Origin of the sequence: Aliivibrio sp. S10_S31 (genome assembly GCF_014694495.1) — a bacterium.
Taxonomy (GTDB): Bacteria; Pseudomonadota; Gammaproteobacteria; order Enterobacterales; family Vibrionaceae; genus Aliivibrio; species Aliivibrio fischeri.
The window spans coordinates 1-115,343 of record NZ_JAAUWR010000008.1 but is presented as its reverse complement, the minus strand read 5'-3'; the positions used below and the strand labels follow the sequence as shown (position 1 = coordinate 115,343).

At 37.5% G+C, this 115,343-nt stretch carries 93 protein-coding genes, 16 tRNA genes and 2 riboswitches (1 of these 111 running past the window's edge); of the genes, 48 read left to right on the top strand and 61 right to left on the bottom strand.

Features of this window, described 5'->3' with window-relative positions:
* Together HC728_RS09115 and HC728_RS09110 are read right to left on the bottom strand one after the other, a co-directional pair.
* Window positions 1-835, bottom strand: partial view of a GGDEF domain-containing protein gene (locus HC728_RS09115; protein ID WP_190395332.1) — the 5' portion only. It extends 497 nt beyond the left edge of the window; the window shows 835 of its 1,332 coding nt (coding positions 1-835); the start codon lies at window positions 833-835; its stop codon lies beyond the left edge, outside the window.
* A 302-nt stretch (window positions 836-1,137) separates the two neighbouring features.
* Window positions 1,138-2,418, bottom strand: a complete 1,281-nt coding sequence (locus HC728_RS09110; protein ID WP_012533151.1) for a MipA/OmpV family protein — start codon at window positions 2,416-2,418, stop codon at window positions 1,138-1,140.
* A 200-nt stretch (window positions 2,419-2,618) separates the two neighbouring features.
* Here HC728_RS09110 and HC728_RS09105 point away from each other — a divergent pair, with 200 nt between their 5' ends.
* Window positions 2,619-2,987: a hypothetical protein gene (locus HC728_RS09105; RefSeq protein ID WP_011262138.1), complete on the top strand. Its 369-nt coding sequence runs from the start codon at window positions 2,619-2,621 to the stop codon at window positions 2,985-2,987.
* Between the two features lie 23 nt (window positions 2,988-3,010).
* Here HC728_RS09105 and HC728_RS09100 read toward each other — a convergent pair whose 3' ends face one another.
* The 13 genes from HC728_RS09100 to torR all read right to left on the bottom strand — a co-directional run bounded on the left by HC728_RS09100 (window position 3,011) and on the right by torR (window position 13,145).
* Window positions 3,011-3,853 (bottom strand): energy-coupling factor transporter transmembrane protein EcfT, encoded by an 843-nt coding sequence (locus HC728_RS09100; protein ID WP_017018525.1) that lies wholly within the window; start codon window positions 3,851-3,853, stop codon window positions 3,011-3,013.
* Window positions 3,843-5,552 (bottom strand): ABC transporter ATP-binding protein, encoded by a 1,710-nt coding sequence (locus HC728_RS09095; protein ID WP_190395331.1) that lies wholly within the window; start codon window positions 5,550-5,552, stop codon window positions 3,843-3,845. Before HC728_RS09095 ends, HC728_RS09100 begins: the two co-directional genes overlap by 11 nt.
* Window positions 5,553-5,555: 3 nt before the next feature.
* Window positions 5,556-6,107 carry an ECF-type riboflavin transporter substrate-binding protein gene (locus HC728_RS09090; protein WP_005419808.1) on the bottom strand — a complete coding sequence of 184 codons (552 nt, stop codon included), beginning with the start codon at window positions 6,105-6,107 and terminating at the stop codon, window positions 5,556-5,558.
* 155 nt (window positions 6,108-6,262) lie between these two features.
* Window positions 6,263-8,434, bottom strand: a complete 2,172-nt coding sequence (locus HC728_RS09085; RefSeq protein ID WP_190395330.1) for a hypothetical protein — start codon at window positions 8,432-8,434, stop codon at window positions 6,263-6,265.
* A gap of 290 nt (window positions 8,435-8,724) precedes the next feature.
* Window positions 8,725-8,811 (bottom strand) — tRNA-Leu (locus HC728_RS09080).
* 185 nt (window positions 8,812-8,996) lie between these two features.
* Window positions 8,997-9,072: transfer RNA gene (locus tag HC728_RS09075), tRNA-Gly, on the bottom strand.
* 14 nt (window positions 9,073-9,086) lie between these two features.
* Window positions 9,087-9,160, bottom strand: a tRNA-Cys gene (locus tag HC728_RS09070).
* A gap of 40 nt (window positions 9,161-9,200) precedes the next feature.
* A tRNA-Leu gene (locus tag HC728_RS09065) sits at window positions 9,201-9,287 on the bottom strand.
* Window positions 9,288-9,472: 185 nt separating this feature from the next.
* Window positions 9,473-9,548 (bottom strand) — tRNA-Gly (locus HC728_RS09060).
* A 14-nt stretch (window positions 9,549-9,562) separates the two neighbouring features.
* A tRNA-Cys gene (locus tag HC728_RS09055) sits at window positions 9,563-9,636 on the bottom strand.
* Window positions 9,637-9,764: 128 nt separating this feature from the next.
* Window positions 9,765-10,709, bottom strand: coding sequence for a 23S rRNA pseudouridine(2604) synthase RluF (gene rluF / locus HC728_RS09050; protein ID WP_005419811.1), 945 nt, complete (start codon window positions 10,707-10,709; stop codon window positions 9,765-9,767).
* Between the two features lie 112 nt (window positions 10,710-10,821).
* On the bottom strand, window positions 10,822-12,267 hold the full coding sequence (locus HC728_RS09045; protein WP_017019207.1) for a hypothetical protein: 1,446 nt from the start codon (window positions 12,265-12,267) through the stop codon (window positions 10,822-10,824).
* Between the two features lie 179 nt (window positions 12,268-12,446).
* Window positions 12,447-13,145 carry a two-component system response regulator TorR gene (torR, locus tag HC728_RS09040; RefSeq protein WP_005419814.1) on the bottom strand — a complete coding sequence of 233 codons (699 nt, stop codon included), beginning with the start codon at window positions 13,143-13,145 and terminating at the stop codon, window positions 12,447-12,449.
* Window positions 13,146-13,382: 237 nt separating this feature from the next.
* Between torR and torD the strand changes: the two genes are divergently transcribed.
* The 3 genes from torD to tfoY all read left to right on the top strand — a co-directional run bounded on the left by torD (window position 13,383) and on the right by tfoY (window position 16,386).
* Entirely contained in the window at window positions 13,383-14,030 is a 648-nt protein-coding gene (torD, locus tag HC728_RS09035) for a molecular chaperone TorD (RefSeq protein ID WP_017019206.1), read from the top strand.
* Window positions 14,031-14,309: 279 nt separating this feature from the next.
* Window positions 14,310-15,323 carry an HTH-type transcriptional repressor PurR gene (purR, locus tag HC728_RS09030; protein ID WP_190395329.1) on the top strand — a complete coding sequence of 338 codons (1,014 nt, stop codon included), beginning with the start codon at window positions 14,310-14,312 and terminating at the stop codon, window positions 15,321-15,323.
* A 264-nt stretch (window positions 15,324-15,587) separates the two neighbouring features.
* Window positions 15,588-15,670: riboswitch (cyclic di-GMP riboswitch) on the top strand.
* Window positions 15,671-15,798: 128 nt separating this feature from the next.
* A complete protein-coding gene (gene tfoY, locus HC728_RS09025) occupies window positions 15,799-16,386 on the top strand; it encodes a DNA transformation protein TfoY (RefSeq protein ID WP_005419819.1) in 588 nt (195 codons plus the stop codon).
* Window positions 16,387-16,464: 78 nt separating this feature from the next.
* Here the strand turns inward: tfoY and HC728_RS09020 are convergent, their stop codons facing one another.
* Window positions 16,465-17,202: a hypothetical protein gene (locus HC728_RS09020; RefSeq protein ID WP_012533601.1), complete on the bottom strand. Its 738-nt coding sequence runs from the start codon at window positions 17,200-17,202 to the stop codon at window positions 16,465-16,467.
* A 108-nt stretch (window positions 17,203-17,310) separates the two neighbouring features.
* Between HC728_RS09020 and HC728_RS09015 the strand changes: the two genes are divergently transcribed.
* Entirely contained in the window at window positions 17,311-17,613 is a 303-nt protein-coding gene (locus HC728_RS09015; RefSeq protein ID WP_012533901.1) for an MGMT family protein, read from the top strand.
* Between the two features lie 29 nt (window positions 17,614-17,642).
* On the opposite strand, the gene HC728_RS09010 is transcribed toward HC728_RS09015, so the two are convergent.
* The gene (locus HC728_RS09010; RefSeq protein WP_017019205.1) at window positions 17,643-18,149 is read right to left on the bottom strand and encodes a YbaY family lipoprotein; all 507 of its coding nucleotides are present in this window, start codon (window positions 18,147-18,149) and stop codon (window positions 17,643-17,645) included.
* Window positions 18,150-18,381: 232 nt separating this feature from the next.
* On the opposite strand from HC728_RS09010, the gene tesB reads away from it, so the two are divergent.
* Window positions 18,382-19,245 (top strand): acyl-CoA thioesterase II, encoded by an 864-nt coding sequence (tesB, locus tag HC728_RS09005; RefSeq protein WP_065622450.1) that lies wholly within the window; start codon window positions 18,382-18,384, stop codon window positions 19,243-19,245.
* A gap of 62 nt (window positions 19,246-19,307) precedes the next feature.
* Here the strand turns inward: tesB and HC728_RS09000 are convergent, their stop codons facing one another.
* The gene (locus HC728_RS09000; RefSeq protein ID WP_005419827.1) at window positions 19,308-19,775 is read right to left on the bottom strand and encodes an Lrp/AsnC family transcriptional regulator; all 468 of its coding nucleotides are present in this window, start codon (window positions 19,773-19,775) and stop codon (window positions 19,308-19,310) included.
* 119 nt (window positions 19,776-19,894) lie between these two features.
* Between HC728_RS09000 and HC728_RS08995 the strand changes: the two genes are divergently transcribed.
* Together HC728_RS08995 and queC are read left to right on the top strand one after the other, a co-directional pair.
* Window positions 19,895-20,959 (top strand): PLP-dependent cysteine synthase family protein, encoded by a 1,065-nt coding sequence (locus tag HC728_RS08995; RefSeq protein ID WP_065622451.1) that lies wholly within the window; start codon window positions 19,895-19,897, stop codon window positions 20,957-20,959.
* Between the two features lie 129 nt (window positions 20,960-21,088).
* A complete protein-coding gene (gene queC / locus HC728_RS08990; protein WP_065622452.1) occupies window positions 21,089-21,772 on the top strand; it encodes a 7-cyano-7-deazaguanine synthase QueC in 684 nt (227 codons plus the stop codon).
* Window positions 21,773-21,850: 78 nt separating this feature from the next.
* Here the strand turns inward: queC and vexH are convergent, their stop codons facing one another.
* Window positions 21,851-24,961 (bottom strand): vibriobactin export RND transporter permease subunit VexH, encoded by a 3,111-nt coding sequence (gene vexH / locus HC728_RS08985; RefSeq protein ID WP_012532894.1) that lies wholly within the window; start codon window positions 24,959-24,961, stop codon window positions 21,851-21,853.
* Window positions 24,962-24,963: 2 nt separating this feature from the next.
* The gene (locus tag HC728_RS08980) at window positions 24,964-26,010 is read right to left on the bottom strand and encodes an efflux RND transporter periplasmic adaptor subunit (protein ID WP_017019202.1); all 1,047 of its coding nucleotides are present in this window, start codon (window positions 26,008-26,010) and stop codon (window positions 24,964-24,966) included.
* A gap of 304 nt (window positions 26,011-26,314) precedes the next feature.
* On the opposite strand from HC728_RS08980, the gene HC728_RS08975 reads away from it, so the two are divergent.
* From HC728_RS08975 to grxB, 6 genes are all read left to right on the top strand, one after another.
* Window positions 26,315-26,398 (top strand) — tRNA-Tyr (locus HC728_RS08975).
* An 82-nt stretch (window positions 26,399-26,480) separates the two neighbouring features.
* Window positions 26,481-26,564: transfer RNA gene (locus HC728_RS08970), tRNA-Tyr, on the top strand.
* An 82-nt stretch (window positions 26,565-26,646) separates the two neighbouring features.
* Window positions 26,647-26,730 (top strand) — tRNA-Tyr (locus HC728_RS08965).
* A 212-nt stretch (window positions 26,731-26,942) separates the two neighbouring features.
* The gene (locus tag HC728_RS08960; protein WP_054776356.1) at window positions 26,943-27,131 is read left to right on the top strand and encodes a hypothetical protein; all 189 of its coding nucleotides are present in this window, start codon (window positions 26,943-26,945) and stop codon (window positions 27,129-27,131) included.
* Window positions 27,132-27,227: 96 nt separating this feature from the next.
* The gene (gene xthA / locus HC728_RS08955) at window positions 27,228-28,034 is read left to right on the top strand and encodes an exodeoxyribonuclease III (protein ID WP_005419842.1); all 807 of its coding nucleotides are present in this window, start codon (window positions 27,228-27,230) and stop codon (window positions 28,032-28,034) included.
* 80 nt (window positions 28,035-28,114) lie between these two features.
* The gene (gene grxB, locus HC728_RS08950; RefSeq protein ID WP_065640441.1) at window positions 28,115-28,765 is read left to right on the top strand and encodes a glutaredoxin 2; all 651 of its coding nucleotides are present in this window, start codon (window positions 28,115-28,117) and stop codon (window positions 28,763-28,765) included.
* A gap of 329 nt (window positions 28,766-29,094) precedes the next feature.
* Here the strand turns inward: grxB and HC728_RS08945 are convergent, their stop codons facing one another.
* The 4 genes from HC728_RS08945 to HC728_RS08930 all read right to left on the bottom strand — a co-directional run bounded on the left by HC728_RS08945 (window position 29,095) and on the right by HC728_RS08930 (window position 32,262).
* Entirely contained in the window at window positions 29,095-29,772 is a 678-nt protein-coding gene (locus HC728_RS08945; protein ID WP_065640440.1) for an ABC transporter permease, read from the bottom strand.
* A 2-nt stretch (window positions 29,773-29,774) separates the two neighbouring features.
* On the bottom strand, window positions 29,775-30,515 hold the full coding sequence (locus tag HC728_RS08940) for an ABC transporter permease (protein WP_065623221.1): 741 nt from the start codon (window positions 30,513-30,515) through the stop codon (window positions 29,775-29,777).
* 126 nt (window positions 30,516-30,641) lie between these two features.
* The gene (locus HC728_RS08935) at window positions 30,642-31,418 is read right to left on the bottom strand and encodes an ABC transporter substrate-binding protein (protein WP_017019762.1); all 777 of its coding nucleotides are present in this window, start codon (window positions 31,416-31,418) and stop codon (window positions 30,642-30,644) included.
* Between the two features lie 73 nt (window positions 31,419-31,491).
* Window positions 31,492-32,262 carry an ABC transporter ATP-binding protein gene (locus HC728_RS08930; protein WP_005419849.1) on the bottom strand — a complete coding sequence of 257 codons (771 nt, stop codon included), beginning with the start codon at window positions 32,260-32,262 and terminating at the stop codon, window positions 31,492-31,494.
* A gap of 614 nt (window positions 32,263-32,876) precedes the next feature.
* On the opposite strand from HC728_RS08930, the gene HC728_RS08925 reads away from it, so the two are divergent.
* From HC728_RS08925 to HC728_RS08910, 4 genes are all read left to right on the top strand, one after another.
* Window positions 32,877-34,385 (top strand): DUF3360 family protein, encoded by a 1,509-nt coding sequence (locus HC728_RS08925; protein ID WP_012533819.1) that lies wholly within the window; start codon window positions 32,877-32,879, stop codon window positions 34,383-34,385.
* A gap of 286 nt (window positions 34,386-34,671) precedes the next feature.
* A complete protein-coding gene (pflB, locus tag HC728_RS08920; protein WP_005419853.1) occupies window positions 34,672-36,948 on the top strand; it encodes a formate C-acetyltransferase in 2,277 nt (758 codons plus the stop codon).
* 159 nt (window positions 36,949-37,107) lie between these two features.
* On the top strand, window positions 37,108-37,845 hold the full coding sequence (pflA, locus tag HC728_RS08915; protein WP_005419854.1) for a pyruvate formate lyase 1-activating protein: 738 nt from the start codon (window positions 37,108-37,110) through the stop codon (window positions 37,843-37,845).
* A gap of 65 nt (window positions 37,846-37,910) precedes the next feature.
* Window positions 37,911-39,059: a cupin domain-containing protein gene (locus HC728_RS08910; RefSeq protein WP_190395328.1), complete on the top strand. Its 1,149-nt coding sequence runs from the start codon at window positions 37,911-37,913 to the stop codon at window positions 39,057-39,059.
* Between the two features lie 104 nt (window positions 39,060-39,163).
* Here the strand turns inward: HC728_RS08910 and oppF are convergent, their stop codons facing one another.
* From oppF to HC728_RS08885, 5 genes are all read right to left on the bottom strand, one after another.
* On the bottom strand, window positions 39,164-40,159 hold the full coding sequence (oppF, locus tag HC728_RS08905; protein ID WP_063661541.1) for a murein tripeptide/oligopeptide ABC transporter ATP binding protein OppF: 996 nt from the start codon (window positions 40,157-40,159) through the stop codon (window positions 39,164-39,166).
* Window positions 40,159-41,124, bottom strand: a complete 966-nt coding sequence (locus HC728_RS08900; protein WP_005419857.1) for an ABC transporter ATP-binding protein — start codon at window positions 41,122-41,124, stop codon at window positions 40,159-40,161. Before HC728_RS08900 ends, oppF begins: the two co-directional genes overlap by 1 nt.
* Window positions 41,125-41,174: 50 nt before the next feature.
* Complete coding sequence (oppC, locus tag HC728_RS08895; RefSeq protein ID WP_012533085.1) at window positions 41,175-42,077, bottom strand: oligopeptide ABC transporter permease OppC; 903 nt, start codon at window positions 42,075-42,077, stop codon at window positions 41,175-41,177.
* A 14-nt stretch (window positions 42,078-42,091) separates the two neighbouring features.
* Window positions 42,092-43,012: an oligopeptide ABC transporter permease OppB gene (gene oppB / locus HC728_RS08890; RefSeq protein ID WP_005419859.1), complete on the bottom strand. Its 921-nt coding sequence runs from the start codon at window positions 43,010-43,012 to the stop codon at window positions 42,092-42,094.
* Window positions 43,013-43,115: 103 nt separating this feature from the next.
* The gene (locus HC728_RS08885) at window positions 43,116-44,780 is read right to left on the bottom strand and encodes an ABC transporter substrate-binding protein (protein ID WP_190395327.1); all 1,665 of its coding nucleotides are present in this window, start codon (window positions 44,778-44,780) and stop codon (window positions 43,116-43,118) included.
* 615 nt (window positions 44,781-45,395) lie between these two features.
* Here HC728_RS08885 and HC728_RS08880 point away from each other — a divergent pair.
* Complete coding sequence (locus HC728_RS08880) at window positions 45,396-47,933, top strand: glycosyl hydrolase family 18 protein (protein WP_190395326.1); 2,538 nt, start codon at window positions 45,396-45,398, stop codon at window positions 47,931-47,933.
* An 87-nt stretch (window positions 47,934-48,020) separates the two neighbouring features.
* On the opposite strand, the gene HC728_RS08875 is transcribed toward HC728_RS08880, so the two are convergent.
* A complete protein-coding gene (locus HC728_RS08875; protein ID WP_011262167.1) occupies window positions 48,021-48,599 on the bottom strand; it encodes a thymidine kinase in 579 nt (192 codons plus the stop codon).
* An 81-nt stretch (window positions 48,600-48,680) separates the two neighbouring features.
* Window positions 48,681-50,066 (bottom strand): cysteine--tRNA ligase, encoded by a 1,386-nt coding sequence (gene cysS / locus HC728_RS08870; RefSeq protein ID WP_190395325.1) that lies wholly within the window; start codon window positions 50,064-50,066, stop codon window positions 48,681-48,683.
* Window positions 50,067-50,214: 148 nt separating this feature from the next.
* On the opposite strand from cysS, the gene HC728_RS08865 reads away from it, so the two are divergent.
* The 4 genes from HC728_RS08865 (at window position 50,215) to HC728_RS08850 (ending at window position 53,225) form a co-directional block, all read left to right on the top strand.
* Window positions 50,215-50,712, top strand: coding sequence for a peptidylprolyl isomerase (locus tag HC728_RS08865; RefSeq protein WP_005419869.1), 498 nt, complete (start codon window positions 50,215-50,217; stop codon window positions 50,710-50,712).
* Between the two features lie 60 nt (window positions 50,713-50,772).
* Complete coding sequence (lpxH, locus tag HC728_RS08860; protein ID WP_190395324.1) at window positions 50,773-51,498, top strand: UDP-2,3-diacylglucosamine diphosphatase; 726 nt, start codon at window positions 50,773-50,775, stop codon at window positions 51,496-51,498.
* A gap of 113 nt (window positions 51,499-51,611) precedes the next feature.
* Complete coding sequence (locus HC728_RS08855) at window positions 51,612-52,814, top strand: EAL and HDOD domain-containing protein (RefSeq protein ID WP_017019756.1); 1,203 nt, start codon at window positions 51,612-51,614, stop codon at window positions 52,812-52,814.
* Between the two features lie 12 nt (window positions 52,815-52,826).
* On the top strand, window positions 52,827-53,225 hold the full coding sequence (locus HC728_RS08850; protein ID WP_190395323.1) for a YchJ family protein: 399 nt from the start codon (window positions 52,827-52,829) through the stop codon (window positions 53,223-53,225).
* A gap of 60 nt (window positions 53,226-53,285) precedes the next feature.
* On the opposite strand, the gene HC728_RS08845 is transcribed toward HC728_RS08850, so the two are convergent.
* Window positions 53,286-54,710, bottom strand: a complete 1,425-nt coding sequence (locus HC728_RS08845) for a sodium-dependent transporter (RefSeq protein ID WP_065598088.1) — start codon at window positions 54,708-54,710, stop codon at window positions 53,286-53,288.
* A 306-nt stretch (window positions 54,711-55,016) separates the two neighbouring features.
* On the opposite strand from HC728_RS08845, the gene cls reads away from it, so the two are divergent.
* Window positions 55,017-56,471, top strand: a complete 1,455-nt coding sequence (gene cls, locus HC728_RS08840) for a cardiolipin synthase (protein ID WP_005419878.1) — start codon at window positions 55,017-55,019, stop codon at window positions 56,469-56,471.
* A gap of 91 nt (window positions 56,472-56,562) precedes the next feature.
* Here the strand turns inward: cls and folE are convergent, their stop codons facing one another.
* On the bottom strand, window positions 56,563-57,216 hold the full coding sequence (gene folE, locus HC728_RS08835; RefSeq protein ID WP_190395322.1) for a GTP cyclohydrolase I FolE: 654 nt from the start codon (window positions 57,214-57,216) through the stop codon (window positions 56,563-56,565).
* Window positions 57,217-57,370: 154 nt separating this feature from the next.
* On the opposite strand from folE, the gene moeA reads away from it, so the two are divergent.
* From moeA to pstB, 6 genes are all read left to right on the top strand, one after another.
* Entirely contained in the window at window positions 57,371-58,615 is a 1,245-nt protein-coding gene (moeA, locus tag HC728_RS08830) for a molybdopterin molybdotransferase MoeA (protein ID WP_065598084.1), read from the top strand.
* Window positions 58,616-58,625: 10 nt separating this feature from the next.
* Window positions 58,626-59,375 carry a molybdopterin-synthase adenylyltransferase MoeB gene (gene moeB / locus HC728_RS08825; RefSeq protein ID WP_065598085.1) on the top strand — a complete coding sequence of 250 codons (750 nt, stop codon included), beginning with the start codon at window positions 58,626-58,628 and terminating at the stop codon, window positions 59,373-59,375.
* A 257-nt stretch (window positions 59,376-59,632) separates the two neighbouring features.
* The gene (locus HC728_RS08820; protein ID WP_017019751.1) at window positions 59,633-60,454 is read left to right on the top strand and encodes a phosphate ABC transporter substrate-binding protein; all 822 of its coding nucleotides are present in this window, start codon (window positions 59,633-59,635) and stop codon (window positions 60,452-60,454) included.
* 75 nt (window positions 60,455-60,529) lie between these two features.
* On the top strand, window positions 60,530-61,456 hold the full coding sequence (gene pstC / locus HC728_RS08815; RefSeq protein ID WP_011262177.1) for a phosphate ABC transporter permease subunit PstC: 927 nt from the start codon (window positions 60,530-60,532) through the stop codon (window positions 61,454-61,456).
* Window positions 61,457-61,460: 4 nt separating this feature from the next.
* On the top strand, window positions 61,461-62,318 hold the full coding sequence (pstA, locus tag HC728_RS08810; protein WP_005419891.1) for a phosphate ABC transporter permease PstA: 858 nt from the start codon (window positions 61,461-61,463) through the stop codon (window positions 62,316-62,318).
* Between the two features lie 64 nt (window positions 62,319-62,382).
* Entirely contained in the window at window positions 62,383-63,132 is a 750-nt protein-coding gene (gene pstB / locus HC728_RS08805; protein WP_005419893.1) for a phosphate ABC transporter ATP-binding protein PstB, read from the top strand.
* Between the two features lie 305 nt (window positions 63,133-63,437).
* Here the strand turns inward: pstB and gspS2 are convergent, their stop codons facing one another.
* The 3 genes from gspS2 to HC728_RS08790 form a co-directional block, all read right to left on the bottom strand.
* Window positions 63,438-63,575, bottom strand: coding sequence for a type II secretion system pilot lipoprotein GspS-beta (gene gspS2 / locus HC728_RS20400; RefSeq protein ID WP_370539787.1), 138 nt, complete (start codon window positions 63,573-63,575; stop codon window positions 63,438-63,440).
* Window positions 63,576-63,819: 244 nt separating this feature from the next.
* A complete protein-coding gene (locus HC728_RS08795; protein ID WP_081301956.1) occupies window positions 63,820-64,911 on the bottom strand; it encodes an alanine/ornithine racemase family PLP-dependent enzyme in 1,092 nt (363 codons plus the stop codon).
* The gene (locus HC728_RS08790; RefSeq protein WP_065640811.1) at window positions 64,908-66,107 is read right to left on the bottom strand and encodes a DUF1611 domain-containing protein; all 1,200 of its coding nucleotides are present in this window, start codon (window positions 66,105-66,107) and stop codon (window positions 64,908-64,910) included. The genes HC728_RS08795 and HC728_RS08790 overlap by 4 nt, the downstream gene beginning before the upstream one ends.
* A 352-nt stretch (window positions 66,108-66,459) precedes the next feature.
* Here HC728_RS08790 and HC728_RS08785 point away from each other — a divergent pair, with 352 nt between their 5' ends.
* The 3 genes from HC728_RS08785 (at window position 66,460) to HC728_RS08775 (ending at window position 68,356) form a co-directional block, all read left to right on the top strand.
* Window positions 66,460-67,050 carry a porin family protein gene (locus tag HC728_RS08785; protein ID WP_012533752.1) on the top strand — a complete coding sequence of 197 codons (591 nt, stop codon included), beginning with the start codon at window positions 66,460-66,462 and terminating at the stop codon, window positions 67,048-67,050.
* 91 nt (window positions 67,051-67,141) lie between these two features.
* Window positions 67,142-67,771 (top strand): DUF2057 family protein, encoded by a 630-nt coding sequence (locus tag HC728_RS08780; protein WP_054775945.1) that lies wholly within the window; start codon window positions 67,142-67,144, stop codon window positions 67,769-67,771.
* 24 nt (window positions 67,772-67,795) lie between these two features.
* Window positions 67,796-68,356 (top strand): type II secretion system protein, encoded by a 561-nt coding sequence (locus tag HC728_RS08775; RefSeq protein ID WP_065623209.1) that lies wholly within the window; start codon window positions 67,796-67,798, stop codon window positions 68,354-68,356.
* Between the two features lie 46 nt (window positions 68,357-68,402).
* On the opposite strand, the gene HC728_RS08770 is transcribed toward HC728_RS08775, so the two are convergent.
* Both HC728_RS08770 and torS read right to left on the bottom strand, forming a co-directional pair.
* Window positions 68,403-70,043 carry a methyl-accepting chemotaxis protein gene (locus HC728_RS08770; RefSeq protein WP_065623207.1) on the bottom strand — a complete coding sequence of 547 codons (1,641 nt, stop codon included), beginning with the start codon at window positions 70,041-70,043 and terminating at the stop codon, window positions 68,403-68,405.
* Window positions 70,044-70,175: 132 nt separating this feature from the next.
* Complete coding sequence (gene torS, locus HC728_RS08765) at window positions 70,176-73,052, bottom strand: TMAO reductase system sensor histidine kinase/response regulator TorS (protein WP_190395321.1); 2,877 nt, start codon at window positions 73,050-73,052, stop codon at window positions 70,176-70,178.
* Window positions 73,053-73,125: 73 nt separating this feature from the next.
* Here torS and torT point away from each other — a divergent pair, with 73 nt between their 5' ends.
* Together torT and HC728_RS08755 are read left to right on the top strand one after the other, a co-directional pair.
* A complete protein-coding gene (gene torT / locus HC728_RS08760; RefSeq protein WP_188863775.1) occupies window positions 73,126-74,124 on the top strand; it encodes a TMAO reductase system periplasmic protein TorT in 999 nt (332 codons plus the stop codon).
* A gap of 96 nt (window positions 74,125-74,220) precedes the next feature.
* Window positions 74,221-74,676 (top strand): methylglyoxal synthase, encoded by a 456-nt coding sequence (locus HC728_RS08755; protein ID WP_005419907.1) that lies wholly within the window; start codon window positions 74,221-74,223, stop codon window positions 74,674-74,676.
* Window positions 74,677-74,730: 54 nt separating this feature from the next.
* On the opposite strand, the gene helD is transcribed toward HC728_RS08755, so the two are convergent.
* Window positions 74,731-76,794, bottom strand: a complete 2,064-nt coding sequence (helD, locus tag HC728_RS08750; protein ID WP_188863776.1) for a DNA helicase IV — start codon at window positions 76,792-76,794, stop codon at window positions 74,731-74,733.
* A gap of 193 nt (window positions 76,795-76,987) precedes the next feature.
* Here helD and yccS point away from each other — a divergent pair, with 193 nt between their 5' ends.
* Window positions 76,988-79,171 (top strand): YccS family putative transporter, encoded by a 2,184-nt coding sequence (yccS, locus tag HC728_RS08745; RefSeq protein ID WP_012533784.1) that lies wholly within the window; start codon window positions 76,988-76,990, stop codon window positions 79,169-79,171.
* Between the two features lie 128 nt (window positions 79,172-79,299).
* On the top strand, window positions 79,300-79,797 hold the full coding sequence (locus HC728_RS08740) for a glycine cleavage system protein R (protein WP_017019977.1): 498 nt from the start codon (window positions 79,300-79,302) through the stop codon (window positions 79,795-79,797).
* Between the two features lie 602 nt (window positions 79,798-80,399).
* On the opposite strand, the gene HC728_RS08735 is transcribed toward HC728_RS08740, so the two are convergent.
* The 12 genes from HC728_RS08735 to HC728_RS08680 all read right to left on the bottom strand — a co-directional run bounded on the left by HC728_RS08735 (window position 80,400) and on the right by HC728_RS08680 (window position 89,520).
* A tRNA-Gly gene (locus HC728_RS08735) sits at window positions 80,400-80,475 on the bottom strand.
* 33 nt (window positions 80,476-80,508) lie between these two features.
* Window positions 80,509-80,595, bottom strand: a tRNA-Leu gene (locus HC728_RS08730).
* A 77-nt stretch (window positions 80,596-80,672) separates the two neighbouring features.
* Window positions 80,673-80,748, bottom strand: a tRNA-Gly gene (locus HC728_RS08725).
* A 32-nt stretch (window positions 80,749-80,780) separates the two neighbouring features.
* Window positions 80,781-80,867, bottom strand: a tRNA-Leu gene (locus HC728_RS08720).
* Between the two features lie 77 nt (window positions 80,868-80,944).
* Window positions 80,945-81,020: transfer RNA gene (locus HC728_RS08715), tRNA-Gly, on the bottom strand.
* An 18-nt stretch (window positions 81,021-81,038) separates the two neighbouring features.
* Window positions 81,039-81,112: transfer RNA gene (locus HC728_RS08710), tRNA-Cys, on the bottom strand.
* 314 nt (window positions 81,113-81,426) lie between these two features.
* A complete protein-coding gene (gene pgsA, locus HC728_RS08705) occupies window positions 81,427-81,981 on the bottom strand; it encodes a CDP-diacylglycerol--glycerol-3-phosphate 3-phosphatidyltransferase (RefSeq protein ID WP_005419911.1) in 555 nt (184 codons plus the stop codon).
* Between the two features lie 45 nt (window positions 81,982-82,026).
* Window positions 82,027-83,853, bottom strand: coding sequence for an excinuclease ABC subunit UvrC (gene uvrC / locus HC728_RS08700; protein ID WP_065640813.1), 1,827 nt, complete (start codon window positions 83,851-83,853; stop codon window positions 82,027-82,029).
* Window positions 83,853-84,497, bottom strand: coding sequence for a UvrY/SirA/GacA family response regulator transcription factor (gene uvrY / locus HC728_RS08695; RefSeq protein ID WP_005419913.1), 645 nt, complete (start codon window positions 84,495-84,497; stop codon window positions 83,853-83,855). The genes uvrC and uvrY overlap by 1 nt, the downstream gene beginning before the upstream one ends.
* Window positions 84,498-84,674: 177 nt before the next feature.
* Window positions 84,675-87,044, bottom strand: coding sequence for a DNA polymerase II (locus HC728_RS08690; protein WP_190395320.1), 2,370 nt, complete (start codon window positions 87,042-87,044; stop codon window positions 84,675-84,677).
* A gap of 4 nt (window positions 87,045-87,048) precedes the next feature.
* On the bottom strand, window positions 87,049-87,825 hold the full coding sequence (locus HC728_RS08685; RefSeq protein ID WP_005419915.1) for a nucleotidyltransferase: 777 nt from the start codon (window positions 87,823-87,825) through the stop codon (window positions 87,049-87,051).
* A 108-nt stretch (window positions 87,826-87,933) separates the two neighbouring features.
* Window positions 87,934-89,520, bottom strand: coding sequence for a Na+/H+ antiporter NhaC family protein (locus HC728_RS08680; RefSeq protein WP_065604914.1), 1,587 nt, complete (start codon window positions 89,518-89,520; stop codon window positions 87,934-87,936).
* Window positions 89,521-89,601: 81 nt separating this feature from the next.
* Window positions 89,602-89,785, bottom strand: a riboswitch (Lysine riboswitch).
* Between the two features lie 243 nt (window positions 89,786-90,028).
* Here HC728_RS08680 and HC728_RS08675 point away from each other — a divergent pair.
* Complete coding sequence (locus HC728_RS08675; protein WP_005419917.1) at window positions 90,029-90,433, top strand: H-NS family nucleoid-associated regulatory protein; 405 nt, start codon at window positions 90,029-90,031, stop codon at window positions 90,431-90,433.
* Between the two features lie 272 nt (window positions 90,434-90,705).
* Here the strand turns inward: HC728_RS08675 and HC728_RS08670 are convergent, their stop codons facing one another.
* Together HC728_RS08670 and fadR are read right to left on the bottom strand one after the other, a co-directional pair.
* The gene (locus HC728_RS08670) at window positions 90,706-91,458 is read right to left on the bottom strand and encodes a MipA/OmpV family protein (protein ID WP_017020016.1); all 753 of its coding nucleotides are present in this window, start codon (window positions 91,456-91,458) and stop codon (window positions 90,706-90,708) included.
* Between the two features lie 148 nt (window positions 91,459-91,606).
* Window positions 91,607-92,449 carry a fatty acid metabolism transcriptional regulator FadR gene (gene fadR, locus HC728_RS08665; RefSeq protein WP_005419919.1) on the bottom strand — a complete coding sequence of 281 codons (843 nt, stop codon included), beginning with the start codon at window positions 92,447-92,449 and terminating at the stop codon, window positions 91,607-91,609.
* Window positions 92,450-92,896: 447 nt separating this feature from the next.
* Here fadR and nhaB point away from each other — a divergent pair, with 447 nt between their 5' ends.
* Together nhaB and dsbB are read left to right on the top strand one after the other, a co-directional pair.
* Window positions 92,897-94,489, top strand: coding sequence for a Na(+)/H(+) antiporter NhaB (gene nhaB / locus HC728_RS08660; protein WP_005419920.1), 1,593 nt, complete (start codon window positions 92,897-92,899; stop codon window positions 94,487-94,489).
* Window positions 94,490-94,557: 68 nt separating this feature from the next.
* Entirely contained in the window at window positions 94,558-95,067 is a 510-nt protein-coding gene (gene dsbB, locus HC728_RS08655) for a disulfide bond formation protein DsbB (protein ID WP_005419921.1), read from the top strand.
* Window positions 95,068-95,138: 71 nt separating this feature from the next.
* On the opposite strand, the gene HC728_RS08650 is transcribed toward dsbB, so the two are convergent.
* Window positions 95,139-95,753 carry a YecA family protein gene (locus HC728_RS08650; protein WP_190395319.1) on the bottom strand — a complete coding sequence of 205 codons (615 nt, stop codon included), beginning with the start codon at window positions 95,751-95,753 and terminating at the stop codon, window positions 95,139-95,141.
* Between the two features lie 101 nt (window positions 95,754-95,854).
* On the opposite strand from HC728_RS08650, the gene HC728_RS08645 reads away from it, so the two are divergent.
* A complete protein-coding gene (locus tag HC728_RS08645; RefSeq protein WP_190395318.1) occupies window positions 95,855-96,412 on the top strand; it encodes a type II secretion system protein in 558 nt (185 codons plus the stop codon).
* Window positions 96,413-96,463: 51 nt separating this feature from the next.
* Window positions 96,464-97,411, top strand: coding sequence for a tRNA dihydrouridine(16) synthase DusC (gene dusC, locus HC728_RS08640; RefSeq protein WP_190395317.1), 948 nt, complete (start codon window positions 96,464-96,466; stop codon window positions 97,409-97,411).
* 42 nt (window positions 97,412-97,453) lie between these two features.
* Here dusC and HC728_RS08635 read toward each other — a convergent pair whose 3' ends face one another.
* The 4 genes from HC728_RS08635 to HC728_RS08620 all read right to left on the bottom strand — a co-directional run bounded on the left by HC728_RS08635 (window position 97,454) and on the right by HC728_RS08620 (window position 103,979).
* Entirely contained in the window at window positions 97,454-98,926 is a 1,473-nt protein-coding gene (locus HC728_RS08635) for a diguanylate cyclase (protein WP_017020020.1), read from the bottom strand.
* Window positions 98,927-99,050: 124 nt separating this feature from the next.
* On the bottom strand, window positions 99,051-99,872 hold the full coding sequence (locus tag HC728_RS08630) for a DUF5718 family protein (RefSeq protein WP_017020021.1): 822 nt from the start codon (window positions 99,870-99,872) through the stop codon (window positions 99,051-99,053).
* 79 nt (window positions 99,873-99,951) lie between these two features.
* On the bottom strand, window positions 99,952-101,895 hold the full coding sequence (locus HC728_RS08625; protein WP_170618950.1) for a DNA topoisomerase III: 1,944 nt from the start codon (window positions 101,893-101,895) through the stop codon (window positions 99,952-99,954).
* Between the two features lie 80 nt (window positions 101,896-101,975).
* Window positions 101,976-103,979, bottom strand: a complete 2,004-nt coding sequence (locus HC728_RS08620) for an NADPH-dependent 2,4-dienoyl-CoA reductase (RefSeq protein ID WP_190395316.1) — start codon at window positions 103,977-103,979, stop codon at window positions 101,976-101,978.
* 218 nt (window positions 103,980-104,197) lie between these two features.
* On the opposite strand from HC728_RS08620, the gene sppA reads away from it, so the two are divergent.
* A complete protein-coding gene (sppA, locus tag HC728_RS08615) occupies window positions 104,198-106,054 on the top strand; it encodes a signal peptide peptidase SppA (protein ID WP_054776064.1) in 1,857 nt (618 codons plus the stop codon).
* 92 nt (window positions 106,055-106,146) lie between these two features.
* The gene (gene ansA / locus HC728_RS08610) at window positions 106,147-107,160 is read left to right on the top strand and encodes an asparaginase (protein WP_005419937.1); all 1,014 of its coding nucleotides are present in this window, start codon (window positions 106,147-106,149) and stop codon (window positions 107,158-107,160) included.
* A 94-nt stretch (window positions 107,161-107,254) separates the two neighbouring features.
* On the opposite strand, the gene asd is transcribed toward ansA, so the two are convergent.
* Window positions 107,255-108,370, bottom strand: a complete 1,116-nt coding sequence (gene asd / locus HC728_RS08605; protein WP_011262205.1) for an aspartate-semialdehyde dehydrogenase — start codon at window positions 108,368-108,370, stop codon at window positions 107,255-107,257.
* A gap of 624 nt (window positions 108,371-108,994) precedes the next feature.
* Between asd and nhaC the strand changes: the two genes are divergently transcribed.
* Window positions 108,995-110,431, top strand: a complete 1,437-nt coding sequence (gene nhaC / locus HC728_RS08600) for a Na+/H+ antiporter NhaC (RefSeq protein ID WP_011262206.1) — start codon at window positions 108,995-108,997, stop codon at window positions 110,429-110,431.
* 105 nt (window positions 110,432-110,536) lie between these two features.
* Here nhaC and HC728_RS08595 read toward each other — a convergent pair whose 3' ends face one another.
* Together HC728_RS08595 and yejK are read right to left on the bottom strand one after the other, a co-directional pair.
* Window positions 110,537-111,727 carry a hypothetical protein gene (locus HC728_RS08595; RefSeq protein WP_017020025.1) on the bottom strand — a complete coding sequence of 397 codons (1,191 nt, stop codon included), beginning with the start codon at window positions 111,725-111,727 and terminating at the stop codon, window positions 110,537-110,539.
* Between the two features lie 141 nt (window positions 111,728-111,868).
* Window positions 111,869-112,885, bottom strand: coding sequence for a nucleoid-associated protein YejK (gene yejK, locus HC728_RS08590; protein ID WP_026029399.1), 1,017 nt, complete (start codon window positions 112,883-112,885; stop codon window positions 111,869-111,871).
* An 80-nt stretch (window positions 112,886-112,965) separates the two neighbouring features.
* On the opposite strand from yejK, the gene HC728_RS08585 reads away from it, so the two are divergent.
* The 3 genes from HC728_RS08585 to HC728_RS08575 all read left to right on the top strand — a co-directional run bounded on the left by HC728_RS08585 (window position 112,966) and on the right by HC728_RS08575 (window position 115,316).
* On the top strand, window positions 112,966-113,193 hold the full coding sequence (locus HC728_RS08585) for a YejL family protein (protein ID WP_005419945.1): 228 nt from the start codon (window positions 112,966-112,968) through the stop codon (window positions 113,191-113,193).
* Between the two features lie 19 nt (window positions 113,194-113,212).
* Window positions 113,213-115,021, top strand: coding sequence for a DUF3413 domain-containing protein (locus HC728_RS08580; protein ID WP_065622833.1), 1,809 nt, complete (start codon window positions 113,213-113,215; stop codon window positions 115,019-115,021).
* 204 nt (window positions 115,022-115,225) lie between these two features.
* A tRNA-Ser gene (locus HC728_RS08575) sits at window positions 115,226-115,316 on the top strand.
* Window positions 115,317-115,343: the final 27 nt, after the last annotated feature.

The window sequence follows — 115,343 nt, the reverse complement described above, 5'->3', positions numbered from 1 at the left end:
TTAAAGAATCTCGATGAGCTAATTCTGCAAACTCTACATTTTTCTCTTTTAATGTATCATTCAGTTTACGTAAGCGGCTTTCACGGTAAGTACTGGCTTTTAATCGCTTATTCAATGCACGCTGTTCATACAAAACATAAGCAATAATAGCAACAAGCCATGCCCCTAGAATCGTTTTTAATAAGGTTGTTTCTTTAATCCAAACACCTCGTAATTCAATACTGTTTATGGTCATTTCGAAATGACCTTCGTTTACACCTGAAGCTGTTGCTATTTCAATGATTGAAACATTCGAAAACTCAGGAGAAGCATGTTCTACAGCAACTTTATAATCTGCAATCCACCAAGTTAGCACTTGAAAATCTGATAAGCTAATTTCTTTAGGACCGGTATTAAAACCTGGTTCATACTCAATCCCATTAAATTTCAACGATGCAGCGTCATTACGTTTAGTGTATGCAGGATTACTATTACGTAAATAAACACGTAAACGCCCATTTGGATCCGAGTTTTTATAATCAATATCTAAAACAAGCTTTGAATAATCGGAAAGATCAATCCCTTCAAACATACTGTCTGATAAATGAATTGCAGCTTCGCAGTATGGCCAAGCATAATTACCTTGTTTAAGATCGCACTTAATCGTCGGTTTATTATTGGTTTGAACTAAAACGGAATCACTAATACCACCAACTTTTCGGTCATCTGTTGCAAAATATTGATATTTTTCGGGGCTGATGGTTAATGTTTTCGAGTCACCATCAAAGTGATACCAGACAAGAATGCCAATCGACAGTATCAACATCACCACTGCAATTTTTAGAAAAATTCTCATAGTAATCCTTTACGCAAACTCTTAATTATTTTGATCTTCATTCCAAAAAAAATAATACCCCACTTATTTTTCATCGCAAAGAAATAAAAATACGATATATCACGAAAAGAAGAACTTACATTCTATTTTATGATGTAGTTCAAAAAACAATAAGCGCCTTCACACAGTAAATATAACTCATTGATTTAAATGTCATTAAACCGTCTACTCGCCATATTTTTGTCACGCACTCAAAAAAAATGCAATCAATAAAAAAGCGCCTGTTTAGGCGCTTATCTTAAAAATGAGGATAGAAATTAAACTTATAAGTCAAATTGTAAGTAAACTGAATTATAATTACTTCCACCTTTAATTCTTCCGTATTGTGAAGAATTTTCAAAAATAGCAGAACGATGATGAATGCTATATCCTAACCAGACACTGTCCCATTCTCTTTTATTGAAAAGATCGCCCAAATTAATATCAAAAGAAAAATCTAAATAATTTAATAATTTACTTTCTCTATATCCTTTTCTATCCATCTCTGTTTGTTCTATATAAGATACGTGATTGATGTATGATAATCCCTCCGCTACACCAAAGCGCCATTTCGTAGGCCAAGGGATTGTTGCATAAGCTTTTATGGCAACAACAAATTCTGAACTAAGATTCTGAACATCTGATTTCCAGTGTTGGACATAGCCAGGGGTTAAATATAGATCAAGAGGAAGTGAAAACAACTCATCAGTCAGAGGTAAACCATAAAATACCGAAGTCATTTGGTTATTATGCGGATCTTTTTCTGAATCTAAACGAATAATATCACCAATATTAGATGGTGTTGCCCATCCATGAGCAACTCTCAAATAAGGTTTATTACCAATATTTTTTCTTGTTGGTTTGCCTTCTTCAGCAAAGAAACCGACACCAAGAAAATATTCATACTCCCAACGATTATCAATATATTGACTATCGTATGCATTGGCGTCTAATCGAGAAACATAAGTTCCGCCAAGAAGGTAAAGATTTGAAATTACGTGGTAGCGAGACATAAAGCCAGCTTTAAAATCAATTCCCGAACCAATACTTTGGTTAGAATCATCACTCAGGCCGTAATAGTAATTGTTAAACTCAGCTTCTTTAAATCGAGTTTCGATTGTTGGATTAAACCACCAATCACCAGAACTAATTTCAGCCCCTAACTTAAAATTCAAATAGGAACGAAACTCAGGATCTACCATCACTTCTGAATCAAAAAACCATTCATCATTTATTTGATAACGCGCTTGAAGGCCAGTATCAACAACATCTCCACCAGCTTTATTCTGCACTTCTTTTGGCAAATCAAAATAACGTAACCTCATTAAAGCACTAAATTGCCAATCGCTCGCTTCATAAATATAAACTCCACCTTCCATGCCATTTATAAACACGTATTCATTTTCAAAAAACATCATTGGAATGAAGGTTGAAACTGTTTCTGATTCAGTTTCATAAGGAATACTTGCTGTTCTAATTACCCCAGCAATACCCCAGTTCTTTTCAGTTTCTAATGATTCTTCATTTGTATTTTTAGTTTCTTCTGCAACAGAGAAAAAACTCATAAATAAAAATGAAAATATCCAGTTCAATGATTTTTTTTGAAAATAAAAAAGATTAGACAAAATAGCTCTCTAGATGAATAAATTTTGATATATGTGATGAATAGATAAGCAATTGAAGTAAAAAAACAATTCAATCAACTTTATAATTTGAGTATAGTGTCGTTATTAAAAAATATAAATCATCGCCTTGAGAAATTAACGTGAAAATTTCAGAATTGATTCAAAATTTACAAAGCATTCAAAAAGAACATGGCAATGATATTGAAGTCGTTACAGGCGAAGAATGGTTCCCTGAACAGCTGTTAACTTCTTCAGTTAATCATAATATGGCTTTTTTAAAGTTTGATCGTTTACCTTGCGATATTCCTGCAGAGATAGACGCCCGCGGTTTTCTAGAACACGAAGAAATTTTAATAAAACAATTAGTAAACAATGTGATTTTTAGCGAGCTAGAACCAGAAATGATGGTAGATAAACTGACCGACATGCTCGTATTTAGTCATGAAAATATTAGTTGCGATGTTATCGAACATTTTAGTCAATTAGAAAATAAAAAAATAGGCGTATAGCACGCCTATTTTTTTTGTCTTAATTAAGATAAAGGATACCAAAACAATGATGTATCCATTATTTTTTTAGTAATAGCTAAAGAAACAACCAAAAATAAACTAAGCATTATTAATTTATCTGTTTTAGTAATACTTTTTTCGCTAAACCAAGTTCTGCTTTTTCCTCGGCCAAAACCACGTAATACCATTGCATTTGATATTTCATCAGCTCGATCTAAGCTTGAGAATATCAATGGGCCTAAGATTTTCGCCAAATTACTAATTCGCGTAAATACAGAAACATTTTTTGATAAATCGACACCTCGTGCTTGCTGTGCATGCATAATATTAACAAAGTCGCTTTTCACTTCCGGTAAATAACGAAGCGTTAAGCTCACGGCATAAGCAATCTTATAAGGTAGTCCTATTCGATTTAGACTTGCAGCAAACTCTGTTGGGTGCGTTGTAAAAACAAACACTAATGCAATTGGAAACATACTAAAATATTTTAGTGTTACCGTGACCAAATAAAAAAGTGTCTCTTGTGTAACGACATAATTACCGAAAATAGGAAACAATTCTGTCGTTGTACCTATCAATTCATTTCCTTGATTTGGTGCAAGTAAAAACATAAAAACAGCATTCATACTTAAAACCGATAATGTACCAATAAGTAACGGTTTATAAGCAATGTATGGTACTTTTGTTTCTTTTAATAAAAACAAACCAAATAAAATTAATGGAATAATAATTCGTAAATCAAACGTTGTTAGTACTACTGTTATCCAAGAGATAAAAAGAAGAAACTTAGTTACGCCATTTAAACGATGTAACCATGTATCAATATCTACATAGTTAATTCCAAAGCTTTGCTTCTTAGTGGACATTTTTCGTACTCTCACACTCTTCAGTAATAAACTGTGTTATAAACCCATTAATATTTTCAATATCCACTTTCTGAGCTAACTCAAATAAGCTTGTTACTGTTAAATTTGCTCTATTTAGCAACTCTGGTTGACTAAATGCCTGTGTAACAGACTCATCAGCAATACAATGACTATCAGCAATAACAATCGCTCTTGTCGTATGCTCAAGAACCAAATGCATATCGTGTGAAATAATAATAACGGTTAATCCAAGAGCTCTATTTAACTGATTAATAAAACCAAGCATAGACGTATAATTACGGTAATCTTGTCCAGCAGTCGGCTCATCAAGGATTAATAACTCAGGCTCTAATACCAAAATTGAAGCGATTGTGACTCGTTTTTTCTGACCATAGCTTAAAGCATCAATTGGCCAATGACGAAAACGGCTTAAACCACACAGTTCTAAAGCATTAAGTACTTTTTTCTCAATATCACTTTCAGATAATCCACTATTAACTAAGCCGAAAGCAACTTCATCATAAATCATATGATGTGAAATCATGTGATTTGGATTTTGCAGTACAACACCAACTTTCTGAGAACGCTCATAAATAGACAATTCAGATAAATCAGAGCCGCTTAACTGGATACTTCCTTGATCAGGTTGCAAAACTCCCATGATCAATTTAGTAATCGTTGATTTACCCGAGCCATTTTTACCAAGAATAGAAACGAATTCGCCTTTATTAACGGTAAAACTGACATTTTCAAGAGCATTAACTTCGCCATCATAAGAATACGTTAGATCCTTAATAGTTAATAACGCTTGCTCTGCATCCACTAACGATTCATTGAAGCATTCATCTTTAAACCAGTTAGTCACTTCTTTATGAAATTGAACTGGGTTTACACCACTTAATGGCGTAATCGGCTTTAAAGCGTCCAAAGCAACATTTGTTTGTTTTAATAACGAGATGTATAGCGGTTCACGGATACCATGCTTCTCTAATAAAGGAGATTTCAATAACGCATCAGGCGTCATATCTGCAATAATTTCCCCCTGATCCATTAAAATAATACGGTCAACCGATCTATGCAGAACATCTTCTAATCGATGCTCAATAATAACAACGGTCTTACCGCTATTTTTATGCAGGTCATCGATAATCTCTATTGTCGCTTTACCTGTTTTTGGGTCTAAACTCGCTAAAGGTTCATCAAACAATAAAAGATCAACATCATCGACAAGAATACCACCTAGCGATACTCGTTGTTTTTGGCCACCACTAAGATCGTAGGGAGATTTTTTCAATAATGACTCTAAATCCACCATCTTTGCGGTATCACGAACTATCGGATACATTTTTGCTCTTGAAACCATCTGATTTTCAAGTGCAAAAGCTATATCTTCGCCCACAGTTAACCCTACAAACTGGCTATCTGTATCTTGTAAAACTGTACCGACATTTTCGGTATACTGCTCAATCTTCCATTCAGATACATTCGTATCATTAATCGTCAATTGACCTTGTGATTCACCTTTAATGGTGTGCGGAATTAGGCCATTTAGGCACTGACCTAATGTTGATTTGCCGCTTCCACTTGGTCCTATAATTAGGATCTTTTCACCTTGCTCTATCCTTAGATTAATATTTTTCAGCGTCGGTTTATCCTGTGACGCATATCGAAAAGAGAAATTAGAAAAGGTTACGCTCATTAATTATGGCGCCTCTGTTAAATTAGTACTTTGTTTTTTACGCTTCGCTAAATTGTTTAAAATAAAATAGCCAACAATTGCGATTAAGAACGTATTACCTGCTGCGATAATACACAGTTGCATAAATACTTTTGTAAATGGTTCTGCGTATAAAATAGTATCTAAAAATGCAGAAGTACCATAACCGAACACATTGCCGAAAAAAGCCAATACAACGAAAATTAAGAAGTCTTTCTTATCAAATAAACCTGATTCAATTCGGTTCTTAGTAATGATTGGAAATAAACCAATAATCATACCAACAATACCCGAGCCTAATACCCATGTAAGCCAAACGCCCCAACCAGCAAATAGATCCGTCACCCAGTGACCGATAAAACCAACCAGAAAGCCTACAATTGGACCATATAGCACAGAGAATAGTGCCAGCACAGCCATAGCGGGTTTTAATGTTGTGTTTGCAAAGACTGGAATACCAAACATTGGTAAACCACCAATACCATATAGCGCAGCGCCTATAGCAATAACAACAACAGTTTTAGCAGAAAGGTTCATAGTGTTCGCCTTGAAGCAAAAATGAGATTATAGGAAAGAAAGGCGCGCATTATACAGTAACTCACTCGGTTTGGAAATGTTTACATCTAGACGGCTATATGTTTTTTATATAAAAAAGCTCACTAGCATAGTGAGCTTAAAATCATAAATTTTTACTATCGTTCATATATAGACATATTATATTTTTCAGTATTTAGATTTGAAGAAAAAACAAAAATATAACGATTATCTTCCGAGAGCTGTATTTCTTTAATAAACATATTCTCTTCATTAACAACCAATGGTAAATCTAGTGTAAAAAATGCACCTTCATCTGATTGAATATCATATATATCGATTTTCCTTTCACTGAAGTCATAATGAGCTGCCAAAGTTCCATCTAAAGAAACAAAAGTGCGATTCCATACATCATCATTCAATCCAACGTTTCCAATTACAATAGCTTCACTATTATAAATTCTATTTTGGAAAGACACACGCTCACCAGTAGCGCTAATCGAAAATGAGTCCAAATAAAAAGCATAACTACTGTTCGTATTTAATACATTAAATTTATTATTTCGTACATCATAGACATAAGCATTTCTTGGAGAAGATATGCCTGTTGAATCCGTCCATATTAGGTGCGTTCCATTCTTACTTAAGATCACATTAGGTGAATAAACACTTGGATAATTGACTGTCGCTAATTCCCAATTTGGATAATTGTAAATACTAGGCCATTGATTTGTATCAATAACAACAGTTTCTCCCGTGTAATATTGGCCAATAAAGCCAAAGTCCATGTAACCACAATGTGTGACACTTGGTGCATCCACAGTCACTTTTGTATCCAAATCAATTTTCGTCATAGAGCATGCAACACTGGACGTTAATAGCTGTGTACCATTATCAATAATCGCTAGTCCCTTAGGGCTCTCTCCTACAATTTGCTCGACTATCCATTGCTCATTGTCATGAGAGATTTCATATAATAGATTAGTCCAATTTGAGTAACTTCTAAAATAAAAGCGCTCCCTTTCTGAATCATAAATAACTTTTGATGCTGGGTTTTCTGGTAAGTTTATTGACGCAACGGGAAATACTGGAGCATGACGAACAACAACTTTTGCCTCTCCTCGTAAATAATCTAAGCGGTTTTCAATAGAAAAATTAATTTCTTGCTCTACTGTATTAGCTTTAATATTAAGTTCAACTTCATTATCACTAATATAATTAACCGATTGAATAATTGGAGTAAATGCTTTGAAGTCCTCCTCTGTTAATGACATCAAATTATTACCCCATACTCTTACGGTAATTTCATCTGATGTATAAAGAACATACGGAGAAATCTGTTGAATATCAGTAAAATCTATCTCTACATCAAACTCAATTTTACGTGTTTTTGGGAACAGTAAGTCACCATATTGATATTCAAACTCAATCCATTGTTGATATATACCGTTATTTTGAGATAACAGATCAAATTCAAGACTAATATCGACACTATTTAAATTCTGAGTAACAGAGATCATAGGGCTTGAACTAATAACATTCCATATAACACCTTCACTGGTAGGAGTAACAGGAATAGTCATATTTAGTTCAGATGCTATCGTTTCGTTATTTATCGTTAACTTGTTTACATTACCAATATTAAATTCAGGTTCTGTTACGAGATAAACAATTTTCACTTTTCTAAAGCGATAATTTTGGTCTAAAAACTCAATATATCCGACATGCTCTCCAACACTCAGATCTGTTTTTATGATCTTAGCTTTGTATTGATTATTAACAACTTCAACATCTAACCAGTCCCAATCACTAAATGCACCATAAGTAATATAAGTACTGTTTCCTTCAACTGGCCCCGAATCTGAAACGGAAATCATACTTTCTAAAGATACATTTTGCTTTCCAGCAACTACGGTAAATACAAGCGGCTCTTTTATTGTTAATTCAATAGGAACATCTTTATATGCTACGCTACCATTGCTGTATGCCGTTACAAATCGTAATGCCGAGTTATAAACTCCTGTATCAACATTGCCATGTAAGTAAACTCGAAAAACGGCCTGATTTGAGGTTATGCTTTGTTTATCTACTCCTAGCCAAATAGGAACTTCATTGACCCCTTTAGGCATTCCGACCAATACACCTTCGCCTTGATAATTTACTGTAACATCGACTTCATAAATATCACCTTGATATACAGATGCCGTAATTTGGCTGGCATTTAATGTTATGGAAGCCGTTCCTCCTCCTCCTCCATCGTCATCACTACCACCGCACCCAACTAAAAATAAACTTAATAAAGTAAATACAAGTTTCTGTAGGTATCTCATTTTATTCCCTTAAATTGATAACCAATAATGCGTAATTTTATCGTTTATCTAACAACGTACTTACTTTGTTTTATACAAAAAAATAACTTTAGGGCTGAGATAACATGATACTAAATAACAATTTTATAAGTTGCATATAAAGTGTCGAGTAGAATCCGCTTAAAACAAAAATAGATAACAATGAAAGCAAATAGTAAGTAGGTATGAAGATATCTGTATGGATTATTGTGAAATGACGCTTTTGCAGGAATAAAAAAGGCTCATCATTTCTGATGAGCCTTCTTAAAAGATGGTGCCCCGGGCCGGACTTGAACCGGCACAGCGCGAACGCCGAGGGATTTTAAATCCCTTGTGTCTACCAATTCCACCACCAGGGCACGCAATTTCTTGCGATGCCGATTACTGAAAAGTAAAACACCATCTGTAATTATCGCTATTGCAATAATTTTCAATTTGGAGCGACACACGAGGTTCCCGATCTTCAAGGCTTAGGCGTGACCTCAACCTTGCTTAGGTTGCTCTTTCATACAAAAGAACATTCCGCGTATCTCACTTTAAAATTTGGAGCGACACACGAGGTTCGAACTCGTGACCTCAACCTTGGCAAGGTTGCGCTCTACCAGCTGAGCTAGTGTCGCATTGCATAAAGAAATGGAGGCGCCTCCCGGAATCGAACCGAGGTCCACGGATTTGCAATCCGCTGCATAGCCACTCTGCCAAGGCGCCATTCTTTATATTAACTTGCTTACCTAAGTAAGCTAATAGATGGTGCCCCGGGCCGGACTTGAACCGGCACAGCGCGAACGCCGAGGGATTTTAAATCCCTTGTGTCTACCAATTCCACCACCAGGGCACGCAATTTCTTGCGATGCCGATTACTGAAAAGTAAAACACCATCTGTAACTACCGCTATTGCAGTAATTTTTAATCTGGAGCGACACACGAGGTTCCCGATCTTGAAGGCTTAGGCGTGACCTCAACCTTGGTAAGGTTATTCTTTCATACAAAAGAACATTCAACGTATTTCACTTTAAAATCTGGAGCGACACACGAGGTTCGAACTCGTGACCTCAACCTTGGCAAGGTTGCGCTCTACCAGCTGAGCTAGTGTCGCATTGTATAAAGAAATGGAGGCGCCTCCCGGAATCGAACCGAGGTCCACGGATTTGCAATCCGCTGCATAGCCACTCTGCCAAGGCGCCATCTCTTTTACGGGGCTTAATGTAACCGATTTAAAAAAAGAGTCAAATAAAAATTAGCATTTAACTCTCCGTTTGTAGACTTTATCGCCAAAATGCTGACAAATCAGCTAACATGTTGAAAAAACGGTCTATTTTGGTCGCCATACTTTTATTTCAGATTGCGGCTTACCTTGCTCTTTACGATCATTTTTACGCTTAGGTGCCGATTTGCTAAAACGCCCTTCTTTGGCTTTTTCACGACGATTTTCTTTAAACGTATTATTTGAATGATGATTTCTTCCTGAACTCGCTTTTTTCAATACGCGAACTTTACCATCAATTTCTTTTACTTTGCGAGACGCTTCTTCTGTCTTACTTGATGTTCCAATCATTCCGTTTAGCTGGTCCATCTCAGCTTGACTTAAATAACGCCATTCTCCAGAAGCAAGCTTACCTAGATCAATATTCATAATACGAACACGTTTTAATTTGAATACTTCATAATCTAAGTACTCACACATTCTACGAATTTGACGATTCAATCCTTGAGTCAAAGTGATACGAAATACAAATCGAGATTCTTGCTTAATCTTACATGGCAAAGTTACCGTATCTAGGATCGGTACACCCGCAGCCATTTTTTGTAAAAACTCATCAGTAATCGGCTTATCAACACGAACCACATATTCTTTTTCATGGGCGTTACCCGCTCGCAGGATCTTATTTACAATATCGCCATCATTAGTTAAGAATATTAAACCATCCGACGGTTTATCCAATCGACCAATAGGAAAAATACGCTGCTCATGATTAATGTAATCAACAATATTACCTTCAACATGTCGCTCTGTCGTACAAGTAATTCCAACAGGCTTATTAAAAGCAATATAAATACGATCTTGTTTCTCTTTTAACGGCTTCCCATCAACCAAAACTTCATCGCCATCAGCTACTTTCGTTCCCATCTCAGGGATCTTGCCATTAATCGTAATACGTTGTTGATCGATAAGTTTATCGGCTTCTCTTCGTGAGCAATATCCCGTATCACTAATAAATTTATTCAGACGGGTTAATTTAGGTTCTGGTGATGTCATGATGTACCTCAAAAAAGTGAACAGCCGCAGTGTATCAGAAACGAATAAATATCCAATAAAAAAGCACCCTAAACCAATGCTTAGGGTGCTTTACTACAACGTAAATAAATAATTATTTCGTTTCAATATCAGTATCAGTTGTCTTTACCTGCTCACTAGTCTCATTTGCTGTTGTCTCTATCGCAGCAGACTCAACTTTGGTCTCAGTGCTTTCTACTGGCACCACTTCAGTATTATCGGTGGTAGTTATTGTCCCTTCTTCTTTCACCATCTCTTGAGCGTGCTCTGTTTCAAGCGCTGGAGACGTCTGCTTTTCAGCATCAGATGGGGCTTCATTCGCTTCTTTATTTACTGTTGTCTTTTCGGCGTCTTCTTTTGCTTTATATGTTGCAATTACGCTGTTCAAGTTATTAATTAAATTATCATTTCGTTCTAATTGTTGCGTTAATACTAGAACTTGTTTTTGAACATTTGCTCGTGCATCTGTTTGCTTCTCAATCGTACCGTTTAATGTTTCGATTTCTGAATTTAACTCTTTAATCTTCTTTTCTAAATCAGCTGTATTATTTATAGCATGCATTTGTTGTACAGCAGATAAGATCTCTGTTGTTTGCATACGTAATGGCTGATCACGGTAATCATCACCATTTATTGCTTGTGAAATCGATAACAGTTTATTTTCAAACTCTAAAACCGATTGTTCAAATTGACCATTCTTTACTGCTTTTAATAGCTTAACTTCAGCAGCCATATTTTTTAGGTGATCTAATTGAAAACGAGTTTTAGCAACTACATCGGCAATTAAATCTTGATCTCTATTATTTGCTTGAACCGCTTTTTTCGTTTTATCCAGTTCTGCTTTTGTTTGCCCATAACTAATAGGAGCAATGGCTTTAAAGCCTTTTTGCGTCAATTGAGAAAATTCTTTTTCTAATGGCTTAACATGAATTGTTAATGAGGTATCAATCTCAATCACTTTTGCTTTTGTTAGAAACTCAGCTTGTTCAGTTTGAGCTTCAGCAATGTCTTCTTCAATTACAGTTACAAACAAGGCTTTATATTGATTGTATAAACTAGAGAAATCTTGCGGATAATATTTTGCAACATCGATAGATTGCATATAGTTCATTTGCGCAATAGCATCAGACAAAACTGTATCAGCTTTATTCTTATACGTTTTTAATTTATCTAACTGTAAGTTAGCATTCTTAATTAGTGCGATATATTTTGCGGAATAAGAACCAGAAGAGAACATCGAATACTCTTCATTTATTAATGCTGGCTCTTGCTCTACTTCAAGATAAATTTCTTTTGCTTCATTCCATTCATCCATCATTAGGCTATATGAATCTTCTGAGTAAATTTTAAACTCAGCGGCTGAATCAAATACCGTTTTATCAAAATTATATTGTTTCTGTAACGCCTCAAATGTTGAAACTACAGGCGTATTTATTTCTGATGTTTGTTCTACTGCTGTTGCCTCTTCGTTTGTACTTTGACAACCAACCACACTCATCAATGCTGAAGCAACCACTGCTATTTTGAAATATTGTTTCATCCTAAATCCACATCTTTATTATTAGACACTTGTCTTATTTATTGGAAGGGCGATATTACTATAACATTTCAATTTAATCAGCATTACGTATGTAAAAAAACAAAACATAAAATTCAGGCATAAAAAAGCCGCTCATAGTATGAGCGGCCAAATCAAAAAATTAACTATATTAAGTAAAATTAGTCACCTGCGAACATGTAACCTTCACCATGAACAGTAACAAAGATTTGTGGGTTTTTAGGATCCACTTCCATCTTTGCTCTCATGCGTCTAATTAATACGTCAATTGTTCTATCGTTTGGTGCATCAACACGGTGGCTAATCATATTTAAAATACGTTCACGAGATAAAACCGTATTAGGGTAAGAAGACAACGCAACTAACAATTCATATTCGGCTTTAGTTAATTTAACTGGTTCACCGTTATTTGATAATGCTCTACGTTGAATATCAAATGTCCATTCACCAAAACGAACAACGTTAGACTCATCTAACTCAACTGGCTCGTTTGCAAGTGACATACGCCAAAATAGATTTTTAACGCGTACAAGTAATTCACGTAACTCAACGGGTTTCGTTACGTAATCGTCAGCACCCATCTCTAGGCCAACGATTCGATCAATACTATCTGTACGTCCTGTTACTAAAATAATACCAATATTGGATTGGCTACGTAATTCACGCGCCAACAATAAACCGTCCTCTCCTGGTAGGTTTATATCAAGCATAATTAAATCAACTTTTTGTTCAGCTAAAATAGAACGCATTTCTGCACCTGTTTCAGCCTCGCTCACTTGATATCCCTCGGCTTCAAAGTAGCCTACAAGTTTAGAGCGAGTTACCACTTCGTCTTCAACAACTAAAATGTGATAGCTCATAATCTTCTCTTTATTTTTGGTTATTTGGATAGTTCTTATCTTATTCTATTCATAATCTGTAATAATGCCAATTCTCAATTGATATTTCTGTATTTTATTTGATTCAAAACAATTATTAATAAAAATTGAGCTTTAACCTTTACAAACATCTTTATACACCCTGTTAATGATAGGTGCTATTCCTTTTCATACTTATCCAGTACAATTTAGGAATAATTTTTTTGGAGCATAAGATAAATGAACGAACTTACTGCGTTTAATGAGCAACGCGCTGAAATATACTGGTGGCTATCTAGCCTATTATCAGCAGAATTAACGACAGAACAACTTGAGCAATATGGCAGTTTTGAAGTACGTACTTTTCTATCTAATTTAGCTGAAACACCAGAACTAAGTGATTCAGTTAATGCATTAATTGAAAAATTAAATGCCGTGCAAGGTCGTGAAGATGCACAACTTGAACTTTCTGCTGATTTTTGTGATGCCTTTTTAGGCTCAGATAAAAGTAGTGCGCTACCGTACGCTTCTATGTATCTTGATAAATCAGGTTTACTAAACGCAAAACCTGCTCAAGATATGCGTGAATGGCTTACAAAATACAATATTGCACAAAAAGCTGAATTTAATGAGCCTGCTGACCACATTGCCATTGAATTAGATTTTTTAGGTAATTTAATTGTGATGACAAATCAGCAAGCTTCTGAAGATGAATTTGAAACTTATATGAATGCTCAACTAACCTTTATTAATGAGCAACTGTTAAGTTGGACACCTCGATTTAATGAAATTTGCATCGAAAGAGATAAATTTGGTTTCTATGCTGCAGTAACAGGCTTACTTGTTACATTCCTAAAGCTAGATGTGAAATTTCTTGCTGGCGAATAATATAAGATAATTGCTTTTATTATTTATGTTAAAAAATATGTGATATAAATCAAAAGCAATATCAAAATTTATTAAATCAGTAATTGTTTGCACTATGCTTTAAAGATAAAATGTGATCGCAAACGATAAAATTTGTATTGAAATGAAAACCGCATTTTACGCGGTTTTTTTCATTTTTAACCAGGGCCTATTTATCTTCCATCAGTTCTTCTAGTTTAGAGCTACACCTTTTTTGTTGGAAAATAAATAGCCCCTTATTACCTATTATAAGGTTTATATATGGCTACTATTAAAGATGTGGCGAAGCTGGCAGCAGTTTCAACAACCACCGTTTCTCACGTGATAAATAAAACGCGCTTTGTTGCTGAAGCAACACAAAAACGTGTTTGGGAAGCAGTTGAAGAATTAAACTATGCTCCAAGTGCGGTAGCACGCAGCTTAAAGTGTAATACAACACGTACTATTGGTATGTTAGTAACACAATCATTTAACCCATTTTTTGCAGAAGTAATGCATGGTGTTGAAAACTATTGTTACAAGCAAGGTTACACACTATTCATGTGTAATACTGAAGGCGACCTAGAAAAACAAAAACACTATTTAAGAATGTTGGCGGAAAAACGAGTAGATGGCCTACTTGTAATGTGTTCAGATTTAAATGAACAATTACTGACCTTACTTGAAAAAAACACCGAGCTACCAATGGTTATTATGGACTGGGGTCCTGATAGCCCGCGTACAGACAAGATCATTGATAATTCAGAAGAAGGCGGTTACTTAGCGACGAAGCATCTTATTGAAAATGGTCACACTCATATTGCATGTATCACAGGTCAAGCTGATAAAGTGACTTGTAAAGAACGAGTTCGAGGTTTTGAAAGAGCTCATGCTGATGCAAATTTATCTTTTAATCCAGAATGGATTCTAGAAGGTGATTTTGAGTGTGCGTCTGCATCTAAGGCGGTTGACAAAATTCTTTCTATTGAAGAAAGCAAACGCCCTACTGCACTATTCTGTTTTAATGACATTATGGCATTAGCTGCAATTAGTAAGATTCAACAATCAGGCTTACGTGTACCTGAAGATATTTCAGTTATCGGTTATGACAATATTGAATTGTCTGCGTATTTCTCACCACCATTAACAACGATCCATCAACCTAAACGCCGTGTAGGTAAAACAGCGGTTGAGATTTTGTTGGAACGAATTAAAGATAAAGATCATGAAAGACGTATATTCGAAATGCAACCAGAGGTTGTTACACGTAGCAGTGTTTTAAATCGCCTTAAATAATTTGCCTGACTTCATAATAAAAACCATGCCAACGAGCATGGTTTTTTTATGCTTACTAAACTCAATCTTAATTCTCAATAATAAAAAACCTATAAATACTGACTATCGATCTCTGAATTTTTATAAATATCAATATTAAAAGTATTAAATAAGAGAAAAGTTGAACCGACCTAACAAATTTCGATGAAATATTTTGGAACTAATATCACATTTATGAATTTTCTGTTCCAACATTTCTTATTGATTGCTATATCATCAATCTTGTCACGAACATGGCAAACTACATGAAAATGTAGGACGCAAAGCTTCCGGCCTAAGTATTTATATAAGGTAGCGGGGTTGCCGACGGCAAGTGGTCGATTCTATCCCTTGTTAATTTTTACGTTAAAATAACAATACTTAGTTTTCAACTTGCTACTATTTCCTCGGGCTCAGTTGTTTAGTGACATAGACTTACTAACCGAGAATTATTGCAATGGATAAACCAGTATTAAAAGACTCACTTCGTCTACTATCTTCACTAGGAAAGATCACTTCTCGCTCTATGTTTGGGGGATTTGGAATCTTCATTGACGACACCATGTTTGCTCTTGTAGTTCAAGATAAGCTTCATTTAAGAGCAAGTGACGAAACAATTAATTTATTTAAAGAACAAGGCTTTGAACCATACGTTTATAAAAAACGTGGATTCCCAGTTGTAACAAAATATTTTGCTATATCTCCTGAATGTTGGGATGAACCAGATTCAATTTTGATTCAAGCGGTTGTTGCTTTAGATGTAGCGAAAAAAGATAAAGAAAAACAAAAATCAGCAGGTCCTTCTCGTATTAAAGATTTACCTAACTTACGACTTGCAACAGAAAGAATGCTGAAAAAAGCAGGAATTACAACAGTTGAAGAACTGAAAAACACGGGCTCTGTTAATGCTTATAAAGCAATACAGCAAACACATTCAAGTTCAGTAAGTGATGAATTATTATGGTCTTTAGAAGGGGCTATAAAAGGAATGCACTGGTCTGTAATTTCTGCAGAAACACGTAATGAATTAAGAAAACAGCTATAATTAATATTGTTTTAGATTCATTTTTATTATGTTGTATTCTATAACGCATAGAATACAACATAATCACTACTATCAGCCTTAATCGACTGGTTCTTCATCTACTTGCATCATAAAATCAGTAATCCAACCAATTAATAATATCATTAGCCAAGAAACCATAATTGAATTTGGTACTTCAAACTTTGGCGAAATAATTAATGTAGAAAAACCAATAACAGGTAAAAGCCAAGATAGCATAGGTAACCAATTTCTATACTTTGATCTTCCGATACTTTGTAAACACACAATCAGCCCTGTAATCGACAATGCTACCAAGGCTGCATGTTGTAAACCTCCAATCCATAAAGGAATAACAAGAACTAATGGCCACCACGCATTTCGATTAACTGGTTTCCAACTTCTTGCCGCAATCCAAACTAATATGACACATACAATTTGAGTCAATGTAGCCCACGCACTTCCAGTTAATTTTTCTTCATATTGTAAAGCCATGATCCCAGCTTGCATCGCAATAACAACAGCAGCAATAAATACGATTAAGTGTATGCTTTTACGGTGTGAAAAGATCACCATTAATAATGGAAACAAAGTCCAAACAGAAATAGATAATGGCATTGGTTGGTATTGAAGTGTAAAACCAAATAATGATAAGCCAATTAACAATACCCAAGTAGCAACCCCTCCTTGAGGGATCAACCATAAAATAGGTATCGCCAAAGCCAATAATGGTAGCTCTCCCCCACTAACACCAAATGCTAAAACGCCAACAATAACTAAAACAAAACTTAAAATGATCGATAACACTGCTAGAAACATCGCTTTCCCTCCATGGATCAGAGTTGTTCACTTTGTTATTATTCCAGTGTAGCGTTATTAATCATCTTTATCACTGACCCACTTCACTTTTTTATTAAGGGTTTGTTTATGAACGAATTCACGCAGAGCATTTATTTAAACTTAACCCAAATTCCATTCGGACGAATTATCAGCTATGGGCAACTAGCTAAACTTGCAGGTTATCCAAATCATTCAAGACATGTAGGTAAAATACTATCTCGTCTTCCTGAAGATACTTCTTTACCATGGTTTAGAGTTGTTAGTTCACAGGGAAAAATTTCATTATCAGGAGATAATTTTATTCGTCAGCGTAAGGCACTAGAAAAGGAAGGATTAACAATAAGGGATGATGGAAAAATTCTAAATTTCAAGCAAGTAATAATGCAATAATAGCACTATTACTTGCTTAAATAGATCGATTACTGACGAACACCTTTCAGTAGTAGATCTTGGTTTAGTGTTGCAGCTTCATCAGTAATTACTGCGTAATTAGTATCAGTAGTAAAACGTAATTTACCATCAACTTTAATTGTTGCACGTACCGCATAACGATGATTAGCTTGAATATCTGCTGTATTGAATTCTAAAGAGTAAGCAAACGGAGATGAATTTTCACCTACTTCAAACGTTTGTTCTGTGATAGTTTTCGATGGTGCATCAGCTAAAGAAATATCCTCTAAAGTAACGGTTACAACCGCATTTGCAGGTAATGCAATACGCTCACGATAACCTACTGTACCGGTTACTGATTGTGTTGCTGCGGCTTCAACTACTGGTGCAACTTCTGTTTCAACAACGTCAACTTGTTCAACGACTTCTTGTTGAGGTGCTACTGTTGTTTCTTTTTCTGATTTATCAGATGAATTGCAACCGACCATTGTTAATCCTGTAACGACTGATAAAGCTACTAATAATGACTTTTTCATTTTATTCTCTCTAATTTAATTGCCATTCAAAACCACGCTGAATATAGACTGATTATTTATATCTGTCTCTCTATTCTCGATATCTTTGACACAAAACTGACTCAATAAGCTTATTATTACAGTGATTTGATATAAACTTATCTTTAATTAACATTATATTTAACTTATTGAACTCAATCTGAATATCTTTAAAATAGAGTTATTATTTGAGAGTGATCATACAGGCCAAAAAATGAACCAACCACTTAACGAATTACTTAATTTGCTACAACTAGAGCAATTAGAGCAGGGTCTTTTCCGAGGACAAAGCGAACATTTAGGTCTACCACAAGTTTATGGTGGTCAAGTTATTGGACAAGCACTCTCAGCAGCTCGCTATACGGTTGATAATGATAGAACAGTTCATTCCTTTCATAGCTACTTTCTTTACCCTGGCGATCCTGAAAAAGCCATTATCTATGATGTTGAAAACTTACGAGATGGCAGAAGCTTCAGTACCCGCCGTGTAAAAGCGATTCAAAATGGTCGCCCTATTTTCTATCTAACAGCTTCTTATCATGGTGATGAACCAGGCTTTGAGCACCAATCACACATGCCTGAAATCGCAGGCCCCGAAAACTTTGCATCAGAAACACAATTAGCAGAAGCGATCAAACATGTTTTACCACCAACGGTACAAAAAATATTCTGTGGTGAAAAACCCATCGAAGTTCGCCCTGTCAATATTGTGAATCCACTGGCTCCGAAAAAAGCGGCACCTACACAACATTTATGGATCAAAGCCAACGGTGAATTACCTGATAACCAATTAATTCATCAATACTTATTAGCTTATGCTTCTGATTGGGGCTTTTTACCAACCGCTCTTCATCCACATGAAGTGAGTTTATTAACACCGAACTTCCAAGTGGCTACGATTGATCATTCCATGTGGTTCCATCGTCCATTTAAAATGGATGAATGGTTGCTTTATTCAATTGAAAGCACAAATGCAAGTGGCTCACGTGGGCTAGTAAGAGGGGAAATATTCAATCAAAAAGGTCAACTTGTTGCTTCTGCTATGCAAGAAGGCGTGATGCGAATGAAGAAAAAATAAACGTTCTTTCTTTTTCTATCGGTCAGGCTATCGTTGCCTGACCTATTTATTTGAATGTAAAATTATAGCGGCAATTCAGTCGTGTATTTCAGCGGCTCCATAGCAAATGTACTGGTTACATTTGATATGTCATCAATACTATTAACCAACTTCTTATAAAACCCGTCAAACGCTTTCATGTCTTCAGCAAGTACTTTCATCATATAGTCGTATTCTCCAGCCATTCGATAAAATTCCATGACTTCAGGAAAATCTGACACCGTATCAACAAACCGGTTATACCATTCTTGTGAATGATTAGAGGTTTTAATCAAAACAAACGCGTTAAAGCTCAAGCCTAGTTTTTCAGGATTAAGTAACGCTACTTTCTTTTCAATAATGCCTTCTTCTTCAAGTCTCTTTAATCGTTTCCAGCACGGTGTTGTGGTCAAATTAACTGCATCAGCTAACTCTTGTAATGAAACAGTACAATCTTTTTGCAATAATGAAAGTAAAGTTGTATCCACCTTATCTAGCTCATGCTTCCCCATAAAAACCTCAATGTAGAAAATTTTTCTATTTTATTGCTAATATGAAGTAAATATAGCAAAGTTTTTCTCATCGAACAGCGGTAAATTATTCACATAGTCACTTTTAAAGGAAAATCATTATGTGTACCGATCATAACTGGATAAATAACGCTATTCGTAAAATTGAAGCAGATTACCAACGCTCTGCTGATACGCATCTTATTAAACTTGATTTGCCTATGCTTGAAGGTATCGATGTATACCTAAAAGATGAAAGTACACATCCAACTGGTTCCCTTAAACACCGTTTAGCGCGATCTCTATTTCTTTACGCTATTTCTAACGGTTGGATTGGTCCAAACACACCAATTATCGAATCATCATCTGGCAGCACTGCCGTGTCAGAAGCGTATTTTGCGCGTTTATTAGGTTTGCCATTCATTGCCGTTGTACCTCGTAAAACAGCAACAAAAAAAATTGAAATGATAAAGTTTTATGGCGGCCAAACGCACTTTGTAGAACGTTCTGATGAGATTTACGCTGAATCTCGCCGTTTAGCAGAAGAATTGAATGGTCATTACATGGATCAATTTACTTATGCTGAGCGTGCCACTGACTGGCGTGGTAACAACAACATTGCAGATAGTATTTTCCGTCAAATGAAATTAGAAGACCACCCAGAGCCAACATGGGTTGTAATGAACCCGGGCACAGGTGGCACTTCAGCAACGATCGGTCGCTTTATCCGTTATCAAAAATACAATACAAAGCTGTGTGTTGTTGACCCTGAAAATTCCGTTTTTCATGATTTCTATAAAACAGGCAATAAAGATCTAACATTAGATGCTGGCAGTAAAATTGAAGGGATTGGTCGCCCTCGCGTAGAACCAAGTTTTATTCCTGGTGTTATTGATGAAATGCGTACTATCCCGGATGTTGCTAGTGTCGCTACTGCACGTTGGTTAGAAAGCATTCTTGGACGTAAAGCCGGCGCATCCACAGGTACTAATCTATTTGGTGCATTACAACTCGCTTGTGAAATGCAACAACGTGGAGAGAAAGGTTCTATCGTCACTCTACTATGTGACAGTGGCGAGCGATATCTTGATACCTATTATAACGATGAGTGGGTTGCGAATAATATTGGTGATTTAACTCCAACTCTTTCTCTATTGGCTAATTTTGAGAAAACAGGTCAACTGTAAAACAAATTTATAATAATAACGTCAGTTTGGCTTAACACCATTTATTGGTATTAACCGCAAAGCCATCGATTATCGGTGGCTTTTTTATTACAATACCAACAAATAACTCTACTGAGATTTCTAATTATTATGTCAACTGCAATCGTTGTATTTAGTGGCGGACAAGATTCCACTACCTGTTTAATTCAAGCATTAACTCAATATGATCATGTTCATTGTATTACTTTTGATTATGGCCAACGTCATAATCAAGAAATTGAAGTAGCGAAAAAAGTCGCGATTGAACTTGGTGCAGCTTCTCATAAAGTCATTGATGTCGGCTTATTAAATGAATTAGCCGTGAGTTCACTTACTCGTGACAACATTCCTGTTTCTCATGAGCTTCAAGAAAATGGCTTACCGAACTCTTTCGTTCCGGGCCGTAATATTCTTTTCTTAACGCTTGCGGGTATCTATGCGTACCAATTAGGCGCAGAGGCGGTGATCACTGGTGTCTGTGAGACAGATTTCTCAGGCTACCCAGATTGTCGTGATGAGTTCGTAAAATCCATTAACCAATCACTTGTTCTTGGTATGGATCGCCAGCTAGAAATTAAAACACCACTAATGTGGTTAAATAAAGCCGAAACATGGGCCCTTGCTGATAAGTATGGCAAATTAGACTATGTTCGTAATCATACTCTAACCTGTTATAACGGTGTGATTGGTGACGGTTGTGGCGATTGCCCATCGTGTGATTTGCGAAAAAATGGCTTAGATGCTTACCTAGAAAATAAAGAATCTGTAATGGCTGATTTAGAATCTAAACTTTAAAAAACATTATCTCTATTTAGAAAATAATAAGGCCACCACGATTAAGTGATGGCCTTTTTATTTACTTAAAAACCAATATTAATGGGAAATTCGCCCTTTAATATCATGATCTAATTCTTTATTTAGTAAATCTTCAACATAACCTGGAGAATGCGTTCCACCCGAGATTAAGCGATACATTGCAGGAATAACAAACAAGGTTACCAAGGTCGCAAATGCCATACCAAAGAAGATGACCGTACCAACCGCTACTCGGCTTTCATAGCCAGCACCTGTTGATACAATCAATGGAATTGCACCAGCAAGTGTTGTAAATGCGGTCATTAGAATAGGTCGTAAACGTCGAGCAGAGGCATCTACAATCGCCTGTTCAAGTTCAACGCCTTTATCTCGTAATTGGTTGGCAAATTCCACGATTAAAATACCGTTTTTAGTCACCATACCAATTAGCATGATCATACCGATCTGACTATATATATTCAGTCCTTGATTCATTAACAACAAACCTAAGAAACCACCAAATACCCCCATTGGCACCGTAAACATAACAACCAACGGGTTAATAAAGCTTTCAAACTGTGCTGCCAATACCAAATAAGCCACTAATAGAGCTAAGCCAAACACAACAAGAATACTAGATTGGTTCTCTTTAAAGTCTTTAGATTCGCCAGTATAACCAACAGATATATCACTCGGTAATATCTCAATCGCCTTCGCATCCAGATAATTCAATGCGTCACCTAAGGTTGCACCATCCTTTAAATTAGCACTTAAGGTAATCGATTTTTGCTTATTAATATGTGATAAACGAATAGCCGATGCGACTTCATTAATCTTAGTGACCGTATCAAGTGTCACCAAATCCCCTGATGACGTTCGCATATAAATCTGGCTTAGGTCAGCAGCATTATTAAAACTGTTTTCATCGCCGCGAAGATAAACATCATATTCTTCCCCACGTTCAACAAATGTCGTTTCACTTTTACCACCGAGCATAATTTCAAGTGTATCCGAAATATCAGAGATCTTAATGCCTAATTCAGCAGCACGGTGACGATCAACCGATACCACTAATTCAGGTGTTTTTTCCGAGTAGTTAATATCAGCACCTTCCATCAATGGGCTGTTATTGGCCTCTGCTTTTAGTATCTCACCCCATTTTTGTAGTTCACTGTAATCTGAACCACCCAACACAAATTGAACCGGTTCGCTTGAGCCACCACGGAAGCCTGGCATCATTGGAAATACACGCACATCAGGAATATCAGCAAGCGCTTTTCGGATCACACCCAATCCTTGTTGAGCCGTTAAGTCACGATCTTCCCAATCTTCTAGGATCATGATAACAAAGCCCGTTTGATCTCCTGCATTACCACCAAATGCTGGTGATTGAATACTGAATGATTTCAAAAAGCCTTTACCCAATAACGGCATTAAACGCTCTTCAACAATATCCATATTCGAACTCATGCGGTTGTAACTGGTTGCATCCGCACCTCGAACAAAAGCAAATAATACGCCACGGTCTTCTTGTGGTGTTAATTGAGATGGCACGTACTGCATCAAGCCATAACTACCACCAATACACGCAAGAATAATCACAGGGGCCAACAAACGCCACGCTACCGCTTTCGATACTGCCTTACGGTAACTACGCTCTAATGCTGAGAAAACTTTATCGATAAATAAGTTAAAACGATTCGGCTTCACATTTGCTTTTAAAATCTTACTACCTAAAACAGGTGTCAGTGTTAACGCGATCAATGAAGAGAACAGCACTGACATAGCAAGTAGTACTGAAAATTCAGTAAAGAGCAAACCAACCATTCCATCCATAAATGAAATCGGTAAGAAAACCATAACAAGCACTAAAGTCGTCGCAATAACGGCAAAGCCTACTTCTCTTGCGCCTTTATAAGCAGCAAGTAATGGTGACTCTCCTTTTTCTAAATGATGGAAAATATTCTCAACCACTACAATCGCATCATCCACCACCAAACCAATGGATAAAATCAAAGCCATCAAGGTAATTAAGTTGATGGAGAAACCAAAATAGTAAGCTGCAATAAATGATGATATTAACGAAACAGGTACCGTTACCGCAGGGATCAAAGTTGCACGAGCCTGTCCAATAAAGATATACAGAACCAGAATAACCAATCCACCAGTGATAAATAGTGTGCTATATACCTCTGCAATTGAACGCTCAATAAATACCGTTGAGTCATAATCAATGGCTAAACGAGTCCCTTTTGGCAAAAATTGCTGGATCTTAGCGACTTCTTCGTGAACTAAGTTCGCAACATCCAACGGATTAGCATCTGATTGAGGGACGATCCCCATACTAACGTTTACTACACCATCACTTTTAAATGTTGAGTTTTCATTTTCTGCACCGATAAATACATCAGCAACATCTTTTAAATAAATAGGCGTCCCATCACTGGCTGTTTTCACCACCAAGTAATTAAAGTCTTCTGCCTTATTATATAAACGCTCAGTTCTGACCGACATAACAATGGCATCATTTCTAACTTCACCACCAGGGCTTTCAATATTTTCAGAACGAAGTGCCGCCGTAATATCTGATGCCGTTACGCCACGTCCGGCCATTAAATCCGGTTGTAGCTTCACATACATCACTTTATAAAGGCCGCCAGAGACATCAACAGAACTCACACCAGTAATTAAGCTAAAACGGTCAACCAATACACGTTCGATGTAATCAGTTAACTCAGTTCGGTCCATTACACTTGAGCTTAAATTAATATAAAGAGAGGCTTCACCACTGCCGTTATTTTTAAATACAATGGGATCATCAGCTTCATCAGGTAAGCTACGCTGTGCTCGGGCAACCGCATCACGAATATCACTCACGCCTGTATTTAAGTCATACCCTAGATCAAAAGTGATCATGATACGAGACATACTATTTCGCGTAGTGGACTCGATCTCATCAATCCCACTGATACCAGAGAGTTGGTCTTCTAATACCGTTGTAATTTGGCTTTCAATAATGGTAGCAGAGGCCCCTTCATAACGCGTACTGATCGAAACGACCGGGCTTTCAATATCAGGCATTTCACGAACAGCCAATTTACTGAACGACACCGCACCAAATACACATAACAGCAAACTTAAAACAATGGCGACAACAGGCCTTTTTACTGAAACATCAGATAACCACATGATTACTGTACCTCAGTTTTATTTTGTTCAAGTTGCTTAACTGTTACGCCATCACGCATATTTACTAAACCTTGAACGACAATTTCATCACCTACATTTAAACCACTCGCGATGACAACACGGTTTTCAACACGAGCGCCTAAAGTAACTTCGGTGCGAATTGCTTTATTATCTTCACCTATTACATAGACATAACGCTTAGTACCTGAATACTCTAAAGCTTGAACTGGAATAATTGGAGCATTAATAGCAGGAAAATCTAACGTTGCTGCCATCAGCATTCCCGGCTTCATTTTTAGATCTTTATTCGGAAATTCAATACGAACTCGTAAGTTCAACGTCTCTGCATTAATTCGCGAATCAACACCTATCAATTTTCCTGAAAATACCGAGTTTTCCCATGCTTGACTCGTTGCTTCAACATTCATCCCCACAGAAAGCATTGATAGATAACGCTCTGGCACTTGCAAGTCGAGTTGCATAACAGATAAATTATCTAACGTCAGTAATTCAGTACCAGCACTCACCATTTTGCCTCGGCTAAAATCAATAAAGCCAACCGTACCAGCAAAAGGAGCTGAAATATGAAGATCAGATAAATCTGCATTTGCTGCATCTAAACGAGCTTGAGCAATATCAACACTGGCTTTTTGTCCATCAATCTCTGTTTGTGTAATGGCATTTTTTTTCGCTAAGCGTTGAAATTCTGTTAATTTACGTTTTTCATCATTTAAATAAGCACGAGCCTCTTTAATAGCCGCAACCGCCTTATCGTCATTAAGTTGAACGACTAGCTGTCCTTTTCTTACGTTTTGATTTGCTTTAACCGCAATACGCTCAATCTTTCCAGCAACCTCAGGAGAGATCACAACAGACTCAGAAGCCTTTAGTTTTCCGATTAATGATAATGATTGAGATATTTCATGAGTAGCCACTTCTTCAGAAAGAACAGCAACCGACTGATTTCCTCTTGTTTTCTTAGCATAAGAAGGAGTTGATAAAGTGCATGCTAATAAAACGACTAGAGCGATAGACTTAGTTTTATTCATATTGATACTTATAATCTAAATGATGGAATTAATTTCTGGCCATAGTTTACCAAGGGAAACACCTTTTGTTCGTCAATGAATGTAAAGATGACGAAATAAACTGTAAAAACAACTGCTTCTATATGACTGATATTGAGTTATTTTGTTCCGATATGGCGAATTTTACTCCTTTTTGACGAAAAACCCATCATTCAAACCAAAAATCAAAGAAAAGTGCTTTACAGAAAAACGAAGTTTGCTATTATTCGCTCCGCACTTGGCAAGGTCGTTGGGAAAACTCTCGCTAAGTATAAAAATTCTCGTTGGAGGGGTTCCCGAGTGGCCAAAGGGAGCAGACTGTAAATCTGCCGCGAAAGCTTCGATGGTTCGAATCCGTCCCCCTCCACCATTATTCAGTTAATTGAGTCATCAGTTAACACACTTGATGACTCCTTTGGGAAAAGAGTTAGTTAAGTATAAAAATACCCGCTGGAGGGGTTCCCGAGTGGCCAAAGGGAGCAGACTGTAAATCTGCCGCGAAAGCTTCGATGGTTCGAATCCGTCCCCCTCCACCATTATTCAGTTAATTGACTCGTCAGTTAACACACTTGATTGCTCCTTTGGGAAAAGAGTTAATTAAGTATAAAAATACCCGCTGGAGGGGTTCCCGAGTGGCCAAAGGGAGCAGACTGTAAATCTGCCGCGAAAGCTTCGATGGTTCGAATCCGTCCCCCTCCACCATTATTTATCTCGTAAGAGATCGAAAAGCCAATTCAGAAATGAGTTGGCTTTTTTTGTGCCTGTAATACCTACCTATTGATTTCCTGCGCAATTGTCTGAGTAACTACGGATCTAAATTGAAATAAATTTTATCCTTAAATACCCCTTGCCAAAATAACTGTATAAATATACAGTAACTCTATTTTATTAAATATAGAAATAGAGGCATTACAATGCACATTGCACAAGTTCAAAAGCAGCAAGAACCGTCACAATGGAAAACATGTAGCTTATGTAATAAAGAGGCTTTTTGTCATCCTTCTACTAGCGTCACAATGGCTTGGATAAAAGCTGGTTTAGGTCAACAAAAATGCACGTGGCGCTGTGAGACATGTCAGCCAAGTGCTAGATTAATAAACTAAACTTACATGACTTAATGCCAATTAATGTTAGTATCATTATATTAAAGATCCTCGCTCAACTAGGATTGACTATATTTATAAGGACTTGATAACCCAATGAAAGTAATCTCATTCAATATAAATGGCCTTCGTGCTCGCCTTCACCAATTACAAGCTATCATTGATAAGCACAACCCTGATGTTATTGGTCTTCAAGAGATCAAAGTTCATAATGAAATGTTCCCAGTCGAAGCCGTCGAAGCGATGGGCTATAAAGTGTACTTCCATGGCCAAAAAGCACATTACGGTGTGGCTATGCTATGTAAACAAGAACCAATTTCTGTGCAATATGGTTTTGATACGGATACAGAAGAACATCAAAAGCGCATGATCATGACCACTCATCAGCGTGAAGATGGCTCAAAAGTAACGATAATGAATGGTTACTTCCCACAAGGTGATAACATCAAGCATGAAACTAAATTCCCTTATAAACGTCAATTCTACAAAGATTTGATGACTCACTTGCATACACACCATACTAATGATGAAGAGATCATCGTCATGGGCGATATTAATATCAGCCCTATCGATGCAGATATCGGTATCGGTGAACCAAACGCAAAACGTTGGTTAAAAACAGGCAAATGCTCGTTCCAACCAGAAGAGCGTGAATGGTTACAAACATTAAAAGATTGGGGGTTTGAAGACACGTTCCGTAATCTTCACCCTGAAGTAACTGATCAATTCTCGTGGTTTGATTATCGTTCAAAAGGGTTTGTAGATAACCGTGGTTTACGCATTGATGTCATTATGGCAACACCAACATTAGCAGCAAAATGTACAGAATCTGGCATTGATTACGAATTACGTGGTATTGAAAAGCCTTCTGATCACGCACCAATTTGGTCAACATTCAAATAATATGTTTAGCCCTCACCAATTTGTGAGGGCTTTTTTATCCCAATCAATTTCTTACTGCGATTGGTATTTAAGGAAGTACAATGAAATTATTCATCTTTGATCACTGCCCATTTTGTATGAAAGCCAAAATGGTTGCTGGTATAAAAAAGCTACCCGTTGAATTTGTTTATCTTCAAAATGATGATGTGAATGCTCGTATTGAAAAAGTGGGAGCTAATATGGTGCCTATTTTAGAGAAAAATGATGGGAGCTATATGGCAGAAAGTCTTGATATTGCAAAATATTTAGATGAGCATGATCACCATCCAATCATTGAAAAATCAACACACGAAGAAGAGATCTCTGAGTGGCTAAACGCAGCAAGACCACTGTTTGCTAAACTTACTTTTTCTCGTTGGACTCAACTTGATTTACCTGAATTCGCTCGACCTGAAGCAATTACATGGTTTACAGAGAAAAAAGAAGAGTTCATTGGAATGAGCTTTGAACAAGCATTAGCGAACAGTAATGAATATATCAATGCATTAAATCCACTATTGGTTAATGCGAACTTCATTACTCTTCCTTCAGAGAAAGGAAATCAAATCACATGGGATGATATTAACTTTTTCCCATTTATTCGTAATTTGACTGTTGTTAAAGGGTTAGGTCTTCCACCACACTTAAAAAACTATCTGGAAGAAATAAGTGAATTAACTGGTGTTCACCTATTTTTTGATGTTGCGGTATAATAGCAATCTATTTTAACAAAAAAAAGAGCACATTAACGTGCTCTTTTTCTTATCAAAATCATGAAAACCAACGTTGATACCAAAGTATTTCCCCGTGTTCAATAAAATCAAACACACTCAAAAACAATGCACAAATAAAGACTAACTTTACGACTCTTATCAATATCAACGATAAACTCATCACTACTTCCTTTAACGAATATTCCATTCATATATACACGATATCTACTTAAATGGATATTAATACCAATCGTCGTAACTAACTGGTTATCCTAGTTTGTTCATATACTCGATAACTGTGTTGGAATTTTTGACTGTGAATAAACTAATTAACTTAATGGCCTCATAAACCTGAGCATTCGAGTTTCCAATTGCTTAAATATAAAAATAATAATAAACGTTAAGCACATATAAAACATGCCGGCAGCAATATAGGATTCAAATGGTGCGTAATATCTTGAATTTACTAAGCGTGCAGCACCAGTTAAATCCAGTAAAGTAACAATCCCTGCAATAGCTGAACCATGAAGCATGAAAATCACTTCGTTACTATAAGCTGGCAATGCTCTACGTAACGCACTAGGTAAAATAATGCGTTTATACGTTTGGAATTGATTCATACCATACGCTTTGGCTGCTTCAATTTCTCCTTGTGGTAAACCATTAATAGAACCACGCACAATTTCAGCTGTATAAGCTCCTGTATTTAAAGCAAAAGCAACAAGAGCACAAAATGAAGCGTGTTCCCATAAGGTATCTTTAACAGGGAAAAATTGATCCATACCATAATAAATAAGATACAGTTGAATCAATAAAGGCGTACCACGAAAAAAGTAAATGTATGTCCAAGCTGGTAACCATAAAATGGGATTATTACTGTTTCTTGCTATCGCTGCTGGTACAGCAATACACAAACCAATAACCAAAGATACCGCGACCAACCACACCGTTGTCCATAAGCCTTCAAGATAAACAGGAAGGCTCTCAATGATAATTGAAAAATCCATATTTACCTCATGTGAATACTAAATTTACGTTCAATAAGTTTTAACGCACCAGTTGAAACTGCTGTGAAAAATAAGAAAATACAAGCCACTGTCATATAAAAAGTAAATGGCATCTTAGTTGTCCCAGCAGCCATTGAGCTAACACGAACCATATCTTCTAAACCAATAATCGAAACCAAAGCAGTAGTTTTAAGTAGAACTAACCAATTGTTACCAAAACCAGGCAACGCATGACGGATCATTTGCGGAAACAAAATACGACGAAATGCCATCATGCCACTCATACCATAGGCTTTTGCTGCTTCCATTTCACCACGATCTACCGCCATGATTGCACCACGAAATGTCTCAGCCATATACGCGCCAAAAATAAAACCAATGGTTAGGACACCTGCGATAAAAGGACTAATTTCTATATAATCAGGAAGATAAGAAACCCATTCATGATCTGGGTTTGAGTTTGTCATCCACTCATTTATCCATTCATTACTCGCATACAACCCATTGTTTAATAGCATTTGTCCGCCAAAAAACAGTAGCATCATTAATACTAAATCAGGGATCCCTCGAACAATAGTTGTATAAAGTGTGGCAATAGATCGAGCCCAACGATATGGAGCCATTTTCGCCAAAGCACCAAGTAAACCAAGAAATACGGCTAAGAAAAGAGATAGGAGCGCAACCTGCAGCGTGACCAATGCTCCATCTAAAATGGAGGATTCATATCCTTGTAAATCTAACATACTACTTCCAAGCTTTCGCTTTAATAACAACGCCAATACATATCAAAAATGGTTCATTGGCGTTGCTATAACTATTAGAATGAAAGAGGTATATTCCACCCTCCTCCCTTAAGGCTGACTCAACAATTACTCGCCATACACATCATAGTTAAAGTATTTTGCAGCAATTTCTTGATAAATGCCTTTTTCACGTAAAGAATCAATTGCAGCATTTAATTGCTCAGTTAGATCCTTATCTTGTTTACGTGTTGCGATACCAAAACCTTCACCAAACCATTTTGGATCAGTTAGTGACGGACCAACAAATTCATATTCTTTACCGCCAGGTTTATTAAGAAGACCCTCTTCTAGTGCTGATGCATCACCTAAAACCGTATCAATACGACCCGCTTTTAGATCTAAATAGGCTTCGTCAAATGAACCGTAGCGTTTAAGATCAACACCTTTACCAAAGTTATCAGTTAGGTATTTATCATGTGTTGTTGCACGTTGAACTCCTACGGTTACTCCTTTTAAGCCTTCTTTAGTCATAACTAAATCAGTGCCTTTTTTAGCGACAAATTTATTGGGAATTAATGCATATTTTTCCGTGAAGTCTATTTTCTTTTTACGCTCTTCTGTAATAGACATTGCAGCAATGATTGCATCATATTTACGTGCAAGCAGTGAAGGAATAATACCATCCCAATCTTGTGCTACGATTTTACAACGAGCTTCCATTTCTTTACATAAAGCATTGGCAATATCGACATCAAAACCTTTAAGTTCGCCTGAAGGTTCTGTCCAACTAAATGGAGGATAAGCGCCTTCAATACCAAAACGGATTTGTTTCCATTCTTTTGCTTGAGCTGCGCCTGTTAGTGCTGTTGATGCAACAACTGCTGCTAATAACCACTTTTTCATTTCCTTACTCCTGTAACTTTTATTCCGTTTAATTGATTTAATTTTTATTGGTAGTGTTTGCTTTACAATATGTTTAATAAATAGATGAAATAAATTGCTGTAAACGTTCTGATTCTGGGTTAGTAAACAGCTTCGCTGGATCTCCCTGCTCTTCAACCAATCCTTGATGTAGAAACATCACATGATTTGAAACATCACGAGCAAAGGCCATCTCATGAGTAACGACCAACATAGTTCGTCCCTCTTCAGCGAGGTCACGCATTACTCCTAAGACTTCGCCAACTAACTCAGGGTCTAGAGCAGAGGTTGGCTCATCAAACAACATCACTTCAGGGTCAACCGCCAATGCTCGTGCTATCGCCGCTCGTTGTTGTTGACCGCCAGATAAATGTCCAGGGTAATAATCTCTGCGCTCATATAATCCAACTTGTTTCAAAAGTTGTTCTGCTTTTTCAATTGCTTGTGCTTTTGGCATACCTAATACATGTACTGGTGCTTCAATCACATTCTGCAATACAGTCATGTGAGACCAAAGATTAAACCCTTGAAAAACCATAGCCAAACGTGAGCGAATTCGCTGAACTTGCTTTTCATCAACAGGAACGGATTCACCTAAACGATTATTTTTCATTTCTATCAGTTCACCATTTACCCATATCTCACCTTTACTTGGCGTTTCAAGTAAATTAATACAACGTAGAAAAGTACTCTTACCTGAGCCTGATGAACCAATAATCGAAATCACATCACCTTTATTTGCCTCTAATGAAATACCTTTTAGTACTTCATTTTGGCCAAAATGCTTGTGTAAATCTTTTATTTCTAGCGCGACTGCATCCTTCATGCGCCATATACTCCTAATTCAGCTACACATTAATCGTTTGCTTTTCACTTTATTCTTAGAATTTAACACTCAAAATTACCACAGGCAACAATTTATTAACTAAAGTGTATTTCAGGAACGTAAATTAAACATTAGTTGAATTCTTATTCATACTAAATGGCGAATTTCAATGTTTTATTCCCTATTTGAAAATTTACATTCAGCAAACAATTAACATTATATAAACAAGTGAATATGATTCATTATTGTTTTAAAATACGGCCTATAGCACGAATACCACGTATTACATGTAAACGAATTACTGCTATTATTTATGCTTTATTAAGAATTGTTAACAAGTTCAATATTGTTGATACCATTGAAAAAATGCATCAAAAACACTGTAGTAAGTTGATATTAAAGAGATTTATGACTGATATTTTTATCATTAACATAATAATACCAAAGTGTTAACGGTCTCATTTTGTAGTTTTCTTTCATATACAATTATATAGTGATCGAGATCAATCATTGGCTTAATTTTCGTGTGCTACACTCGGCGAAAATAAAAAGAACAAGCTTCAATACCTACTGTATTGATTCATTATTTACTTTAAATTCCATATGAGGATTCTATGTCTACAGACAAAGAACTGAACGAAAAAAGCTATAGCGAATTACACCGCCCAGCTTCTGAGTTCAATAGCCGTTCAGATTACTTAGATCATGAACTTCAAATCATGAAACCACGCCGTTTTGGTTTAAACTTACCAGGCCGTGATTTCCGTTTTGAACTAGAAGATCTTGTTCCTGCTCTAGCGGGTACGATTGGTATCATTGCAATGTACTCTGCTGTAATGATGTCTTGGGCTGACGGTCTAACACAAGCATGGCCTCACATTACTTTAGGCAAAGATTTTGCTATCGAAGTTGCACGTGTTGAAATGCTTATCCCTGCTTTCTTATTCTGTATCTTAGCTTCTGGTTTCTTTAACCCTCGCGCTAACCTTGCAGGTAACCATGGCCCTATGATCCCACTTATCGGTGCGATCGCGTTAGCTGGTGCACACCCTCTTGCTCTTGCCATTTTATTAGGTGTATTCGGCTTACTACTAAGTTACTTTAAAGGTGGTTCAAAACTGGTTAACCTAACATCGGAAGGGGTTGCCGGTGGTTTACTTGTTTTCTTAGGCTTCAGCGGTGCAATGGGCCAAATTAGCAAAATCCAATCTTGGTCAACAGGCTTAGAAGGCAATTTTGGCTATGTTGGTTTGATTGTATTAGCTGTGAACATTGTTCTGTACGCTTACCTTGCTCGTATCAACAAACGTTGGTTAGCAATCCCAGCTTGTGCGTTTGCAGGTCTAGCAGTAGCCCTTGCTCTAGGTGCAGGTTTTGACCTTAAGTTTGAAACTGAAATGGGTCTTCCTAATCTAAACCCTGTTTACTGGTGGGGCTCAACTGAAGAAGGTTGGATGCTTGGCCTACCAAACCTACAACACTTCTTAGCGTCTTTACCATTTGCTATTCTTGCTGTTGCTATGTGGTCTCCAGATTTCCTTGGCCACCGTATCTTCCAAGAACTAAACTACCCTCGTCGTACTGAAAAAGTATTAATGGATGTTGATGACACGATGACTATGTGTTCAATCCGTCAAATGGTAGGTACAGCTGTTGGTGGTGGTAACATCACGTCTTCTTGGGGTACATATATGATCCCTGCTGCGATTGCTAAGCGTCCTATCCCTGGTGGTGCTATCCTTCTAGGTACGATTGTTATGGTTATCGCTATCCTTGGTTTCCCAATGGATGTCGCAGTATGGCCACCAGTTATGTGTATGGCTCTGTTAGTAGGTGTATTCCTACCAATGCTTGAAGCTGGTGTTCAAATGGTTAAAGAGAACAAAGACGCACAATCTGCAGGTATTTGTATCTTTGCTGCTGCTGTTGCAAACCCTGTTTTAGCATGGGCAATGACTATGCTTCTTGATAACAATGGTTTAATCGGTGATAAAGAGCGTCCTAAGAATCTTTCTTTTGTTGACCGTATCGTTATTCCTGGTGGCGTATTAGTAATTTGTTTAATTGCTATGCTTGCTGTTGGTATGCTTGAAGGTCAATATGGCATCAAGGCACTACTATAGTCGCCTCACCTAACGTATAATACTTATGGGGTAACAAAAAAAGTTACCCCTTTTTATTAAAAAAATTGAAAATTTATTGATTTAGTTTAAGGTTTGCAAAAAAAGTTTAAGGTAATCTTGAAAAATAGAGTGGTTAGTCGCAATATATATGCTTATAAGCTAGATTTTGTAATTATTTATATTGTTATTAAATTGAGTGTACTATTTTTCCTTCTAAGGAAGGTTATGGGTAACTCAAACCCATTTTAATAGTACGTATTTTTTCTACTAAAAAGGTAGGTATATCATGGCAGAGCAATTTGCTAAAGCTTGGACAGGTTTTGCAGACGGTGAGTGGCAAAACGAAGTTAACGTTCGCGATTTCATCCAAAAGAACTATGCACCATATGAAGGTGATGAAGCATTCTTAGTTTCTGAAGGTACTGAAGCAACTAACAAGCTTTGGGCTAAAGTAATGGAAGGCATCAAACAGGAAAACGCAACTCACGCACCTGTTGATTTTGATACTGACGTTATCTCTACCATCACTGCTCACGATGCTGGTTACATCGAAAAAGACCTTGAAACTATCGTAGGTCTACAAACTGATGCTCCTCTAAAACGTGCTATCATCCCTAACGGTGGTGTACGTATGGTTGAAGGTTCTTGTAAAGCATACGATCGTCAACTTGATCCTATGATTTCAAAAATCTACTCTGAATACCGTAAAACACACAATGCTGGTGTTTTCGATATCTACACTCCAGACATCCTAAAATGTCGTAAATCAGGTGTTCTAACTGGTCTTCCAGATGCTTACGGTCGTGGCCGTATCATTGGTGATTACCGTCGCGTAGCACTTTACGGTATTGACTTCCTAATGAAAGACAAGCTTGCTCAATTTACGTCTCTACAAGAGCGTTTTGAGAAAGGCGAAGATCTAACAGCAACTATGCAACTTCGTGAAGAAATTGCAGAGCAACACCGTGCTCTAGGTCAAATCAAAGAAATGGCTGCGAAATACGGTTTCGATATTTCTAACCCTGCAACTACAGCTCAAGAAGCGGTTCAATGGACTTACTTCGGTTACCTAGCTGCTGTTAAATCACAAAATGGTGCTGCAATGTCTCTAGGTCGTACTTCGACTTTCCTAGACATCTACATCCAACGTGATATCGATGCTGGTCTTCTAACTGAAGAACAAGCTCAAGAAATGATCGACCACTTCGTAATGAAGCTACGTATGGTTCGTTTCCTACGTACTCCTGAATACGATGAACTATTCTCTGGTGACCCAATCTGGGCTACAGAATCTATGGGTGGTATGGGTCTTGACGGTCGTACACTAGTTACACGTACTAACTTCCGTTTCCTAAACAGCCTATACACAATGGGTCCTTCTCCAGAGCCAAACATCACTGTTCTTTGGTCTGAGCAACTACCTGACGGCTTCAAACGTTTCTGTGCGAAAGTATCTATCGATACTTCTTCTATCCAGTACGAAAATGATGACCTAATGCGTCCTGACCTACAATCTGATGACTACGCAATCGCTTGTTGTGTATCTCCAATGGTTGTTGGTAAGCAAATGCAATTCTTTGGTGCTCGTGCTAACCTTGCTAAAACTATGCTTTACGCAATCAACGGTGGTGTTGATGAGAAGCTGAAAATGCAAGTTGGTCCTAAAGAAGCGCCAATGACAGACGAAGTTCTTGATTACGCTAAAGTAATGGATCGTCTAGATCACTTCATGGATTGGTTAGCAACTCAATACGTTACAGCATTGAACTCTATCCACTACATGCACGACAAATACAGCTACGAAGCGTCTCTAATGGCTCTTCATGATCGTGACGTTCGTCGTACAATGGCTTGTGGTATCGCTGGTCTTTCTGTTGCAGCTGACTCACTATCTGCAATCAAGTTCGCTACAGTTAAACCTGTACGTGACGAAGACGGCATCGCTATCGATTTCGAAATCGAAGGTGATTACCCTAAATTTGGTAACAACGACCCACGCGTTGATGATATCGCATGTGAACTAGTTTCTACGTTTATGGGCAAAATCCGTAAACTGAAAATGTACCGTAACGCTATCCCAACTCAATCTATCCTTACTATTACATCTAACGTTGTATACGGTAAGAAAACTGGTAATACACCAGATGGTCGTCAAGCAGGTGCTCCTTTTGCTCCTGGTGCTAACCCAATGCACGGCCGTGATGAGAAAGGTGCTGTAGCATCTCTAACTTCAGTAGGTAAACTACCGTTTGCTGATGCACAAGATGGTATCTCTTACACATTCTCTATCGTACCTAACGCTCTAGGTAAAGACGATGACAACCGTCGTTCTAACCTTGCTGGCCTAATGGATGGTTACTTCCACCACGAAGCAAACATCGAAGGCGGTCAACACTTGAACGTTAACGTTCTTAACCGTGAAACTCTAGAAGACGCAGTTAAGCACCCAGAGAACTACCCACAACTAACTATCCGTGTATCGGGTTACGCTGTGCGTTTTAACTCTCTAACTACTGAACAACAAAAAGACGTAATCGCACGTACTTTCACTGAATCACTATAATTCAGCGTTAATTAAGTAGAATTAAGCCCTGCCATTTTGGTGGGGCTTTTTTATTACCTTAAATTAAAGTTTCTCTCCCCTTTCTCTTCTTCATTACTACTTAATTGACCGCTTTTGTAATAAAATAACCGCATAATTATAGTTCGGAGAAATGTCGTCATGTCTGTAGGTCGTATTCACTCTTTTGAAACATGTGGAACTGTTGATGGTCCTGGTATTCGCTTTATTGTTTTCTTACAAGGCTGCTTAATGCGTTGTATGTATTGCCACAACCGTGATACTTGGGATACACATGATGGTAAAGAAGTGACCGTTGCTGAATTGATTGAAGAAGCAAAAAGCTACCGTCACTTTATGAAAGCCTCAGGAGGCGGTATTACTTGTTCAGGTGGTGAAGCAATGCTACAACCTGAATTTGTACGTGATTTTTTCCGTGCAGCTCAAGCAGAAGGTATCCATACTTGTTTAGATACCAATGGGTATATTCGCAAACACACGGATGTAATTGATGAAGTTTTAGAAGCATCAGATCTTGTTATGCTTGATCTAAAACAGATGAAAGATGACATCCATAAAGAATTCATCGGTGTATCAAATACTCGAGTTCTTGATTTTGCACGTTATCTTCATAAGATTGGACAAAAAACATGGATCCGTTACGTTATTGTTCCTGGCTATACTGATGATGAAGAATCAGCACACCTTCTAGGTGATTTTATTAAAGATATGGATAACATTGAGAAAATAGAATTACTTCCATACCACAAATTAGGTGCTCATAAATGGGAAGCATTAGGTCATGACTACCCTCTTGAGGGCGTAAACCCTCCATCAAAAGAAACGATGGAAAAAATGGTCGAAATCCTAAGTCAATACCACAACAACGTAAAATATTAATTACGTCGTTCCCTTTTTAAGCAACACAAATGCCCGATCTTCGGGCATTTTTATTGGAAAAAATAATGTATCAATTAAGTTTTTCGCTACAAGAATTCCTATCTGAGTATTGGCAAAAAAAACCAGTGATCATCAAAGGTGGATTTGAGAACTTTCAAGATCCTGTTACTCCAGAAGAGCTAGCAGGACTGACCTTAGAAAACGACGTCGATTCTCGATTCATTTCTAACGCTAATAACGAATGGAAAGCAGAGCACGGCCCTTTATCTGAAGATCTTTATGAAACCCTTGGAGAGACCAATTGGTCTATTATCCTCCAAGCAGCTAATCACTGGCACGAAGGCGCAGCAGAATTGTTCAAGCCTTTTAAACAAATGCCCAATTGGTTATTTGATGACATCATGATCAGCTATTCAGTGCCTCATGGCGGTGTTGGTCCACATATTGATCAATATGATGTATTTATTATTCAAGGTCAGGGAAAGCGTCATTGGCGTGTTGGCGATATCGGTGAATATCAAGAAGAACATAGACATTCTGCATTGAAACAAATTACTGGATTTGAACCGATTATCGATCAAATTCTAGAGCCTGGTGACATTCTTTATATTCCACCAGGCTTCCCACATGATGGTTACGCCTTAGAGCCATCTATGAGTTATTCAGCAGGTTTTCGTTCTCCAAAAGAACAAGAGTTAATCAGTAATTTTGCTGACTTCATTATTGAGAATGAAAAAGGTGATGTTCATTATCATAACCCTGAACTCTCGACACAAAGTCATGGTAGCGAAATCACAACAAGAAGCTTTGAAGACTTAAAAGCCATGATGTTAAGCGCAATGTCAGATGAGCAAACGCTAAAGCAGTTTATGGGAGAGTACTTAAGTAACTCTCGTCATCATTTAAATATCATTCCAGATTCTGAAAAGTGGACAGCTGAAGAGTTGCTTAATTACTTACATTCAGGTCAAGCATTGATCAAAGTGGCAGGCGTCCGCTCGTTTTACCATGAAGTAGAATCATGTGAAGAAAACATGACTCTTTTTATTGATGGTGAAAGTTATGTTTTCCCATTAAAAATGAAAAATGATGTAGTTACATTATGTGAAGCTAATGAGATAACACAGAACAATATTGGACAACTTTTACTAGACCCTCATTCAGTCGCTAACTTACTTCAACTGGTAAATATCGGTTATTTTTACGCGGAATAAGTACAAAAAAAGCGCGATATAAATTGCCTATCGCGCTTAAGCCTGTCACAGGCTGAATTAAAATACATTTTTTAACCCATCATAAATATCATGATGGGTTTTTATTAGATATCTGCTACCGCCAAACACGATACAGCGTGTACATCATTACCTTTTAGTTCAGGCTTTGTTTCTGCACATGCATCTGTTGCTTGAGGACAACGTGTACGGAACACACATCCAGATGGTGGATTGATTGGAGATGGTAAATCCCCTTCTAGCATTTCAATCGTTTTTGCTCTTTCTAGCTTTGGATCAGGAATTGGAACTGCTGACATCAAGGCTTTTGTATAAGGGTGTTTAGGATTACTAAATAACGCGTCAGACTCACCAAGTTCAACTTCGTTACCTAAATACATAACTAGAACACGATCTGAAATATGCTTCACAACCGATAAATCGTGAGCAATAAAGACTAGACTTAAACCAAGTTCTTTTTGAAGTTCTTTAAGTAAATTTACTACCTGTGCTTGAATTGATACATCCAAAGCCGATACTGGCTCATCACAAATGATCATCTTTGGCTTTAAAATAAGTGCTCGTGCAATACCAATACGCTGGCATTGTCCACCAGAGAATTCATGAGGGTAGCGGTTGATTACGTTAGGTAACAAACCTACTTTTGCCATCATCTCTTTTACTCGATCCTTCACTTCATCTTTTGTTAGCTTTGGATAAAAAGTTTGTAATGGCTCAGCAATAATGTCACCTACTGTCATACGAGGGTTCAATGATGCCAAAGGATCTTGGAATATCATTTGTATTTCTTTGCGCTTTTGACGAAGTGGTTCATCTTCTAATTTAGTCAGATCTTCTCCTAACCAAACTACTTCACCATCTGTCGCCTCCACTAAACCAATAATGGCACGAGCAAAGGTTGATTTACCACAACCAGATTCACCAACGACACCCAGTGTTTCACCTTCATATAGACGAACATTAACACCATCAACCGCTTTTAAGTTTGCAGGTTTAGCCCAAGGCCATACTGATTTGGCTGCAATGCTAAAATGCACTTTAAGATTCTTTACATCTAGAATTAATTTTTTATCTACTGACATTACCACGTCTCCTGATCAGAAAAACAAGCACGTAAACGATCTTGACCAAATGGCAATAAGATCGGAGCTTCTTGCTTACAACGGTCCATGACACGATGACATCGTTCTTGATAAGGACAACCTGTAGGTAAACGGAGTAAATTAGGTGGATTACCAGGAATAGTCGGTAAGATTTCCCCTTCCGTATCTAAACGAGGAATCGCTTTTAATAACCCCTCAGCATAAGGGTGGCTTGGCTCGTAAAATATTTCATTTACTGTACCGTATTCCATTGTACGACCAGCATACATAACAAGCACTTTGTCACAAGAACCAGCAACAACACCAAGATCGTGAGTAATCATGATAATCGCTGTATTAAATTCACTTTTCAGCTCATTCAATAATTCCATTATTTGTGCTTGTACCGTTACATCTAACGCAGTCGTTGGTTCATCAGCAATAAGGAGTTTCGGACGACAAAGCAATGCCATCGCAATCATCACACGCTGGCGCATACCACCCGAAAATTCATGTGGGTACATCGTAATACGTTTACGCGCTTCTGGTATTTTAACTGCTTCTAACATTCGAACAGACTCTTCAAATGCTTCTGCTTTACCCATGCCTTTATGTAGCATGAGCACTTCCATTAATTGCTCACTTACTTTCATGTACGGATTAAGTGACGTCATTGGATCTTGGAAGATCATCGCCATTTGTTCAGCACGAATACTGTTTAGCTCTTTTTCTGGAAGGTTAAGGATCTCTTTTCCTTCAAACTTTGCGCTACCAGTAATAATACCGTTTTTAGCTAATAAACCCATTAAGGCAAATACAGTTTGTGATTTACCTGAACCTGATTCACCAACAATACCTAATGTCTCACCTTGTTTTAGTGAGAAGTTTAAATCATTTACTGCCGTTACATTACCATCTTGTGTGGTGAACTCTACTCGCAGATCTTTTACATCTAATAAACTCATAATTCTTTCCTGCTCAAATTTGTTTAATAATTAACTGTCCACACAGAGGATTATCTGTCTTTTGGATCCAGCGCATCACGTAAACCATCACCTACATAGTTAAAGCAGAACAAGGTAACGACCATAAATAAAGCTGGGAAAGTTAACTGCCAAATTGCCACTTCCATAGTTTGAGAACCTTCTTGAAGTAAGGCGCCCCAACTAGTCATCGGCTCTTGAACACCTAGACCAAGGAAAGATAGGAAAGATTCAGTTAGGATCATACTCGGGATAAGTAATGTTGAATAAACAGCAACAATACCTAGTACGTTTGGTACGATATGACGAGTGATAATGCCCCACTTACTCACACCGCACACGTGTGCTGCTTCAATAAACTCTTTACTACGTAAACTAAGTGTTTGACCACGAACAATACGAGCCATATCAAGCCAAGCAATTGCACCAATAGCAACAAAGATAAGCACGATATTACGCCCAAAAAATGTCACTAATACGATAACCAAAAACATAAAAGGAACAGCGTATAGAATTTCAATAAAACGCATCATAACTCGGTCAACTTTACCGCCAACAAAGCCTGATGTTGCGCCATAAAGCGTACCAATAAGTACAGCAACTAATGCACCTAAAATACCAACCATCAATGAAATTCGTCCGCCAACTAAAGTACGAACAAATAAATCACGACCTAAGCTGTCCGTTCCAAATAAGTGCGCCATACTTGGCCCTTGGTGCAACGCGTACCAATCCGTATCATCATAAGCATATTGACTGAACATCGGCAGAAAAATCACAGCCAAGGTCATCAAAGTAAGAATAAACAAACTGATCATTGCCGCTTTGTTTCGCATAAAGCGGATTCGTGCGTCTTGCCATAGACTGCGACCCTCAATCTCCAAACTTTCAGAGAACTTTTCGATCGCTTCTAAATTTTCTTTTTTCGTTAACATGCGTCCATTCCCTATTAATAACGAATTTTCGGGTCGATAATTGCTAGTAATACATCAACAATTGCGTTGAATAAGATAAATAGGAAACCAATCAGAATGGTTACCCCCATTACTAACGAATAATCACGGTTAAATGCAGCATTGACGAAAAGCTTACCAATTCCAGGTAAACCAAAAATCGTTTCAATAACAACAGAACCGGTAATAATGCCGACAAATGCTGGTCCCATATAAGAAACAACAGGTAACATTGCAGGCTTTAATGCATGTTTAATAATAATGTAGCGATAACTTAATCCCTTCGCACGAGCGGTTCGAATAAAGTTACTGTTTAATGTTTCAATCATGCTACCACGAGTAATACGAGCAAAAGTCGCAACATAAAGGAATGACATACCTAGAATTGGTAAGAACATGTATTTAAATGAGCCATCATGCCAGCCACCAGCAGGGAACCAGCCAAGCTCAATAGAAAAGAGATAAATCAGTGCAGGGGCCAATACAAAGGATGGCATCACCACCCCCACCATGGCGGTGGACATAATCGTATAATCAAGCCATGTATTTTGCCTTAATGCGGCTAAGGTACCGACAGTAACCCCAAGTATCACCGTAAAAATAAACGCAAAAAAACCAACTTTAGCTGACACTGGTAATGCCGCTTCAACCAATTCATTTACTGTATAATCTTGATATTTAAATGAAGGACCGAAATCACCTTGTAAGATATTACCAAGATAAGTTGTATATTGTTCAAATACCGGTTTATCTAAACCGTATTTTGCATTGATATTCGCCATAACTTCCGGAGGAAGTGGACGTTCTGTTGAAAATGGATTGCCAGGTGCAAATCTCATTAAGAAAAAAGAAATGGTGATCAAAACCAACATTGTTGGAATTGCTTCAAGTATCCGTTTGATAATGAATTGAAACATAATTCACTCTTCCAGTCTGTGACAAAAAATATTAAAAGATGGATCTAGCCACTACACGCGATCCTGCGTGTAGTGACATTTTTTATAGTTTTATTTTGCTAAATTACTTAGCTTTGATATATAGGTCTTTCGAGTAGATTTTTTCTTCCGCATTGCCCGTTGGGAAGCCACCTACTTGTGGAGATAATAGACGAGATTTGACATACTGATAGATAGGAGCAATCGGCATATCTTTAGCTAGAAGTTTCTCAGCTTCCAGATAGATAGCATTACGCTCTTCTTCAGAAGTTGATGCTAGGGCTTTTTCAATTAATGCATCATACTCTGCACTACCGTAGTGTTGACCACCAGTCGTGTTCTTACTTACCATTAATGTTAGGAATGCTGACGCTTCGTTATAATCGCCACACCAACCCGCACGAGCCACTTCAAACTGACCTTGATCTTTAGAATCTAGGTATGTTTTCCACTCTTGGTTTTCTAAAACAACTTCAAGCCCAAGTGTCTTTTTCCACATAGAACCAGCCGCAACTGCGATCTTCTTATGGTTTTCAGACGTGTTGTATAGCAGTGTAAATTTAAGTGGATTCTCAGGACCAAAGCCTGCTTCTGTTAATAAACGTTTTGCTTCTGCATTACGCTCATCTTGGGTCATTTTGCCATAAGCAGGAAGTTCAGGATTAAAGCCAGCAGTAATTTCAGGTGTTAAGAAATAAGCTGGTTTTTGGCCTTGACCTAGAATTACGTCTGAAACAATAGAGCGGTCAATAGCGTAAGAAATCGCTTTACGCACACGAACATCATCAAATGGCTTTTTCTTAGTATTAAACGAGTAGTAGTAAGTACATAAGCTACCTACAACAGAAACTGAATCCGGTTCTTCTTTTTGTAGACGTTTAAAGTGTTCAACTGGAAGTTCATTAGTAAAGTCTAATTCTCCAGATAAGAAGCGGTTCATTTCTGAAACCTGATTTTCGATAGGTAGGAACGTAACCTTAGTTAATTTAGTATCTTTGTTGTCCCAGTATTGTTCATTACGAACAAGCTCTAAACGTTCATTTACAACCCAGTTATTAACAACGAATGCACCATTACCTACGAAGTTGCCAGGTTTAGTCCATTGGTCACCAAATTTTTCAATTGTTGCCTTATGAACAGGCTTCACTGTCGTGTGGCCCATCATTTTTACAAAATAAGGAACAGCAGTATCAAGTTGAACTTCTAGAGTATGAGCATCAATCGCTTTAACACCAAGTTCACTCTTATCTTTTTTACCAGCAACAATGTCTTTTGCATTTGCCATCTTAGTATATTCCATATACCAAGAGTATGGTGATGCTGTCATTGGATCCACTGCTCTTTGGAAACTGTATACAAAATCATCAGCAGTTACAGGATCACCATTTGACCATTTAGCATCTTTACGTAAATGGAATACAAATTTTTTGTTATCTGTTGTTTCCCAACGTTCAGCAACACCCGGGATCGTATTACCATCAGCATCCTGATTTACAAGACCTTCTAATAGATCACGGATAACGTGAGATTCAGGAACACCTTGAGATTTATGAGGGTCTAAAGTCGCAACCTCAGTACCATTACCACGAACCAACTCTTGTACATCTGCATATACGACTTCAGTTGATTCAGGCTTTTCAGCAGGTTTCGTTTGTTTGACAGGTTGCTCTGCGGTTTTGTCTCCACAGCCAGCAAGTGCTAGTGACAGGCCACCAAGCAAAATAGCTTGTGTAATTTTATTCTTATACATGCATTAACTCCAATACATTCAATTTGCATCCATGACATTCTTCGGGCAAAACGACTCGCCAATCATTTAAATCTAAAAAACGTTAAATACGCCTAAAAAAGATTAAATCCTTCGAAGAATTGTGGGCAACATTATCAATCATTGAAGTAATTTGCCACATTTTTGTCACAAAACACCCGATAATTTTTAAAATCATCACAAATAACCGAATAATTAACCAGATTATTTATCCTTTATGGATTGAACGAATACAAAGCTTAATAAAGGTAGAATCCCCTACTATTTTGTCTAGTTTCTCATCAATAAACCACATATTAACCCAACAATTTCATAACAAAAAAATATAATATCGATGGAATTTCAAGCAAAAAAACCTTAAAAACTAAATTCAAAGCGCAAATAAACATCTATTTTTATAAAGCAATAAAAAAATGACATTCTTTAGGGCAGTCCAACATTCTTTTTTTGTAATTGCATTTAAAACATGTGAATACCTAAGGTTGATGCCAAACTAAACACTTCTTCTGGAAATTTATAAATTATAAACAAAGATAATATGGATGCTGAAATTTCAGCAGTAATCCAACTTGGATTAATTTATCAAGGACGTTATTTATGTTTAAAAAGAAACTTGGACTGTGCTCAGCAGCCATAACTCTTGCTCTTTCTACCCCAACTTTTGCGGCAGCACCAGGGCAAGCGATCATCTCTTGGATGGAAACTGATTTTTCTATTATTGAGATCGATCAAGCAGCCACCTCATACAAAAGTCTGGTAACAGTAAAAGATTTTGCTGAAGTTCCTGTTACATGGGATCGTTGGTCTGGCGAGCCTGCTGAAAAATGGCGTGTGCTATTAAATGGTGTTGTTGTTCATGAAGAAAGTGTTTCTCCTGCGGCTTCACAAAAAGCGTCAACAACTCTACAGGTTCGTCAAGGCGGTCAGTATGAAATGACGGTGCAGCTTTGTAATGGTTCTGGTGCAGCAGAAGAATGTAGTACAAGTGCTGCAAAATCAATTGTTGTAGCAGATACGGATGGTAGTCACTTAGATCCTTTACCAATGAATGTCGATCCTGCAAATGGCAATTACACCACACCTGCGGGTATGGTTTCAGGCGCCTATTTTGTTGAATGGGGTGTTTATGGACGTAAATTTGCTGTAGACCAAATCCCCGCGCAAAACTTAACTCATATACTTTATGGTTTCATTCCAATTTGTGGCCCTAACCCATCATTAGGTGAGATTGAAAATGGAAACAGCCTAGCAGCTCTTAACCGTGCGTGTGCAGGTACTCCTGATTACGAAGTAGTTATTCATGATCCATGGGCAGCGGTTCAAATGCCACAACCACAATCTGGTCACGTTCATAGTACTCCTTATAAAGGAACTTACGGCCAAATGATGGCACTTAAGCAACGCTATCCAGACCTAAAAATTGTTCCATCGATTGGTGGCTGGACTCTATCTGACCCTTTCTACGATTTTGTTGATAAATCAAAACGAAACATTTTCGTTGCTTCAGTTAAAAAGTTTCTTAAAACATGGAAGTTTTATGATGGTGTAGATATTGACTGGGAATTCCCTGGTGGCGACGGTGCAAGTGCTACTGGTGGTGACCCTGTAAATGACGGCCCTGCTTATGTTGCATTAATGCAAGAATTAAGAGCTATGCTTGATGAATTAAGTGCTGAAACAGGAAAAACCTATGAATTAACATCAGCAATTGGTGCTGGTTATGACAAAATTGAAGATGTTGATTATGCCGCTGCATCGCAGTACATGGATTACATCTTTGCAATGACATACGATTTTTACGGTGGTTGGAATAATGTTGTTGGTCATCAAACGGCACTAAACTGTGGATCTCATATGTCTCAAGGTGAATGTGACGGTACTGGTCTTGATGATAAAGGTGAACCGAGAAAAGGACCTGCATACACAACAAGTAATGCGATCGATTTGTTATTAGCTCAAGGTGTTGATGCTAAGAAACTGGTTGTTGGTGCTGCTATGTATGCACGTGGTTGGACAGGTGTTACACGCGAAAGTATGACAGATCCAACAAATCCTATGACAGGTGTTGGTAACGGTAAAGTCGCGGGTTCTTGGGAAGCTGGCGTTATCGATTATAAAGATGTGGTAACTCGCTACGTAGATAAAGCTGGTGTTGAGGTTGGTTATGATGAAGTAGCTCAAGCCGCTTACGCTTATGATCCAAGCAATGGTGATTTAGTTACTTATGACAATAAAAGATCGATTTTAGCTAAAGGGGACTATGTTCGTTCATTAGGCTTAGGCGGTCTATTTGCATGGGAAATCGATGCTGATAATGGTGACATTCTAAATGCAATGCAAGAAGGTCTTGCTGGTGATGGTACAGTTACGCCTCCTGCAAACAAAAAACCTGTCGCTAATGCTGGTGTAGATGTTTCAGTTATTGCACCTGCATCTGTACAACTTGATGGTTCATTATCCTCGGATAGCGATGGTTCGATTGTTTCTTATGCATGGACACAAGTTTCTGGACCAAATGTAACATTAAGTGGCGCAGACTCTGTTAACCCAAGCTTTGCTACTGATACTTTTACTCAATCTGAAACACTTCAATTCACACTAAAAGTAACAGACGATAAAGGTGCAACTGCATCTGATTCAGTCGCAGTATCAGTAACCGTTGAAGGAACAGAACCGGTAAATAACCCACCAGTTGCCGTTATTGTTGCTCCAACATCAGTAAATAAAGGCGATGTGGTTACGCTTGATGCATCCACATCAACTGATGCAGACAGTGATCCATTAACATTCACATGGGTCGTTCCAACAGGTGTTGATGCTACTGTTGTTGGTTCTAAAGTTACCTTTACAGCGGCCTCTTACCCTGTTGACACACCTTTTGCTTTCTCTGTAACAGCAAATGATGGTCAAGCATCAAACACAGCAAGTGTTACTATTACTGTACTTAAAGATGCTGGTGAGCCACCAGTAACTTGTGATAACGCATGGGATGCTTCAACAGTCTATAATGGTGGTGACCAAGTTTCTCAAGCTGGTAAAGTATGGGAAGCGAAATGGTGGACAAAAGGTGATGAACCATCAAAATCTAGCGAATGGGGAGTATGGAAAGAGGTAGGTATTTCTACTTGTAACTAATCCTTTTCATTTAAAAATAAAAAGACCAAGTTCATTTGTCTGAGCTTGGTCTTTCTTTTCAAATCGTACAAGCTAATGAAGTAAACTCTATTTACCTAATGCTTCTTTGTAATGACGTCGACAAACAGAAACATACAATTCATTACCACCGATAGCAACTTGATCACCATCCGCAATGGCTACGCCATGTTCATCCGTACGGATCACCATGTTGGCTTTACGGCCACAGTGACAAATGGTTTTTAGTTCAACCAGTTTATCAGCCCAAGAAAGTAAATACTTACTACCTTCAAATAATTCACCTAAAAAGTCAGTTCTCAATCCGTAACAAAGCGCTGGAATATTTAATTTATCAACGACTTCTGTCAGTTGATATACTTGTTCTTTCGTTAAAAACTGACATTCATCAATTAAAACACAGTGAAGTTTTTCTGCTTCATGCAGCTCTTTAATTGCATCGAATACATTCGTTTCTTTATTAAACAAGTGTGCTTCTGCATGTAAACCAATTCGAGAACTTACTTTACCAACACCATAACGATCATCAATCGCTGCTGTAAAAATAGCAGGATTCATACCGCGTTCTTGATAATTAAATGATGATTGAAGAAGTGTTGTTGATTTCCCCGCATTCATTGCAGAGTAATAAAAATACATTTGTGCCACAAATGTGTCCTCTATTAAAGTTTAAAAATTTGGTAATAAAAAAGGCTGGAAATACCAGCCCTTTATATAAAACTGTTTGTATTACTTACGACGCCACGTTGTTCCTTCTGGGCCATCTTCTAATACAATATTTAATGCAGCAATCGCATCACGAGCGGCATCTGCTGCTGCCCAATCTTTTGCTGCACGAGCATCATTACGCGCTTTAATTAACGCTTCGATTTCCGCAACATCATCATTGCTGCTTCCACCTTGTAAGAATGCTTCAGGCTCTTGTGATAATAAACCCAATACATCTGCTAGTTCACGCATCAAAGCACCTAATTTAGACGCAGTGTCTAAATTTTCAGTTTTAAGACGGTTCACTTCGCGAGCCATTTCAAATAATACTGAATACGCTTCTGGTGTATTAAAATCATCATTCATCGCTGTAGAGAAGCGACCAACAAACTCTTCACCACCAGCAGGAGTCACTGATAAATCAAGACCACGTAGTGATGTGTATAAACGTTCTAGTGATGCACGAGCTTGATTTAGATTCTCTTCACTGTAGTTTAATTGGCTACGGTAGTGGCCAGACATTAAGAAGTAACGAACCGTTTCTGAATCGTAATGAGCAAGAACATCACGAATAGTAAAGAAATTACCTAACGACTTAGACATTTTCTCACGATCAACCATCACCATTCCACTGTGCATCCAAGTGTTTACGTATGGTGTATCATGTGCACAGCAAGATTGAGCAATTTCATTTTCATGGTGTGGGAACATTAGATCAGAACCACCACCATGAATATCGAAATGATCACCTAGAATAGATGAGTTCATCGCAGAACATTCAATGTGCCAACCTGGACGGCCTGGTCCCCATGGAGATTCCCATGTTGGTTCACCTGGTTTTGACATTTTCCATAAAACGAAATCCATACCACTACGTTTTACACTTGCTTCTTCTAATGTAACACGAGAGCCTGCTTGAAGTTGTTCAAGATCTTGGCGAGAAAGACGACCATATTCATCGTATTTTTTCACTTCAAACATAACATCGCCATTCGATGCAACATAAGCAAAACCACGCTCAATTAATAGCTCAACTAATGCAACGATTTCTTTAATGTACTCTGTTGCACGAGGCTCTACATCTGGGCGTTTCATGTTTAACGCATCAAAATCAGCATGCATGTCAGCAATCAAACGCTCTGTTAATGCATCACATGTTTCGCCATTTTCAGCGGCACGTTTAATGATTTTGTCATCAATATCTGTGATGTTACGAACGAAAGTTAAGTCGTAACCAAGAAAACGTAAATAACGAGAAATCACATCAAAAGAGACAAATGTACGACCGTGGCCGATATGACACAAATCGTAAATGGTAACCCCACACACATACATACCGACTTTACCTTCGGTAATTGGCTTAAATTCTTCTTTTTGACGTGTAAGTGAGTTATATATTTTCAACATGCTCTTTTTTTACTCATTATTTGTTTAAAGGATATATATAAGCTATTAGACCTATATTAAGTGCTGATAGCAAGAAAATTCCCTGTAGATTCTGATTAATCTTAGGTAAAATCAAATTCTATTTAAATACAATTACAAAGGTAATTCCATGATCATCCTACATACATCATTTGGTGACATCACAGTTAAACTTCACGAAGACAAAGCACCAGCAACTTGTGCTAACTTCCTACAATACTGTAAAGATGGTTTCTACGACAACACTCTTTTCCACCGTGTAATTGATGGTTTTATGGTTCAAGGTGGCGGCATGACTTCAGGTCTTGAAGAAAAAACTGGCCGTGCAACTATCAAAAACGAAGCAAACAATGGCCTAAGCAACAAAGTAGGTACATTAGCGATGGCTCGTACTATGGAACCGCATTCTGCAAGTTCTCAATTCTTCATCAACGTTAACGACAACAAATTCCTAGATTTCAAATCTGAATCTCTAGATGGTTGGGGTTACTGTGTGTTTGCTGAAGTTGTTGAAGGCATGGACGTTGTAAACAAAATCAAAGGTGTTGCTACGGGCAACTACGGTTACGTACACCAAGATGTTCCTGTTGAAGAAGTATTCATCACAGGCACAACAATCACAGAATAATTCTGTTTTTTTGCCAGCTTTATTCGAAGCTGGCATTTTCTCATTACCAATAAAGTATTTATGACTATCTTATTTATTTCTGATCTTCACTTATCCCCTCTTCGCCCTGACATCACTGATTGTTTTATTGATTTTATGCAGAATGAAGCCATACATGCTGAAAAACTCTACGTATTAGGTGATTTATTTGAGTTTTGGATTGGTGATGATGATAATTCTCCATTTAATGTTTTAGTTAAAAATGAATTTAAAGCATTAACGAAAAAAGGAGTCAAATGTTACTTTATTCAAGGTAATAGAGACTTCCTGCTTAATAAACGCTTTTGTAAAGAAACGGGAGTTGAGCTTTTAGATGATCACACGGTTATCGACCTTGATGGTGAAAAAGTCCTTATTATGCACGGTGATACCTTGTGCATTGATGATATAAAATATCAAGAATTTAGAACCAAAGTGCACAAACCATGGCTTCAATGGGTATTCAACCGAATTCCACTTTTCATTCGCCAGCGTATAGTAAAAAACGTTCAGGATAAGATTAAAGAGAAAAAACAGACTAAAACGCTATGCATCATGGATGTTACTCAAAGTGAAGTTGAACGTGTCATGCAAGAAGAAGGAGTTCAACGTCTTATTCATGGACATACTCACCGACCAGATACACATACCTTTATTAGCAATGATAAAGAGATGACTCGCATAGTATTAGGCGACTGGTATAGCCAAGGTTCGATCCTTGAATATTCAGATAAAGTCTACTCACTTCACAAAAAAGAGTTTAAATAATTATTTTTAATCGTTTGCCTTTAAATGTCTCAAACAAGAAACATAGTTTTTTTACTGTAAAGCGTTTATTATGAGCGCAGTTCCGATTCAACACGCTGTAGAGAAAAGTTGTTATGTACACATATGTTGCTCGTCAACCAATCTTAGACCTAAGTAAAAATACGATTGGTTACGAATTATTATTTCGAGACGGTCCAAAAAACACTTTTCCACTTGTTGAAGCAGAAGAAGCAACGAGCCGACTCTTATCTGATCATTTTTTAAGCTCGTACTGCAATGCAACAAATGATAAATTAGGTTTTGTTAATTTTCCTCAACAAAGCCTACTAAATCTGGTTCCTACGCTTTTTAACCCTGATAACTTAGTGGTTGAAATACTGGAAGACTGTATTCCAAGCCCTGAATTATTAGTAGCGATTAAACGCCTTGCAAAACTAGGTTACAAACTTGCTCTTGATGATTTTGAGCCAAACCCAGACTGGACCCCTTTTCTACCGTACATTGATATCATCAAGTTTGATATGCGTACAATGCCAATCCTGAAAGCAAAACTATTCATTCGTCATTGTGAAAAATACAATATTAAATTTTTAGCTGAGAAAGTAGAAACTTACGAAGAATTTGAGCAAGCAAAAGATGCTGGTTTTACTTATTTCCAAGGCTATTTTTTCAGTAAGCCTGAAATGCTTCAGCAACGAGCAATTCAACCAAATCAACTTGCAATTATTCAGTTGTATCAAGAGATCTCTGCACCTAGTGTTGATTTCAACACCGTAGAAAAATACATCACTCAAGATGTTTCACTTTCTTATAAACTGCTTCGCTTTGTTAATTCATCTTCGATTATTGACAAGCCGATCACTTCTTTTAAACAAGCATTAGTCTATTTAGGTGAAACTAAGCTTCGCCAATTTGTATCATTAGTCGCTGTGGCTCATGCAACCCAACACAAACCGCAATCTCTATACACCTTATCAATCCACCGTGCTAGATTATGTGAGTTAATCGTAACTAAAACGGATATTGAATTAGAGCCAAGCCAAGCTTTTTTAGTTGGTCTGTTTTCTTTACTTGAGCCTTTACTAGATCAACCGCTTGAAACACTCATTCAGCATTTACCTATTTCTATTGAAATAAAACAAGCACTGACTGAGCGTAAAGGATTATTAGGAAAGCTGATATTAGCCATCGAAAGCTATGAAAAAGCAGATTGGAGTATCGTTGCGGAATGCTGTCGAGTTCTAAATATTACAGAAAAAGAATTTACCGCTTGTTATAAAGAATCTGCCAAATGGGTAGATGAGATAGCAAAATAGAGACGTCTGAATATGTCAAAACCAAATCATTGCCCTTGCGGTACAAAAAAAAATTATTCTGTTTGTTGTGAGCCTATTCATAACAATCATTTACTAGCAATAACTCCTGAACTTTTAATGCGTTCTCGTTACAGTGCCCATGTTAAAGAATTAGTGCAGTATATTATTGATACCTACCACCCTTCTTGTAATGCGGAAGAGTTTAGAGAAGGTATTATTGACTCTGTTGAGTTGGATTGGCGTAAACTTAAAGTTATCTCTTCTTCATTATCAAAAGAAAATACTAATGAAGGTTTTGTGACATTTAAAGCGACCTATTCAGAAGATGGCCAACTGCATCAATTGAAAGAATGCTCTCGCTTTGTCAAAGAAGATGGAAAATGGTTCTATATTGATGGCGATGTGAAATAAAAGACATAAAAAAACGAGAGCCTTTGCTCTCGTTTTTATTTTCAATGCTAATTTCTCAAATTAGAATTTTTTCGATATTAACGCAGCACCTGCAATAATACCTACACCAAGCAACATAATAGCGCCTTTACCACTATCAAATCCTGATGAAATCCCCATAAATGCAACAATTGCGATTGCTACAGGGATGATAAACTTAACTAAAACATACCATAGACCGAACAATGGGAATTTAACTTCACCACCGTTTGTTATCTCATCTTCCAGATCTTCTCGTTTCAATCTCCAACCCGCAAAGATACATACCAACATACCACCAACAGCTAAGAAGATCTTATCAGTTAACAAGTCAAAGATATCAAAAGCACCAGTATCAAATAATGTTGGTCCTACGCCACCTAAAGATAGAGAAGCAAAAATACATAAAATAGCCATTACCGAACTTGCTGCAATCACCGCTTTAACTCGTGACAGTCCTTTTTCATCAATTAAGTACGCCACAACAACTTCTAATAGAGAAACAGAAGATGTCAGTGCTGCAACACTTAAACCAATAAAGAACATAAGAGCTAAAAGAAGACCAATAATGCCCCCCATTTCAGCAAATAGTTGAGGCACAACTACAAATACAAGACCTGGGCCTGCTGTTGGGGCCATACCAAATGCAAACATTGCTGGGAACATTGCTACACCAGCAAGGATTGCGACACCGGTATCCATTGCTGTAACCATTGCTGTTGTTTGTACTAGATTTTCTTTTTTCTTCAAATAAGAACCGTACGTCATCATACAACCCATACCTAAAGATAATGAGAAGAAGGCTTGACCTAAAGCAGCCAAAATAACGTTACTATCAATTTTAGAAAAATCAGGACTAAATAAAAACTCAAGACCCGCCATTGAACCTGGAAGCATTAATCCTTTTACAGAAACAATAATCAGGATAATGAAAAGCAGTGGCATTAAGATTTTACCTGCTTTCTCGATCCCACCAGAAATACCTTTCATTACAATGACAATATTTAAAAACAGATAAAAAGCCATCCACATTAACGGTTGGATTGGATCAGAAATAAATCCACCAAAACTATCACCAATCGCTTCTGGAGCGCTTAATAATCCCGTGCCAACTTTGGCGATGTAAGCAATCGCCCATCCACCAACTACAGGGTAGAAACCCATGATCAATAGACCACTTGTTACACCGATAACACCAGCAAAGGTCCAACGGCGATCAGTAGATTTAAAAGCACCTACGGCTGATTTTTGTGTTCGACGACCAATAGCAAACTCAGTCAACATCACACTAAAACCGATAAAAATAACGAAGAACAGATAGATAGCAACAAATGCACCACCACCATTATCTCCTGCTGTATATGGAAATTTCCAAATATTACCCAAACCAACAGCTGATCCTGCTGCTGCCATGACAAACCCTAATTTTGAACCCCAATTGTCGCGGGGCTTTGTAGAAGCGCTCATACCCACGTTTATCTCCAAACTATCCATGCTGTGTTAATAAATTTACGCCAAAAAAGTTGTGTACATATTTTTGTACATTCTAAAAATTTGGAATGGCGTACCATCAATTGCAAGTAAAACAGTTTAAGAATAAAATTGGAACCCCACAGTTGCATTTTTTTAACATATGACACCTTTTTGTGCCTTATGTGTTTACAATTTCATCAATAATTTTTATTTTGTAAATTTTTGCATTCCTATCTACTCTTTTCTTATCACTCCTGATTTAATAGAGATCCTCTTACTTTTTTCACTGATAGAGCGCTAATGGATAAATTTTATCAAGCACTTACGATTGTTAGCTTCGTTTTATATTGGCTTCTTGTAGCCGGCGTAACAATTCGTGTTGTTTTCAAACCAAGACCCGTAGGCGTATCATTAGCTTGGCTTATGATTATTTACATTCTTCCTGTTATTGGGGTCATGGCTTATTTTTTAATTGGTGAGCTTAACTTAGGTCGAACTCGTGGTGAACGTGCACGAGCTATGTTTACACCTTATGAACAATGGTTCGCACAAATTCACCATTGCCAATATCACCAACCACACTCGATTTCCCATCGAATCTCAGCAATTCACAATTTATGCTCTAATCGACTCGGGATCCCAGCATTAAGTGGCGATACACTCTCGCTATTAAATACCCCTTCAGAAATTCTCAATGCGATTATTTCTGATATAGAAAAAGCCGAACATGAAATAAATATGGAGTTTTATATTTGGCATCACGGTGGGTTGGCTGACAGCGTTGCCAGTGCATTAATTGGAGCAGCAAAACGAGGCGTAACAGTCAATGTATTGCTTGACTCTGCAGGTAGTATGGATTTCTTTAAAAGCCACTGGCCTAAATTACTCAAACAATCAGGTGTCAACATTGTAGAAGCACTAAGTGTTAGTCCATTTCGTATGTTCTTTCGACGCTTAGATTTACGCTTACATCGTAAAATTGTTGTGATTGATAACCGTATCGCTTATACCGGCTCAATGAACCTAGTTGATCCACAGTATTTCAAACAAAACTCAGGTGTTGGCCAATGGATTGACGTAATGGTTCGCCTTACAGGACCTAATGTCGCTATTTTAAATACTATTCATGCGTGGGATTGGGAAGTTGAAACGGGTATTCGCGAGCTACCTCATTTACCGGAATGCCCTGCCTCTATTGACCCATTTAATCATACAACTCAAGTGGTTCCTTCTGGCCCAGGTATGCCGGATGACATTATTCAGCAAGTGCTTATTACTGCTATTTGCCAAGCAAGAAAATCCATTACCATCACCACTCCGTATTTTGTACCTAGTGAGATTTTATTGCACACCTTAAGAACCACAGCACACCGTGGCGTTGAAGTGAAACTCATATTGCCTAAGAAGAATGACTCATTAATGGTGAATTGGGCATCAAAATCTTTTTTTGAAACCCTCTTAAAAGCCGGAGTTCAAATACATGAATTTAATGGTGGTTTATTACATACAAAATCAGTCGTGATTGATGAAAGCCATTGTATTATTGGAACCGTAAACTTAGATATGCGCAGCTTCTGGCTCAACTTTGAAGTAAGTTTGATCGTCGATGATCCTGAGTTTACAAAACAATTATCATGGGTTTTAGATGGCTACCTAGAGCAATCAACTCAAGTCTGTTTTGATACATGGCGTCATAGAAGTTGGGGAAACCGCTTTACCGAACGATTCTTCTCCATGTTCAGCCCATTACTCTAAAAACACATAAGAAAAAACCAGTGACTTCTTTACAAAGATCACTGGCTTTTTAATGTTTACTTTATTGTGGTATTTAACAAGATGGCTGTATTTAACGAATTCCGCTTAAAAACTCATGTCTTGTTGCTGGATTTCTCTTAAAGATCCCACCAAGTGCAGTCGTTGTTGTACTACTTGTTGCATCCATTATGCCACGAGATTTAACGCAATAGTGCGTCGCTTCCATAGTAATCGCTACATCGTCGCTACCTAATAAGGTTTGTAAAGCCACAAGTATTTGTTGAGTCATGCGTTCTTGTACTTGTGGACGCTGAGCGAAAAATCGAACAATGCGGTTAATTTTAGATAATCCGATGATCTTTCCACGAGGAATATAAGCAACCGTCGCTTTACCATCAATGGTCACTAAGTGATGTTCGCAAGTACTGGTTAACGTAATATCATTAACACGCACCATCTCATCACAGTTCATCTTATTTTCAATCACTGTAATTTTAGGGAAATTGGCATAATCTAACCCAGAGAAAATCTCGTCCACATACATTTTTGCAATACGGTGTGGCGTTTCTTCTAAACTATCATCACTAAGATCAAGACTTAATAGGGTTAGGATCTCACGCATATGCTCTTCAATGCGCTCTTTTTTCTCTTCTCGACTAACACCATTTTCTTTCATTGGCGTCTCAAGACCACGTGCAACAAGGGCATCACGCACTAATATGGCTGATTCACTAAGTGATGACATCGTATACTCCAAAATTCCATAATCAATTGAACTTCGCTAAGGATACCTCCTCTATCAAATAAATACACCCTGATTTTACTAGGTCTATTAGATGTTAAAGGCCAAAATATGGTAATGTTCAATCATTATTACGATTAATGTAGAGAGTACCCTAATGGATTGCTGCGCAACTCAAGGTTTAATTCCAGTAGAAACCGCTTTAGAAACCTTATTATCTCAAGTTTCTCCGGTATCAAATACCCATTCTTTAGCTCTTGCTGATGCAATTGGCTTTGTATTAGCTGAAGATATTCGTTCTCCTATTAATGTTCCTCCATTTGCTAACTCGGCAATGGATGGCTATGCGGTACGTATTGCTGATTTAGAGCAGTCATTAACTTTACCTGTTGCTGGTAAATCTTTTGCAGGCATTCCTTTTGAAGGTGAATGGCAACCACAAAGCACTGTTCGTATTATGACTGGCGCTAAAATCCCTGAGGGTTGCGATGCTGTCATTATGCAAGAGTTAACCACTGAAACAAATGCAGGTATTACCTTCGAATTAAACCTTGCTGATGTAAAACCGCAAGCAAACATCCGTCCGATTGGCGACGATGTATCTCAAGGCCAAACTGTGCTAGCTAAAGGTCACCGTTTAACGCCACGTGATATTCCGTTAATTGCATCATTAGGTATTAATGATATTCCCGTAGTAGATAAGCCAAAAGTCGCTTTCTTCTCTACTGGTGATGAACTTAAGCCCCTTGGTCAACCACTAGAAGATGGTCAAATCTACGACAGTAATCGCTACGGTATTAAAGTATTAATTGAACGTTTTGGTTGCGAAGCGATCGATCTTGGTATTATCCCTGACTGCCCAGAAACACTAAAAGAAGTGTTCTTAAAAGCAGATAAAGAAGCCGATGTGGTAATTACTTCTGGCGGTGTAAGTGTTGGCGAGGCGGATTACACTAAAGATATTTTGGATGAATTAGGTCAAATCGGCTTTTGGAAATTAGCCATTAAACCGGGTAAACCTTTTGCTTTTGGTCAATTACCAAATTCTTACTTCTGCGGTTTACCTGGAAACCCAGTATCAGCAATGTTGACCATGTATGTACTTGTACAGCCAATGCTTGCAAAACTTGCGGGTCATACAAAATGGGAAGCGCCAAAATCAATTCCAGCAAAAGCAACGTCTGCATTTAAAAAACATCCTGGCCGTACTGACTACCAACGTGGCATTTATTCTATTAATGAACAAGGTCAATTTGAGGTATCGACGACCGGTAATCAAGGTTCTGGCGCCTTCAGTTCAATGAGTATTGCCAATTGCTTCGTCGTATTAGAACGTGAGCGTGGCCGTGTTGAAGCCGGTGAAACGGTTAACATCGAACTTTTCAACGCATCACTATACTAAGAGCTTATTCATGAGTGAATTAACTGATAATGAAATGCTTCGCTATAACCGTCAGATCATCTTACGTAATTTTGATTTTGATGGCCAAGAAGCATTAAAGGCAAGCTCTATACTTATTATTGGTGCCGGTGGCCTTGGTTGCGCATCCAGCCAATATTTAGCGGCGGCGGGTGTTGGTACTCTAACACTTGTTGATGATGACTGCGTTGAACTTTCAAACCTGCAACGTCAAGTATTGCACTGTGATGAGACCATTGGTGAAAAGAAAGTGGTATCTGCTAAAATGGCGTTAAATCGAATTAACCCCAACTGCCACATCAACACCGTAGATAAACGTCTATCTGATGACGAATTACGCTCATTAATTGCATCTCATGATCTAGTACTTGATGGTACTGATAATGTTGATACACGTAACCAATTAAACCGCTTATGCCACGAATCTAAGACACCATTGGTTTCTGGTGCAGCTATTCGTATGGAAGGCCAAGTAAGTGTTTATACTTATCAAGATGATGAACCTTGCTACCAATGCTTGAGCAGTTTATTTGGTCAACAAGCATTAACTTGTGTTGAAGCTGGAGTGATGTCACCTGTTGTGGGAATTATTGGTTCCGTTCAAGCACTAGAAGCGATAAAAGTATTAGCCAACTATGGTCAACCTTTAATCAGCAAACTTCTCATTTTAGATGCCCTATCGATGAATTGGCGTGAAATGAAGCTGGCTAAAATTCCTAATTGCTCTGTTTGTGGTCACTAAAAATACATTTAATTATTTATTTAAAGGCGGTAAACCTATTAAAAGTTACCGCCTTTTCTATTTTCAAACACCATAAATTCCCTAATAAAAACAAATACAAATATAATTCCCCTCTCTCAGAGCTGCAAGAATCAGAGCTAAATCTCTTCCCCATGTAATACACATTTAAGAAAAGTGAAATATAACTGTCACATAACTTTCCTAAAGTGACCTCGTCAACTTAATTACGGCATGAATGCCAGACAAAGGAAATGAAAATGAAAAAGTCAGTAATCGGCGCACTAGCAATTATTAGTTCAGTAGTAGCAGCACCAACTTTAGCAAAGGAAACCATTTCTGCTGTTGGTTCAAGCAGTGTAACTCCACTTATGGAAGTTTTTTCTGAAACATACATGAAAGAACATTCAAATGTATTTATCGAAGTTCAAGGCCCTGGCTCTTCAGCTGGTGTTAAAGCAGCAAAAAATGGTTCTGCTGATTTAGGTATGTCTTCTCGCAACTTAAAATCAGATGAGAAAGATCCTGCACTTAAAGAGCTTATTGTTGCTCACGACGGTATCGCTGTTGTTGTAAACCCAAATAACAAACTTAAGGGTCTAACATCAGAGCAAGTGACGGCTATCTATAAAGGTGAAGTTAAAAACTGGAAAGAAGTGGGTGGCGCAGACAAGCCTGTTGTTGTAATTACTCGTGATACGGCTTCTGGTACTCGTGGCGCATTTGAAGACATCATGAGCCTGAAGAAAAAAGTATCAGGCATGAAAGTATCAGCAATTTCACAACGAGCTCAAGTTGCTAACGGCAATGGTGCACTAAAAACAATGGTAGCAAGTAACCCATACGCAATTGGTTACATCTCTTTAGGTACTGTTGATAGCTCTGTACACGCACTAGCAATTGATAACGTAGAACCAAGTGTTGCAGACATCAAAAACGGCACTTACAAAGTATCTCGTCCATTCCTTGTTCTATACAAAGAAGGTAAACCATCAGCTGAAGCTCAAAAATTCCTTGATTGGATGACAGCTGAAACAGCACAAAACCTTGTTGAAAAGAAAGGCTACATCTCAGTTAACTAATTTCTACCCTATTGCCTGACCTGCGAAGGTTGGGCATTTTTCCATTTCGAATTTTTCGACATGTGAGTATTTATTATGACCATCGCAATGAATAATCAAAGCACAGAAAATCAAGTAAAACCATCGAACAATCCACTACGAGAAAAAAAGCGCGTGGATTGGAGAGAACGTATTTTTCACGGTTTATTTTTAAGTTGTGCTGTTATTGGTATTGTTTCACTAGCGACTATCGCTTACTTCATCATTAAAGAAAGTATTCCTGCATTTCAACAAGCTGGTGTAAGCGGCATTGTATTAGGCCAAGATTGGCTACCACCGGCATTATATGGTGTATTCACCATGATCGTTGCATCAATTGTATCTACTTTTGGTGCAGTATTAGTTGGTGTTCCTGTTGGTATTTTAACGGCTATTTTTATTGCAGAAATAGCACCAAAACAAGTCGCTGATATTATTCGACCTGCCGTTGAACTATTAGCTGGTATACCATCGGTTGTATACGGCTTCTTTGGCCTAGTTATTATTGTTCCATTAATTCAAGACATATTTCAAGTCCCTGCAGGTAACACCATTCTTGCTGGTATTATCGTTCTTGGTGTAATGATTCTTCCTACTGTAATCACCGTATCAGAAACGTCTATTCGTGCTGTACCGTCAACATACAGAGAAGGCTCACTGGCACTTGGGGCTTCTAAAATATTCACTATTTTCCGTATTCTTCTTCCTGCCGCTCGTTCAGGTATCATGACAGGCGTTATTCTTGGTATCGCTCGTGCACTGGGTGAAACCATGGCAATCATCATGGTAATGGGTAACGCCCCAGCAATGCCTGAAGGAATTTTAGATTCAGCACGAACATTAACCGCAAACATCGCAATTGAAATGTCATACGCAAGTGGCATTCACGCCAACGCTCTGTACGCAACCGGTGTGGTATTGCTTGTATTTATCATGTCTCTTAATGGCATTCTTCTTTACTTAAACCGTGAAACGGCGAAATAAGATCATGAATAAATTAAAAAAACAGCGTCAAATAAAAGACCAAATTGCTTCAGGATTTATTTGGTTATCAGCTGCAATTACCGTAGGTTTCCTATTTTGGATTATCTGGTACATCCTTTCGAATGGCATGCAACACGTAAGTTGGTCATTCATTACAGATAACTACACAAGAACAGGTGAAGAGCACGGTATCTTCCCTATGATAGTTTCAACGTTATACATGGTACTTGCTTCAATTGCTGTCGCAGCACCACTTGGTATCATGACAGCTATTTACCTAACCGAATATGCAAAGGTAGGAAGCAAATTAGTTAAAGCTATTCGCTTCTGTACTGAATCGTTAGCTGGCATTCCATCGATTATCTTTGGTCTGTTTGGTATGACTTTCTTTGTCGGTATTTTAGGTCTTGGCTTCTCTATCTTATCTGGTGCTTTAACACTGAGTATTTTAATACTACCCGTTATCATTCGTACAACAGAAGAAGCGTTAATGGCTGTACCTCAAACATTTCGTGAAGGTTCATACGGACTTGGTGCATCAAAAATTTATACAATTTGGCGCTTAATTTTACCAAGTGCAATGCCAGGCATTTTGACTTCCGTTATTTTAAGTATTGGTCGTGTTATTGGTGAGTCTGCTCCCGTGTTTTTGACCGCTGGTATGGTTGCACGTATTCCCGATTCATTACTGGATTCAGGACGTACACTAACCGTTCACCTTTATAAGTTAACCACTGAATTATTTACTATCGACGAGTGGAACCAAGCTTACGGAACGGCAACCGTACTTATCGTTCTTGTCCTTGTCATTAATATGCTAACCAAGCTATTGGCTCGAAAAATTAATAAAGCATCTTACTAAAATATAACGTTATCAAATTAAATCAGTCGCACGACAATAAGTTGCGGCTGATAAGGAAAATACAATGAACAAATTTAATATTGAAAACCTAGACCTTTTTTACGGACAAAACCAAGCGCTTAAAAACATCAACTTGCCAATTCCAGCAAAACAAGTAACGGCACTAATTGGCCCTTCTGGCTGTGGTAAATCAACATTGTTGCGTTGTTTAAACCGAATGAATGATTTGATTGAAGGCGTAAAAATCACAGGTCTTGTTAATCTTGATGGTAACGATATTTACGGAAACATTGATGTAGCAGATCTTCGTATCAAAGTAGGTATGGTATTCCAAAAAGCAAACCCATTCCCAATGAGCATTTACGAGAACGTTGCTTATGGCTTAAAAGCTCAAGGCGTAAAAGATAAGAAAGTGCTAGATGCAGTCGTTGAGAAATCATTACGTGGTGCTGCACTATGGGATGAAGTGAAAGATCGTCTTAAATCTCACGCTTTTGGTCTGTCTGGTGGTCAACAACAACGTCTTTGTATTGCTCGTACCATTGCAATGGAACCAGATGTCATCCTAATGGACGAACCAACCTCAGCTCTTGACCCAATTGCAACGCATAAAGTGGAAGAGTTAATGGAAACACTGAAGAAAGATTACACCATTGTTATCGTAACCCACTCAATGCAGCAAGCTCGTCGTATCTCAGATAAAACAGCCTTCTTCTTAATGGGTGAACTTGTTGAGCACGATGACACACAAATCATTTTCTCTAATCCAAAAGATGACCGTACACAAGGCTATGTTAACGGTGATTTTGGTTAATTAACACAAAGAATAATAACAAAGCGATGGAAACTCTTGCCCCTCTAGTTAGGGGCTTTTTTGTTGCAATCTAATATTTTTAATAAGAAAAAACTTAACTACTACAACTAATTATCAACATCTTTTATCTATTATATTTAAAACCAATATTTTTTGTTTTTTAGAAACTGGTTGTTTATATATAACCTTATGTAAAATATTTGAAATAAATGCTCTTTCCCATAAGTTAAAATTATTATAATCCAACAATATCGCGTCATTTATTTTTGTAAAAAAATCATTATCATTCATTATTTACCGTTATACTATTTAGAGCATAAATTTATTGATATAATATATTCTGTCTCTTTAATTTTCTTAAAATTTAAAATAACAATTCTATAAGACACCCCTCGATTCAATAATTCTCTTATTTCAACATTATTACAAAAACGTAAAGTAATAAAATATAAAAATCTTTAGTCATTAAATTGCTATTTTTAATTACATATATATTAACATCTTTTTTAATACTCATTACTGACAGTAACACCATATCTCCCATATCATAAGGTAAGTATTGATGTAATATATCGGATCTATAATTAGCAAGTGAATAAGACGTTCTATTATTAACTGTTGCACTACAAGAACTAATTAATAAAAATAAAATCACAGTGAAAAACAATTTATATAATACCATCTATATTACTGCTTCTTAGGTAATTCAAATCCTTTTATATTTTGAAAATTCTTATGTACAAATGATGAAGACATTGAAGATAACAATCCACTATAATCTAATTCAAATTTTACCTTTTGCCCTACAAATAATGGATATTTATTTGTTTCAACAACTAAATGATCACTTGTTGAAGACATTATATTTATACCTTCAGGAGCCTTAATTCCTGTTACAATTACATCTTGACGACCTAAAGCAATAATCGCTTGTAGTACTAAACCTCTATCGAAAATATCATCTTTTTCTCCAAAAGCATTATATCCCCTATCCCCCCAAGGTAGAGATGGTTTTATCTTTGATTCAATGACCTCTGCTGTCAAGGTTATAGCATCGGTAAATAGCCCCTTAATTGGTTTTTGATATAGAGAATCACATCCCAAGAATATTGACTCTCCGAGTCGAAGATGATTAATTCTTGTTTTATTTTTATTATTAAGAGCCCAATAAAGAGATGCAGAATTACCACCAGATATGATATCTAATTTAATATTAAACTTTTTTTCTAAACTATCTGCAAGATTTGATAACTGAGATATTTTTAATTTATTAGGAATAACACCATAACGACAGGCAAGGTTCATCCCTATTCCTTTAATAAGGATGTTTGGTAATTTTATTATTTTATAAAAAAAATCAAATAATTGATGAGGCATAACCCCTTCTCTAAGATCGCCAAGTTCTACCATAACAATCACTCCATGATTGACATTTAACTTACTAGCTTCTAATGAGAGTTTTTTTATTACTGAAACTTCAGTATTAAGACTAATATCACAATACTTAATTACACTTTTAACTTGACTAATCATTGGACTTCTAATCAAAATAGTTGGTATTTTGATTCCAGATGATTGTATTCTATCCATATTTTCAATACGAGAATCGGCTATCATATTCACGCCTGCATGTACTAACACATTAGTAATTATCGGATTACCCAAACATACTTTTGTTACTGGTGCTATTGATATCCCTTTTTTATATAACTTATTAATTAATGTTCGTGTATTAAGATAAATTTTAGTGCAATTAATATCTAACCGAGGGTAACTCATGTTTTTATTATCATGTTTTTTTCCAAATTTGGAAAAATAATTAACATCATTTTTAAAAAATCATCCGTAGGTTGATTTAAAGCATCAGTAACAGGAATATTCAATTGTTCTGAATACTCTTCAATAACAGCAGTAATTTCTTTCTGAGACATCCCTTCATGATTCAAAGTTAATCCGATAACAGACGTATTAGAAAATAATTCAATTAATTCAATTTCAGAAATAACAGATGGCATAAGCATTTCAGGGAAATCACTACGATGAAGTCGTTTAGGTGCATGCTGTAAAATCACACCGACCGGACAACTTCCTCGTAATATGAAAGCACTAGTAGAAAATGCCGGATGACTTAATGCACCTTGCCCCTCAATAATAATAAGATCTGGATTTTCTTTTTCATACGCTTCAACAATAACAGCTTCTAATTCACCCGCACAGAATTGAGAAGGTACAGCATCTAAAGCTACACTATAAGGAGCCCCTTGAATGATACCAGTCTGCCCTGTCGCAATCATAATAACTTTAAGCCCTTTCTCTTGTAATGTTTTTGTTAAAATAGTTGCAGTTGTTCGCTTTCCTATCGCGCAATCCGTTCCCATAACAGCAATACGTGGACAAAGTACATTATGAATTTTACCACTAAATGATTGTAGCTCTTTTTTATCTTTAGGTTTTCGAACATCAATAACATGCACATTATAATTTTTACTAGCAGTTATAAATTTAGTATCTTCGCTTAAAAATTCATGTACTCCACTCACAATACTCATATGTAGTGACATTGCATAAAGCATAATTTCTTTTTCTAAATCAGTTAATATTCCATTAGAAGGCGCAATACCAAAAATGAAGTAATCAGGAAGATCTTTTGCAAGCACAATAGCTTCTTTAATATCTGAAACTATAGGAATACCATTTTTTTCATCTCCAAGAACCTCACCTGAATCTAAGCCTGCTTTTGTACTATCAATAACAGAAAGGATTCTATAGTTATGAGAATGTCTTATAAGACCATTGGCTGTTTTCCCATCAATATTTCCAAATTGACCTTCACAATAAATAATAGCGGTAGGCGTTATTGGGTTAACTTGAGTAAATAATAAATCGAATGGCTTAGATGTGGAGTCAATCTCATCAGTAGATTTTATTACTGTATGGTGTATGGAATTTATGGAGCATTGGTTTAGTTTTAACATAATGATGCCTAATAATTTAAGGCTTAGAAGGGCAACTAGCAGATGCCGAATGTCATATCGGAAAGAACAAGAGGTCCCTACTAAGCTGTAGGGAGGAAAGCACACAATAGCATATGCTACTTAAATAGCTACAATTAAAAAATATTTAATCCAACAATAGCTACAATTCAGTTACATACCATCACCATAAATCAAAATAAACTGGTTATTACCCTCAGTAATAACAGAAACTTAGACACCTAAGAAATGTTTGCTAATTTGTTAATATATGTAACTAATTGGTTATACTTATGGACTTATCATATCGATTGTGAATAATAACTATAACTACATTGAAATTACGGATAATCATATGAAGTTATTGAGTTTTCTATTATTTATTTTCTTTTCTATTTCAGCTCATGCTGACAAGTCAGGGTATTACATAACGACTAACCTAGAAAATTCTTCTGTTACTTTTCTTGGCGTTCAAACCGATCTCGATCAAGGTTATAACATTAAAGGGGGTTATGACTTTCCTATCAGTGAAACCTTTTATATGTCCGTTGAATTAGAATACAACAACATGGGAGCCTTCGATTACGATTGGGCTGATGATAACGAATTTGCTAAAAGTCATATTGATGCACACTTCTTCGGCGCTAATCTGAAGTACCGAGCTTATGTTTTTGACTCCGACTTTTTCATCACCAGTATGTTTGGTTACGGTTATTATTATTTAGATATGGATGTTAACTTCTATCTAGAGGATGGTGGGAAAGGCTATATTGCAAATGGTTCTCAAAGCCGCAGTGCTCTTGGCTTATCTTATGGTTTTGAAGCCGGTTATGATTTTACTGAGCATCTTGCCCTAACTGTCGGTCACAATATTGCTAGAGCTATCATGGATGGCATTGGTTACGATTTTGGTACTTCATACCTAGGTTTAAGCTATAAATTCTAACTTTCTCCCGACATAACAAATTATTTGGATCATTTCATTCCATTTAAAATATGAGTACACTTGTTTTAATTATTACAACAGGTGTACTCCTATGAAAATACAATCTATTTTTGCTGCTAGCTTCTGTCTTCTTTCATCTATTTCAGCACATGCCGCTATTCAATTAACGATACCTGACGAAGTTGAACTGATTCTTGTTGATAACCAAGAAGTAAAGCTAGAGAGCTCATTCTTTTCTACTACGTCAACGCTTGATTTAGAAAATGGTAAACATCAAATTGTTTTTAGATATAATCCTGTATTCAAGCAAGGTAAAGATAACATCATTGTGTCAAGCGACATCATCGTCTCGACGTTTTCTGCAGAAGATAAACAAATAAGCTTTAAGTTCCCAACCTATAACTCTCCTGAAAAAGCCAAAGCATTTAATCATGATCTAAATTGGGAGTTAATAGATAAAAACAATAATAGTATTCCTTTCGCTCAGTCACAATTGATCTACAACGGAATGCAAGTTGGTCGAAATATTCAATTCGAAGTCGCAAAATTTAATACTACAGAGCACCCTGCAGCCTTTAAAGAAGGTATGCTTACCGTAACTCATAAAGAAATTAAAAATGAGCAAGGCGAAAATACAGCAGAACAAATGCTGCATTATTGGTATGAGAAAGCCGATCAAGCTACAAAAGAACGCTTCTTAAAATCAATTACTAATAAGTAAATTTATCCACATCAAAGGAATTGTATGGGTAAAAATGGACTTGGGTTTACCTTAATCGAACTCGTTATTGCAATTACTGTTATGGCAGTAATTGCAATTATCGCTATTCCAAAATTTTTTAGCTACACCTCAGAATCCTACGTTGCTCAAGCAGAAGGGATTGCTCAAAATTTTGAACAAAGTGTTCGATTAACCCAATATCGCTGGATTGCTAGTGGCAATTTACAGTCAGGAAATGATGTTCAAGGTTTTGCTAATGATCAGCTTGATGTAAACCTAAATGGCTTTCCTATTGGTATTAATAAAAACAATCCAATGGCACAACCAAATAATATTGGTAGAGGTAAGAAAGGGTGTAATGATCTTTGGAATACATTATTAAATGACCCACCTAGTGTATCCCACAAAAAAAAGGATGATGCTGATTTTCTATCAATACGTTATAGCAGTGAAGACAGTAGTTTTCAGGACGCTTGCTACTACATAAATAAGCATTACCAATACACAGCTGATCCGCTCACTTCTGGCATTGTTATTTCATATAACTCGACAACAGGCGAAGTTACTGTGATAACGCATTTATAAAAAAGGCTTATCAACTATGATAAGCCTTTCATTCTTAAAGTTAATATTACACTCTAAATTGCGACACCAATTGGTCTAATCGCTCACACTGCTCTGATAATAAAGCACAAGCGCTTTCTGATTGGTTTACCATTTCAACCATTTGACCGCTGTTGTCAGTAATTCGTTGAACGTTATTGTTAACATCTTCGCTCACTTGGCTTTGTTGATTAGCCGCCGTTGCAATATGTGTATTCATATCGTTCATAACAATAATGGCATTGGTAATTTGAGCTAACGATTGAGATGCTTGGTGAGCTAACTCTATTGTCTCGACACCACTCTGATTACTCGCATTAATTGCCTGAACTGCTTCTTTTGCACCAAGTTGCAGGCGTTCAATCATTTTTTGAATTTCACCAGTACTATCTTGAGTCTTACTTGCTAACGCTCTTACTTCATCAGCAACAACCGCAAAACCTCGCCCTTGTTCGCCCGCTCGAGCTGCTTCAATCGCCGCATTAAGTGCTAACAAGTTGGTTTGCTCAGCAATACCTTTAATCACATCTAAAATAGAGGCAATATTTGCAACGTCAGTATCTAGCGTTTGAATCACTTTTCCTGCTTGACTTATCTCATCCGCTAAGCTCTGAATTGAACCAACCGTTTGTTGAAGGATATTATCAGTAACCTCAGCTTCCGCTGTCGCTCCTTGACTCGCTTCTGCAGCGTCATTCGCATTTTCATTAACGGTAGCACTTGTTACTTGCATTTCATGTACTGCTGCTGCAACTACTTCACTCTCTTGTTGCTGATTCATCGAGAATTGAGCTACGTTTTGAGTTTGAGCTTTAATGCTTTCCATTTCAACACGAACGGCATTAGATGACACAATCACCTCTTGTACTGTACCGTGAATTTTAGAAATAAACTGATTGAATGCTTGAGCTAACTTTCCTAGTTCATCAGTAGAATCTACACTAATTCGTTTTGATAAATCACCTTCACCAGAAGCAACATCTGACATTGCACTTTCAAGTGAGCGAATTGGTTTTACGATCCAATTAATCGATAACCAAAGGGCTAACATAGCAACAATAATCGCACTAATCGCACCAACTTGAGACACCAGTTTCCCTGACGCTATGCCTGTTTGGCTCTGTTCCCTTAACTTAACTTGTTCAGCCATGATTAAACGACTGATTGATTTTAGCTGTTTTCTAATAACTTTAAATTGTGCCTCTAACTCTGCACTGTTTTGAGCATAATAAGCTTGGGCAGTTTCTGGGCGCTCAAATAACGGTTCATAGAGTTGAATCCATCTTTGGGTTGCCGTTATTAAAACAGTCAATTCTGATGCCGTATTCATAGGCAGAATCTGGTTGTCATATAAATCTTGTACTTTTTTCATTCTAGGAACGGCTTTATACGCATTATCTTTGAATTCAAATGTATGATGGTCGATATCTGCTTGAGACTTTGACAACATAAGACCTTGAGTTGCAGCGATAACTTGATAAAGATCGCGATAGGCATCTTCTAAGCTATCGTTAACCGGTTCAACTAACTCAACAAGAATATAATTCATTTCTGTCTGTTTATTTAAATTCACAATGTTCAAAACAGAAATCGCACTAAATAATAAAACAATAGCAATAATTGGCATTGCTATTTTATAACTGATTGATAAACGTCCAATTAGTTTCATAACCTCTCCTAAGGTGAACCAGTACTAATATTTTTTGGATATTATCAAATAAAATTAAAAACAGAATTATAAATAATGTGAATAAATGAAGAATATTTCATTCACGGAGCTTTTATATGTGCAATTTATTTCCTATTCAAAAAAAGCATCCAATGCCAAAATAGCAGCGCCATAAACCTGACTTATTTCATCATTTCTGCACAAAGATATATCGTTATTCTTTCCATACTGCTCATATTGATGACATAACGTATGTAACTGCATTAATCCCATACTACCTGCCGAACCTTTTAGTTTATGAGCTAATTGATTCACTTGATAACAATCTTGATTTGAAATTGCCGTTTGTAACTCCTCTAAATTTTCTTTAGAAGACGTTTTAAAAACACCAGCAATTTTGCGCATTCGATCTTCACCTAATACGTTAATATCACCTTGCAATACTTTTTCATTTAGTATCATTTCATTTTCCTCTGTTTCTATTCCAGCTTCGGTATCTAATTGTAAACTTGGAATAATGACAGGTGCTTTCAAATTTAATTTCCCATCATTTAAGATGCGATTCAATGTGCTTACTAATTGATTTTCAACCAATGGTTTTGCTAAGAAGCCATTAAAACCAGCAGAAAGATAACCCTCTACATCCTCATGAAAAACATGAGCAGAAACCGCTAACATTGGGAGTTCGTCTTGGTGGTCACCTTTTGTCGCATAAATTTCTCTTAGGCGTTTTTGTAAGGTTACACCATCCGTATCAGGCAAATTAATATCTAACAAGAGTAAATCAAATTGATGATTTTCAATGGCTTCTTCAGCTTTTTTACCCGTATCAACAGCAATAACATGATGTCCTAGGCGTTCTAGAAAACCGATAGCAACCATCTGATTAACTGGATTATCTTCCACTAAAAGGATATTAACAGGAGCTATGTCTATTGTTGTTTTATCATCACTCAATGACTCAATAGGCTGACCTTCATCAAGCTCAAGTGAGAACCAGAATGTACTACCTTGCCCTTCTATTGAATCGACACCAATCTCGCCATCCATCGCTTCGATCAGACGTTGACTAATGGCTAGGCCTAACCCTGTTCCGCCACTGACTTTCATGCCCTCTTCAGCTTGCGTGAACACGTCAAACAAAGTCGCTATTTCATGTTCAGCAATCCCAACACCGGTATCAATGACTTCAAATAAAAGCGTCGTATCCAAAATAAGACTTAACTGAATCGTTACGCTACCTGTATGAGTAAACTTAATTGCATTGCCCACAAAGTTATTTAATACCTGACGAATACGCGAACAATCGCCTATCCACCACTCAGGGGTATCAACTGGAGCATTAACCGATAATATAATGCCTTTTTGTTGTGCTCTAGAACTGAATAAATGATGAACATCCGTGATCATTGATTGAACACTAAAGTTCTTCTTACGAATGGATAAATGTCCTGCTTCAATTTTTGAGTAATCAAGTATGTCGTTCAATAAATCTAATAGATTTTCACCACTACGATTAATGATATCAACATACTGTTTTTGTTGAGCAGTTAAACCGCTCCCACGGAGCAGCTCACCGGTTCCAAGTACACCATTTAAAGGCGTTCGAATTTCATGGCTCATAGTTGCAAGGAACGCTGATTTTGCTCTGTTTGCTTGCTCTGCGAGATCCCTTGCCTTATCGTGGTTAATAATCTCGACATTAAGTCGCTCATTACTCGACTTAAGCTCTTGAGTTCGTTGTGCTATTTGTAATTCTAAGCTGTCTTTATATTCTTTGAGTTCTTGAGCTGTATCTCTAGCAATAAGGATTGAACGCCCCATACGAGCTAACTCATCGTCACCTGTTGTATCTAATTCTATATCTAATTGACCATTAGCTACGTTAGTGATCGCTTCTTCATATTGATTTAATCGTGTAATCACACGAGCATAAACATAACGCCACATAATGTAGATAACGAGACATAAACCAAGCATTGTTATTGATATCAACAATTGCTGAACAACTTTCAATACAAAGTTAACATCAGCGACCGCTTGTTGAGTTACATCATTTGCCTGTTCAAGTAATTGTGAAATAGTTAAATTAAGCTCTTGAAATTTATGAACGTTCTCATCACCTAACAACTTTAGTTTTTGATTGATATTAACCAGTTGAATTAACTCATTAAACAAACGCTCACTCTTTGTTAAATCATTAGCTAGATCAAGCATTTGCTTTGTTCTGCTTGGGTCTTCTACCGCTTGTACCCTACGAGTTATAATGGTCATATCACGAGTAAAATCTTGTCTTAACTTCTCTATTTTTTTGATGTTATGACTGTTTCTTGCATCATCTATCGTATTGACCACTTTAAAGGTAAGTAAGCGTAATTCATGCAAACGCTCTGCTAAATCCAAATCCGTTTCTACTAGGGTATCTAATGCTTTATAGACCGCTTCTTTTTCGCCATTTTCAACTAAATCATAAATCTTCACGACATTAGCGATCGTAACAGTATTTGAATTTAATACTTGCGAACGTGATAGCTCCTCCAAACGAAGAGCGGTTTCGGTTAACTTCTGGCTCTTCTCTTGAATAGTTCGATGCAGAACTACTTTCTCACCAACGCCTTCACCCATTGTTGCCAAGTTATCGACAATGTCCTGAACTTGAAGATCTAAACGAGCTAATAACGCTTTATCAAATGGGTAGACACCGAGACCTTTTAAACGGTGATAAAGACTCTCTATCGACTCAAACAGATCTTTGCCGTATTTTTTTCTATCGTCTTCAGAGTCAACTTGCGAGAGTAATTGAGATGTTGAAATGATCTTTGTACTTAAATCTGAAATGTAACGAGCTTCAATAACCGCTGGTATTGCCGAATCAATTACCGTTCTTTCTGTTTTTTCTACGTATGAAAACCCAAGAACACCAACAACCGATCCAAATGCCATAAGCGCAATCATCACCATGAATGTGATAAGCAGCTTGCGACCGATCCCTGTAGAAGCAAATAACATAATATTGAAACACTTTGGAAAAAGAAGTAATGCGGGTATCATATCACCAACCTAAAGCCAGTGCGAAGATACCATGAAGCTTACTTTTCATCTTATATACATTATTTTATTCTCTGTCTTTTTATCGCCTCTTGCTCACGCAAAAACGCCTTGGAAACTGTGTGCTATTTATCCACATCTAAAAGACTCTTACTGGCTATCTGTTAACTATGGAATGGTAAAAGAAGCTAAAGCTCAACATGTTGAGTTAACCGTCTATGAGTCTGGTGGTTACCCTAACGTTGAACGACAGACTCAACAAATCGAACAATGTGTATTAAATGGTTCTAATGCGATCATTTTGGGTACCGTTGACCCTATGGCTTTTCAAGATAACCTTATTACGCTTACAAAAGGGATACCTGTTTTTGCTACCGTGAATCAGCTAATTAGTTCCTATCCTCCAGCCGCCCCAGTTCATCATGGTGAAGTCGGTGTTGATTGGTATGAAATGGGCTATAAAACTGGTGAATTTTTAGCAAAAAGACACCCGAAAGATTCTGGCATCACTTATATTGGCTGGCTTCCAGGCCCTAAAACTAGAGGTGGGACAAAACCCGTCACCCAAGGTTTTAATGACGCTATTAAAGACAGTGATATTATCGTCAGTGCAACATACTGGGGTGATAACAGCAAAGAATTACAACGCAACTTAATTCAAGATGCTCTGCAAACAGAGAAATTAGATTATTTGGTTGGGGGCGCTGTCGCAATTGAGGTGGCAATAAGTGAAGTCGCAAGTCGAAAAATGCAAAATCAAGTGGGTTTAGTCTCAACTTACTTAAGTCATGCTGTATATCGCGGTTTATTACGTAATCGCGTGTTATTCTCCCCCACAGATAAAATGGTATTACAGGGACAGCTTAGTATTCAACAAGCGGTGAGTTATCTTAATAAGCACCCGCTACCTTTTCAGTTATCACCAAAAATTGAAGCATTAACGCCACAGCATTTACCAAAAAAAGTTCTTGAAGAGTCACTCTCACCAGCTGAGTATCGCCCTACTTTTTTCGTATCATCTGAAAAACAATAATTGAAACAACGCTTATATAGTGTCATAAAATTGAGGTATAGACGTTGTACCCTCTATAAATTGTACCCTGCTATCAAATAGGAATAAGGAATATCAATGAATAAAACAACAAGGGTCATGCCTGCACATAAACACATTGCATTAGTTGCTCATGATAATTACAAACCAGAATTATTACGTTGGGTAAAAGAAAATAAAGACGCCTTACAAGGTCATTTTCTTTATGCTACGGGAACAACTGGCCGCATTCTAAGTAAAGAAACAGGCTTAGCAATAAAGAGTTTATTGAGCGGTCCTATGGGGGGAGATCAGCAACTTGGCGCTCTTATTTCTGAAGGAAAAATCGATATGATGATTTTCTTTTGGGATCCTCTAAACGCCGTACCGCATGATCCTGATGTAAAAGCACTTCTACGCATTGCAACGGTATGGAATGTTCCAGTAGCAATGAACCGTGCAAGTGCCAAATTTATGATTTCTGCTCCGCAAATGGAAGAAGAAGTATCAATCGAAATTCCTGATTATGATGCTTATTTAGCTGAACGCGTTTAGCCTAACAAAAAAACAGCCGCTATTTTCGAGCGGCTGTTTTTTATTGTCTTTAAATTATTCAATTATCACTGGATAGTCTTTATCCACGATCTCTTGTACAAATGGAGATGGTTTACCATGATAAACAATCCATACTTTTTTCTTTGCACGAGTTAAGGCGACATAAAATAATCGTCGTTCTTCAGCATATGGATAGCTTTCTGCATGAGGAAGTAAAGCCGCATCTAGCGACTCCGCTCGCTCTTTCATCGGAAATTGTCCATCCGTCATCTCGACAATAAAGACATAATCCGCTTCTGTCCCTTTACTAGCATGACACGTATTATATTCCAAATTCAAACCAGGGTAGAACTTAACCCACTCATCAAAGCTATCAGGCTTATGATTATGGTTACGGCCAAGAATCACGACTTTTTCGCCATCACGAATGTTTTTAGATAATGATAAGAGCTCTTTTTCTATAGATTGATGCTCTATTACTTTCACTGCCTTTCTTTTCTTTTTAGTGAAACTATTTAGCTCTTTTTTAAGCTGCATAGGGTTCTCTTGAACAAAGCGATTTGCTACCGCCCCTATTTGATCATTAAAACGATACGTTGTCGATAAATGAGCAATTTGTGTCGATTGAAAACGATTTTCAAACCCTGTAGTTAGCGACACATCTGCACCAGCAAAACGGTATATCGCTTGCCAATCATCACCAACAGCAAATAGCGTAGCCTTAGTTTGATGTTTATTTTCGGTGTGACAAATGGCTTCAATCAAATCTAAACGTTGCGGTGAAATATCTTGATATTCATCAACCATTACAAATGACCAAGGCAATTCATACTTGTTATCAGCAATGTATGCTTTAGCCTTAGTAATCATTGATTCATAATCAATAGCACCTTCATGTTTCAGCGTTCTTTCATACGCCTTAAAGAATGGCCAAACAATATTCAATTCACTTTTTAAACGCTGCACATCAGGATGAAATTCAATCTTTTCAACAATGCTTTTCTTATCTAATTGCAGGCTATTTAATTGGCAAATTTGTTTATAAAGCCACTCTTGTAACTTTTCATTGTGCGACTCTTCTCTTAAATCAACATCACCACGCAAATAAGCAATTGGCCATTTCTTAAGGTGCTTCTTCCAACGGTTCATCGCTGTTGCATTTTTCCATTCGGAATCCAAAACATGAACAAACCATTCTTTACGTGCTTTAACATCAGTAACTAAGCATGATAGCTTTGGCTGTTGGTATTCAACATGACGAATAATATCTAAGCCCAATTGATGAAAAGTAGCGACTTTGACTCGTTGGCCTATTTCAAAACCGAGTTTATCAATGATACGCCCTGACATTTCTTGTGCTGCTTGACGACCAAAAGCCAATAACAAAATTTCGTCGACTTGAGCTTGTCCACTTTGAATTAAATAATTTACACGAGCAACCAATACACTTGTTTTACCTGAGCCTGCACCAGCTAAAACTAAGGTGTGATCTTCATTTAATAACAAAGCACTTTGCTGAGATTCATTTAGTGGCTGTGATTCACACTCAGAAAAAAACGTTTTCCATTCTACTTTTTGCTCTTCTAACCAATTATCATTCAAGACTTTTAATTGTTCTTCTGGTTCAGTGAGCCAATCAATAACAGGTGCAATACAGTCAGGTTGAAGCTGTTCAGCTAAGGGAATGGATATCTTCGTCTGCTCGAAAAGATCATATAACTTTTCGACCATCATTAAAGCTTCTGTTTGTTTTAAAAAGCGCTTATTTGCACTAAAATCTTCAATTAATTCAATCATCTGTGGTTGCAGCTGATTTAACAGCAATACTTTTGATTCTTTCCAATCAGCATAAGCATTTAACACTGCATTAATTATGGCGTCACACTCTTCCCATGGAAGTCCAGATACTCGCCATGCAACTTGTTCATTACGATTATAAAAACAAAGCGCTCCCCAAATAAGGCCTCTTTCAAAAGTCACTTTTCCGCTCCATTTATCAAAAGGAACAGATACTTGATATTTATGTGAGGTAAACAACAGCTGCTCTTGCTCTAATTCAAGTTGATAAAAGTCACCTTGAACTAACCACTGAGCGAAAGGGGTTGCTTTGATCTGCATGATTCAATACTACCTAATTAATATGACACTATGAGAGTGTTTCATTTCACGAATTTGCTGAAGAGGTCATAGGATATCAGGTTCTTTTTTTGTTGTCTCAGATCAGTATTAAGACAATGATTCAGATTTAGGCTCTTTCTTCTCTGTATGACTTTGTTATGATAGGTTTTTTCCCTAAGCAGAAAGTAATATCGTGACTTATCGCCAGATTTTTCGCCAATATTGGGCCAATAAAACCATCAATTATAGTATCAGGGTATTACTCGCTCTTGTTGGTGCAGTTATTCCCTGTTGGTATCTTGAGCAAAATACGGCAATTACTCCACTCATTCTTGGAATTATTGCGGCCGCATTAGCTGAAACTGACGATAAACTATCCGGAAGACTCAAAGCCTTATTCTTCACTTTCATCTGTTTTGCTATTGCTGCTTTCTCCATTGAGATTCTCTTTCATACACCAATTTTATTTGCGATTGGATTATTTTGCTCAACCATTGCATTTATTATGCTTGGAGCTCTAGGTCCTCGCTATGCTAGCATTGCTTTTGGCTCACTACTTATCGCTATTTATACCATGCTAGGTGCTGCCGAAAGTCCAAATCTTTGGTATCAGCCAACCCTTTTACTAGGGGGTGCAGCTTGGTATTACACTATCTCGTTAACATGGCAAATATTTTGGCCATTGCAGCCAGTTCAACAAAACCTAGCAACTGTATTTGAAACCATGGCTACGTACTTAAATAGTAAAAGTGAGTTATTCCATCCTGTAACCAATCTAGTTCCACAGCCTTATCGCCTTCAAGAAGCCAAAAATAATGCTCAAATGGTAACTGCACTTAATAATAGTAAAGCATCGTTATTAACAAGAGCAAAGCGTGGCCATGTGGTTGGTGCTAGCGATAAGTTTTTAAAAATATATTTTATTGCACAAGACATTCATGAACGTGTAAGTTCTAGTCATTATCGCTATCAAGATTTAGCCAATACGTTTAATCGCAGTGATATTTTATTCCGCTTTAAACATCTACTGCATAGCCAATCATTAGCATGTAAAGAAGTTGCTCGCTGCTTATCTCTTGGTTTGCCTTATCAACATGATAACGCTTCTATTTTTGCTTTAGATGAATTACAGCAATCACTTATTGCATTAAAAGAGCAACAAAAACCAGAATGGCGGTTATCTCTTATTCAATTGGATTACCTGTTTAATAACTTAGCAACGGTTGAGCGCCAATTTGCTAATATTAGTAATCCAGAAAGGGCATTAGAAACAGAAGAAGATACAGTTTTAGCAGATCAAGGCGCTCACACTCCTAAGGCCATGTGGCAACGATTAAGAGCTAACTTAACTACGGATTCAGTCTTATTTAGACACGCTATTCGCATGGCGTTAGCCTTAACTGCCGGTTATGGCATTATCCAGGCATTTGAATTAGAACGTGGTTATTGGATTTTGCTCACTACCCTATTTGTTTGTCAGCCAAACTACAGTGCAACTAAAGAAAAACTTGTGGCACGAGTTGCTGGGACTTTAATTGGTTTATTAGCAGGAACAACTCTACTAGTTCTATTTCCATCTTTAGATAGCCAACTCGTATTAATGGTTATTTCTGGCGTATTGTTCTTTGCGTTCCGCCTTGCTAACTATGGATTTGCGACTGCCTTTATCACGATGCTTGTTTTATTCTGCTTTAACCAATTAGGTGAAGGTTACGCAGTCATTTTACCAAGATTAGGGGATACTCTCGTTGGCTGTGCTCTTGCGGTATTAGCGGTAACTTATATTCTTCCTGATTGGCAAGCAAAACGTCTAGATAAAGTTATGTCTGATACGGTGCATGCTCACCAAGATTACTTATCGAATATAATTTCTCAATATCGAGCAGGAAAGAAAGATTCTCTTCAGTATCGTTTATCACGCCGTGAAGCTCATAATAGCGAGGCGGCACTTAGTTCGGCGATCAGTAACATGTTGATTGAACCTGGGAAATACCAAACGGCTGTCGATGAATCCTTCCGCTTTTTATGCCTTTGTCATGCGATGTTAAGCTATATATCTGCACTTGGAGCTCATCGTATGCGTTTAAAAGATGAAGAAACGCATCAATTAGTTGCTGAATCACATCGTATTATTCATGCTCATTTAAATCAGATTCAATGCCAGTTAAACAATACTGATTGCAATGATAAACTAAATACCGTTAAAGAAGAGAGTATCGAAAAACGTCTTTCAGAATGGCGTGATGAAGATGAAAACTCAATTAGAATGGTATTGCAGCAATTGCATTTAATTCACCAAATATTACCTGAAATGCATACTTTATCTGCTTCACTAAGCACACAAATTCACAAAATGAAAACAAGTGCTAAAGTTTGAAGTCGATCTGTTATTCCGGTCGAATAATTGATGTTTCTCAATTATTTTTAACGCAAGACGCCTACACTATTATAAAGGGAGTTCATATTTGGACTCCTTAATTACCAATAATAATTGGAGGCGCCATTATGAAAAGTATATTTATTGCTGCTTTTGTTGGAATTTCAAGCCCTGATCTTATCAAACGCCTAGCGTCCGTTACTCATGAAGAAGGCGGCAAATGGCTAGTGAGTAAAATCCACTATCTAGATACACATATTTCTGCCGTAATTAAAATTGAAGTCCCTTCCGAACACAAACAAGCAGTCCAAGATTATTTTCTCGCTCAAGATGATCTAATGGTGACCTTTAGTGATGTTATTGATACCACAGTTCAAGATACACACAGCAAATTAAAAGTCGACTCTGAAGATAGAGCGGGTATTGTTAACGATATTAGCAATATTCTTCAAAATGAAGGTATTGAGCTAATAGATATGGACAGCCATCGTATTGGCGTTCCTGCTAGCGGTACAAGCGTATTTACTGCAACTCTTAGCCTCAAGTTACCTGCAGCCGCAAACATTAATGATCTTGCTGCTGAAATTGAATCCCTAAGTGAAGACATGGTCGTCACTGTTATTTAATTTACTATATCGCAAACATAAAAAAGCTCATTCATTTCTGAACGGGCTTTCCAGTTTTTTGGTATGAGCGGAGCGACACTCGAGGTTCCCGATCTTCAAGGCGTTAGGCGTAACCTCAACCTTAGCAAGATTACGCTCTACCAACTGCCCCCTCGACTCAAAGAGCATGAATCGAACCTCTTTTAGCTATATCACAAACGTAAAAAAGCCCGTTCATTTCTAAACGGGCTTTCCAGTTTTTTTGTATGAGCGGAGCGACACTCGAGGTTCCCGATCTTCAAGGCGTTAGGCGTGACCTCAACCTTAGCAAGATTACGCTCTACCAACTTCCCCCTCGACTCAAAGAGCATGAATTGAACCTCTTTTAGCTATATCACAAACGTAAAAAAGCCCGTTCATTTCTGAACGGGCTTTCCAGTTTTTTGGTATGAGCGGAGCAACACACGAGGTTCCCGATCTTCAAGGCATTAGGCGTGACCTCAACCTTAGCAAGATTGCGCTCTACCAACTGCCCCCTCGACTCAAAGAGCATGAATCGAACCTCTTTTAGCTATATCGCAAACGTAAAAAAGCCCGTTCATTTCTGAACGGGCTTTCTTGTTTGGAGCGACACACGAGGTTCGAACTCGTGACCTCAACCTTGGCAAGGTTGCGCTCTACCAGCTGAGCTAGTGTCGCATTTGCTGCTCTATCGAGTCAGACTTTAATAGATGGTGCCCCGGGCCGGACTTGAACCGGCACAGCGCGAACGCCGAGGGATTTTAAATCCCTTGTGTCTACCAATTCCACCACCAGGGCACGCAATTTCTTGCGATGCCGATTACTGAAAAGTAAAACACCATCTGTAATTATCGCTATTGCAATAATTTTTAATTTGGAGCGACACACGAGGTTCGAACTCGTGACCTCAACCTTGGCAAGGTTGCGCTCTACCAGCTGAGCTAGTGTCGCATTTGCTGCTCTATCGAGTCAGACTTTAAAGATGGTGCCCCGGGCCGGACTTGAACCGGCACAGCGCGAACGCCGAGGGATTTTAAATCCCTTGTGTCTACCAATTCCACCACCAGGGCACGCAATTTCTTGCGATGCCGCTTACTGAAAAGTAAAACACCATCTGTAATTACCGCTATTGCAGTAACTTTTAATTTGGAGCGACACACGAGGTTCGAACTCGTGACCTCAACCTTGGCAAGGTTGCGCTCTACCAGCTGAGCTAGTGTCGCATAATCATTCATAAAGAATGGAGGCGCCTCCCGGAATCGAACCGAGGTCCACGGATTTGCAATCCGCTGCATAGCCACTCTGCCAAGGCGCCTTTGTTACCTTAAGTATTCAGCAACTTAATTCAGCGCCTTCCTCTTGGGTACGGGATGCATTCTACTGATTCAGCACTTAGAGTCAACACTATTTTTCTGTTTTTGTTTCGTTTGAATAAAATGCGATCAAAATGAATAGAAAACAAACGAAAACAGGCTTATTTAAGATGTTTTTTTTCTGAATAACTGCTCTTTTATCATTCTGAGATTAAAAAATCAAAACGATAAAGTCTGTAATATCAGCTGACTATACAAAATAATATTTCAAATATAAAAAAAGCGAACCTAAGTTCGCTTTTCAATTCATTTATATCTATTCGTCTGCATTAAGTAGATCATCTTTTGCTGCAGCTAAGTACTGCACCATCGACCAATATGTCAAAATGGTTGCAATATATAGAGCGGCATAACCTAACCAGATCATCCAATCATCGTAACGCCAAATAAGAACCCAAAGCGCAAACATTTGAGATACAGTTTTTACTTTACCAACCCAAGATACGGCAACACTTGCTCGTTTTCCTATTTCAGCCATCCACTCTCGTAATGCAGAAATAATAATTTCACGTGCAATCATTGTAATCGCAGGGATGGTGATCCAAATTGTATGATAATGCTCAGTAATTAAAATTAAAGCAGCAGCCACCATGACTTTATCAGCAACTGGGTCTAAAAAAGCACCAAAGCGAGAAGTTTGCCCCAGTTTACGAGCTAAAAGTCCATCTAACCAATCAGTAAAACCTGCAACCCAGAATACCATTGCAGCAGCTACAGCTGACCATTCATAAGGCAAGTAGAACACAACAACAAACACAGGGATCAGTGCTAGTCGGATAAACGTGAGTATATTTGGTATTGTTAATCGCATAAATAATTCTTAAGTTTTGGTCCGCGAGTGTATGGTGCGCTTTTTTTACCCGTGTTTCAACGCATCATGTATTTTTTCTGCCAAAGAATGGCTAATGCCCGGCACTTTGGCTATTTCTTCGACACTTGCACTTTTTAATTCTTGTAGGCCACCTAAATATTGCAATAATGCTTGTCTTCGTTTTGGACCAACCCCATCAATATTTTGAAGGGTACTCGTTCTTCTTACTTTAGCACGCTGTGCTCGGTGTCCACCAATAGCATGATTGTGACTCTCATCACGAATATGTTGTATCAAATGCAAAGCTGGAGAATCACTTGGCATTGAAAATTCTTCTCCACTAATTTTCACTAGTGTTTCTAACCCATGTTTACGAGTAACACCTTTCGCGATACCAAGCAATAATGGTTGCTTAGGCCAATCTTCCCAATGCTTACTGATAACCTCATAAGCTCGATTCAATTGCCCTTTGCCACCATCAATAAAAATAATATCAGGAATTTTATCAATATCTAATTGTTTACTATAGCGTCGCTCGAGAACTTGCGCCATGGCAGCATAATCATCCCCACCAGTAATGCCTGATATATTATAACGTCGATACTCTGATTTTACTGGTCCTTCCTGATTAAATACAACACACGATGCAACTGTTTTTTCTCCCATGGTATGACTGATATCGAAACATTCCATACGCTGAATAGAAGACAATACTAACGCTTCTTCTAGTTGTTTAAAGCGCTGATACATTGTGAGTTTATGATTCGATTTACTGGTTAACGCCGTTAATGCATTGGTATCTGCTAATTTTAAATAACGCCCTTTCATCCCTTTAGGATTTAATTGAAAAATAACTTTTCGTCCAGATAATTCAGTTAATGCCGTTTCTAAGCTATCACTATTAAATTCAAAGCTAGTTACTACACGATTAGGGATAGTTCGACCTTGAGTATGATTTAAATAATATTGAGTCAAAAAGCTTAAAAATACTTCTTCTTTGTCTGTGTTAGCAGGAATCTTCGGGAAAAAACTACGACTACCTAAAATCTTCCCCTGACGAATCATTAATAAATGAACACACGCCAAGCCATTTTCAATTGCAAACCCTAAAACATCAAGATCATCACCACTGTCATCAGAAACATATTGTTGCTCCTGCACTCGTCTCATGGCCTGAATTTGATCTCGAATGATCGCAGCTTTTTCAAAATTCAAGGATTGGCTGGCAATCTCCATTTGCTCAACAAGCGTTTGAATAACTTGTCTATCCTTACCTTGTAAAAACAATCGAATAAAATCAGTCTGCTCTTTATATTCTTCATCACTAACAATCCCTTTAACACAAGGAGCTAAGCAACGTCCAATTTGATGCATTAAGCATGGTCTATGGCGATTTGCATATACCGAATCTTCGCATTGGCGAATAGGGAATAACTTTTGGATGAGGTGAAGACTTTCTCTAACGGCTCCAGAATCAGGGTAAGGGCCAAAGTACTCACCTTTTTTACGTTTCACACCACGGTGGATAGAGATCCTTGGATGCTTATGTTGTGAAATGAAAATATAAGGATACGATTTATCATCTCGAAGAAGCACATTATATTTAGGTAAGTATTGCTTAATATAATTGTGTTCAAGGATGAGAGCTTCTGTTTCAGAGTGAGTGACGGTAACGTCAACTTGATGAATATGGCTAACTAACGCCTTAGTTTTTTCTGAAGGTACATTACTACGAAAATAACTGGATAAACGTTTTTTTAAGTCTTTTGCTTTACCTACATAAATAACGTCAGCCTCGGCGTTATACATTCGATAAACGCCAGGCTGATGTGTTACAGATTTTAGGAACGCTTTTGAATCAAAGGAAGGCACTACAGCGTCTCAGCATCTAAAATACCATGACGAATAGCTAGATGAGTTAATTCAACATCTCCACTTATATTTAACTTACTGAATAAGCGATAACGATAGCTGTTCACTGTTTTAGGGCTTAAATTCAGTTGTTCGGAAATATCCGTCACTTTTTCGCCTTTAGTGATCATCATCATTATTTGTAACTCTCGTTCAGAAAGTTCTTTAAATGGATTCTCCGCGTCGGGCGTAAATTGACTTAACGCCATCTGTTGTGCAATTTCAGGCGATAAGTAGCGTTGGCCACTTTGTACCATACGAATCGCATTAACCATTTCATCAGGACCTGCACCCTTAGTTAAATAACCAGCAGCACCGGCTTGCATAACTTTAGTCGGAAATGGGTTTTCAGTATGAATAGTCAAAACTATAACTTTCACATCTGGGTTAAATCTTAAAATCTTTTTGGTTGCTTCTAAGCCACCAATGCCAGGCATGTTCATATCCATAAGAACAATATCTGCCTGCTCTGTTCGACACCATTTAACGGCATCTTCACCGCTGTCAGCTTCCCCTACTACTTTAATTCCACGGACGTCTTCAAGAATACGTCTAATCCCTGTGCGAACCAGCTCATGATCATCTACAAGGAATACTTTAATCACAACTGACACTCCGATTTAATCTACAGCCACCTCTATAATAGAGGTCTTAACTAACTGTCTATTTTACCTTAAAAAAATAGATAAAAGCATATTGATTATGCGTTAGGCCGCAAAGTTTTGCTATTAAAATGCTATTGACTTTGATCCGGTTTCTTCAATATACAATAAAAATAATTCTTAAAATAGACCTAATTGAGAGTTAGATAATTCATTAAAATCTAAACCGATAAAAGGGAGAATTCCATCCGCGATCGGTTTCAATTGTTTCTCTACATAATGGTCATAATCAATCGGATTATTTATATATTCAATCGGTTCAGGTCCTGCTGTGGTAATAACATACTCTATCCATCCACCATATTGATATTGAGGCCTTTTTCCTATTTGTTGATTCCGATAATCCGCTAATCGTGCCGCTTTAACGTGAGGAGGAACGTTCTTTTGGTATTCATCCAACTGTCTTCTCAAACGCTTTCTATAAATAAGTTGCTTATCTAATTTGCCCTGCTTAGTATCATCGACATATTGTCGGACGTATTCCTTTACATCTTGCTGATGAAACACTTTATGGAATAACGTTTTCTGAAATTCTTGTGATAATGGAGTCCAATCCGTTCTCACAGTCTCTAATCCTTTAAATACAATTTCTTCCTTACCTTCTTTTTTTACTAAACCAGCATAACGCTTTTTAGACCCAGTTTCTGATCCTCGAATCGTCGGCATTAAAAACGTTCGATAATGAGTTTCATATTCAATTTCTAATGCTGAATCAATTGCGTATTTTTCAGATAAGTGGGAAATCCACCACTGATTTATCTTTTCAACTAAAGATGAACCAATAGCGTCAGCTTCTTTAGATGACATTGATTGCCCAAGAGTAACAAACGTAGAATCAGTATCGCCGTATATCACTTCATAACCTTCAGCTTCAATCAACTCACGCGTCATTTTCATAATTTCATGCCCACGCATGGTTATTGAAGAGGCCAATCGATGATCAAAAAAACGGCACCCTGACGAACCTAGCACCCCATAAAATGAGTTCATTATGATTTTTATTGCTTGAGAAAATGCTTTTTCATTATTTCTTTTTGCTTCATCTCGAGCGGACCATAAATTTTCAATTAATTTAGGTAAGAAGTGTTTATAACGATGAAATCGTCCCCCTCTAAAACCATCAATGGCTTGATTATCTTCCGTACCTACTTCTTGTTTTAATCCTTCAATCAAGCCTAAAGGGTCAATATTAAAGGTACGAATAATCGAAGGGTAAAGAGACTTAAAATCAAGAACGATAACAGATTGATATAAACCTGGCTTAGAGTTCATTACATAACCGCCAGGACTTGCAATCCAATTTTCACTCTCTAAATTAGGGGCAATATACCCTGCTCGATGGAGTCTTGGTAAATACAAGTTAGTAAATGCAGCAACGGAACCACCAACACGATCAAGCTCAACCCCCGTTAATTTCGTTCGCTCAATCAAAAACTCTAATAGATGAGTATGTTCGAATATACGAGTAACTAAAACACAATCTTGAAGGTTATATTTGGCTAAAGAAAGTTTATCTTCTCGATACATTCGATTGATCTCAGACATTTTATCACTTTGATCATTAATCGATTTACCTTCTTTCAATAACTCTTGAGCTACGGATTCAAGTGACCAACTAGAGAAATGATAAGTCGCAGTTTTCAAGGCATCAATACCGTCTAGCACAACGCGTCCAGGAAAAGATAAAAAACCTTGTTGGCGATTTTTATCCGAATCACGCCAATAAAGCGAACTATTACCCCGACCAATACGAAAAGGTAATTTGTGCCATTTTGCTCTCTGAATTAATAATCGAAAATCAAAATTAATCACATTCCAGCCAATAATAATGTCTGGATCAAATTGATAAAACCAAGACTCTAAAGCAAGAAGCAGTGCTTTTTCATTTTCCACCCATTGAATAGACAAATCACTGTCTTGTGAGTCGCCCACCATGATAATACGTGTATCGAGTTCACTATGTAGAGCAATAGAATATAGAATGCCTTTTTCTGAGCACTCAATATCTAATGAAACCATACTAAATTTAGGTGAACGATCCGTCGTTTTAACTTTTACATTACGATATTCAATATGGTCTTTTTTTTGTACTGGGTTGCCAATAAATGATAGACCACCACAAATAAAACGTTCCATTAAATAACGATCAGCTAAACGAATATCGCTTTCATATATAGGTAGATGTAACTGATCAATAAGTTGCGTCGCTGATCGTTTCTGATAGGTATTTTTAAAATATAAACCGAGCACGGAATCATGATTAAATGTGGATAATGCCGTCGGTTTTATATGAAAAGGGATATTTTCTTTCTGTAAACAGGCTTCATACTGAGAGCGCTTATCTTCTAATATGAAGGTAACTGCATCTTCGTTTTCAATAAGTAAGTGTGCAATATGGTCATCACACTTAACCCAGAGATCGACTAAACTTTGATTATTAATTTCTCTAGTTTGACGTGTAAGCAAAAAACCCTGTTGAGGTGAATTCAAGTTATTAACCTATTTTTCGTTCAATTTTATTAAATTCAGCTACAACCCAATCTCCAAATTCATTAAGTAAAGCAAGTACAGAACGCTTTGGAACTTTGCGCCCTTTTAATAATAAAACCACGCGTTCTATTTCAGTCTGTTTTTCTGGGTAATATTCCAAAAATTTTCGAGCACAAAGTACAGGATGATCGTACCAACCTTTATCTCGATGCATAACTAAAGAGTAGCAGCTTCTTAATAACTTTTTGGCGATGGTTTTTTGTTGTTCAACCTGAACTGCCATATCTTGGCTAGTAGATATTTTTTTAATATAAACACCTAACCATTCTTCAATATCCATGTTCATATTTTTCGCGATTTCCCAGCTAGGCTCAAAATCACCAAAACGTTCTGATAAATCATCACCATAGATACAAACACAACAGTGTCTCAACCAGAAACCCCAGCTAAAAATCGACTCTAATTGCAACGCATCTGCCGCCTCTCCAATATTAAATGTAACTCCGGTAATTTGAGGGTATTTAGATTGGAAACGAATTTTAATTGTATTAATTAGCGTTTGTTCTTTATTGGTCAATGGTGCAGATGTAATAAGGGTAACGTCAAGGTTAGAACGGCCAACAATAGCTTCACGTCTAGCAACGCTGCCATATAAATAAATACTATGAACGGATTTCGGTGCAGCAGAGCGAACATGAGTAATTAAATCATGAATTACTGGTTCAAACTCATTTTGAAATGGAGAGTGTTTATCAATAATTGGTAAAGTAAAACGAGACAAAATGCACCCCAAATAAAGAATATTAAGGGGCTTATGATCGCGATTTAACATTAAAAAAGCAATAAAAAACCGGCCATTTAAAGCCGGTTTATTTTAAAATCTAACAAGTTATGCTGTTGCTGAGCGTCTTTTCGACATCATCATTAAAGCAAAACACGCTAAAACAAATGCAACACTTGCACCAGCAAACGCCACCAATACTGAACTTGTAAAACCAAGTACGATATAGCCAACAGCTGAAACCGCTGCAATGGATAATGCATAAGGTAGTTGAGTTGATACGTGATCAATATGACAACAACGCGCACCTGTCGAAGACAGAATCGTAGTATCTGAAATCGGTGAACAGTGATCACCAAATACGGAACCAGCTAAAACCGCACCTAACATAGGAAGAATTAATGCGATATCGGTAGCGCCAGCCATATCACCAGCGATTGGTAACATAATGCCGAAAGTACCCCATGATGTACCAGTACTGAATGCCATAATTCCTGACAATAAGAACAAGATTACAGGGATCCAGTGAATACCAATGCTACCTTGTGCCAAACTCGATAAGTATGTACCAGTTTTCATATCACCGATAACTGAACCAATAGTCCAAGCAAAGAATAGAATTAGAATAGCGCCAAACATTGATTTCGCACCAATCCACATTGTCATGCCTATATCTTTAACTGACAGACCTTGACGGAATACAGTAATTAGCGCAGATGCTAGACCAATTAAACCACCGTAACAAAGTGAAGCACCAACATCGGTATTTTCAAATGCGCCTAATATATTAAACGCTTTACCATCTGCGGCTAACGCTTCGCCGCCGGTATAAACCATGAAAGAGATCGTTGCGACAATTAATGTAATAATTGGGAAAATTAAGTCAGAAACTTTACCTGTTTCACTCTCAACAATATTTAATTCTTCATTTAAATCTTTCGATTCAGAATTAACGGCTTGATCATCAAAACCATTACCACGAGCGGCTTCATTTTCGTGGTGACGCATTGGGCCCACATCAAGTTGGAACCAAACAACAGCGAATACCATTAATAGTGCAAATACAGCGTAAAAGTTCATTGGAATTAAACGAACATAAGCACCTAGAGCAGAATATTCAGTCACACCATGTGAAACTAAAATGCCACCAATAATTGTAATGATGTACGCACCCCAACTTGATGCTGGCATTAATACACACATTGGAGCAGCTGTTGAATCTAGAATATAAGCTAATTTAGCACGTGATACATAAAAACGGTCAGTAACAGGGCGGGATATTGAACCAACGGCTAAGCTATTAAAGTAATCATCAACAAAAATAAACACGCCTAAAAAAGCTGCAAGTAGTTTTGCGCCGCGTTTACTTTTAATTCTTGTCTGTGCCCATTCAGCAAAAGCACGTGTGCCACCTGAAAGAGTTAATAAAGCTGTTGTCATTCCTAATAATATAAGGAAAGCAACAATGCTCATATTCCATGAGTTAATTGAACCGCCATCGATGAAAACACCTTTAACAGAACTAAACACATAAGAAGCGGTTCCTGATACGGAAAAGCTAGACAGCAAAATAGCGCCTAACACGATACCTACACCAAGAGAAAGTAATACTCGGCGAGTTAAAATTGCCAAACCCAAAGCTATAAGCGGGGGCAAGATTGAAATTGGAGAATTTGAAAAATCAGCTAAGTTCATGATCTACAACAACCAGTCTGGTTGGAGATCTACTGCAGATACGATAAATATCGTTATTAAGGAAGTGAATGAATAACATTCCCCTACAGTAGCGCTCCATAGTTAAAAAATAAAATTGACTATGGCAGTGTTATTCCTCTTCGAAATAACCCCAGCTAATACGCTCGATTAACGTAATTAACTTCGGCACCGACTCCTTTCAATTGTCGTCGTAAGTATCACCCTCTTACAATTTACTCTTAGGCGGTGCGCCTCTACCCATTTAGGTGCGGTTATTGTACGGATTGAAAACAATTTTGCAATACTATATCTGAGTATTTTAACATTAAGTTATCTAGCTAATTAGAATGAAACATTTTAAAACTATTTAGTAGCAGTCTTATCTTTAAGAATGAATATTATTAATATTAATATCATTAATATTTTTTTATTCCTTTATCTAGAAATTTGTTATATTATTTTTCTGTTATATTATAATCATATTATCAAAATAATTATGGAACCAAATATGTCTGATACAATTAAAACGCTGCTTAACCTACGCAGCCTACGTGCTTTATCTCGCGAAATGACTTTAGAACAACTAGAAGAAGCATTAGAAAAACTTCAATCTGTTGTTGCTGAACGCCAAGAATCTGAAGCTGAAGAGCGTGCTCAACTAGCTGAAAAACAAGCTAAACTTGAAGAATTCCGTCAAATGATGATCGACAGCGGTATCGCTCCTGAAGATCTATTAGACACAATGTCAGCTACGACAGTAAAAACAAAACAAAAACGTGCACCTCGCCCTGCAAAATATAAATTCCAAGATCACGCTGGTGAAGAGAAAACATGGACAGGCCAAGGCCGTACTCCTTCAGCTCTTCAAGCGCAACTTGATGCTGGTAAAAAACTAGAAGAGTTTTTAATCTAATAATACTCTTTAAGAGCATATAAAAAGACCACTTACTCTAAGTGGTCTTTTTTTATTTTCATTTTATTACATTTAGAAACGTATTATTGCTCGAAACTTTAAACTGACTAAGAGAAACCTGAATAAGATAAAACCAGCTAGATCTTATAGAATAATTACTTAGTCGTATTTTTTAATACACCTATATTAGCAATATTATTAATAGTCACCTTTTCTATAAATCATAAGCTCTTACTCATTAATAAAGCGAACTAAATAATATATAAAAATTCCTAGAACACGTACGCTATACCGACATTACCAGTTGAACTTGTTGTATGCTCAATCATTGGACTGTTTTCTAAGTTACCCTCAAGATTCACATAACGCAAACCACCAGTCACTCGAACATTTGGTGTAATGTGGAAATAAGTCGATAATCCAATAAAAAACTGTCCATCCCAATCTGCATCAAATTGGTCAACTCCAGTTCGTAACGCTTCTTCATTGGATACTCCGTATAAATGATTATTTAATTTCTCACTATTATATGAATACCCTAATGATGGTGTAATTGCCCACCCTTTTCCTCTTATTGGTAAACGCCAAGCCGCTTCTGCATAAAAACCATTATGAGTACGACCTATGTCTGTTCCCCCTGTAAATTCAACAATGCCAACATGAGTAATCATCTGATAGCTCACCCCGCCAAGCACAGTACTCTTACGTTCATCTAATTTTTGCATTGCAGCATCATTTGAATCATTGGGCTTAAACGTTCTAGGATCATAGACAAATCGAAATATTATATTTTGAGGTGAGCCTACTGGTTTTAGACGATAACCACCACTAAACCCTCTCAGAAATAAATGTTCCCCCTCATAACCAATCATAGGAATAATCGTTGTATTCGAAGGCGTCTCTTTATAAAAGGAAGGAGAATATGCAGCGGCGGCACCAAGAGACCATTGTGAAATTTTTGCATTAGCACTGCTATTGAATAACACCAGAAGAAAAAAAACAGAGCGACTTACTAATATATTCACAATAACAACCTTATATAACCACAGAATTAACAATACACCGTACCATTATACATAACCGCCCATCATTTGATAGTTATTTAGGTTTTTTGTTTATTTTAGATATAAAAAAAGCAGGCTAAATGCCTGCTTTATTAAATTCTAAATAAGATTAACTATCATCTTCTCTAAAGTTGCTTGGTAAATTTAATTTCATTTCATTCCAAATCAAATTACCTTCCATACCGTACTGGCGCATTCTAGGCATTACTGCATCTTTGCGTTCTTCTTCGCAAATAAGCTTTAAGTCACGATAAAACTGTAAAGCTAACTCTCGCGCTTCAGAGTTAGAGAAGTAGTAACTACCTACTCGTGCATAAAGCTTTTTCAAACCATTAAAGATAAGCCCATAAATTTGATTGCCAGATTTAAAAGCAACACCTTGGAAAAGCATATAATCATAATAGTTGAAGGTTTTAGCAATCAAGATCTCTTCACGTTTTGCAGGATCTTTTTCGTTATCTTCTTTCACTTCAGCTTTAATTTTTGCTCCGAATGGGGATGCTTCTATGAAACTATCCCAACTTTCTGCAGCAAGTAACTGTTCACACGATTCAATAACACGATTAAGTGTTCTTAAAGAACCTTCTTTATTTGTCTTGAATGCTTGTCTCATGAAAATACAGCTAATGTTAGTACGAGCAGCCAATAAGTCTTCAACGATTGAAGTCGCATTATTAGCATCAACTAATGTCATTAATGTATCTAAAATATGCAAACCAGAGGTTTCCATATAATTGTTCACTTTTGTTGGTTTACCATGTTGAATTGTCAACCAACCATCACGAGCTAAACGCTGTAATACTTCTCGTAATGTCGTTCTCGTTACACCGATTAATTCAGAAAGCTCTCGCTCAGCGGGTAAAATTGAGCCTGGTGGGAAACGACCATTCCAAATACTTTCAATAATGTACTTTTCAGCGAATGCTGCAGGACTTTTTGCCTTAATAACCATACAAGTTTAAAATCCGTTCTTTAAATAAGATAACTGCACTCATCATACCACCAGTTCAATAAATCCTTAACTATTTATTAAATTTACCTGTAATTTAGAAACACATTTCCAATTTTTAAGCCTTAATCTCCCTAATAAATCAAGAAATCTGCTACCTTTTTTCTATACATTTCTTTAGTTTTATTAATAAAACCGAGCAAAGGCACATTTTGATCAATTTACCTGTTTTCAAATATTGACTATTAAGGAATTAAGAGTAAAGTTCAGGCGTTTGGTATATAAGGTTAGGTATATATAGGTAGTTATTTGGCAAAGCAGTAAAATAAGCCTTGTTGTTTTTCTAAATAGTTGTTTATCTTTACTAATAACAATATGTTAGGCGATTATTATCAACTCCCTACTTAACCTTATTTTTTAGAATTATCGTAATAATGTAGAGAGCATCACATGTCTATTTCGCTAGGGAATGCATTTATCAAAAATTTTCTTGGTAAAGCCCCCGATTGGTACAAAATCGCAATACTTTCTTTTCTTGTAATCAACCCACTTGTTTTCTTCTTTGTAGATCCATTTACTGCAGGTTGGTTGCTTGTCGTTGAGTTTATTTTTACTCTTGCAATGGCGTTAAAATGTTACCCATTACAGCCTGGTGGTTTATTAGCTATAGAAGCAATTGCCATTGGTATGACAAGCCCAGAGCAAGTAAAGCATGAACTCGTAGCCAATATCGAAGTACTTTTACTACTCGTATTCATGGTTGCTGGTATCTACTTCATGAAGCAATTACTTCTATTTATCTTCACCAAGATACTTATTGGTATTAAATCAAAAACAGCGCTATCTGTTGCATTCTGTTTTACCGCTGCATTTTTGTCAGCTTTCCTTGATGCGTTAACGGTAATTGCGGTTGTAATTAGTGTTGCTGTTGGCTTCTATGCAATTTATCACCGTGTCGCATCTGGCCAAGGTGGTTCACAAACTCATGACCATACATGTGATAGCGATGTTGATGAATTAACACGTGAAGATTTAGAAGACTACCGTGCTTTTTTACGTAGCTTATTAATGCACGCAGGTGTTGGTACAGCTCTTGGCGGTGTAATGACAATGGTGGGCGAACCACAAAACTTGATCATTGCCGACCAAGCTGGTTGGATGTTTGGTGAATTCATTATCCGTATGCTTCCAATTACAGCACCAGTATTTATCTGCGGTATTTTAACTTGTATCGCTGTTGAAAAATTAGGTATTTGTGGCTACGGTGCAAAACTACCTGAAAACGTACGTAAAATCCTAGAAGACTACGAAGCTGAAGAACGTAAAAACCGTACTAATATCGATAACGCTAAATTAATCATCCAAGGTTTAATTGCAGTATGGTTAATTGTTGGTTTAGCACTTCATCTTGCGGCCGTTGGTCTAATTGGTTTATCAGTTATTATCCTTGCAACAGCATTTACAGGTGTTATTGAAGAACACTCTATGGGTAAAGCGTTTGAAGAGGCTCTTCCATTCACCGCCCTATTAGCCGTATTCTTTGCCGTTGTAGCTGTAATCATTGACCAAGAGCTATTTAAACCAATTATTGATGCAGTACTTGCTGTAGAAGATAAAGGCGCTCAATTAGCACTGTTCTATGTAGCAAATGGTGTTCTTTCGATGGTTTCAGATAACGTATTCGTTGGTACGGTTTACATAAATGAAGTAAAAGCAGCATTAATGGATGGCGTTATTACGCGTGATCAATTTGACTTACTAGCTGTAGCTATCAATACCGGTACAAACTTACCGTCTGTTGCAACACCAAATGGTCAAGCTGCTTTCCTATTCCTATTAACGTCTGCTCTTGCTCCGTTAATTCAATTATCATACGGTCGTATGGTATGGATGGCTCTTCCTTATACAATTGTATTAGCACTTGTTGGTATGTTTGGTATCATTTTCTTCCTTGAACCTATGACAGCAATGTTCTACGATCTTGGCTGGATTGCACCTGGAACAATAGAAAGTGCAACTTCTGCGATTTCTAGTGGTCATTAATAAGGTAAACTACTTTTGATAGCAAAGGCTCTGTAGATACGGGGCCTTTATTTTTATAAGGAATAAAAATGCAAGCCCTTAATCATTTCTCACGCATTCGCCTATCTTGGTTTCTGCTACTACTTTGTATTATCTTTTTCGAAGCATCAGCACTGACCTTTCAACACATAATGAAACTTCCACCTTGCGTCATGTGTATTTATGAGCGTGTTGCTATGATGGGAATTGGTGGCGCTGCTATTATTGGTTTATTAAATCCAAATAACCTTATTATTCGCTGGTGTGGTTTTATCGCATGGGGGATCAGTGCAGGATGGGGACTCAAACTTGCTCTTGAACATGTTGATTTCCAATTAAACCCTTCACCATTTTCAACTTGCGATTTATTTGTGACCTTCCCTTCATGGGCTCCATTAAATAAATGGGCACCATGGATGTTTGAAGCTTATGGTGACTGCAGCAAAATCGTATGGCAATTTTTAACGCTAACGATGCCTCAGTGGTTAGTTATTATTTTTGCGGGTAACTTAATTGCTTTGGCTATTTTTGTTATCGCACAATTCTTCAATAAAAAATAATAGCAATATTGCTAATAGTAAAAAGCCACCACTAATTTCGAATTAGTGATGGCTTTTTTATTTTTAGTGCTTTATTTACCACAACATTGTTTAAATTTCTTACCGCTATTGCACGGACAAGCATCATTGCGACCGATATTTTTATATGGGTTGACTTTCTGGCCTTTATAGCCAATCTGTAACTCATCAGCAGCCATTGCGACTTCAAGAATCATCATATCTAATTGTGGAAGCATACCTTTTAGAGTAGGAGGTGTATCAATCCCCGCTTCTTTCATTTGAGCTTGTGTTTGTTCTTCATCAAGCGCAAGCATTAACGTTGTTAGTAGTGCTGATAACATACGAGATGTACCATCACCAATACTTACCTCAGCCCACATATCTTCAATTAAAGGCCATACACTCATAAAACCTTCAGCAAAATCAGCCAATAAGTCAACGTTATCAGTATCAATCAAATTGGCAATTTCATATTCATTACGTTTAAGTAATGTGTATTGCTGTTCAATTTGATGAATAACTGCATTTTTAATATTCAAAGTTACATCAATACCAACAAGACCATTCAACCATACTTCTGGCTCTAAAGGTTTTGTTGCCATATTTGCAGCAAGCACAGCACCTTCAAGAAATACATTTGTGCAGCTTAAATCCGCATCACTTAGAGAAATTAATTGGTACTTCATTATTTTTTCACTTTTTAAATTAAGTTTTCGGCGTAGTATAGCGCAAATAATTATTAGAGCCTAAGTGCCGTTATTATTAATTTTTGCTTGTTGAGAACATTATGAAAAAAAATCGAGGATTTACACTCATAGAGTTGATCGTTGTTATTGTTATCTTAGGAATTTTAGCCGTTACGGCTGCACCACGGTTTTTAAGTTTGCAAAACGATGCTCATAAATCTAGAGCTAAAGGTGTCTTTGCCGAATTCACCTCTGGAGTTAATTTGTACCATGCTGCTTGGTTAACACAAGGTGAACCATCAGTCAGTTCAGGTGTAGCTGTAGAGTACGGAGACGAAAAGATATTTCCATCTGCTGAAGGGTTTCCACTCGGTACAACAAACCATCAAGGCATTATTACTGGTGAAGGTTGTGGTGAGCTTTGGAATGCATTATTAAATCAAGACTTAACTATTTCTGAATATAAAGGAGATGATTTTATTACTTCTAGTACAGATATAGAATATTGGTATGGCTCACCTGTTACAGGTAAACCACAAGCTTGCATGTATTACTATACATCAGATATCACAAATAAAAATCAGCAGGGTTATCGACTGAATTATTTCCCATCAACGGGTGAGACGATTATTACAAGTTATAATAAAGGAAGTAAGTGACATAAGCTTTCTTTCCACCTACAATCCCACCTCCAATAAAAGAGGTGGGATATGCAAGTAATACTAGGCCCTATGGAGGGCGTACTCGATCATTTAATGCGCGAGTTACTAACTGAAATTAATGATTACGACTTCTGTGTTACAGAGTTTGTTCGCGTTGTCGATCAATTGCTTCCCCCTCATGTATTCCATCGTATTTGTCCTGAACTGCTAAATAACAGTAAAACCAAATCAGGTACCCCTATTCGTCTTCAACTATTAGGTCAAGAACCTAACTGGATGGCAGAAAATGCTGCAAGAGCAATTGAACTTGGCTCTGACGGCATTGATCTGAATTTTGGCTGCCCAGCTAAAGCGGTAAACAAAAGTCGTGGCGGAGCTGCGCTCTTAAAGGAGCCAGAGCTCATCTACCAAGTGGTTAAAGCTTGTCGAGATGCAGTAAGTAAAGATAAGAAAGTGACGGCTAAAATTCGTTTAGGCTGGGAAAACCCTGAAGAATGCTTTGTTATTGCCGATGCCATTAAACAAGCTGGAGCGGATGAGCTAACCATTCACGCAAGAACCAAAGTAGATGGTTATAAAGCAGAAGAAATTAAATGGGATTACATTAATCAAGTTCACCAAAAAATTGATATTCCAATTATCGCAAATGGTGAAATTTGGAACTATGATGACGGCCAACGCTGTATCGCTGCGACAGGGATCGATTCATTAATGGTATGCCGTGGCGCTTTTAATGTTCCCAATTTAGGTAATGTAGTTAAACACAACCATTCAAAAATGCCTTGGCCAGAAGTCATAGCTTTGCTTATTCATTATTCGAAGCTTCAAATGGCGGGAGACAAAGGGCAATATTATTCAAACCGAGTAAAACAATGGCTTGTTTATCTTCGTCAAGAGTACACCGAAGCAAGAGATATTTTTATGGATATTAGAAGCCATAAAAAATCAGAACCTATCGTTGCTCGTCTAAATCAAGAACTAGAAAAAGTAAGCTAGCCTTATTTTTTCGTACATATTTCCCCGAACCAATGGCCGAGTTTATGAGAAGTAAACTCGGTTTTTGCCGTCTTGTTTAGCCTTATAAAGCAAGGCATCGGCTTTCTTGATTACATGTTCAAAAGAAAACTCTTGATGTGAATCAATTACCGTCACACCACCAGAAACAGTAAAGCCGCCTTTAACCACTTTTCCTGATGAATCCTGAATTGACTTCCTTACACGCTCACAGACACTTTCTAAGCTATTTCTTGATTCAGCATTGATACAGATAACAAACTCTTCACCGCCAAATCGAGATACAATATCACTATCACGTACACTCTTATTCAGCATTCTCGCGACATATTTAATTGCCTCGTCACCCACATCATGTCCAAACACATCATTAATTTGTTTGAAGTCATCAATATCGTAAATAGCAAAACCAACGTACTTCTTCACTACACGGTCTTGTAAGCTCATCTCAAAACCGCGACGATTATATAGGCCTGTCATTGGATCTTGCTTAGCCAAATCACGGTAGTATTTTTGAGATACCCTGCTTTGGTAATAGAACATAGATAGTAAAGATAAGATGTACATCACTAACGTTAAAATTAACGAATTAGAGTCATGCACAAGAAAGCCCTTCAACTCTTCTTTTATCGATGTTTTATAATATAAGAAGTAGGTAAAGTCAGTGAAATCTAAATTAACTGGCTGCATAAAACGATATTGTTCAAATCGCTTATATTCAGCACTATTGAGCAACTGGATATGCTGTGATATTTCATTTGATGAACGCAAAAGCTTTTCAACTGAAAGATCAATAACTAACACACCTTTGAATATACCTTTATAGTAAATAGGTGTTGAAAAAGTTAATACTTCAAGCCCGTCAAAAAATGCATCAGTATATGGAGGCGTAAACGTAATGTATTTTTCACTGTCGTTTTTCATACTGTTTTTCCAGTATGGTCGAGAATAAATAACATCAAGCGTTTTTTGCGATAAATTCTCAGCAATCTCTTTTGGTGAAGAGATAATATAATTATATTTTGAAATGAAATAGATCCCATGAAGGTAGCTTTCATAATCATGGATAAAAGAAATGACAGGAGCAAGGCTCACTTTCTTGGATGCTATTTCATATACTTCAGACGATGGATCACATAAATCTTTTTTACCAGCGATACTATAATCAAGGCGTCCTTCTGCAACTGAAATGTCTTGCTCTGCCATTACCGCATCTAAATTTTCGCTTGGACGAATAACACAAAGGCCACTATCTTTCTTAATTTCAAAGTTGTGATTATAAAAACTACCTTGATTTTGCTTATATAGCTGCGAAATATTGTAATCCAAAGAAATAATTACTTTAATTGAACGTTGAAGTGAATTTATAATACGATCATACTCTCGATTAACTTGACGTTGTACGGAGTTCATGTGGTTATTTAAAATAAAACCTACGATCAACACTAAGAATAGTGTTGGTATAAGAAAGATATGTTTTAAATTAAATTTCGGCATGTATAAATTCTTTAACACGAAGTGAACAGACTATATTACATACATTTTTGTGCTATTTCTTCCAAAAATGTCAGTTTTAACAGACAACTGACATTTTTATAGGAATCACAATAATGAATATCTCTTAGATAACCTGTTGACTTAACAACGAAATACCTAATTTTTCAAACGAATTCATTTTTGCCATTATTTCGATTTCGTCACTTGTGTATTTGTCACCATCATAAACGACAACAATGCTTTTATCACCAGATTTTAAAAAGTTAGTCTCACCGTATGGAGTGTATCTTGTCGCTCCGATACTAATAATTGTCTGCTCAGGGTAATTAGCATTGGCCAAATAAATAGATAAATTTTCCGCAGGTCCTTCATCTTTCTGATTATTCATTTTATCGATAATCCAATCATTTAATTGCTCATGAAAGTAACTATAATCAATCGCCGCGCTGTCTTCTCCGTATCGATTAAGCTCACCATTTCTCATATGAAAACTAGCAATACGGTATTTATCTAACTCACAACCTTTAGTAAATGATGACAATTCGATGAAATCTTGAGAAATGCCTTTGGTCTCTGCCCCCCAATTTTTCTTTTCACTGATTTTTTTTGCATTGGGTTTTCTTATTGAGCAGTCATTGTATGCAGCAAATTTAACTGGAGTCAGTGCCACCACTTTATTGTCTTGATAGCTAATATCAAAAACGATTGCAACTTCTGGTTCAATTTGCAGATTATCCGCATCATTTGGCGGAATAATAGTATCAGAAGATAATGGGTATTGAGATAAGAAACCAGCATGTTGTGATGGAACATAAAAAGGAAACAATGCTTTCGGTTGAATATTGTTCTCAACTTTCACATTCAAAAAATCAGTTGCTTCGCCAGCTTGCTCTAAATGACCCGCGAAATTACCTGCCACCCCAAAACCGATTGCATCTTTAAACATATTGCGCCTTTTCATAAATAATAAATATCAGGGCACAATAGTGTATTCTTAAAAATGAATCGATGATGGGGATCGTATTTTAAGATTTCTTTGCTTTTCTTTTACGTTTAAATTGTGGTTTAGCTGGACTTTTTAATGTTCTTAATGACTCTGGTACTGGGCCTTGCTGAACACCTTGCATAAAATTAGTCACTTTTATTTCTAATTCCGACATAAAAGGTCGATAAGCGTGTGTTTTCTCTGTCATACCTTGAAGCTGAAATTCCCAATGAGCGGTCATGTCCGGGTAAGTTGCTTCATTTGGTAGAGCATGAATAAGCCCTCTACCTGCTTCACTGGCATGAATGGACTTTCCATTTCGAGTTAATAACTGACGTTTAAATAATGTATCTAAAATACCCGCACGAGTCGCTTCGGTTCCTAGACCATCCGTATCTCTTAGTATTTTTTTCAGTTCTTTATCTTCCACAAAGCGTGCAATACCTGTCATTGCTTGCAAAAGAGTCGCCTCAGTAAAATGTTTTGGAGGTTCTGTCATGCGGTGTTTTATTTCACCTTCTCGGCAAGTGTGAACCTCACCTTTATTTAATGGTGGAACTTTACTCGCTACATCGTCATCACTATTTTGAGATTGCACTTTGCCAAGCAGAGCTCGCCAGCCAGCAAACAGCATTTGTTTTCCTTTTGCAACAAACACCCCACCAGCAATATCAAACACCAATTCAGCTTCAGCATAAACCGCAGCAGGATAAAATTGCATTAGGTATTGGCGAGCAATCAAATGATACACTTTCTCTTCATAGCCAGATAAGCCAGCTGAACCACTGGATTTCGGTGTTGGAATAATGGCATGGTGAGCATCCACCTTACTGTCATTCCAAGCTCGCGACTTCAGTGAAAGGTCGGCTTTTGTAACAGCAGGTGATAGTTGCTTATCATTATTTCCTATCGCAGCACACACTTGCTCACGCTGTTTATAATGATCTTTTGGTAAATGGCGACTATCTGAACGTGGATACGTTATCAACTTATGCTTTTCATATAATGCCTGACACGCATCTAGCACTTGTTGTGCACTTAATCCGTAACGTTTTGCCGCATCGATTTGAAGCGATGACAAGGAGTATGGCAAAGGCGCATTTTGTTTGGTTTCTTTATTTTCAGCTTTAGTTACTGTTGCAGGTTGATTCGCTATGCGCTGAGCAACATTTCCAATCAGTTTAAGATTAAGAACTCGTCCTTCTTCATCCTGCCACGGCTGACATGCTTCACTCGGTTTCCATTTAGCTCTGATATCAAAAGGAACCCCATCGTTTAACTGATCATTCTGATAAGGAATAAGGGCATCTAGCGTGTAATACGCTTTTGGTACAAAATTAGCAATTTCTTCATCACGACGAGTAACTAAACCTAAAACAGGAGTTTGTACCCTTCCTACTGATAATACACCTTGATAACCACCACGTTGACCTAATAACGTGTAAGCTCGTGTCATATTCATACCATATAACCAATCGGCACGAGAACGAGCTAAGGCAGAAATAGAGAGAGGAATAAACTCTTGATTACTTCGCATAGAAGTCAACGCACGCTTCACCGCAGGCAGGTTTAAATCACTGATCAATAAACGTTGAGTCGCCGCTTTCTTTGTCTTAGATAATTTTAAATAATCCAACACCTCATCCACTAGCAACTGACCTTCCCTATCAGGATCACCCGCATGAACGATTTGCGTTGCATTTTTTAGCAACTTTCGAATTACCGTTAATTGCTTGCTAGAGGCTTTTCTTGGTCTAAGTTGCCATTGCTCTGGCACGATAGGTAAATGCTCCATACGCCATGATTTATATTTATCATCATACGCATCGGGTTCAACTTGCTCTAATAGGTGACCAATACACCATGTCACAATATCTCCATTGCCGCATTCAATGTAGCCTTGTTGATTTTTTTGTGGTTTTGCTAGGCCTGCGGCAATTGCTCTGCCAAGGCTTGGTTTTTCGGCAATAAATAATCGTGACATAAAAAATGCTGATGTTGTGAATAACATCAGCACTATACCTGTATGAATAGACAGTTATCAAGTTTTTGTTTATTAAGAGGCTATAACTTTGAAGCCAACTCTACTCCTTGACGAATCGCTCTTTTCGCATCCAGTTCACCGGCATAATCAGCTCCACCAATAACATGATGATTGATTTCATTTATTGTTAATACTTCAGCTAACTCATTAACAGACACCTGCCCAGCACACATAATGACATGGTCAACATCTAACAACTTAACTTCGTCATTATGTCGAATATAAAGACCATCATCATTCACTTTTAAGTATTCAACACCTGCTAACATATTCACGCCACGTTTTTCTAAAGTACGCTTATGAATCCAACCTGTTGTTTTACCTGGGCCTTTACCAATACTTCCTTTTTTACGTTGCATTAACCATACTTCACGAGTTGGTTTATAGGTATCTTGGGGCTTTAACCCACCTTCAAATTCAATATTTTTATCAATATCCCAATCTTGTAACCATGTTTCTAATGTCTGATTTTCCGGTTCAGTTATCATTGTGGCGACATCAACCCCTATTCCTCCAGCACCAACGACCGCCACTTTTTGCCCTAATGTCGGTTGGGTTTTAATATAGACTTGATAATCAATCACTTTAGGGTGCTCACTACCTTCTAATTGTGGAGTCCTTGGTTTCACCCCTGTTGCTACGACAACTTCATCAAATTTGCGTAATTCATCCATTTCAACACTGTAATTTAATTTTACGATAATGTTCTTATGGTCGAGCTTATTGGTAAAATAACGAATGGTCTCTTTAAACTCTTCTTTACCAGGGATCTGCATCGCTAAATTAAATTGCCCACCGATGCGTTCATTACGTTCAAAAACGGTAACCTGATAACCACGTTCAGCCAATGAAACAGCACAGGATAAACCTGCCATCCCAGCACCAATGATCCCTATAGATTTCGTTTTACTACTTGGTTCTAAGACTAATTCTGTTTCATAACACGCTTGAGGATTAACTAAGCAAGTTGCTCTTTTTGCCTTAAACACATGGTCGAGGCAAGCTTGGTTACATCCGATACACGTATTGATGAGTTCCGCTTTATTTTGTTCCGCTTTATTTACAAACTCAGGATCGGCTAAAAATGGACGAGCCATTGACACCATATCAGCTTGGCCTGTTGCTAATATATTTTCTGCTACTTCTGGCGTATTGATTCGATTACAAGTAACCAAAGGTATCGATACTTTATCTTTTAATTTTTCAGTTACCCAACTAAACGCCGCTCTTGGTACTTGGGTTGCAATCGTTGGGATACGAGCTTCATGCCAACCAATCCCTGTATTTAAAATCGTGACGCCTGCTTTTTCTAACTCTTGTGCAAGTTCAACGACCTCTTCAAAAGTACTGCCTTGTTCAACCAAATCAAGCATAGATAAGCGAAAAATAATGATAAAATCAGAACCCACTTTTTCTCTTATCGCTTTAATGATTTCTAGAGGGAAACGGATTCGATTTTGGTAGCTCCCTCCCCAATTGTCATAACGGACATTAGTGCGGGCACAAATGAATTGATTAATTAAGTACCCTTCAGATCCCATGATTTCAACACCATCATAATTTGCTTGTTTCGCAAAATAGGCGCTATTCGCAAAATCGCGGATTGTTTTTTGAATTTGACGCTCACTCATTTGAGACGGGGTAAACATCCCAATGGGGGCTCTAATATCTGAAGCACTCAATGCAAGTGGATGCATGGCATAACGACCTGCATGCAATAACTGAAGGGCAATCTTACCATCATTATCATGGACAGCTTGAGTTAGTGTTTTATGTTTTCCTGCTGCACGAGACGAGCTAAACTGCGCACTAAATGGAGTCAACCGACCTCTAAAATTTGGAGCAAAACCACCAGTGACAATGAGCCCAACACCACCTTTTGCTCTTGCGGCATAAAAAGCAGATAACTTTTTAAATCCATCATTACTCTCTTCAAGGCCAGTATGCATGGATCCCATCAGTACTCGGTTTTTTAACTGAGTAAATCCTAAATCTAACGGCTGAAACAAATGTGGGTAGCTCATATCAATCCATCACTTATAATTATTGTGGTCTGACCAGAATAGTATCAATATACGTTTGTTACAATTGCCTTTTTACAATTATGCAACATTCATCAAATCTTTTAATTATTACGCATAAATCGTACTAATTCTCACTTAGACCTTTTGGCCTAGTTACTTTATTTACTACTTAGAGTAGGATATAGACATAGATCATAAAATGTATAATAAGGAAATATATGAAAGGGTTATTCCACTTCATAGGCAAATGTTTTCAAGCGATATGGAAGTTACTTTCCTTTACGCGCCAGCTCGTACTTAATCTGTTTTTTCTCATTTTTATTGGCGTCATTGCTTTCGCATTCTTAGATAGCACTCCCCCATCAACAGAAGATAAAGTTGTTGAACCAAAAGCATTAATTCTCGACTTATCTGGCCCAATTGTTGAAGAAAGCAAATTTAGAGAACCATTGGAAAGAATTACTTCTGATGTTTTAGGTAGCCAAAAATCACAAGAAAATGTGTTATTTGATATCGTCGATACAATTCGTTTCGCAGCACATGACAATAATGTGTCTGGTTTGGTGCTGCATTTAAAAGAAATGAATGAAACCAGCCTAACTAAACTGCGCTATATTGCTAAAGCGATTAATACATTCAAAGCAGCAGGAAAACCTGTTTATGCTATTGGTGATTATTACAATCAGAGCCAGTATTACCTAGCAAGCTATGCTGATAAAGTATTCATGGCTCCAGATGGTACTGTTTTGTTACGCGGTTATGGTGCATATACACTTTACTACAAAGATTTGTTAGAAAAATTAAATGTGTCTACTCATGTATTCCGTGTCGGCACATATAAATCGGCAGTTGAACCCTACCTTCGTAATGACATGTCTGATGCTGCAAAAGAATCAGCTTCTGCTTGGTTAACCCAACTTTGGGATGCGTACTTAGATGACGTTGCGACCAATCGTCAAATCGATCCAAAAACACTCACTATGCCAATGGATCAATTTATTGCTAAATTAAAATCAGTGAATGGCGATCTATCGCAAATGACGGTAGAACTGGGTTTAGTCGATAAACTAGCGACACGACAAGAAGTTCGCAAAGACCTCATTGAGCAATTTGGTTCAAATGGTTACGACAGTTTTAAACAAATTAGCTATTACGATTACTTACCGCAAGTTCAACCAACCGTCATTCCTGATGCTCAAGATATTGCCGTTGTTGTAGCAAGTGGTGCAATCATGGATGGAACACAACGCCAAGGTACTGTTGGTGGTGATTCAACGGCGTCTCTTCTACGTCAAGCTCGTGGCGATGACAAAGTAAAAGCAGTTGTTCTTCGCGTTGATAGTCCAGGAGGTAGCGCGTTTGCTTCTGAAGTCATTCGTAACGAAATTGATGCATTAAAAGAAGCAGGAAAACCAGTTGTTGTGTCTATGTCTAGCGTAGCAGCTTCTGGCGGTTATTGGATTTCTGCGAGTGCCGATAAGATTATAGCTCAGCCAACAACAATTACTGGATCAATTGGTATTTTTGGCATTTTAACGACATTTGAAAAAGGCTTAGAGAAAATGGGAATCCACAGTGATGGGATCTCCACCTCTCCTTTTAATGGTGTTGGTATTACTCGACCATTAAATGATGATGTTGCTCAAGTTATGCAGCTAGGTATTGAACATGGTTACCATCGTTTCATTAAACTTGTCAGTGATCATCGTAACCTATCATTAGAGGCGGTAGACAAAGTGGCGCAAGGCCGAGTTTGGACAGGTAAAGATGCGTTAAAACATGGTTTAGTAGATCAACTTGGTGATTTTGATGATGCAGTACAAGCAGCCGCTCAATTAGCGAATATGGAATCATACAACCTGTATTGGGTAAAAGAACCATTAACACCAATGGAGCAGTTCTTAGAAGAATTAAGTATGAATCTAAATGCAAGTGTTAGAACTGAATTATTTTCATTTGCACCAGAGGCTCTGCAACCTACGATTAATAAAGTTGCAACAGATATCAATATGTTAAATAACTTTAATGATCCAAAAGGGCAATATCTCTTCTGTTTAAACTGTAGCAATCTTTAAAAGCATGACGAGCCCGACACATGTCGGGCTTTCTTTATGCCAAATGCACAGTATAATCCCCCCACCTCCCATAACTCTGTACCGTTGTTATTATGGAAAGAAAACACATTTACATCGCCTATACAGGCGGCACAATCGGCATGATAAAGTCTGATGATCATGGTTATGTTCCAGCTGCTGGATTCATGCAACATCAACTTAAACAAATGCCAGAGTTTCACCGTGCAGAAATGCCAATTTTCACCATTCACGAATACGAGCCCTTAATTGACTCTTCAGATATGACGCCTGAAGACTGGCAACGTATTGCTGACGATATTCGTGCAAATTACGACAAATACGACGGATTTGTAATTCTTCATGGTACGGATACCATGGCCTATACAGCATCAGCTCTTTCTTTCATGCTAGAGAATCTTGGAAAACCAGTTATTGTTACTGGCTCTCAAATTCCTCTTGCAGAACTTCGCTCTGATGGCCAAAGTAACTTATTAAATGCATTACATATTGCAGCAAACTATCCTATCAACGAAGTAACGTTATTCTTTAATAACAAGTTGATCCGCGGTAACCGCAGTACTAAGTCACATGCAGATGGTTTTGATGCATTTTCTTCACCAAATTTACCACCTTTATTAGAGGCTGGTATTAATATTCAAATTAATGGTGCAGAAATCAACAAACAACCTGAAGGTGAGTTCACAGTAAATAACATTACACCACAACCAATCGGTGTCGTGACTATGTATCCTGGGATCTCGGCAGAAGTAATCAAAAATACACTACGCCAACCAGTGAATGCGATGATCTTACTGACCTTTGGTGTGGGTAATGCGCCACAAAACCCTGAGCTTCTTGCCCAATTAAAAGAAGCATCTGAACGTGGCGTTGTTGTGGTTAACTTGACTCAATGTTTATCTGGAAAAGTAAACATGGGTGGATATGCAACAGGCTGTGCTCTAGCTGAAGCTGGAGTGATTAGTGGCTATGATATGACACCAGAAGCGGCTCTAGCTAAACTTCATTATATTCTAAGCAAAGAGTTACCGTATGAAACCATGCGTACTATGATGCAACAGAATTTATGTGGTGAATTAACGCATTAATTCCGGTTTGCGTAAAATAAATTACGTAATACAAAAAGGCTTCCCTGATATTTTCATGGGAAGCCTTTTTTAATTTTAGATAATTAACGGTAGATTATCTTTTTTCGTTCAGAATAATACGCAATGTACGACGAAGTGGCTCTGCTGCACCCCATAACAATTGGTCACCAACGGTAAAGGCATTTAAAAACTCATTACCCATCGACATTTTGCGTAAGCGACCAACTGGAACAGATAATGTCCCTGTTACTTTCGCTGGAGTTAATTCCTGTGCCGTAATATCACGCTCATTAGGGATCACTTTAACCCAATCATTATGCGTTGCGATGATCTCTTCAATCTCATCCATTGGAACATCTTGTTTTAGTTTAATCGTCAATGCTTGAGAGTGACAACGCATTGCACCAATACGCACACACGTACCGTCAATTGGCACTGGAGTGTTTTCAAGCCCTAGAATCTTGTTCGTTTCTACTGTTGCTTTCCATTCTTCTTTACTTTGGCCGTTTTCACGCTTTACATCAATCCATGGGATCAAAGAACCCGCTAATGGAGCACCAAATTCAGAGGTAGGGAAAGAACTAGAACGAATGGTTTCAGCCACTTTTCTATCAATATCTAAAATTGAACTCGCAGGATTTGCCAACTCAGAAGTCACACAATCATTAACCACACCCATTTGTGAAATCAGCTCACGCATATTTTTCGCTCCAGCACCTGAAGCGGCTTGGTATGTCATTGCACTCATCCATTCAACTAGACCTGCTTTATACAAACCACCTAACCCCATTAGCATTAAACTAACGGTACAGTTACCACCTACGTATGTATTGGTTCCTGCATGGATGCCTTGCTGAATTTGCTCAAAGTTGACAGGATCAAGGGTAATAATGGCATCGTCTTTCATACGTAATGTCGATGCAGCATCAATCCAGTAACCTTTCCAACCTGCTTGTCTAAGTGCTGGGTACACTTTTTCAGTATAACTGCCACCCTGACACGTAATGATGGCATCTAATTTTGATAGTGATTGAATATCAAATGCATCTTGTAATAGCCCTGCATCTTTACCAAGGTTTGGAGCTGGAATCCCAACTTGCGATGTGGTGTAAAATACAGGTTCGATATGATCGAAATCGCGCTCTTCAACCATACGTTGCATCAATACAGAACCAACCATACCGCGCCAACCAACTAAACCTACTCTCATTTTACTCTCCCTGTAATCTTAAAAATTAAATATGCTTCCTCCATCTATATGATGAACAGAATAAAATCTCAAGCACTATTTTTGTATGGCGTAAAATTAATCTCGTCTTTTTTTCTTACAAATTAACGAATACCTAAAAAGAACAAAGTGCATTTATTCACCAATAAAATATTTATCTTTTTATTAAACGGAAATTTAAAACAACATAAATATAACTTTCATGAGTTCTACACCAATAAACATTAAAACCCTTTAAAAGTGAACACTTTACATATATTACACCTAGTTACATTTCACAAAATCTCGCCAGAAATAAAAAAAGCAAACGTTTAAACTAGCAATCACAGACAAAATTTAAGGTTAAGTTACTTTTTATGCCATTTTTTAATACAAAATAAACACATCAACCTAGGATTAAAATCAATGACACTATAAATAAAAACCATTTATTAACATAATAATTACGCTTTTATTATTGAATTAACAAGAGTAGAGATAAAAATCACAAATCAACTAGAGTTAATCGATCTATTGTTGATCATAAGGTAAAGTGCACCTCGTTTAGAAAACACAATCCCTTATCGTGTGAATTTTATTCATACATACAAAAAAGAGGCTTTATACATGAAGCAAGCAACAACAAAGTTACCTTCGATTACGCAGGTGATTATATCTTTAGGGCTATTTCTACTTCTTGCCTTTTCGTTCACGGCACAACTTGATCTACCTATCCAACTAGCTCTTTACATTGGCTGGTTCATTATCATGACATTAGGTATCAAATTAGGCCATGACTACAAATCTTTAGAAAAAGCAGCTCTAAATGGCATCTCCAATGGACTAGGAGCGGTATTAATTCTCTTGGCTGTTGGCGCGTTAGTGGGTACTTGGATATCTGGCGGTATTGTTCCAACCATTATTTACTATGGTTTGAAAGCAATTCACCCTTCTATCTTCCTTCTTGCAACAATGATCATCTGTTCATTAACCGCTCTTGCTACGGGTACGTCTTGGGGCGCAGCAGGTACAGCAGGTATCGCAATGATGGGGATCGGTCAAGGTCTTGGTGTTCCAGCACCAATTACTGCTGGTGCAATCCTTTCAGGCTGTTACTTTGGCGACAAAATGTCACCGCTTTCAGATTCTGTAATCCTTGCTTCTTCAATGTCTAACGTTGAAGTTATGGAGCACATTAAAGGCATGCTGCCTGTTGCTCTTATCAGCTACATCATCACAGGTATTATGTTTACTGCATTCGGTTTCCACTTTGCAGGTAACGTAGACATGAGCCAAGTTGATTCAGTTATCTTAGCAATGGAAGAGCAATTTGTTATCTCTCCATTCTCATTTGTTCCTGTTGTTATTGTTCTTGGCCTATTGGCGATGAGAATGCCTTCTTTCCCAGTAATCAGCTTTGGTTCTCTTTTGGGTATTGTATGGGCAGTAATGGTACAAGATATCGATTTCTTAACTGCATTTAATACTGCATGGGCACCGTTCTCAATTTCATCTGGCGTTGAGTTTATCGATGCGATACTGAATCGTGGCGGTATGTCTTCAATGCTTGGTTCAGTTGCAGTTATCGTATTTGGTCTAGGTTTTGGTGGTCTATTAGATAAAGTAGGTGTTCTTGAAACTGTTGCTAAACTCTTTGAAAAACGAGTTCAAGGTCCAGGCTCTCTTGCAACAAGTACGATTGCTACTGCTTTCTTTGGTAACATCTTCGGTTCGGCGATGTATGTATCGCTTATCCTTACACCAAAGATTTGTGCGAAAAACTACGACCGTTTAGGTTACAAACGTAAGAACCTATCTCGTAATGCTGAGTTTGGTGGTACGTTAACTTCAGGTATGGTTCCTTGGAGTGATAATGGTATCTACATGGCAAGCATCTTAGGCGTCGCTACACTGTCTTATGCACCATTCATGTGGTTAAGCTTCGTATGTATTATCGTAACGATTGTAACGTCATACTTCGGTTGGTTTGTTGATAAATGCGAACCAACAGTAACGGTAGAAGAAACTGATGAAGCTATCGCTGTAGAAACAAAAACAGCATAATTTCTTAGTTTACTCATTAAATAAAAATGCCAGTGATTGATCACTGGCATTTTTGTATCTAGCACTTAATTATTCGGATTATGTTTATTATACCATTCTGGATAATTACACTGTGGTTTTCTTAACTGCCGCTCTTTTTCCTAAGAAATAGCCTAAACCCAAAGGTGCAAAGAAAATAGCCAAGATAAACAAAATGAAGTAAATGATTGTACTCTTAATTAAATCGATCACTTTATCCATAGCAAGAGTTAAAACATCTTGGGATACTTGATCTAAATCCTGAGTAAACTTCTCACGCTCTTGAGTTACAATGATTGCAATAGCCTTACGCTCTCTTTCAACCATATCAACCAATTCTTTACGCTCACGAGCGACCATAGCTTCTAAAGCAATACGCTCTGCACTTAATTGATTCAGTTTATCATCGGTTTTCATGTCCAAATCATCAAGCAATGGCTGCAGCTGAATACTCATCTGCTCGGCAAGATTTTGCATATATTCTGGGTTATTTTTCACGAAATCTTGGAACGATTGCGATGTATTTCGTAAGCTCTCTAGTGTTTTGTTCACGTCATTGCCATTAATCGTACTATTCATGGCAATCAATTCAGCTTTCCACGTCATAATTTTTGGCGTTTGTTCAGAAACTAAACCAAGACGATCAGATACATCACCTAGTGCTTCAGGCATAGTACCTAGCGTCGCTACTGCTTCTGTTTCATCAATATTTTGATGAGCTAACCAAGCCTTTAATGCAGGTGTTCTACGCATCATTAAACTATCAAATGCATGATCTTTTACAAATTGAGTTACAAACTCTTTCCCTGCTTTAAACTCTGAGCCAGATAATAGTTTTTCTGCCATATTTTCAATATCGACGTATAAAGCCTGACTGGTTTTATAATCAATATCGCTATCAAAAAGCTCTGCACCTTTGCCTTCAGGAGAGAAAAACTGCTCCATTTGTGCAGCAAATACCCAAGTATCAATTAGAGCAACTTTTGGGGAGACCTGATAAGCCGCACGTTGAAGTCCCTCTTCTGCATGAATCTTCCATAATAAAACATAAGACTGATGTAAGGTGTCGTCTTTAGGGTAAGTTAATGCGATTTCATCTGCCGCAGACTCTACTTCACTAAAGAAATGCTTACTGTATTCACGAGTTAGAATACGTGTGTTTAGCTCTGCTGTTGTTAATGGCACGGATTGAGACTCTAACTTTACTTCAAGAAGAGAACAGCCATTAAGCATCAAAAGAGAGATAATAATAGAAAAGAATTTAGAGGTGTGTTTCATGAACAACCCTACCTAACCAAAAAATGATAATTAAAGAGTAGATAGGGTATCATTTTGTAAAAAGCAAGCTATCAAATATTTGAGAAGAGTTGTCAAAACGCACTCAAATAGACAGCTTACTTTTGATCATATAAGCAACAATTATGATTCAGAAGAACCTAATCGACGCGTTAATTGATCTTTAAGGTTTGGCGGTGTGCCCTTGATTGTTAGCGTATCCGTTTCTGGATCATAAAAAACACGCTCACCAAGCAACATTGCATCAAAATTTAATGATAAACCACCGCCAGCTCCAACAAATTTTGTTAATTTACGTAATGCGGTACGATCAACTGGGAAAGACTCTTCTAACTCATAGCCTTGCTCTTCTGCAAATTGATAGAAATTAGAACCAGATTCAGACGTTGGTAATTCGCTAGCCAATTCTTTAACTGTTAATTCTTCACCCGCTTGCAGTTGACCATTACAGTAATCATAAACTTGTTTACGATATTGTTGTTTTTCTTCTTTATCTAAACGTTCATCAGCACAAAAATCTTCCACCGCTTGCATTAATACTTGGTTTTGAACCTTAGTATCCATACCAACATCAGCTTGCAAGAAATCTAAGAAGAAATCAGAAACTTTACGACCAACACGACCTTTAATGAAAGTCAGGTAACGATTTGAATCTGAATCTGTTTCCCAAGTTGATAAATCGATACGTGCAGCAATGTCCATTTTTGCAATATCAAGGTAATCAGTCGCACTAATATCTAGTTGCTCAGTAACTTTCATACTTTCATTTGATGGCAATACCGCAACAAACAGATATTCAGTAGCCAATGATTGGTATTCAGCAATAACTAAAATACCTTCTTCTGCAAATGGGTACTTAATCAGCTCAGATTTTAATTTCTCTGCTGAATTGTTGCTAAACTCTAAAAAAGGCGTTTCGTTCTTGCGAACAGATGATAACCAATGACCAAACTCACTTTCAGTTTTGAAAACACCGAAGCCTTTACCCGCTTTTGAATTAAATACACGATGTAACTCAGAAACAAGGGCTTCTGTGAACTCTTCGTTCTCAAGAGTTTGATTTCGTAGACAAACTTCAAGTTCATCTTGCTCATTTTTTACTAATTTATGTAAAATTACGTTTGAAAGGGTTAAACTCATAATAGAAAAGGTTTTTAGTTGACGTACATAGTAGGTTATCATAAGCCGCTTTCACTATCATTAACTGACTGAAAAGACTTATGGCTATTACTTCAAAATACAGCAACAAACAAATTGAACAAATGTTAACAGAGATGGTCGATGTATTAGACAAACATCGTGCACCAGCTGATTTATCTCTAATGCTAGTTGGTAACATTGCAACAAACGTTCTAAACCAAGAAGTGCCAGCAGAACAGCGCCAAATCATCGCTGAAAAATTTGCTCAAGCACTACTTAGCTCACTAGATAAACCAAAAACTCACTAAGAGCGAGAATTCACAGACCATGGTTGATAGCGGGAATACATACGGCGACAAAGTTTCTAAGTTAATTACTTGGGGTCACTGGTTTAGCTTTTTCAATATCATTGCAGCAATGCTTATTGGTACGCGTTATATAGCGCAATCACCATGGCCTGAGACCTTTCTTGGTCAAACCTATCTTGTATTAAACTGGATAGGTCACTTTGGTTTCTTAATCTTTGGGTTTTACATTCTTGTTCTGTTTCCGCTGACCTTTATTACGCCATCACAACGACTTATGCGTATTTTAAGTGTCATCATTGCAACGGCGGGAATGACTCTACTCTTATTAGACACATACGCTTATCAGAATCTTCATTTGCATATTACGCCGCTTGTGTGGGATATGTTACTTAACAACGATAAGTCCAATTTAAATACACAATGGCAATACTTATTCATTGTGGTACCCGTTATATTCCTACTGCAACTCTCACTATCTGAATGGGTTTGGAATAAACTACGTAAACTTGCTCATAAGCATGTTGGTCGTCCATTTGCGATCACATTTGCCATCGCTTTTATTGGTAGTCATTTAATTCATACTTGGGCTGATGCATCAGCTTACGGTCCAGTAACGGCTCAGCGTGCTACATTCCCGCTCTCTTACCCTATGACAGCTCGTTCATTTTTAGAAAAGCACGGGTTCATTGATCGCGAAGCACTTGCAAAACAAATTCAAAATGAAGGAACTGGTGGCGCAACAGAAGCCATGCGCTACCCTCTTGAACCTATTGTATTTAAAACAAAACAAAAAGATTACAACTTGCAGATCATTATGATTGATAGCCTTCGAGCAGATACGCTTAATCATACTGACACGCCAAATTTAACTCGGTTCGCACAAAATAACCTGAACTATAACAACCACTACAGTGCAAGTAATAATCCAACAAGTTTATTCGGGTTATTCTATGGCCTGCCTGGTAATTACGTAGACAGTTTTAGAAATTCGCACATCGAGTCACCAATTTTAACCGAGTTACACACTAGAAATTACCAATTTGGTCTATTCAGCGGCGATGATTTTGATTCATCTCTGTATAAGCAAATCATCTTTACCAAAGGTGAAATTGCTCAATCAACAGAAAAAATGAATGATAAAAAAGCAATTTCACAGTGGAAAGAGTGGTTCGGTAAACAAACAAGTGATAAACCTTGGTTTAGTTATTTAGAGCTTACTTCTGTTTCTGAATACGATGACGCTGCGCCGATTTCGACTTCGAATGTAAATCAAAACTTATTTGAAACGAACTACCGTAAGGCAGTACAAAGAACAGATAAACAACTTAAAGCCGTTTTATCGACCTTAAAACAGTCCCCTGACTGGGAAAAAACCATTGTTATCATCACTTCAAACCACGGTATGGAATTTGATGAAACACAAACAAATAGTTGGGGCTCAAGCACTAACTTTAGTGAGTATCAACTACGTGTTCCAATGCTTATCCATTGGCCAAATGTAGAACCAGAACTTATTACAACAACATCCAGTCATTTGGATTTAGCTCCTACTTTAATGGAAGAGTTTTTAGGTACAACAACCCCTGCAGATAGCTACAGCAGCGGTATTAACCTATTTGACCAAACAGAAGAGCGTAATTGGTTACTTGCTGGAGACAGAAAAAACATCGCGTTAATAACAGGAACAAATACTGTTGTTATTGATACTTTTGGCAACTATCGAGTTTACGATGAAAACTATCGTCGTTTAAAAGATGAGAAACCAAAACTGTCTTTATTAATGCAAGGTATCTCTGAATTGAAGCGTTTTTATCACCCTAAAAAATAAAAGGTGAATTAAAAACTCAAGGATATTTCTAATCCCTTCCTTAATTGTGAAGGGATTTTTTTTACCTATAAAATACGAACAACTGCTTTTTCCACCCTAAATTGTCGCAATTGCGATCAAAGTGAATATTTTTAAAGCAAACGGAAAATATTTTAAAAATAATACTTTACAATAAGTAAGGGTATCGCTATTATGCACCGCGTTGGAGGGATGGCTGAGTGGTCGAAAGCACCGGTCTTGAAAACCGGCAAGGGTTAATAGCCCTTCTAGGGTTCAAATCCCTATCCCTCCGCCACTTTCGAGATTCAGATAGAGTCTGGGT

Bases quoted from the DNA above. Each gene is read 5' to 3' on its own strand.
- HC728_RS09110 (WP_012533151.1), bottom strand. From the start codon at position 2,418: ATGAGTTTTTTCTCTGTTGCAGAAGAAACTAAAAATACAAATGAAGAA.
- HC728_RS09100 (WP_017018525.1), bottom strand. From the start codon at position 3,853: ATGTCCACTAAGAAGCAAAGCTTTGGAATTAACTATGTAGATATTGAT.
- HC728_RS09095 (WP_190395331.1), bottom strand. From the start codon at position 5,552: ATGAGCGTAACCTTTTCTAATTTCTCTTTTCGATATGCGTCACAGGAT.
- HC728_RS09090 (WP_005419808.1), bottom strand. From the start codon at position 6,107: ATGAACCTTTCTGCTAAAACTGTTGTTGTTATTGCTATAGGCGCTGCG.
- HC728_RS09085 (WP_190395330.1), bottom strand. From the start codon at position 8,434: ATGAGATACCTACAGAAACTTGTATTTACTTTATTAAGTTTATTTTTA.
- rluF (WP_005419811.1), bottom strand. From the start codon at position 10,709: ATGACATCACCAGAACCTAAATTAACCCGTCTGAATAAATTTATTAGT.
- HC728_RS09045 (WP_017019207.1), bottom strand. From the start codon at position 12,267: ATGAAACAATATTTCAAAATAGCAGTGGTTGCTTCAGCATTGATGAGT.
- torR (WP_005419814.1), bottom strand. From the start codon at position 13,145: ATGAGCTATCACATTTTAGTTGTTGAAGACGAAGTGGTAACTCGCTCT.
- torD (WP_017019206.1), top strand. From the start codon at position 13,383: ATGAACGAACTTACTGCGTTTAATGAGCAACGCGCTGAAATATACTGG.
- purR (WP_190395329.1), top strand. From the start codon at position 14,310: ATGGCTACTATTAAAGATGTGGCGAAGCTGGCAGCAGTTTCAACAACC.
- tfoY (WP_005419819.1), top strand. From the start codon at position 15,799: ATGGATAAACCAGTATTAAAAGACTCACTTCGTCTACTATCTTCACTA.
- HC728_RS09020 (WP_012533601.1), bottom strand. From the start codon at position 17,202: ATGTTTCTAGCAGTGTTATCGATCATTTTAAGTTTTGTTTTAGTTATT.
- HC728_RS09015 (WP_012533901.1), top strand. From the start codon at position 17,311: ATGAACGAATTCACGCAGAGCATTTATTTAAACTTAACCCAAATTCCA.
- HC728_RS09010 (WP_017019205.1), bottom strand. From the start codon at position 18,149: ATGAAAAAGTCATTATTAGTAGCTTTATCAGTCGTTACAGGATTAACA.
- tesB (WP_065622450.1), top strand. From the start codon at position 18,382: ATGAACCAACCACTTAACGAATTACTTAATTTGCTACAACTAGAGCAA.
- HC728_RS09000 (WP_005419827.1), bottom strand. From the start codon at position 19,775: ATGGGGAAGCATGAGCTAGATAAGGTGGATACAACTTTACTTTCATTA.
- HC728_RS08995 (WP_065622451.1), top strand. From the start codon at position 19,895: ATGTGTACCGATCATAACTGGATAAATAACGCTATTCGTAAAATTGAA.
- queC (WP_065622452.1), top strand. From the start codon at position 21,089: ATGTCAACTGCAATCGTTGTATTTAGTGGCGGACAAGATTCCACTACC.
- vexH (WP_012532894.1), bottom strand. From the start codon at position 24,961: ATGTGGTTATCTGATGTTTCAGTAAAAAGGCCTGTTGTCGCCATTGTT.
- HC728_RS08980 (WP_017019202.1), bottom strand. From the start codon at position 26,010: ATGAATAAAACTAAGTCTATCGCTCTAGTCGTTTTATTAGCATGCACT.
- HC728_RS08960 (WP_054776356.1), top strand. From the start codon at position 26,943: ATGCACATTGCACAAGTTCAAAAGCAGCAAGAACCGTCACAATGGAAA.
- xthA (WP_005419842.1), top strand. From the start codon at position 27,228: ATGAAAGTAATCTCATTCAATATAAATGGCCTTCGTGCTCGCCTTCAC.
- grxB (WP_065640441.1), top strand. From the start codon at position 28,115: ATGAAATTATTCATCTTTGATCACTGCCCATTTTGTATGAAAGCCAAA.
- HC728_RS08945 (WP_065640440.1), bottom strand. From the start codon at position 29,772: ATGGATTTTTCAATTATCATTGAGAGCCTTCCTGTTTATCTTGAAGGC.
- HC728_RS08940 (WP_065623221.1), bottom strand. From the start codon at position 30,515: ATGTTAGATTTACAAGGATATGAATCCTCCATTTTAGATGGAGCATTG.
- HC728_RS08935 (WP_017019762.1), bottom strand. From the start codon at position 31,418: ATGAAAAAGTGGTTATTAGCAGCAGTTGTTGCATCAACAGCACTAACA.
- HC728_RS08930 (WP_005419849.1), bottom strand. From the start codon at position 32,262: ATGAAGGATGCAGTCGCGCTAGAAATAAAAGATTTACACAAGCATTTT.
- HC728_RS08925 (WP_012533819.1), top strand. From the start codon at position 32,877: ATGTCTACAGACAAAGAACTGAACGAAAAAAGCTATAGCGAATTACAC.
- pflB (WP_005419853.1), top strand. From the start codon at position 34,672: ATGGCAGAGCAATTTGCTAAAGCTTGGACAGGTTTTGCAGACGGTGAG.
- pflA (WP_005419854.1), top strand. From the start codon at position 37,108: ATGTCTGTAGGTCGTATTCACTCTTTTGAAACATGTGGAACTGTTGAT.
- HC728_RS08910 (WP_190395328.1), top strand. From the start codon at position 37,911: ATGTATCAATTAAGTTTTTCGCTACAAGAATTCCTATCTGAGTATTGG.
- oppF (WP_063661541.1), bottom strand. From the start codon at position 40,159: ATGTCAGTAGATAAAAAATTAATTCTAGATGTAAAGAATCTTAAAGTG.
- HC728_RS08900 (WP_005419857.1), bottom strand. From the start codon at position 41,124: ATGAGTTTATTAGATGTAAAAGATCTGCGAGTAGAGTTCACCACACAA.
- oppC (WP_012533085.1), bottom strand. From the start codon at position 42,077: ATGTTAACGAAAAAAGAAAATTTAGAAGCGATCGAAAAGTTCTCTGAA.
- oppB (WP_005419859.1), bottom strand. From the start codon at position 43,012: ATGTTTCAATTCATTATCAAACGGATACTTGAAGCAATTCCAACAATG.
- HC728_RS08885 (WP_190395327.1), bottom strand. From the start codon at position 44,780: ATGTATAAGAATAAAATTACACAAGCTATTTTGCTTGGTGGCCTGTCA.
- HC728_RS08880 (WP_190395326.1), top strand. From the start codon at position 45,396: ATGTTTAAAAAGAAACTTGGACTGTGCTCAGCAGCCATAACTCTTGCT.
- cysS (WP_190395325.1), bottom strand. From the start codon at position 50,066: ATGTTGAAAATATATAACTCACTTACACGTCAAAAAGAAGAATTTAAG.
- HC728_RS08865 (WP_005419869.1), top strand. From the start codon at position 50,215: ATGATCATCCTACATACATCATTTGGTGACATCACAGTTAAACTTCAC.
- lpxH (WP_190395324.1), top strand. From the start codon at position 50,773: ATGACTATCTTATTTATTTCTGATCTTCACTTATCCCCTCTTCGCCCT.
- HC728_RS08855 (WP_017019756.1), top strand. From the start codon at position 51,612: ATGTACACATATGTTGCTCGTCAACCAATCTTAGACCTAAGTAAAAAT.
- HC728_RS08850 (WP_190395323.1), top strand. From the start codon at position 52,827: ATGTCAAAACCAAATCATTGCCCTTGCGGTACAAAAAAAAATTATTCT.
- HC728_RS08845 (WP_065598088.1), bottom strand. From the start codon at position 54,710: ATGAGCGCTTCTACAAAGCCCCGCGACAATTGGGGTTCAAAATTAGGG.
- cls (WP_005419878.1), top strand. From the start codon at position 55,017: ATGGATAAATTTTATCAAGCACTTACGATTGTTAGCTTCGTTTTATAT.
- folE (WP_190395322.1), bottom strand. From the start codon at position 57,216: ATGTCATCACTTAGTGAATCAGCCATATTAGTGCGTGATGCCCTTGTT.
- moeA (WP_065598084.1), top strand. From the start codon at position 57,371: ATGGATTGCTGCGCAACTCAAGGTTTAATTCCAGTAGAAACCGCTTTA.
- moeB (WP_065598085.1), top strand. From the start codon at position 58,626: ATGAGTGAATTAACTGATAATGAAATGCTTCGCTATAACCGTCAGATC.
- HC728_RS08820 (WP_017019751.1), top strand. From the start codon at position 59,633: ATGAAAAAGTCAGTAATCGGCGCACTAGCAATTATTAGTTCAGTAGTA.
- pstC (WP_011262177.1), top strand. From the start codon at position 60,530: ATGACCATCGCAATGAATAATCAAAGCACAGAAAATCAAGTAAAACCA.
- pstA (WP_005419891.1), top strand. From the start codon at position 61,461: ATGAATAAATTAAAAAAACAGCGTCAAATAAAAGACCAAATTGCTTCA.
- pstB (WP_005419893.1), top strand. From the start codon at position 62,383: ATGAACAAATTTAATATTGAAAACCTAGACCTTTTTTACGGACAAAAC.
- HC728_RS08795 (WP_081301956.1), bottom strand. From the start codon at position 64,911: ATGAGTTACCCTCGGTTAGATATTAATTGCACTAAAATTTATCTTAAT.
- HC728_RS08790 (WP_065640811.1), bottom strand. From the start codon at position 66,107: ATGTTAAAACTAAACCAATGCTCCATAAATTCCATACACCATACAGTA.
- HC728_RS08785 (WP_012533752.1), top strand. From the start codon at position 66,460: ATGAAGTTATTGAGTTTTCTATTATTTATTTTCTTTTCTATTTCAGCT.
- HC728_RS08780 (WP_054775945.1), top strand. From the start codon at position 67,142: ATGAAAATACAATCTATTTTTGCTGCTAGCTTCTGTCTTCTTTCATCT.
- HC728_RS08775 (WP_065623209.1), top strand. From the start codon at position 67,796: ATGGGTAAAAATGGACTTGGGTTTACCTTAATCGAACTCGTTATTGCA.
- HC728_RS08770 (WP_065623207.1), bottom strand. From the start codon at position 70,043: ATGAAACTAATTGGACGTTTATCAATCAGTTATAAAATAGCAATGCCA.
- torS (WP_190395321.1), bottom strand. From the start codon at position 73,052: ATGTTATTTGCTTCTACAGGGATCGGTCGCAAGCTGCTTATCACATTC.
- torT (WP_188863775.1), top strand. From the start codon at position 73,126: ATGAAGCTTACTTTTCATCTTATATACATTATTTTATTCTCTGTCTTT.
- HC728_RS08755 (WP_005419907.1), top strand. From the start codon at position 74,221: ATGAATAAAACAACAAGGGTCATGCCTGCACATAAACACATTGCATTA.
- helD (WP_188863776.1), bottom strand. From the start codon at position 76,794: ATGCAGATCAAAGCAACCCCTTTCGCTCAGTGGTTAGTTCAAGGTGAC.
- HC728_RS08740 (WP_017019977.1), top strand. From the start codon at position 79,300: ATGAAAAGTATATTTATTGCTGCTTTTGTTGGAATTTCAAGCCCTGAT.
- pgsA (WP_005419911.1), bottom strand. From the start codon at position 81,981: ATGCGATTAACAATACCAAATATACTCACGTTTATCCGACTAGCACTG.
- HC728_RS08680 (WP_065604914.1), bottom strand. From the start codon at position 89,520: ATGAACTTAGCTGATTTTTCAAATTCTCCAATTTCAATCTTGCCCCCG.
- HC728_RS08675 (WP_005419917.1), top strand. From the start codon at position 90,029: ATGTCTGATACAATTAAAACGCTGCTTAACCTACGCAGCCTACGTGCT.
- fadR (WP_005419919.1), bottom strand. From the start codon at position 92,449: ATGGTTATTAAGGCAAAAAGTCCTGCAGCATTCGCTGAAAAGTACATT.
- nhaB (WP_005419920.1), top strand. From the start codon at position 92,897: ATGTCTATTTCGCTAGGGAATGCATTTATCAAAAATTTTCTTGGTAAA.
- dsbB (WP_005419921.1), top strand. From the start codon at position 94,558: ATGCAAGCCCTTAATCATTTCTCACGCATTCGCCTATCTTGGTTTCTG.
- HC728_RS08650 (WP_190395319.1), bottom strand. From the start codon at position 95,753: ATGAAGTACCAATTAATTTCTCTAAGTGATGCGGATTTAAGCTGCACA.
- HC728_RS08645 (WP_190395318.1), top strand. From the start codon at position 95,855: ATGAAAAAAAATCGAGGATTTACACTCATAGAGTTGATCGTTGTTATT.
- dusC (WP_190395317.1), top strand. From the start codon at position 96,464: ATGCAAGTAATACTAGGCCCTATGGAGGGCGTACTCGATCATTTAATG.
- HC728_RS08635 (WP_017020020.1), bottom strand. From the start codon at position 98,926: ATGCCGAAATTTAATTTAAAACATATCTTTCTTATACCAACACTATTC.
- HC728_RS08630 (WP_017020021.1), bottom strand. From the start codon at position 99,872: ATGTTTAAAGATGCAATCGGTTTTGGGGTGGCAGGTAATTTCGCGGGT.
- HC728_RS08625 (WP_170618950.1), bottom strand. From the start codon at position 101,895: ATGTCACGATTATTTATTGCCGAAAAACCAAGCCTTGGCAGAGCAATT.
- HC728_RS08620 (WP_190395316.1), bottom strand. From the start codon at position 103,979: ATGAGCTACCCACATTTGTTTCAGCCGTTAGATTTAGGATTTACTCAG.
- sppA (WP_054776064.1), top strand. From the start codon at position 104,198: ATGAAAGGGTTATTCCACTTCATAGGCAAATGTTTTCAAGCGATATGG.
- ansA (WP_005419937.1), top strand. From the start codon at position 106,147: ATGGAAAGAAAACACATTTACATCGCCTATACAGGCGGCACAATCGGC.
- asd (WP_011262205.1), bottom strand. From the start codon at position 108,370: ATGAGAGTAGGTTTAGTTGGTTGGCGCGGTATGGTTGGTTCTGTATTG.
- nhaC (WP_011262206.1), top strand. From the start codon at position 108,995: ATGAAGCAAGCAACAACAAAGTTACCTTCGATTACGCAGGTGATTATA.
- HC728_RS08595 (WP_017020025.1), bottom strand. From the start codon at position 111,727: ATGAAACACACCTCTAAATTCTTTTCTATTATTATCTCTCTTTTGATG.
- yejK (WP_026029399.1), bottom strand. From the start codon at position 112,885: ATGAGTTTAACCCTTTCAAACGTAATTTTACATAAATTAGTAAAAAAT.
- HC728_RS08585 (WP_005419945.1), top strand. From the start codon at position 112,966: ATGGCTATTACTTCAAAATACAGCAACAAACAAATTGAACAAATGTTA.
- HC728_RS08580 (WP_065622833.1), top strand. From the start codon at position 113,213: ATGGTTGATAGCGGGAATACATACGGCGACAAAGTTTCTAAGTTAATT.